Here is a 112,304-nt window from a genome sequence, read left to right as displayed (position 1 = left end):
CCGCACGAAGTGCCAGCACCAATCTTCAGCGCCTTGATCTGCGGTTCGAGCTTGGCAATCAGTGCATCCGCCACCTGATCACCCACGCACACCGCTACCGAAATGGCCATGCAACGCTCGCCGCAGGAACCATAGGCCGCGCCCATCAGTGCGCTGACCGCATTGTCCAGGTCGGCATCGGGCATCAGCACTGCGTGGTTCTTGGCACCACCCAGGGCTTGCACGCGTTTGCCACGCTTGGTGCCTTCGGCATAGATGTACTCGGCGATCGGGGTCGAACCGACGAAGCTCAGGGCCTTCACCTCCGGCGCTTCGATCAGCGCATCCACCGCTTCCTTGTCACCATGCACCACGTTGAGGATGCCGTTCGGCAGGCCGGCTTCGTGCAGCAGCTGGGCGATGTACAGGGTCGAGCTCGGGTCACGCTCGGATGGCTTGAGGATGAACGCGTTACCGCAGGCGATGGCCAGCGGGTACATCCACAGCGGCACCATGGCCGGGAAGTTGAACGGAGTGATACCGGCAACCACGCCCAGCGGCTGGAAGTCGGACCAGGCGTCGATGTTGGGGCCGACGTTGCGGCTGTATTCGCCTTTCAGCACTTCTGGCGCTGCACAGGCGAACTCGACGTTCTCGATGCCACGCTTCAGTTCGCCGGCAGCGTCTTCCAAGGTCTTGCCGTGTTCTTCGCTGATCATCTGCGCAATGCGTGCTTCGTTCTGCTCCAGCAGCTGCTTGAAGCGGAACATCACCTGGGCACGCTTGGCCGGTGGGGTGTTGCGCCACGCCGGGAAGGCGGCCTTGGCCGAGTCGATCGCCTGTTGCACAGTCGCGCGGCTGGCCAGCTCGACCTTGCGTACAGCCTGGCCAGTGGATGGGTTGAAGACATCGGCGCTGCGCTCACCCTTGGTAACCAGCTCGCCGTTGATCAGGTGCTGAACAATGCTCATGCAAAACTCCAGATAAATAAGGTTGGGCCAGGCGCGCGATCTCCTCGCGCACCTGACCTCAAATCGGACAGATCAGTCGATCAGGTTCAGGGTCTCGCCCACGGCGTCGAACAGGCGGTCCAGTTGCTGCGGCGTGGTGTTGAAGGTTGGGCCGAACTGCAGGGTGTCGCCACCAAAGCGCACATAGAAACCAGCCTTCCACAGCTTCATCGCCGCTTCGTACGGACGCACAATGGCATCACCGTCACGGGCCGCGATCTGGATCGCGCCGGCCAGGCCGTAGTTGCGGATGTCGACGATGTTTTTCGTGCCCTTCACGCCGTGCAGCAGCTTCTCGAAGTGCGGCGCCAGCTCGGCAGCCGATTGCACCAGGTTTTCCTTCTGCAGCAGGTCCAGTGCCGCGATACCGGCAGCGCAAGCGACCGGATGGGCCGAGTAGGTGTAGCCATGTGGGAATTCCACGGCGTATTCCGGGGTCGGCTGGTTCATGAAGGTCTGGTAGATCTCGCTGCTGGCAATGACCGCGCCCATCGGGATGGCGCCGTTGGTCACCTGCTTGGCGATGCACATCAGGTCCGGGGTCACGCCGAAGGCTTCGGCACCCGTCATTGCACCCATGCGGCCGAAACCGGTGATCACTTCGTCGAAGATCAGCAGGATGTTGTGCTGGCTGCAGATTTCACGCAGACGTTTCAGATAACCCTTTGGCGGCGGCAGTACGCCCGCCGAACCCGCCAGCGGTTCGACGATCACCGCCGCGATATTGGACGCATCGTGCAGCTCGATAAGCTTGAGCATCTCGTCGGCCAGGGCGATGCCGCCCTCTTCCGGCAGGCCCTTGGAGAAGGCGTTCACCGGCAGCACAGTGTGAGGCAGGTGATCGACATCCAGCAACTGGCCGAACAGCTTGCGGTTGCCGTTGACACCCCCCAGGCTGGTGCCGGCGATATTCACACCGTGGTAACCGCGGGCACGGCCGATGATCTTGGTCTTGGTCGCCTGGCCCTTCAGGCGCCAGTAGGCGCGCACCATCTTCAGGGCGGTGTCGGCACACTCGGAACCGGAGTTGGTATAGAACACATGGTTCAGGTCGCCCGGGGTCAGCTCGGTAATCTTCTCGGCCAGCTGGAACGACAGCGGGTGGCCGAACTGGAAGGCCGGAGAGTAATCCAGGGTACCGACCTGGCGGGCTACCGCCTCGGTGATCTCCTTGCGGGTGTGCCCGGCGCCACAGGTCCACAGGCCGGACAGCGCGTCGAAGATCTTGCGCCCCTTGTCATCGACCAGGTAGTTGCCTTCTGCCGCCACGATCAGGCGCGGGTCGCGCTGGAAGTTGCGGTTGGCGGTGTAGGGCATCCAGTGGGCATCCAGCTTGAGCTGGCTGGCGATACCGGCGCTGGCGGTTTCGGGCATGTTCATTGCGGTTCCTCGGAAGACGATTAGGCAACGATGGATGTTGTTGCAGCTAAGGTGGCACGGCGATAAAGTCTGAAAAAGCCAACATTTCTAATCTTCAGACAGGCCCTGACTAAACTGATGAGCCGACGCCCCGATCCACTCGCCCAAGTCAGCGATTTCGACATCCGCCTGCTGAAGATCTACCGCAGCGTCGTCGAGTGCGGGGGCTTTTCGGCTGCCGAGAACGTGCTGGGCATAGGTCGCTCGGCCATCAGCCAGCAAATGAACGACCTGGAACAACGCCTGGGCCTGCGCCTGTGCCAGCGCGGTCGCGCCGGGTTCTCGCTGACCGAGGAAGGCCGCGAGGTCTACCATTCGGCCCTGCAATTGCTCAGCGCCCTGGAAAGCTTCCGCACCGAAGTCAACGGCCTGCACCAGCATTTGCGTGGCGAGCTGAACATCGGCCTGACCGACAACCTGGTCACCTTGCCGCACATGCGCATCACTCATGCCCTGGCCGAACTCAAGGACCGCGGCCCCGATGTACGCATCCAGATCCGCATGATCGCCCCCAGCCAGGTCGAACACGGCGTGCTCGACGGCAGCCTGCACGTCGGCGTGGTGCCGCAGACCAGCCCGCTGTCGGGTCTGGAGTACCAGCCGTTGTACAGCGAGCGCTCGCTGCTGTACTGCGCCGTCGGCCACCCGCTGTTCTACGCCGATGACCAACAGATAGATGACGACCGCCTCAACAGCCAGGAAGCCATCGCCCCTACCTTCCGCCTGCCGGCCGAGATCCAGGCCCATTACCAGGCCCTGAACTGCACGGCCAGTGCTTCGGACCGCGAGGGCATGGCGTTTCTGATCCTTACCGGGCGCTACATCGGCTACCTGCCGGACCACTACGCCACGTTCTGGGTCCAGCAAGGCCGCCTGCGCGCGCTCAAACCCCGGCAACGCTTCTATGACCTGAGCCTCAGCTGGGTAACACGCAAGGGCCGGCGGCCAAACCTGGTGCTGGAAAGCTTCCTCGAGAGCCTGGCTGCGACACGCTGATGCCAGTCTTTGCCGCTAACGCTTGTCACTTCGGCGCAGGCAGGTAATCTTGTCCGACAGCCGCAGCCACTGACCCGTACGGAATCGTCCATGACCCTAGAAGTCCCTGCGCATCGCCTCGCCACCTCGGGCAAGCCCGCGGGCCGCATTCGCCAGAAGAACGAACAGGCCATCATCCAGGCCGCCGAAGACGAGTTCGCCCGCCATGGTTTCAAGGGCACCAGCATGAACACCATCGCCCTCAAGGCAGGCTTGCCCAAGGCCAACCTGCACTACTACTTCACCAACAAGCTGGGCCTGTACATTGCCGTACTCAGCAACATCATCGAGTTGTGGGACAGCACCTTCAACGCCTTGAGCGTCGACGACGACCCCGCCGAAGCCCTGAGCCAGTACATCCGCACCAAGATGGAATTCTCCCGGCGCAACCCGCAAGCCTCGCGGATTTTCGCCATGGAAGTGATCAGCGGTGGCACCTGCCTGACCGAGTACTTCAGTGCCGACTACCGCGAATGGTTCCGCGGCCGGGCCGCGGTGTTCCAGGCCTGGATCGAGGCCGGCAAGATGGACCCGGTCGACCCGGTGCACCTGATCTTCCTGCTCTGGGGCAGCACCCAGCATTACGCCGACTTCGCCACCCAGATCTGCCAGGTTACCGGTCGTAGCCGCCTGACCAAGCAGGACATGGAAGACGCAAGCAACAACCTTATCCACATCATCCTGAAAGGCTGCGGCATCAAGCCGGCTGCCTGACCGTCATTTATGCCTTCTACCCTGCTCGACCTGTGCGAATACCGCGAGGAAATCCGCAAAAGCCGCTTCATCACCCTCGCCGGGCCCATCAGCAGTGCCGCTGAAGCGATGAGTTTCATCGAACGCCACAGCGACCTGGCCGCTACCCACAACTGCTGGGCCTGGAAGCTTGGCGCCCAGTACCGCAGCAGTGATGACGGCGAACCCGGGGGCACCGCCGGGCGACCGATCCTGGCAGCCATCGAAGCGCAGGACTGCGACCAGGTGGTGGTGCTGGTGATCCGCTGGTACGGCGGCATCCAGCTGGGCACCGGTGGCCTGGCCAGGGCCTATGGCGGCGGTGCCAACAAGTGCCTGCAACAGGCCCCCAAGCGGCTGCTGGTGCAACGCAGCGAATTCACCTGTAGCTGCGGCTTCAGCGAACTGGCGCTGGTGAAGTTGCGCCTGGCGGAGGTTGACGGGTTGGTGCTCGACGAGCAGTTCACTGCCAATGGTGTTGATCTGCTGATAGCCCTCGGCGATGCCCACCTGGCGTCATTGCAGCAGCAACTGGCCGACCTGAGCCGCGGACGCATTCTGCTCGAAGCGCGCTGAACATTGCCCACAACAACTGTGGGCCGGCCTGTGGATAAGCTTGGGGCACTCGCTTGCAGGCCAATGTTTTCAAGGCCCGCAAAGCATTGTTCATTTTTTAACCAGCGCGTTGGGACAGCTTCGAACAGCTGAAACCTCACGAGTTATCCCCAATGCGATGGCAAAAATCCCAGCCCTCGCTCTGAACTTGCACACAATAACTGTGGAACAGCTTGTGGATAACCCGTGCGCCAACAGGCCAGGCGCCCGGCCACGCAGGACCGTAGGTCACTGATCAATTTTTATCCACTCAGAGAACAGGCACCAGTACCCACGGTGACGTATGCTCATTACCTTTTCATACACCGATAAAGGAATGATCCTATGGCTTCTTCAAGATCGGCCCTCATCATCGGCGCCTCGCGCGGATTGGGCCTTGGCCTGGTGCAACGCCTGCATGAGGACGGCTGGAACATTACCGCCACCGTGCGCAACCCGCAGCAGCCCGGGGCGCTGGCCGATGTGCCCGACGTGCGTATCGAGCAGCTGGAAATGAACGACACGGCCCAGCTGGATGCGCTCAAGCAGCGCCTGCAAGGCCTGGTGTTCGACCTGGTCTTCGTCAACGCCGGCGTCATGGGGCCCCTGCCCCAGGACCTGGAAGCCGTGCAGAACAAGGACATCGGGGAGCTGTTCATGACCAACGCCGTGGCACCGATCCGCGTGGCCCGCCGCCTGGTCGGCCAGGTACGTGAAGGTAGCGGGGTGCTGGCGTTCATGAGTTCGATCCTGGGCAGCGTGACCATCCCCGACGGTGGCGAGGTTTGCCTGTACAAGGCCAGCAAGGCAGCGCTCAACTCGATGATCAACAGCTTCGTCGTGGAACAGCAACGCCCCGACCTGTGCGTGCTGGCCATGCACCCAGGCTGGGTAAAGACCGACATGGGCGGCGAGAACGCCGATATCGACGTGCTGACCAGTACCCGCGGCATGCTCGAACAGATCAAGGCGCAAAGCGGCCACGGCGGCCTGCGTTTCATCAACTACAAAGGCGAGCCCCTGGTCTGGTGATTCAGCGGGTTGCAGCCTGGCCGGGCGCATTGCCCGGCCAGGCCCTGTAGAATGGCGACAACCGTACCTGATCGAGATGACCCACTATGTATGATTGGTTGAACGCCCTGCCCAAGGCCGAACTGCACCTGCACCTGGAAGGCTCGCTGGAGCCCGAGTTGCTGTTCGCCCTGGCCGAGCGCAACAAGATCGCCTTGCCGTGGGCCGACGTGGAAACCTTGCGTGCTGCCTATGCCTTCAACAACCTGCAGGAGTTTCTCGACCTGTATTACCAAGGTGCCGACGTGCTGCGCACCGAGCAGGACTTCTACGACCTGACCTGGGCCTACCTGCAACGCTGCAAGGCACAGAACGTTATCCACACCGAACCGTTCTTCGACCCGCAAACCCACACCGACCGCGGTATCCCCTTCGAAGTGGTGCTCAATGGCATCGACCAGGCGCTCAAGGATGGCCGCAAGCAACTGGGCATCAGCAGCGGTTTGATCCTCAGCTTCCTGCGCCACCTCAGCGAAGAAGAAGCGCAGAAAACCCTCGACCAGGCGCTGCCGTTCCGCGACGCGTTCATTGCCGTTGGCCTGGACAGCTCGGAAATGGGCCACCCGCCCAGCAAGTTCCAGCGTGTGTTCGATCGCGCTCGCAGCGAAGGCTTCGTCGCCGTCGCCCATGCCGGTGAAGAAGGCCCACCCGAGTACATCTGGGAGGCCCTGGACCTGCTGAAGGTCAAGCGCATCGACCACGGCGTGCGCGCTATCGAGGACGAGCGCCTGATGCAGCGCATCATCGACGAGCAGATCCCGCTCACGGTGTGCCCGCTGTCGAACACCAAGCTCTGTGTGTTCGACCACATGAGCCAGCACAACATCCTCGACATGCTCGAGCGTGGCGTGAAGGTGACAGTCAACTCGGATGACCCGGCCTACTTCGGTGGCTACGTCACCGAAAACTTCCACGCCCTGCACACCCACCTGGGCATGAGCGAAGCCCAGGCCCGTCGCCTGGCCCAGAACAGCCTGGATGCGCGCTTGGTCTGAATGAATGACGGCGTTGCGGTCAGCCAACCTGCAACGTCGGCACGCGGGCAATGCGATTGATCTGCTGGATGCCCAACGCCGAGATATGCAAAGCCCTGGTATCTTCGGCCTCGCGCATCCAGCCAGACTGAAGGAACAGCCTGAACAAGGCCTGCCCCAGCACGCCGCCCAGATGCGGCCCCTGGTCGTTGCGCTCGGTGCAGTGGCAGATCACACAGCCACGTTGCTGGCGAGGCGCCAGCGCATCGATATAGACCCCGACCAGCGCCAACTGCGCCCGCCCTTCATCACTGACCATCAGCTGCCGACCACTGCCCTCCAGCCAGCCGGCGACCACCAGGCGGTGATACAGCTCACTGGCCAACTCCCCGCCCAGGTGATCACCACAGCGGCGCGCCCGGCGTACCGACATGGGCAAGGGTGCCACCGGTGCCTTGGCCTGCGCCCCCTTGGCACTTTCCAGCTGGACACTGGCCAGCGCCTCCACTGCGGCCCCGACCTGCGGAGTCGCCAGGCAGAAATAACGCTTGCGGCCCCGCGCTTCATGCCGAAGCAAGCCGGCGGACGACAACAAGGAAAGGTGAGCGCAGGCCGATGACGAGGTCAGGCCGGTCATCACCGCAAGCTCCTTGGCCAAGCGGGGTGTGCCATCGATCAACGCCCACAGCATGGCACTGCGCTTGGGGTCGGCCATCAGGCTGGCGATCTGGCTGATACTGCTGGCTGCGTTCATGTCCCTGTAACTCCCTGCAAGTTCACTGTGTGGATGCGATGGCCAACCCTGGCAGGGAAGCGCCTCTCGCTGGCACTGGCCTGGTTCGCCAGTATAAGCCGCAAAAAACGCCACTCAGGCAGCCCTGGCGCGGCGGCACCTGCCCACGGAAACAACTGGGTAGGGGTACCCATGGTGAGCTGGGAACAAACCTGCAAACCCACCCCAAGCCGCGCGCTGAAGCAGCCGGGTCGCACAGCCTGCCGGGCAGCGACGTCGCACGGTAGAAACACCAGGCGCAACTTCGGATGTGCCCGACAGTTGCCTTCCACAAATAACGCAAACCAAAGCGAAGGTTCCACGCGCTCATGGGCGTTGCGCCCCGCGGTGAAAAAGCACTGGCGGACCAGCCTGCCCGACCGTCAGTCAGAACCCAGTTGCAGGCCATGGCAGGCAGGAGGGGTGGCGCTACACTACAGCGGCTGTTTCCTTGTGGAGGTATGCCGCGATGAAAATTGTTGTCAGCACGTCTAGCCGAAACCCTGCCTGCCCGTGGCAGGTGCAACTCGATCAACACGTGGTCAGTTTCCGCAGCGAGGCCGAAGCACGTGCCTTCGTCGCCACGCTGGAAAACCGCCTGCAGGCCCCTCACCCGCTTATGCGGGAGCCTTGGCCAGCAAGCGTCGGGTCAGCAGCGCGACACTGACCACCAGCGCACCGCACAAACTGATTACCAGCGCCATCGGTATCGCACTACCGTCATGCAGCAGCCCGACCAGCGCCGCCGCACCGGCAGCGACACTGAACTGCAGGCAGCCCATCAGCGCCGAGGCACTGCCAGCCCGGGCACCCTGCCCGCTCATGGCACAAGCCGAAGCATTGGGGATGATGCAGCCGAGGCTGGCGATGCAGACGAACAATGGCACCAACAGTGGCCACAACTGCGCCGGCCGCAACGCCGCCACGCCCAGCAGCACCAGCCCTGCAGTCAGGTATAGCCAGACCGCCCGGGCCAGCAGGAACGCCGGGCCACGCTTGGCCAACAAACGGGCATTCACCTGCGCCACGAGGATGAAACCGGCAGCATTGGTGCCGAACAACCAGCCGTAATGCTCGGCCGGCACACCGTAAAGCTTGATGAAGACGAACGGTGAGCCGGCAATGTAGGCGAACATCCCGGCAATCGCGATGCCGCCGGTCAAGGCATGGCCGAGGAACACCCGGTCAGCGAACAGCCGCAGGTATTGACGCAAGGCGCCAGACAGTGGCTGGCGCGGCATGTGCGCGGGCAGGCTTTCCGGCAGGCCGAGGCTGATGGCCAGCAGGCAGCCGGCACTGAACAGGCTCAGGGCGAGGAAGATCGATTGCCAGCCGGCCAGGTTCACCAGCACCCCACCGAGCATCGGCGCCAGGATCGGCGCCAGACCCATGACCAGCATCAATTGCGAAAACACCTTGGCCGATGCCACCGGGTCGCACTTGTCGCTGACGATGGCGCGCGACAGCACCATACCGGCGCAACCGCCCAGTGCCTGGACAAACCGCGCCAGCACCAGGGTGTCGAGGTTGGGAGCATAGGCACAGGCCAGCGACGCCAGGGTGAACAGGGTCACGCCGAACATCAGCGGTTTGCGCCGGCCAAAGCGGTCAGCCACCGGGCCATAGGCCAGTTGGCCGATGGACAAACCGAGGAAATAGGCCGCCAAGGTGGTCTGGACGTGTTTTTCATCGGTGGCGAACGCCTGCGCCATGGCCGGGAAGGCTGGCAGGTAGAAGTCGATCGCCAAGGGCCCGAACGCACTGAGTGCGCCCAGGATGAGCACCATTCGCAGGTTCATCAGGAATCCATAGCAGGCTAAGCAAGTATTTGATTCTACCTGCTATGCACCCCGTCAGTACGAAAACATTTGCAACAATCTGGCCTGTTCACCGCGGCCCGTGCAGGAGCGGCCTTGTGTCGCGATGGGCCGCAACGCGGCCCCGACAACGTGTGCATAGATCCAGTAACGGGGGCCGCGTTGCGGCCCATCGCGACACAACGCCGCTACGACGTCAGCATTGGCCGGTCATGCCACTTCGGCTTGATAGCCTTCTTCCCGAATGGCGCTGAGGATCTGCTCTTGGGCCAGCTCGCTCTGCACCCGTACCTGCCTGGCCGCCAGGTCGACTTCCACCTTGGCCGCCGCATCCTGCGCCTGCACCGCCTGGGTCACGGCCTTCACACAGTGGCCACAGGTCATGCCTTGTACATTGAACACTTGCATGGGGTTAACTCCTTCAGTTTTGGCCAGTCTCAAGCTTGCCACCGGGTCAAGGTCAAGTCTTGCCAACAACTGCCGGGGTGGAAATCCGCGCGCGCGTCGGCCAAGCTGCGCCTTTGACGAACAGGCAAGCAGGAGATTCTTCATGTTCAGGGCAGTATTGGGCGCCGTCGGGCTATTGAGCACGCTGGCTGCGGTGCCACCGGCCAGCGCCGAGGGCAACTCGGACTACAGCGTACTGATCATTTCCCGCGAACGCCTGGAAGTGGCCACCAGTTGTGAAATCGGCATCTACCTCAACGACCAGCTCTCCGGGCGCGTGTTCCAGGAGCAGTCCACCTCGTTAAACCTGCCGGCAGGCCCCGTGGATGTGCGCCTGCGCGTGTTGCCCGGGCAGATGCCGGGCTGCGCGCCGGGCATCGAGGACCAACGCAGCACACGATTGAACCTGCAGGCGGGCCAGATCAACAAATACCGCATCGCCATGGGGCAACATGGGCTGGAGTTGCAACGAGCCGGCCTGGGCTATTGACCTTACCCGCGTGGCAAGGTTGATGCTGACGGCATGCCCAAGGAGGAGAGCCCATGCCCGCATCTACCACTTATGACCTGCCGATCGCCGGCATGACCTGCGCCAGCTGTGCCGGCCGGGTCGAACGCGCCCTGCGCAAGGTCACCGGCGCCGAGCAGGTCAGTGTCAACCTCGCCACCGAACAGGCCCGCATCCAGGCCCCGGCCAACAGCCTGCCCGCGCTGGTCGATGCCGTACGCGAAGCCGGCTACAGCGTGCCCACCCGCACCGTCGAGCTGCAGATCGGCGGCATGACCTGCGCCAGCTGCGTCGGGCGCGTGGAGCGTGCCCTTGCCAAGCTGCCCGGTGTGGAGCAGGTAAGTGTCAACCTGGCCAGCGAACGGGCCCACCTCACAGTGCTGCCGAGCGTCGACGACAACCTACTGATCGACGCGGTGCAAAAAGCCGGCTACAGCGCCAGCCTGCCGCAAACGCCCAGGGGCGACCAAGCTGCCGCCCAGCGGCGCCTGCGCCACGAACGCCTGGCCGTCGGCGCGGCCCTGGTGCTGGCCTTGCCACTGGTGCTGCCCATGCTGCTGCAACCGTTCGGGGTGCACTGGATGTTGCCCGCCTGGGTGCAGTTCGCGCTGGCCACGCCGGTGCAGTTCGTGCTCGGGGCCCGCTTCTACGTAGCGGCCTGGAAGGCCGTGCGTGCCGGCGCCGGCAACATGGACCTGCTGGTGGCCCTGGGTACCAGCGCCGGTTACGGCCTGAGCCTGTACCAATGGGCGCAGGCTTCGGCGGGCATGGCGCCGCACCTGTATTTCGAAGCCTCGGCCGTGGTGATTGCCCTGGTGCTGCTGGGCAAGTACCTGGAAAGCCGCGCCAAACGCCAGACTGCCAGCGCCATCCGCGCCCTCGAAGCCCTGCGCCCGGAACGCGCCGTGCGCGTAGTCGATGGCCGCGAAGAAGACGTTGCCATCGCCCAGCTGCGCCTCGGCGACCTGGTGCTGGTCAAGCCTGGCGAGCGCTTCCCGGTCGATGGCAAGGTCGAGGACGGCAGCAGCCATGCCGATGAAGCGCTCATCAGTGGCGAAAGCCTGCCGGTGCCCAAGCGACCTGGCGACAACGTCACCGGCGGCGCCATCAATGGCGAAGGCCGGCTGCTGGTACGCACCCAGGCGCTGGGCACCGAAACCGTGCTGGCACGCATCATCCGCCTGGTCGAGGACGCGCAGGCCGCCAAGGCCCCGATCCAGAAACTGGTCGACCGGGTCAGCCAGGTGTTCGTCCCGGCCGTGCTGGTGCTGGCGCTGATTACCCTGGTCGGCTGGTGGCTGGCCGGCGCGCCACTGGAGAGCGCATTGATCAATGCCGTTGCCGTGCTGGTCATCGCCTGCCCCTGCGCTCTCGGCCTGGCCACCCCTGCCGCGATCATGGCCGGCACCGGGGTCGCCGCCCGCCACGGCATCCTGATCAAGGATGCCGAAGCCCTGGAACGTGCACATGCAGTCAACCGCGTGGTATTCGACAAGACCGGCACCCTCACCTCCGGCAGCCCGCGGGTAGTGCACAGCCAGGCGCAAGTAGGCAGCAGCGCCGACCTGCACCGCCTGGCCGGCGCCCTGCAGCGCGGCAGCGAACACCCGCTGGCCAAGGCGGTGCTGGCTGCCTGTGCCGAACAAGGGCTGGATGTCCCCGCCGTCACCGGCAGCCAGGCGCTGACCGGGCGCGGCATCGCCGGCTGGGTGGAAGGCCGCGAGCTGGCCCTGGGCAACCGTCGCCTGCTCGACGAAAGCGCCCTGCCAGCCGGAGACCTGGCCGCCCTGGCCCAAGCCTGGGAAGCCGAAGGGCGCACCCTGTCGTGGTTGATCGAACGCGGCACGCAGCCCCGGGTGCTGGGCCTGTTCGCCTTTGGCGACAGCCTCAAGCCGGGCGCCCTGCCGGCGATCGAGGCCCTGCATGCACAAGCCATCAGCAGCCACCTGCTGACCGGCGACAACCGGGGCAGCGCCAAGGTGGTAGCCGATGCCCTGGGCATCGATGACGTGCATGCCGAAGTGCTGCCGGCCGACAAGGCGGCAACCGTGGCCGCACTGAAGCGCGATGGCGTGGTCGCCATGGTTGGCGACGGTATCAACGATGCGCCGGCGCTGGCCGCCGCCGATATCGGCATTGCCATGGGCGGCGGCACCGACGTGGCCATGCAGGCCGCCGGCATCACCCTGATGCGCGGCGACCCGCGCCTGGTGCCGGCTGCGTTGGAGATCAGCCGCAAGACCTACGCAAAGATCCGCCAGAACCTGTTCTGGGCGTTCATCTATAACCTCATCGGCATCCCGCTGGCCGCGCTGGGTTACCTCAACCCGGTACTGGCGGGCGCCGCCATGGCCCTGTCCAGCGTCAGCGTGGTGAGCAACGCGTTGTGGCTCAAGGCCTGGAAACCCACCAGCGATACCCAGGAGGCTCCATGAACATCGGCCAGGCCGCCCGCCGCAGCGGGCTCAGCACCAAGATGATCCGGTACTACGAGTCCATCGGCCTGCTCAAGCCCGCCACACGCAGCGACAGCGGCTACCGCCTGTACCAGGCCGAAGACCTGCACAGCCTGGCATTCATCAAGCGCTCCCGCGACCTGGGCTTCTCCCTCGAGGAAGTTGGCAAGCTGCTGACCTTGTGGCAAGACCGCCAGCGTGCCAGCGCCGATGTCAAGGCACTGGCCCTGCAGCACATCGATGAACTGAACCGCCGCATCGAGGAACTGGTGAGCCTGCGCGACACCCTCGGGGAGCTGGTTTCCCACTGCCAGGGGGACGACCGCCCGGATTGCCCGATCCTCAAAGACCTGGCAAATGGCGCTGCGGGCGGCTGCTGTCACTGAGGCGCCCCGTGCTTGCAGCAGGCCCCATCGGTTCAAACACGACCGCTAGTCACTCGCCCGCGACTTGATCCAATAAATACGGGGACTTTTCCTACATTAAACCCAGATGCTGCCGATGTAATTGTTACCTGCTTCGAGTAGCGACAATAACAATCCGGGGGCATCGATGAGCATCAAACAGAAACTGACCTGGGCATTCGCGGTCATTGCCGGCTTGCCCATCGTCCTGGTGGCCACCTTGGTGGTCCTCAATCTGCGTGGCGAAGCACGCGACGGCTTCCTGGACGGCAGCAGCCGGGAAATCCGCCAGGTCAGCAACGCGATGAACATCTTCTTCCAGGGCATCAACCAGAACGTCGAGTACATGGCAGCGCAGCCCCTGGTCGCCGCCACCGGCAGCGAACTGAACAAGTACATGAGCGCGACGCCGTCCTACGAACTGGGCGAGCAGGCCAGCAAAGTGCTGGAGTTCATGACCCGCCTGGCCACCTCGCACCCCGCCTATGCCTACCTGTCCTACGGGGTGAGTGACGGTGGTTACGTCGGCTGGCCGGCCGGGCAGAAGTTCGTCAACTACGACCCGCGCACCCGCCCCTGGTACCAGTTGGCCATGGCCAACCCTGGCAAGACCCTGCGCACCGAAGCCTACTACTGGGCGCCCGACGACGCCGTGCTGGTCAGCACCGTGCGCACCGTCGCCAACCAGCTGGGCAACCCCGGCGGCGTGGTCAACGTCGACGTCTCGCTCAAAGGCCTGACCGAGATCGTGCAGCAGATCAAGCTGGGCGAGAGCGGCTACGTGCTGCTGGTGGAAAACAACGGCAACGTGCTGGTCGACCCGCGTGACGCCAAGCACAACTTCAAGCCACTGGCGAGTTTTGGCGACGGCTACGCCGAACTGGCCAAGCATGGCAAAGGGTTGGCTGAAGTCGAGCTTGGCGGCGTGCGCTACATGGCCAACATCTACCCGGATGAACAGCTGGGCTGGACCTTGATCGGCCTGATCGAACAAAGCGAAGTGATGCAGACCACCACCCGCCTGACCTGGCTGATCGGTATCGTGGCCGTGGTGCTGGCGGCACTGTTCGCCGTGGTCGGTGCAACCTTCGCCAAGCTGATCGTGCGGCCGATCAACAGCGTCACCAGCGGCCTGGAAGACATCGCCCAGGGCGAAGGCGACCTGACCCGCAACCTGGAAATTCGCGGCCGCGACGAAACCGCACAACTGGCCAACTGGTTCAACCAGTTCCTCGGTGCCATTCGCAGCCTCATCCAGCACATCGGGGCAGCAGCCGGCAAGATTCTCAGCACCTCGACCAGCTCCACCCGCGTCTCCAGCGACATGGCCGAAGCGGCGGGCCGCCAGCGCGAAGCCGTGGACATGGTTTCTACCGCTTTCCACGAAATGGTCGCCACTGCCAACGAAGTAGCGCGTTCCTGCAGCCAGGCGGCGCAATCGGCTGACAGCGGCCAGCAGCAGGCCCGGGAAGGCCAGCAGCAGATCGACGCAGCGGTGCACAGTGTCGACCGCCTGAGCCAGGAGATCGAGCAATCGGCGCAGTCGATCCAGCAGCTGGAGCGCGACAGCAACGCTATCCAGTCGATCCTGGGCACCATCCGCTCGATTGCCGAACAGACCAACCTGCTGGCGCTCAATGCCGCCATCGAGGCGGCCCGCGCCGGTGAGCAGGGCCGCGGCTTTGCCGTGGTCGCCGACGAAGTGCGGGCGCTGGCCAAGCGCACCGCCGACTCCACCGCCGAGATCGACGGCCTGCTCGGCAACCTGGCCAGCCGCACCGCCGAAGTGGCCGCGCAGATGCATGCCAGCCTGGAAGTTTCCCAGCAATCGGTAAGCCGCATCGGCATGGCCCGTGACAGCTTCGGGCAGATTCGCGAGTCGGTGGACGTGATCCGTGACATGAACACCCAGATCGCCACGGCGGCCGAGGAGCAACATCAGGTGGCCGAGGATATCAACCGGCACATCAGCCAGATTCACGGGGATGCGCAGCTGGTTGCCGAACTGGCCCAGGCCGCGCGGGTGGATTCGGAGAGCCTGGCCGGCTTGTCCAACGAACTGGATGCGCTGGTGCGCAGGTTCCGTACCTGATGCCTTGCCGGTACTGGCTGCTCTGCGGGATCACCCGTGAAGCAGCCAGTACCGGCGACCTACCATCAGAGTTTCAACTCCCCCGGCGTCGCTCCGAACAGCTGCTTGAACGCCGCAATGTAGGCTGACGTGGACTCATAGCCACAGCCCAATGCCGCCTCGGTCACATTCTCCCCCGCCTCCAGCAACGCCAGCGACGACAGCAACCGCATGCGCTGGCGCCAGTTACGAAAACTCAAGCCGGTTTCCCGCTGGAACAGCCGCATCAGGGTCTTTTCCGAACAGCCCAGCTGGCGCGCCCATTGCTGCAAGGTCTGCGGCTGTTCCGGGGCAGCGATCAGGCGGTTGCACAATGCCAGCAATCCCGGATGGCGCGGTAACGGCAGCGAGAAGCCGACCTCGGGTAGCGTGCGCAACTGGTCGAGCAGCACCGCCACCAGCCGCGCTTCGGCGCTGTCGCCTTGCGGGTAATCTGCCGGGAACAGGCAGAACTGCTTGATCAGTTCGCGCGCCAACGGTGTCACCTCCAGCACCCGGCATCGCTCCGGCGCCCACGCGCAGGCGTCACGGCGCACGTACAGGCTGCGCATTTCGGCCTGCATCGAGGTGACCACTGCATGTTCGGCATCGGCAGGTATCCACACCCCCCACTGCGGCGGGGCGAAGTAGCTGCCTTCTTGGGTATAGACGCCTAGTACACCGCTGATGGCGTAGGAAAATTGCACCCAGTCGTGCTGGTGACGAGTGGTCCAGGAGCCGGCGTCAAGGCTTTCGGCGCGGGCATACAAAGGCCTGGGCAGGCGGGCCAGCGCCGGGAGGGCGCGGGGTTGTCCGATGGTCGGCATGGCGGCTTCTTGTAGTTCTGAGCAGACAAGCCTAACAGCTGAGACAGCTGATCGGTCAACGTGTAGGAGCGGCCTTGTGTCGCGATAGGGCTGCAAGGCAGCCCCAGCAATTTTTGCGTCTGTGCTGAAACCCTGGGGCTGCTTTGCAGCCCTATCGCGACACAAGGCCGCTCCTACAAGGCTTGGCTTCAGCGCTCGACGATGACAGTCACCCCCTGCCCACCCGCCGCGCAGATCGAAATCAACCCACGCCCCCGCCCGGCCTGAGCCAACAGCTTCGCCAGGTTGGCCAGGATCCGCCCCCCGGTCGCCGCGAACGGGTGCCCGGCCGCCAGCGAACTGCCCTTGACGTTGAGCTTGCTGCGGTCGATTGCCCCAAGCGGCGCCTCCAGCCCCAGCCGCTGGCGACAGTAGTCGGCATCCTCCCAGGCCTTGAGCGTACACAGCACCTGGGCGGCAAAGGCTTCGTGAATCTCGTAGTAGTCAAAATCCTGCAAGCTCAACCCATTACGCGCCAGCAGCCGCGGTACCGCATACACCGGCGCCATCAACAGCCCTTCGCGGCCAGTGACGAAATCCACCGCCGCCGTTTCACCATCGACCAGATACGCCAGCACCGACAGCCCTTGCTGCGCCGCCCACTCCTCAGTGCCCAACAGCACCAGCGAAGCACCGTCGGTGAGCGGCGTGGAGTTACCGGCTGTCAGCGTGCCCTGGCCGCTGCGGTCGAAGGCCGGCTTGAGCCGGGCCAGTTGCTCCAGGGTCAGGTCAGGGCGCAGGTTGTTGTCGCGGGTCAGCGCCAGGAACGGCGTCAGCAGGTCATCCTGCCAGCCCTCGGCGTATGCAGCGGCCAGGCGCTGGTGGCTGAGCAGTGCCAGCTGGTCCTGCTCGGCACGCTCGATGTGCCAGGCCTGGGCCATGCGTTCGCAGTGCTCGCCCATCGACAAGCCAGTACGCGGCTCGCCATTGCGCGGTAACTCGGGTTTCAGGTGGTGGGGGCGCAGCTTCAGCAGCGGCTTGAGCCGTTCGCCCAGGCTTTTGCCACGGTTGGCCTGCAGCAGGATGTGGCGCAAACCTTCATTTACCGCAATCGGTGCATCGGAGGTGGTGTCCACGCCACCGGCGATGCCGCAGTCGATCTGCCCCAGGGCAATCTTGTTGGCCACCAGCAGCGCCGCCTCCAGCCCGGTGCCACAGGCTTGCTGGATGTCATAGGCCGGGGTTTGCGGCGACAGGCGCGAACCCAGCACGCATTCACGGGTCAGGTTCATGTCACGCGAGTGCTTGAGCACCGTACCGGCGACCACTTCGCCCATGCGCAAACCATGCAGGCGATAACGTTCGATCAGTCCCTCCAGTGTGGCAGTGAGCATTGCCTGGTTGCTGGCGGTGGCATAGGCACCATTGGAGCGGGCGAAGGGAATTCGGTTGCCGCCCAGGATCGCGACCCGGCGAGGTGAACGCATGCGTTGGTTCCTCCTGAAACAATTTGATCCGTACAGCCTAGGTGTTTTTAGCGCATTCGAACGACCTTGCTACAAACTTGGTCCACACTTTCAAGCTTGCCTTCCGGGAGACCACTCATGAGCGATCGCTACCTCGGCTTTGCCAACTCCACCCTCGGCCGCCGGCTTGTGGATGCCCTCGGCCTGCCACACCCGGCTCCGCTGGAGCGCTGGCAGGCCGGCCGCCTGCGCCCGGTGGAGGGGGCCTTGGTGCTGGGTGGCGGGCCGCTGGCAAGCCAGGTCGAAGCCCTGGCCCCGCGCCTGACCGACACGCTTTACCGCTTCAATACCGACAACCTCCAGGCCGAGCCGTGGGTGGCCGGCCTGGGGCCGAAAATCAAGGCCGTGGTGTTCGATGCCACGCATTTGTCCGACAGCGACGCGTTGAAGCAGTTGCGCGAATTTTTCCAGCCGTTGCTGCGCAGCCTGGCGCCGTGCGCCCACGTGGTGCTGCTGGGGCGCGCCCCGGAAAGCCTCGCTGACCCGTTGGCGAGCATTGCGCAACGGGCCCTGGAGGGCTTCAGCCGCTCGCTGGCCAAGGAACTGCGCAATGGCTCGACCGCGCAGCTGCTGTATGTCGCCCCCGGCGCAGACAGCCAGCTGGAAGGCGCACTGCGTTTCTTCCTGTCGCCGAAAAGCGCCTTCGTTTCCGGCCAGGTGCTGCGCCTGGAAGCCTGCGCCAGCCAGGTCGAGGATTGGACCCGGCCACTGGCGGGCCGCCGCGCCCTGGTGACCGGCGCCGCACGCGGCATCGGCGCTGCCATTGCCGAAACCCTGGCGCGGGATGGCGCCGACGTGCTGCTGCTGGACGTGCCGCAGGCCAGCCAGGACCTCGACGCCCTCGCCGCGCGCCTGGGTGGCAAGGCGCTGGCGCTGGACATCTGCGCGGGCGACGCGGCCAGCCGCTTGCTCGCAGCGCTGCCGGAGGGCATCGACATCGTGGTGCACAATGCCGGCATCACCCGCGACAAGACCTTGGCCAACATGACCCCGGAATACTGGGATGCGGTGCTGGCGGTGAACCTCAAGGCGCCGCAGGTGCTGACCCAGGCGCTGCATGACCACGGCGCCCTAAGTGACAACGCGCGGATCACCCTGCTGGCCTCGGTCAGCGGCATCGCCGGCAACCGCGGGCAGGCCAACTATGCCGCCAGCAAGGCTGGTTTGATCGGCCTGGCCCAGGCCTGGGCGCCGCGCCTTGCCGAGCGTGGCGGCAGCATTAATGCGGTGGCCCCCGGGTTCATCGAAACCCACATGACCGCGGTGATGCCCATGGGCCTGCGCGAGGCCGGGCGACGCTTGAGCTCGCTGGGCCAGGGCGGGCGCCCGCAGGACGTCGCCGAAGCCATCGCCTGGCTCAGCCAGCCCGGCTCCGGGGCGATCAACGGCCAGGTGCTGCGCGTTTGCGGCCAGGCCTTGATGGGAGCGTGAACATGAGCCGCCACTGGCACGACCTGCACAGCCCGGCTTCGCGCGCCAGCCTGTACCTGCGCGCAGCCAGCAAGCGCAAGATCAGCGGTGACCGCTTGCCGGGCGATGGCCTGCGCTGCTTCATCGGCGTCCAGCCGGACAACCTGGCAGCCTATCGGCGGCTGTGCCATTTCCCCGACGATGGCCGCCTGCCGGCAACTTACCCGCACGTGATGGCGTTCACCTTGCAGTTGCAATTGATGACCGCCGCCGATTTCCCCTTCCCCCTGCTGGGCCTGGTGCACCTGCACAACCGCATCGAAGTGCTACGCCCGCTCGGCGCTGTCGAAGGGCTGCGCTTTGCGGTGTATACGGACAACCTGCAAGCGCACGCCAAGGGCGGCACCTTCGACCTGGTCAGCGAAGCCGAAGACGGCATCGGCCTGCTCTGGCGCGAGACCAGCCGCATGCTGGTGCGCGGGCTCAAGCTCGATGGCGCGGCGGACGAGCCTGCCGAAGACCAACCGGCGGCGTTGCCGGAGGCGACCCGCTGGTACGCCGACAGCGATATCGGCCGGCGTTATGCCAAGGTCTGCGGGGATTACAACCCGATCCACCTCAGCGCCGCCAGTGCCCGGCTGTTCGGCTTTCCCACCGCCATCGCCCATGGCATGTGGAGCCAGGCCATGGCCCTGGCAGCGTTGCGTGGCCACCTGCCGCCCAGCGGTTATGCCTTCGAGGTGGGTTTCCGCAAGCCGGTGCGGTTGCCATCGGAGGTGCTGCTCAGTGCCAGTGAGGCAGGGCCGCAGGGAACGCTGCGGCTGGACGGGCATGGCGGCGTGCTGCATATGGTCGGGCACTGGGAGCCCTTGTAGGAGCGGCCTTGTGTCGCGATGGGGCGCGAAGCGGCCCCAGACCTGGCCCCATGCAAGAATTGCCAGGGCCGCTTCGCGCCCCATCGCGACACAAGGCCGCTCCTACACGAACCTGAGCTGCGCCGCTAAAGTTGGCCGCTCAACCCCGTCTGCCTTGGCGGAACACGCTTGCTTTGCATCGGGCCTGCGCTGAAGCTATGCAGCATTAGGAGACCCCGATGAACCTGCAAGAACTCACCCAACGCCTGCACCAAATCCGCGACAACAACGACTGGCGCGGCTTTCATAGCCCGAAGAACCTGGCCATGGCCGCCAGCGTCGAAATGGCCGAGCTGGTGGAAATCTTCCAGTGGCTGAGCGAAGACCAATCGCGCCAGCTGCCCGCCGACAAGCTGGCCCATGCCGGCCAGGAAATCGGTGACGTGGTGCTCTACCTGCTGCTGTTGTGCAGCGAGCTTGGCCTGGACATGGACCAGGTGGTGCGGGCCAAGCTGGCCGACAGCGAGAGGCGCTTCGCCCGATGAACGACCGTCATTTCGATGAGCTGGCCACCCGCTTTGCCGAGAAGATCTATGGCGGCGCCAAGGGCGCGATCCGCCTGGCCGTGCTCCAGGCCGACCTGGCCGAAGCCTTGCCCGACCGCCCCCTGCGCATCCTCGACATTGGCGCCGGGTTGGGCCACATGGCCTTGTGGCTGGCACAACGCGGCCACCAGCTGACCCTGGCCGAGCCCGCCGCGCCGATGCTCGATGGCGCCCGGGCACGCTTTGCCGAAGCGGGCCAGCCGGCCACCTTCATCCAGGCCCCCTGGCAAGACCTGCTTGGCCAGCTCACCGAACCCTACGACCTGGTGCTGTGCCATGCCGTGCTCGAATGGCTGGCCGAACCGGAAAGCATCCTGCCCGTGCTGCACCAGCTCACCGCCCCCTCCGGGTGGTTGTCGCTGGCTTTCTACAACCGTGACGCACTGGTCTATCGCAACCTGCTCAAAGGCCATTTCCGCAAGTTGCGCAGCAACCGGCTGGAAGGCGAAAAGCAGAGCCTCACGCCACAAAAACCACTTGATCCGCGCCAACTCAGGGCGCAACTTGAGCCTATGTGGCAGGTTGAAAGCGAAAGTGGCGTGCGCGTGTTCCACGACTACATGCCCAAGGAATTCCAAGGCAAGGCCGAGCTGCTCGACCTGCTGGAGATGGAACTGGCCTACCGTCGCCACCCCAGTTTTGCCGGGCTCGGCCGCTACCTGCACTGGGTCTGCCGCCCGCGCTGACTCACCCGTCGGAGGACTACATGCCGTACCGTCTGTTGTGCCTGGCGCTGCTGCCGCTTGCCCTGGCTGGCTGCCAGGGCAGCAACCCGTACGTGGCCAGCAGCCGCCCGTTGCCCCCCGCCCCTGCCCAGGCGGCCACTACCTTCGATGCCAGTGCCTACCCGGCGCCCACGCGAGACTACGGGCACTACCGCAGCTGGAGCTGGCGCAACGGCCAGTTGCCCAGCGGCTCGGCGAATACCGACCCGGCGCAACTGGCCGATGCCGTCAGCGGTGCCCTCGACCAGCATGGTCTGCGCCCGGCCCACAGTGGCCCCGGCGACCTGCTGGTGAGCGCCGACATACGCCTGGAAAAGCGCTTGCGCCAAGTGCGTGACTACGACACCTACGACCCCTATTACGGCCCCTACCCCTACGGCGGTATCGGCTATGGCGGCTACCGCAATGGTTATGGGGGCTATGCCAATGTGCCTGTCGTACGTACCTACGAAGTGCAGGTGATGGTGGTCCGCATCGACCTGTACGACGCCCGCAGCGGCCAGCCGGTGTGGAGCGCCAGCGCCGAAAGCGGCAGCGACAGGGACTCGCCGCGAGAACGCGAAAGTGCCGTGCGCGACTCGGTATACAAGGCGCTCAGCGGCTATCCTCCCAGTTAGTGCCTAACGGAGAACCATCATGTTGCGCCGCCTCGTTCTACTGTCATTCGCGTTGTTGCTGGCCGCCTGCGCCAGCAACAACGTCCAGCAGGATTTCGACGCCAGCCGCGATTTTGCCGCCTACCGCAGCTGGGCCTGGCAGGAACCGGGCCTGCAATACCGCCCGGACGACCCACGGATCAAGAGCGACCTGACCGAACAGCGCATTCGCCAGGCGGTCGCCGACCAGCTCGACCAGCGTGGCCTGCGCCCCGCCCAGGGCGGCGCACGGCCGGACCTGACCGTGCGCACCTACCTGATCGTCGAGCAGCGCCAGCAACAGATCACCACCAACTACGGCGGTGGCTGGGGCGGCTACTGGGGTGGCTACTGGGGCGGCCCGATGTACAACGAAACCCGCAGTGTCGACTACAAGGTCGCGACCATTCAGATCGACCTGTTCGACGGGCGTGATGGCAAGCTGGTATGGCGCGGCAGTGCCGAGCAGATCATGAACAACTACCCGCCAAGCCCGGAAGAACGCAACAGCGCAATCCAGAACACCGTGGCCAAGGTGCTGGGCAATTATCCGCCTGGCAGCCGGAAGTGATCTCCTGCGGGAGCGGGCAAGCCTGTTCCTGCAGGTCTATCTTCACTTAAGGAAACCTGACTGACCGGGTAGATGTGTTCAACCTTTGGAAGGCGCCCCGCCCATGCAAAGCATTGTTCTCCTGCTGTGGCTTGCCTTGTGCTCCGAACAGGACGTGCGTCAACGCCAGATCTCCAACCTGCTGACCCTGGGCGTGGCAACCTGCGCCCTGGTCTGGCTGTTCGCCACCGGGCGCAGCTGGATCGGCGCCGATGCCAGCGATGCCGGCTGGGCACTGGCCATCGTCATGTTGCTCACCCTGCCCGGCTACATGCTCGGCCGTTTCGGCGCCGATGACGTCAAGCTGATGGGCGCCCTGGCCCTGGCCACCAGCCCGCACTACGTGCTCGGCACCTTCATCGGCGCCGGCGTCAGCGTGCTGGTCTGGCTGCTTACCCGCCGCCGCCTGTGGACCTTGCTCAACCCCAAGGTGAAAAAGCGTTTGCAGGCCCTTACCGAGGAAATGGGCGACAAGCAGGCATTCGTCCCCTATGTGCTCAGCGGTTTTCTTTTGACCGCTGTATGGATCCAATGAACGATCCCTTGGTCCGATACCTGTACATAACTTGTACAAAACCGCTCCCCGCGACTATTTTTACTTGCCACAGCGTCTGGCTCGGGAGCAGGACCGCATAAGAACAGGGAGTCGATCGTGTCCAAAGCATTCAGCCAAGTGAAAATCCTGGTGGTGGATGACCAAGCCGTAATCGTCGAGCAACTCTGTGAGTTCCTCGGGGCCCAGGGTTATCAATGCCTGCCAGCCCATTGCACTGACGAAGCCATCGACCGTTACCAGGCCGACGAGGCCATCGGCCTGGTCATCTGTGACCTGAGCATGCCCGGGCGAGATGGTATCGAGCTGGTCCGCGCGCTGAAGGCACTGGGTGACCAGCGTATTTTCGAGGCCATCCTGCTGACGGGGCGTGCCGAGAAGCAGGACGTTATTCGCGCACTGCGTGAAGGCTTTGCCGATTACTACCAGAAGCCCATGGACCTCGATGAACTGCTGGAAGGGGTACGTCGGCAGGAACAGGTGGTACTGGAGCGCCAACGCAATATCCGCGACCTGGGCGGGCTGAACCAACGTTTGCAGGAGTTGGCCGAGTCCGTGGACGAGCTGTATCGTGACCTGGAAAAAGCCCGCGGCCAAGGTGTGCATCGGCGTGCCAACGATGCCGAAGACGCTGAAAGCGAGCTGCCTGCGGCGTTCGAGAAGCTATCACCGCGCCAGCTGGAAGTGGCGCGGCTGGTGAGCACCGGCAAGACCAATTACCAGATCGCCTGCGAACTGGGCATTACCGAAAACACCGTGAAACTGTATGTGTCACAGGTATTGCGCCTGACCCACATGCACAACCGCACCCAACTGGCCTTGGCGCTGACGCCCAGTTCATCACCGATACAGCAGCGCTTCACCCGCCATTGAAGCAACCGTTATTCGCTGATCTGGAACGCCACCCGCGCCGTCTCGCCGCTTTCATCCAGCGCGCTGATTTCGGCCTGACCGACCTGCTGGAAGCGGACCAGCAGGCTGTCCTGCCCCTGGGTCTCGCCCAACGGCTGGCCGTTGAGGAACCACCAACGCCGGCCGCCGCCACCCAGCGCTGACACATGCAGCTGCAACGGCTCGCTGCTGGTCGCCGGACGACGCAGGTTGTCGCCCGGGCGCACGCCCACGATCGATAGCGGCGGCGCACTGGCCGGCACTTGCGGCGGGCAGGCCGGGTCGATGGCTGGCAGGCGCGCCGCCCGCCGCTCGACGCGAGGCAGCCAAGGCTCCAGCGGGGCAGGCCACAACGCGATGTCGCGGGCTTTGGCGCCCGGGCAGCTACCATCGACGCGTAGCCCTTGGTCGTTGACCCACACGCTTTCACGCAGGCCCAGGCCGAGCGGCTGGTCGGCCGCCTGCAGGGTCGGCGGTGTAGTGCCGTCCAACGTCCAGGCGAAACGCTGACGCCGGCAATTCGGGTCCTGCTTGTGCAACGGCTGGCCCAGCGGCCAACAGATCGCGGCCACGCCGACATTCGCCGGTACCCGTTCGACCGGCACACTGATGCCACGTTGGCTGTCACGGTTGCTCAACAGGTCGTGCACCTGCAGCATCAGCGGCGCCGCCGAAGCCAGGCCGAACTGCCCGGGCACCGGCGTACCGTCGGGGCGGCCGATCCACACACCGATCAGATAGCGTGGCCCCACGCCAATCGACCAGGCGTCACGAAAGCCGTAACTGGTGCCAGTCTTCCAGGCCAGTTGCGGGCGTTGCACCAACTCGGCATGCGGGTCGCGGTCGGGGCGCGCCTGCCCGCTGAGGATACGCCGGATGATCCAGGCTGCCCCGGGCGACAGCAGGCGGCGTTCCAGCAACGGGTCCTGCGGTTGCAGGCGCACCCGTGCACTGTTGCCACCCCGTGCCAGCGCCGCATAGCCACCCACCAGGTCTTCCAGGCGGCTGCCCGCGCCGCCCAGGATCAACGACAGGTTGGGCTCGGCCAGGGGCGGCAAGGTCAGCGGCATGCCAGCCATGCGCAACTGCGCGGCAAAGCGTTTCGGGCCGTAGGCTTCCAGCAACTGCACTGCCGGCAGGTTGAGCGAAAGCGCCAAAGCCGAACTGGCCGACACCGGCCCGCTGAAGCCCATGGAGAAGTTGCCGGGGCGGTAGTCGCCATAGCGCCGCGGTACGTCCTGCAGCAGCGACTCGGAATGGATCAGGCCGTCGTCCAAGGCCATGCCGTAGAGAAACGGCTTGAGCGTGGAACCTGGCGAGCGCAGCGAGCGCACCATGTCGACATGCCCGAAGCGGCGCTCGTCGGCGAGGTCGATCGAGCCCAGGTAGGCGCGCACCGCCATGGTCTGCGCCTCGACCACCAGGATGGCGGCGGAGGTCCGCTCCGGCAGCCGTGCGCGCCAACCCAGCAGCAGGTCTTCGAGGCGCCGCTGCAAGGCGGCGTCGAGCGTGGTGCGGATCAGCGGCGGGCTGTCGGCGCTGTTCAGGCGCCGCGCCAGCAGCGGCGCCAGGGCCGGCTCCTGGCGTGGCGCCAGCACCAGCGGCTCTTCAGTTGCCTCGCGGATTTGCCGCTCCGGCCATACCTGGTATTCGGCCAGGCGTTGCAGCACCTTGTCACGGGCGCGCTGGGCGCGTTCGGGGTGGCGGTCGGGGCGCAGCCGGCTGGGTGCCTGCGGCAGCACCGCCAGCAGCGCCGCTTCGGCCGGGGTCAGGTGCATGGGCGACTTGCCCAGGTAGGCCCAGCTGGCAGCGGCAACGCCCTGCAGGGTGCCACCGAAGGGCGCCCGGTCCAGGTAGATCTGCAGGATCTCGCGTTTCGACAGATGCCACTCCAGCTGCGCGGTACGCCACAACTGGCGCAGCTTGCCGGCCAGGGTGCGGTCATGTGGGTCGAGCAGGCGTGCCACCTGCATCGACAGCGTACTGCCGCCCGACACCACCCGCCCGCCGCGCAGGTTGAGCCAGGCGGCGCGGGCCAGGGCCAGCGGGTTGACCCCCGGGTGGCTATAGAACCAGCGGTCCTCGTAGGTCAGCAGTGCCTGCAGGTACAACGGTGAAACCTCGTCGGGGCTGACCGGGTACCGCCACACGCCATCGGCATCGGCAAAGCGCCACAACGGCGTGCCGTCCTCGGCCAGCACCACCCGCGCCAGGTCATCGCCAGGCATGAGCAGCGGCCACAGGCGGTCGGCCAGCCACAACAGGCCGAGCACCATCAGCATGCCTGGCACGGCAATGCGCAACAGCCGGCGCGCACGGCTACGCAGCCGCGTTAAGCTTGGCATCGGGAACCGACCTGGCCAGGTGATGGCCAAAGGCTGGGGAACGGTAACCTCGCCGATTCGTTCATCAGGAAGCAACTATGCATGTAGAAGGTTTTTTCGAGTGGCTGGGCCAGGCACTGGGCTCGTTGATCCGCTTCATCGTCGACATATTCAGCGGGTTGTTCAATCTGCTGGCCAACGCCGGTGGCAATTTCATCGATGGCCTGGCACGCACCTTGGGCATGGACACCTCATTGCTCAGCATCCTGGCCCTGATCATCGGGCTGATGCTGCTGTACTCGGCCATCCGTGCGTTCATGCGCGCCTCGATCATCCTCGGGATCATCTGGCTGATGCTGGGGTTGTGGGTGATGAGCTGGGTAATTCACTGACTGATGCAGCGCTCGTGTAGGAGCGGCCTTGCGTCGCGATCGGGCGCGCAGCGGCCGCACAACCTGGCGACGCGGTCTACCCGCCGTTCCGCGTACACAGGCAATGGGGCCGCGTTGCGGCCCTTTCGCGACACAAGGCCGCTCCTGCACCAGAGCGCATCGCCCTAGCGGGCTCTGACGGTCATTTCCCCTTGCCCATCGCCCACGGCCTGCAGGTTGGGCCGGTACATCGACTCGACCTGCGGCGCTGGCACACGGTAGGTGCCCGGGGTTACCGCCCGCGCCAGGTACAGCAGGTGGGTGGTGCCGTAGCCGTCGAGCTTGAGCGCGGCGACGTAACGGTCGTCACGGTACTCCTGGTGCACCAGGCTGGCGTTCTGCATGGAATCGCGCCATTCCTTGACCGCGCTGCTGGCGTTGTCCAGGCTGGCGGCACTTTGTGCCAGGTTCTGGTTTTCCAGCTCCAGGCCCGCCGGCAGCAGATCCACTACCAACGCGTCCGGCACCGGGTTTTCCGCCTTGAGCGCCAGGTGCACCAGCACCAGGTCGCCACTGCGCAGGCTGTGCAGGTCCAGCGGCTGGCCATTCATGCCCAGGTACTCACGGCGGATCTGCATGCCGTTGCCACCCGCTGGCTGTGCCTGGCGTGGGTAACCCGACAAGGTCAGCTGCTGGTACAGCGTCTCGCTGCCCTGGTTCTGCACACTCAGCGGCGAGGCCAGCAGTGGGCCCTCCAGCTTCATGCCGGACTCGGCATTGTTGAACTCACGCACCTCACCGGCGCTGTCCAGGCGTGCCTGCCACTGGCCTTCCGGCTTGCCCAGCAGGCCACGGCCAGCCAGGAACAGCGCATTGCGTTCCTGGGTCGACAACCAGCGGTTGGCTGCCAGCTCGTCCGACAAGGCGAACAGGCGCTGGTCGACCTTGCTGCTGGCCATGTCGTTCTCCTGCAGCAGTGCCAGGATCAGCGCCTGGTCTCGCAGCGAACTGCCGTAATCAGCCATCCAGCCCTTGCTGCGGCTGATGGCCAGGCCAGCCTGCAGGGCTTGGTTGGCGCGTGGCTTGTCACCCATCTTGTCCAGTGCCACCGCCAGCTGCACCAGTGGCAGGCCGGAACGGGCGTCGGCGCGGCGTTCGAACAGGCCACGCAGGGCACCCAACGGTGCCTGCTGGCTGCGCGCCAACACCAATGCGGCGTAGGCCTGCACGGCAAAGCGGGTGTGCTCGGCGTTGTCGCTGTAGTCGACTTCGATCAGGTTGCGCTCCTGCACATAACGCAGCAGGCGCTCGCTGGCCTTCTTCAGTGCTTCGGCCGGCACGCCGTAGCCCTGGTCACGGGCCCGCAGCAGGAAGTCGGTGACATAGGCGGTCAGCCAGTACTCTTCTTCGCTGTCCGAGCTCCACAGGCCGAAGCTGCCGTTGTAGCGCTGCATGCCCAGCAGGTGCTCGATGCCCATTTCGATCTTGCGCTTGCGCACATCCGCCGGTTCGCCCTTGATGCCCAGGCGCTTGAGGCTGTCGGCATCCGCGTACAGCGACGGGTACAGGCCACTGGTGGTCTGCTCCAGGCACCCGTAGGGGTAGGCTTCCAGGGCGCGGATCTGCTCGCCCAGGTTCAGCGGCGGCCGGCTCGACAAGGCCAGGGTGGCTTCCAGGCCGGCAGGTTCGAAGGCGGCCAGGTCTGCTTCAGGCAGGGTCCACGGCTGATCCTTCAAGGCCACACGGTAATGCTTGAGCATTGCCGGGTAGGCCGGGCGCACGCCCAGCGTCCACTCACGTTCGAACGCTCTGCTCGGCTCGTTCGGTAGCTGCAGGCCGGTGACCCGCACATGCACCTTGCCCTGGCCCAGGCCACCCTGGGCCTGTACCGGGATCATCAGCGTCGAACGCTGGCCCTCGGCCAGGTTGACGTTCTGCTGGGCGCTGGCCGCCAGGCTCAGCTGGCCTTCGGTGCTGATTTCAATGTTCAGCTGCTGGGCGCGGCCGGACAGGTTGGCCAGGTCCAGCGCCAGGCTGGTGCGGTCGCCACCGGCGAGGAAGCGCGGCGCCGACAGCTCGGCAATCAGTGGCGCGGCGACTACCGTCTTGCCTTCGGCCATGCCGAAGTGCTCATCGGTCCAGGCCTGGGCCATCAACCGCAGTTCGCCGTTGAAATCGGGGATATCGACCGTGGCCTGGCCCTCGCCCTTGGCGTCCAGGGTCACCGGCAGGCTCTGCTGGGCAACGATGGTCACGGTGGTGTTGGGGCGCTTGCCACCCTTGGCCATCGCCGCGTCACCGCCGAATGCCAGGCTGGCCAGGCGGCCCTGGCCGGCTTCGATCAACTGGCCGTAGATATCCAGCTGGTCGGCACCATAGGCCTTGCGCCCGAACAGGCTGGCGAACGGGTCGGGGGTCTTGAAGTCGGTGATGTTGAGGATACCGACGTCCACCGCCGACAACAGCACATGCACCTGCTTGGGGATACTGCCATCGGCATTGGCGGCCTTGACCTTGACCGTCAGCGGCTGTTTCGGGCGCATCTTTTCCGGTGCCTGCAGGCTCACCGCCAGCTTGCGCTCGGCACGGTCCAGCGGCAGGTGCAGCACGCCCACCGCGCGTTTCGGCGTGGCATTGGCCTTGCGCTCACCGGGGCGGATCACCAGTGCGCTGATGTACAGGTCATGGCGGGCCCACTTCTCGTCCAGCTCCACGTCGAAGGTCTTGCCTTCGGCGGGCACGTCGATCTCCTGCCACCACAGCGGGCCGTCGCTGGATTCGATCATCAGGTAGCCGCTGCCGGCCGCCGGTGGGGTAACGGTAACCTTGGCGGTAGCGCCGTCGGCATAGGATGGTTTGTCCAGCGCCAGCTTGACCTGGTCCGGGCGCACCGCGCCGCCTTCGGCGTTGTACTGGGCACGGTAGCCGGCCCAGAAGCGCTCGCTGGACACCAGGCCGGTCTGCGGGTCTTCCACCTCGACGCGGTACGGGCCCCATTCAACCGGGAAGCTCAGCTTGGCGGTGGAGCCGGCCTTGACGCTGATAGTCTCCTCGCTCTGGGTGAGGAACTTCTCGTTGTAGGCGTAGCTCCAGCCATCGCTCTGCGAGTAGTTCCAGTAATAGTCGCGGCGCTCGCGGATCAAGCGCACCTTGAGGTCCTCGGCGGCCAGCTTGTTGCCATCGCGGTCGGCCACCAGGAACTCGAATTCCACCGGCGCGTCGCTGTCGGTTTCCTCACCGTCGAACAGGCCGCGCAGGCCCGGCAGGCGCTCGGCCGGCCAGATGGGTTGTTCCAGGCGCCGGGTGATTGGTCGGCCGCCGGATTCCTGCAGGCTGGCCTGCACGGTCAGTTGCAGCGGCGAACGGGCTTCAGCCCAACGGCTTTCGATTTCGACCACGGCCTTGCCGGCCTGGTCGAGGGTCACTTCGTCCAGCTCCAGGTCCTGGTTCAGCTCGGTTTCGGTGACCGAGCCGAACTGGTAGCCGGGCAACGCAGGTACTGCCTCGCGCAGCGGGCGGACATAGGCCTGGCCGCTCAGGCGATTGCCGGCTGCCGGGGCGCCGTAGAGGTAACGGCCATTGACCCTGATGCGCGCATTCTCGTCAGGCGACAGCGGTGTGCTGCTGCCCTTGAGTTCCAGCGCCAGGCGCTCGGGCAGGAAGTCTTCGACCAGGAATTCATACACCTGCTTGCGCCCGCCGCCGAGGTCCAGCAGCAGTTGCCAGCGGCCGGTCGGGGCCTCGGTAGCCAGTTGCAGCTGGTACTGGTAAAGGCCATTGCTGTCGGCCTCCCAGACGAACTTGCGGCTGACCTGTTCATCGGGTCGGCGCACTTCCACGCTGACTGGCTGGGCTTTGACCGGCTTGCCGTCCTGGTCGCGCAGCAGGCCGTTGAGCAGCACGGTTTCGCCTGGGCGGTACAGGTCGCGCGGGCCGAAGATGAAGAACTGCAACGGGTTGGCCTGGGGCCCGGTAATATCGAACTCGGCCAGGTCCAGCGCTGCGCTGCTCAGGCGCAACAGGGTGGTGTGCACGCCCTGGGTGGCGATCAGGGTATCGGCCTTGGGCGTGATCGGCAGTTGGGCATGGCCATCGCCATCGGTGCTGGCCTGGGCCAGCAGCTTGCCCTTGTCGTCGTGGATTTCCAGGTTGACCCCGCTCATCGCCTTGCCGCCTTCCAGGGCCTGGGCGAATACATCGAGGCGGTCGCGGTAACGGTGCGCGGATACGCCGATGTCGCTGAGGGTGAACAACGTCGCCGGTTGCGAGTAGTCGTAGGTCCCCGAGGCACGCATCACCGCCAGGTACACGCCTGGCTCCTGCAGCGGCTTGATGCCGGCGATCGGCAGCAGCACGGTCTCGCGGGTGTTACGCGCGGGGTTGAGGTCGAAGCGGCCGCTGTAGACCAGTTCGGCCATGTCCAGGGTTTCCTTGGACTGGTAGTAGTACAGGCTGCTGTTGCGTCCCCAGTTGGCGAGGAAGGTCGAGAGCATTTCCGGTTTTACCCGGAAGAACTCGACATCGACCTTGTCGACATTCAGGGCGATCACCGGCAGGCCCTCGGCCAGGCGGGTCGGCAGCAGCGAACCGCGGCTGGCGAAGCCGATGGTCGGCTGCATGTCGCGGGTTTCCAGGCGGGTGATCGACTCTTCTTCCAGTTGCTTGCCGTTGACGGCCAGCAGGCCCTTGTCGACGGTCAGCACCAGCTTGCGCTGCGGCTCGAGGTGACGCAGGCGCAGCTCCATCTGGTTGTCGGAGAGTTCCCAGGCGCCGTCGAGCTTGCCTTTGACGGTATCGACCAGGTGCACCTTGGTGGCCAAGTCCTGCTTGGCGTCCAGCGGCGCGGAGAAACTGATCGACAAGGTGGCAGCGCCATCGAGCTGCACTTCGGAAACATCCAGCACCGTGAGCTCGCGGCCCTCGTAGCGCTTGGCGAGCATGGCTGGGTCTTCGCGCTGGGCTGCCGGGGCCGCGGCGGGTGCGCTGGCTGCCGGTTTTTCGGCCGGTGCAGGTTTGTCCGGTGTCGAAGAGTCACAGGCACTGAGCAAGGCCAGCGCACAGGCCAGCAACAATCCTTTGTTGAACATGGAGTAGAAACTCTTTGGCAGGGTGTACGTGAGGGCAGCAACTATAGCGCAAACGCAAGCGCAGTACCCTATGTTGCGCGCGAGGTGTGACGGGGCGCGCGAATGGGTGGTACGGCCGTTACACTGTGGCCATCGTTGAAGCGGACCCTGATTGAGCAAGGATTCCAATGTCGCAACTGGCCACCGACTGGCAGCATCGTCCTACACACAACAAGGTCTGGGCGCTGGCTGCGCCGATGATCCTGTCCAATGTCTCTGTCCCGCTGGTAGCGCTGGTCGACAGCACGGTCATCGGCCACCTGCCCCATGCTCACCAGCTCGGCGCCGTGGCCGTAGGCGCCACGCTGTTCACCTTCATGGTCGGCCTGATGGGATTCCTGCGCATGGGTTCCACCGGCTTCGCCGCCCAGGCCGCCGGGCGTGCCGACGGCGCGGCGCTGCGCCAGGTGCTGGTGCAGGGCCTGCTACTGGCGGTGGCCTTTGCCCTGCTGATCGGCCTGCTCGCCCTGCCCTTCAGCCAGCTGGCGCTGCACGCCATGCAGCCAAGCGAGGCGTTGCAGCAATCCACCGAAGACTTCTTCCACACCCGCTTGCTCGGCCTGCCGGCAGCGCTGGCCAGTTATGCGCTGGTCGGCTGGTTCCTCGGCACACAGAACGCGCGGGCGCCGCTGGCGATTCTGCTGACCACCAACCTGCTGAACATCGCTCTCAACCTGTGGTTCGTGCTGGGCCTGAACTGGGGCGTGCTGGGCTCGGCACGGGCCTCGGTGATCGCCGAATGGAGCGCCGCGTTGCTCGGCCTTGCCCTGACCCGCCCGGCCCTGCGCGCCTACCCGGGGCAGATCGTGTGGTCAACGCTCAAACGCTGGCAGGCCTGGCGCCCGCTGCTGGCGGTGAACCGCGACATCTTTCTGCGCAGCCTGGCGCTGCAGCTGGTGTTCCTGCTGATCACCGTGCAGGGTGCGCGCCTGGGTGAAGCCACGGTGGCGGCCAATGCCCTGCTGCTCAACGGGCTGCTGCTCACCGCTTACGCCCTCGATGGCCTGGCGCACGCCGTGGAGGCGCTGTGCGGGCATGCCATCGGTGCGCGGGACCGGGATACCTTGCGCCGCTCGCTGGTCGTGGCCTGTGGTTGGTCGTTGATCATCAGCCTGGGGTTTGCCGGTGTGTTCCTGCTCGGCGGGCACCTGTTCATCGACTTGCAGACCGATATCGAAAGCGTGCGGGCGGCGGCTTATCCGTACCTGCCATACCTGGCATTGCTGCCGTTGATTGCGGTGTGGAGTTATCTGCTGGACGGGTTGTTCATTGGTGCAACCCGGGCGCGAGAGATGCGTAATGCGATGTTGCTGTCGGTGCTGATTGCGCTACCCCTGGGTGTCCTCATGGGAGGGTTTGGCAATCATGGATTGTGGTTGGCGTTCCTCGGGTTCATGGGGTTGCGGGCGGTGACGCTGGGGTGGTTTGGGTGGAAATTGAACCTGCAAGGCAAGTGGGTGGGGGAGCAGCAGAACACAATATGAAAGAATTGCTCAGTTGACTGCATTAGATGGCTCAAGGCAAAAAAAGAGCGCTGCCCACGGAGGGGTCGTCATCTTAGCCATGCCATGAGCAAGGAGCCATTATGTACCCACCACCTGCACCTGCTGGCGTCTGTGTAATGAGCAACATGCATGCTGCCAGCCGAGAGCGCGATTACTTCAAAAATGGCGGCACCGGATTCTTAATATCGTGGTTCTATTCCATGGTTCGAAATGGAGGTAAGTGGGATTACAAGCAACAAGGAAGGAAGTATGAAGCCTTGGGTAATTTCAATTACGGCGCAACCGGAACTGCTGCAGGTCTCTCGGAAGAATTCTTGTTGAGGGGCACCGGGTGGGCGCAAAGCCGTGCTGGCACCAGTAACTCTACATTTGGCTCGTGGTGGGGGGACCCGCCTTATGGTGACGATCCCGAAGATCAGGAATGGATCAAGGCAGGTATCAGATATGCGAAGACGTTCGGCTACTAAATGGCTGATAGCCGCCCTGCTTCTGCTCGCCCTCGGACAAGCCCTATGGATTCTCACCTCAGGCTCCAAACCTGTATTGACCAAGGTTGTTTCTGTCACTCCTATAGGCAAACACAGCGCAGTCTATGAGGTGCTAAGCAATGACGGTGGGGCGACGATGCCGCTGGTTTATTTGTACTTTGTGGCTGAACAAGCCCAGCGAGATGAGCAGGTACTACAGAATCTAAAGAGACTTACACCTTTTCTGGTGACACGGCAATCCGGCGCGATAGAGCATGTGGAGGGTTTGAAAATAGCGGCCCGAACTCAGGAAACGGTGTACAGCTATTCGAGCACATCGATTCTCAAAGAGAATGGCGCTGTTGTGCCAATCACTATCGAGCTCACGGCAACAGTTCACCCGAAGTAGAAAAAGAAGGGGCCGTATAGTGGCCCCACTTTCAGTCAAGAAGATGGCCTGGCCCGCGCCGTGGGGGCCCTGTGCGGGCATGCCATTCGGGATCGAGATACCTTGCGCCGCTCGCTGGTGGTGGCCTGTGGTTGGTTGTTGATCACCAGCCTGGGGTGGCGGTTGAAGCAGCGAGGTTTGTGGGTTGGTTGAGGGTGCATGCCTTGGGTTTTGCGGGGGCGCGTAAATCGAGCGCCACGCGGGCGGCGCTCGGTCTCATAGGCGCTGAAGCTTCCCCGGCGGGCACCCTGCGATCAAGAGGAAAGGTACGAAGACCGGGTCAACCCCAGACGCAACGCATCCAGGTACTGGGTCCGCTCACGCGCGCTGATCCTGGCACTGGCCACTTTGTCGCGGTAGTGAGTCATCAGCTCCTCCGGCGACAGGTGCACGTAGCGCAGCATGTCCTCGATGGTGTCATGGGTCTCGATACCGGCGTGGTACACGCTGCCGTCGGCGTTCTGGTAGATGTTCACCGAGTCGGTGTCACCGAACAGGTTGTGCATGTCACCGAGGATTTCCTGGTAGGCGCCGACCAGGAACACGCCCAGCAGGTAGTCCTCACCTTCCTTCACCGCATGCACTGGCATGCTGGTCTCGATGCTCTGCTCGTCGACGTACTGGTTGATCTTGCCGTCGGAGTCGCAGGTAAGGTCTTGCAGCACGGCGCGGCGCATCGGCTCTTCGTCCAGGCGATGCAGCGGGATGATCGGCAGTACCTGGCCGATGGCCCAGGTGTCCGGTAGGCTCTGGAACACCGAGAAGTTGCAGATGTACTTGTCGGCCAGCTTGTCGTTGAGCTCGTCCAGCACCTGGCGGTGCGAGCGCTGGCGGGCTTTCAGCGAGTTGTGCAGGCGCCGGCACACGGCAAAATAGCACTGCTCGGCCAGGGCCTTTTCGGCCAGGCTGATCTTGCCGTCGGCGTACTGCGCGGCCACGTCACCCATGTAATGGGTGGCGCGCCAGTAAGTCTCGGTGACCATCTCGATGTCGGTCGGGCCGAGCAGGTCGACCAGCCACTGCACGGTCTCGGGCAGCGATTCCTTGTTTTCGATGGCCGGCACGTCGTCGTTGTGTTTCTCGACATCCGTTACCTGGATGACCAGCATGGCGTGATGCGCGGTCAGCGAGCGGCCACTCTCCGAGAAGATGTGCGGGTGCGGCAGGCCCTGCGCATCGCAGAATTCCTTGAGCATGCCGACGACCACGCCGGCATAGTCGTCCATGTCGTAGTTGATCGAGCTGGCATTGCGCGAGTGGGTACCGTCGTAGTCCACGCCCAGGCCACCACCGACGTCGATATGGTCCACCGGCAGGCCCAGCGCGCGCAGCTCGCCGTAGTACCGGATGGCTTCCTTGAAACCATGCTGGTAGTCGGCCAGGTTGGCGATCTGCGAACCCATGTGGAAATGCAGCAGGCGAATGCCCTGGTCCAGGCCGGCATCGCGGAAGCGCTGCACCACCGAAATCAGCTGGGCAGCCGACAAACCGAACTTGGACTTCTCGCCACCGGTGTCGGCCCACTTGCTCGAGGCCAGCGACGACAGGCGCACGCGCAGGCCTACCTGCGGCTTGACCTTGAGCTCGGCGGCTTCATCGATTACCAGGGCCACTTCCGACTCTTTCTCGATGACGATGAACACATTGTGGCCGAGCTTCTGGCCCATCAGTGCCAGGCGGATGAACTCGCGGTCCTTGTAGCCGTTGCAGACGATGGTGCCGCCCTTCGGCGCCAGCGCCAGCACCGCCAGCAGCTCGGGCTTGGAGCCGGCTTCCAGGCCGATGGAAACGTTTTGCGTGGCGATGATGTTTTCCACCACCGCTTCCTGCTGGTTGACCTTGATCGGGTACAGCGCGGTGTACTGGCTCTGGTATTCCAGGCGCGCGATGTTGGCATCGAAGGCGCCGGTCAGCTGGCGCACGCGGTCCTGCAGAATGTCGGGGAAGCGCACCAGCAATGGCAGCGACAGGCCGCTCTGGCGCAGTTCGTCGACCTGTTCGAACAGGTCGATCGGTGCGCTTTGCGGGCCGTTGGGGCGCACTTCGACGCGCCCGGCTTCATTGATGGCGAAATAACCAGCGCCCCAATGGCGGATGCCATAAACACTGCGGCTGTCGGCCACGGTCCATTGGCTACCATCGTCTTTGCGTGTGCGTCGTACGGACATTCAAGTCCCCTATAGATAAGTCGAAGACACTGCCCCGCAAGGAGGCGGGCGCAGTGTAAAAGCCAAAAATGACGATTCGTCCGTGCCCAAGGTAGACCCTGGTCACGGCAACGAGTTTAGAAAGCACTGGGCAAAAAATCGCGTGGCCGCATCAGCCGCCGGACTTTTTCGCCTTGAAACCCTGCTTGATCAGCTCGCCGATCAACAGCTCGACATGGTCGCCCTGGATTTCAATGACCCCATCCTTCAGGGCGCCACCGGTACCGCAGCGGCGCTTGAGGGTGGAGGCCAGCTCCTTGAGCTGTTCGAGCGGCAGCGGCACACCGCTGACGGTGGTCACGGTCTTGCCGCCGCGGCCCTTGCTTTCGCGGCGCACACGGGCAATGCCATCACCTTCGGGAATGGTTTGCTGCTTGCAGGTACAGGCATCCACCGGCTGGCTGCAGTCGGGACAGTGCCGACCAGCGTCGGTGGAGTAAACAAGACCGCCAAGGGCGGCGAAGGACGAAGCTTTCTTGGCCACTTTTGTTCCTCTGGGCTGAGGACAAAAACTGGTCGGCCCCAGGGGGTTGAGCCCGACCGCGAAGCCCCACTCTGGCAGGGGCGGCGCTACTGCCGCAAGACCTGCGGCAGCCCGAAAAGGGCGCGCAGTTTAACGATAAATGCGGCCGTTGCTAAGTACCGGATTGCGCCATTTTGCGAAAGTTTTGCGACCCCTTCGCGGGTAAACCCGCTCCCACAGGTACCGCGCAGGTTTCCCGACCTGTGAAATCCCTGTGGCAGCGGGTTTACCCGCGAAGGGGCCGGCATCGGCCACGCATCTATTTGAGGCTGGCTTTATAGCGCTGCAACGCCGCCAACGAATCCGGGCAATACGGTTTGATCAGGCTTTCTCGCTCAGCCTGCTCCAGGCCAATGAAGCGCGCCTCGCTCACTTCCTCCGGCTGCAGCCGCAACGGCGCATCCGACACCGCCGAATACACCGCACACCACAAGCGGTTATCCGGCTGATCGAAGTAGAAGCGCTCGTGGAAGCGCAACTCGACACCGTCGATGCCCAGCTCCTCGGCCAGCTCGCGCGCCGCCGAATCGGCATAGGCCTCCCCAGCCGTGACCATGCCGCCTGCCGCCACATCCCAGTAACCCGGGTACAGCGCCTTGCTCAGGGTGCGCCGGTGCACGCACAGCTCACCGGCGCTGTTGAACAGCAGAATGAACGTGCACCGCCCGATCAGGCCGCGCTGGCGCAGCTCGGCGCGTGGCAAGGCCCCCAGGACCTGGTCGGCTTCGTCCACCCAGGTGACCAGCTCGCGGTCGGAAGCCGCCCGGTGGGCGGCCTCGTCAGGGCTGATGGCCATCTTCAACCCTGCGACAGCAGCTGACGCAGGTCGATCACTGCGGCGTTGGCCCGGGAAATGTAGTTGGCCATGACCAGCGAGTGGTTGGCCCACATGCCAAAGCCGCTGCCATTGAGCACCATCGGGCTCCACAAGGCTTCCTGCGAGGCTTCCAGCTCACGGATGATCTGCCGCACGCTGACCGTGGCGTTCTTCTTCGCCAGCACGTCGGCGAAGTCCACCTCGATCGCGCGCAGCAGGTGCGACAGCGCCCAGGCCTGGCCACGGGCTTCGTAGAACACGTTGTCGATCTGCAACCACGGGGTTTCCACCAGCTCTTCATCCACCTGCGGCGCCTGGCCGGCGACCACCGACTCGGTCTTCAGCGTAGTGTTGAGCTTGACCCGGCCAACGCTGGCCGACAGGCGCTGCGACAGCGAGCCCAGGCGGGTGGCCACGTCACCCAGCCAGTTGTTCAGGTTGTCGGCGCGGGTATAGAAGATCGCGCCCTTGTCGCCAGCCGCCAGGCGGGTCTGGTAGCGGCTCAGCGACTTGATGCCCTCTTCGAACTCCGATTCGCTCGACGGCAGGATCCAGCTCTTGTTGTCGAAGTTGAAGCGCGGCTCGGCCTTGGCCAGGTCGGCGTCTTCGGTAGACTGCGATTGCGAGCGGGCGAAGTCCTTGCGCAGGGCACGGGACAGATCGCGCACCTGGACCAGCACGCCGTACTCCCAGCTGGGCATGTTGTCCATCCACAACCCTGGCGGGAAGCGGTCGTTGGAAATGTAGCCACCCGGCTTGTTCAACAAGGTGCCAGCCACGGTCTTGAGGGTTTCGACGGTGGTGTAGCCGACCACCATCTGCTGGCCAGCGCGCTCGGCTGCAGCCTGGGCGTTCTGCTGCACCGGGAACAGGGCCGGCTCCTGGCTCCAGTACCAGCCCAGGCCGATACACACCAGCAGGTACAACCCGATGAGGGTGCCCAGTGCACGGCTCCAGAGGCCGCCAAGGTAGCTACGGGCGGCGGCGCCACGGCCATCGACGCGCTCGCGGGGCTCGGCTTGGGCCTCGCGGTTTTTCCAGTCCAGCATGGCTTTGTCCTTAATCAGTCACGACGGTTCAGGGGCTTGGACCACAGGCCTGTGCCAGGGTGCCACGGCAAGCCCGCATGGCTGCACTATAAAGCAGACACCGCCTTACGCATAAGCGACCAATCGGTCGGCAACTGAATATTCGTTCTGCCCGCTTTGTTGATACAGAGCACTCACGCACCGGCAAAGAACTGCTAGCATAGAGCCATCATCGCCTCTGCACCTCCCACCCCTACAAAGTAGCCAGGACATGAGCCAAGCAGTCGAGCCGAGCCCGCAGTGCCCCGCCCAACAGCTGACGCGTAGCGGCCTGCGCAAGGACGACCCGCTCGGCCAGATGCTGCCATCGCCCATCCGCAAGCCGGTGTACATCCTGCTGCAGGACCACGAACGTGCCCAGCGCCTGGCCCAGCAACTGGAATTCTTTGGCCTGGTGGTGCAGGCATTGGCCAGCGCGCCGGCATTCCACGCTTCGATCGCCGAATACCCTCCCTCGGCCATCATCATGGATGTCGACTTCAACGGCGCCGGCCAAGGCCTGCTGCTGGCGGCCCAGGTCCAGCAGGGGCTGGCCCGCCACATTCCGCTGCTGTTCTTCAGCCACCACGAAACTGATACCCCGACCCGCCTGGCCGCCGTGCGCGCCGGGGCGCAGGACTTTCTCACCGGTACCCTGGAAGCCTCCAGCCTGCTGGAAAAGGTCGAACGGCTGACCAACGCCACCCCGCACGACCCGTTGCGCGTGCTGATCATCGACGATTCGCGCACCCAGGCATTGCACACCGAGAAGGTGCTGAACAGTGCTGGCATGCTCACCCGCAGCCTGACCGACCCCATCCGCACCATGGCCGAACTGGCCGACTTCCAGCCCGACCTGATCATCCTCGACCTGTACATGCCCGCCTGCACCGGCCCCGAGCTGGCCAAGGTCATCCGCCACAGCGACCGCTACGTGAGCGTGCCGATCATCTACCTGTCTGCCGAGGATGACCTGGACAAGCAGCTGGATGCCATGAGTGAAGGCGGTGATGATTTCCTGACCAAGCCGTTTCGCTCACGCCAGCTGATCACCACGGTGCGCAACCGGGCCGCGCGGGCCAGGCACCTGAAGGCGCGCATGGTGCGCGACAGCCTGACCGGGCTGTACAACCACACGCATATCCTGCAACTGCTTGAAGACTGCAGCTTCCGCGCCCGGCGTGAGCAGCAACCGTTGAGCTTCGCCATGCTCGACATCGACCACTTCAAGAAGATCAACGATCGCCACGGCCACCCGATGGGCGACCGCGTGATCAAGAGCCTGGCGCTGTTTCTCAAGCAGCGCTTGCGCAAGACCGACTTCATTGGCCGCTATGGTGGCGAAGAGTTCGCCATCGTCATGCCCAATACCGCGCTGCACGCGGCGCACAAGGTGCTGGACGAAATCCGCCGGCGCTTTGCCGAAATCCTCTACCCGGCCCAGCCGCAGGATCTACGGTGCACCTTCAGTGCCGGGGTGGTGCAACTGGATGAAGGGCTGGATGCACTGACCATGGCCAGTGCGGCAGACGAGGCGCTGTACCGGGCCAAGCATGCCGGGCGTAATTGCATGGTGCGGGTAGAGCCCTGAATTGTGCATCGCCTGTACTGGCCTCTTCGCGGGCTCGCCCGCTCCCACAGGGATTACGCTGCATTCAGGACTGGTAGATATCCTGTGGGAGCGGGCGAGCCCGCGAAGAGGCCAGTACAGGCAATACAGATACAGGCACAGTGCCACTTTTTATCCGACACCAACCCCTTTCGTCATCACTCCGTCACACAACCGCCATAACTTCAGCCACCGACTCTCCCCTCCGCAGGAAGCTCGCGGCTATGCGCCTGAAATGGCTGACCAATTTCAACACCCTGTTGCTGGTAACCGTGTGTATCGCCCTGGGCGCCACCCTGTGGTGGTCGCAGCGCGCCCTGGAGCGCCCCTATCAATTGATGGAGCACTACCTTGGCCTGTCCCAGCAGTTCCAGCATCAGGCTGCAGGCAACATCCAGGCCTACCTGGCCAGCGGCGATGCCCTGCGCCACGCAGCGGCCATGGAGGCCAACCAGCAACTGCAAGCGGCGTTGGCCGAATGGCCTGCTGAACTGGCCGATCAGCTGCGCCCCAGCCTGGACAGCCTGCAGGCCTTCACCGCCGAGGAACTGCTGGCTGCCGGCAAGCTGGCCGGCGACCCGCAGGCGCTGCTGCTGCAGGCCGAGCGGGAGTTGGGGGCCAACCTAGAACAACTGGCCGGCTACGCGCGTGACAGTGCCAGCGCCGACGCCAACCGCTACCTGCAGCCGCTGCTGGAGGCCACCGTGCACCTCGGTCGCCTTTCGCTGGCACGGGACAAGCTGGTCAGCAGCAGTCGCCCGGAACTGGCCGACGAAGTCGAGCGCGAGCTGCAGCGGATTCGCGCCCAGGCCCAGATCATCGACAGCCTGCCACTGCTTGGGGTAACCCGTGCTGCCGAATCCGGCGCCGACGACTTTGCGGCCATGATGGGCCTGGAGACCCAGGCCAGCGCCCAGCAGGAAGACATCGCAATTGGCCTGAAACGTGAGCTGCAAAGCCTGCTCAGCCGCTACCCGGCCGAGCTGCAGCGCACCCGCGACCAGATCGAGCGCCGAGCAGCCCTGGCCGCCAGCACCGGCCAGCGTCTGCAAGCGGTGCAGCAGGCCATCGCCGCGCTGGAGCCAGAGGTACGCAGCCAGCACGCGAAGATCGCCGCCGAAGTGCGCATCATCCAAGGCCTGATGATCGCCCTGATCCTGCTCATCGCCCTGCTGGTCGACACCTTGCAACGGCGCCTGGCACGCACCCTGACCGGCCTGGCCCCGGCCCTGTCGCGCTGGGCCGAAGGCGACTTCGCCAAGCCCATCAGCCTGGGCAAGACCAACCGCGAACTGCACGACATCCAGGATTCGCTCAACCGCCTGCGCCAGTACCTGGTGGAGCTGGTCGGCACCATCCGCAACAACGCCGAACAGGTGGCCGGCAGCAGCCATGCCCTTGCCGGCATGAGTGCCGCGTTGCATGACGGTGCCGAACGCCAGGCAGGTGACACCGGGCAGATTCGTGATGCCCTGGGTGAACTGGAAGCGACCATCCAGCAGGTGGCCGGTGACGCCAGCGCCGCCGCCGACGCCAGCCGCGATGCCGGTCGCGCGGTGGAACAGGGGCAGGCGGTGATCGGCCAGAGCCTTTCGGGCTTGCGCGAACTGGTCGATGAAGTACAGGGCAACGCCCGCATGATCGAGCAACTGGCAGAAGAGTCGGCCACGATCGGTGGCGTACTGACGGTGATTCGCTCGATTGCCGAGCAGACCAACCTGCTGGCGCTGAACGCCGCAATCGAGGCGGCGCGTGCCGGCGAGATGGGCCGCGGTTTTGCCGTGGTGGCCGATGAGGTGCGTTCGCTGGCGCAGCGCACCACCGGGGCAACCGGCGAAATCCAGGCCCTGATCGACCGCCTGCAGCAGGCCGCCAGAAGCTCGGTGGCCGGCATGCGTGCGCAGCTCGAACATGCCGAGGCCACCGCCAGCCAGGCCCAGGCCGCGGACGGCGCGCTGGACGAGATCGTCTGCGCCATTCGCACCATTTCGGACACAGCGGTGCGGATTGCCGATGTCACGGCGCAGCAGAGTGGTGCCGTGAGCGAGATTCGCGACCACAGCGAGCGGATTCATGAGCTGGGTGAGGACAACCTGCAGCGCATTGGCGAGGGGCGCGAGCAAGGCGAGCAGCTGCTGAGTCTTGGTGGTGAACTGAACCGGGCGGTGCGGGCCTTCAGAGTCTAGGTTGGCCTGTACTGGCCTCTTCGCGGGTAAACCCGCTCCCACAGGGATAGCGTATGGCTTGAGGTCCATGCGCTCGAGGTGGGAGCGGGTTTACCCGCGAAGAGGCCGGCACAGGCAGCAAATCAGCCAGCGGCCATGTGTCGCCCCCGCCGTCAGCATGGCCCCAACCTGCACCAACTCCGCTATCATGCCCGGCACGTTCGACCTCGCGAGTCCGCCATGCGCCGCCTGTTTTTCCTGCTGTTCCTGCTGCTGGCCAGCCCCGCCTTCGCCACGGGCCTGCTCGACAACCGCCCCAGCGCCACCCTCGGCGCCGCTTCGTTGTCCAACAACGCCGACTTCCTGCCGGTACACGAAGCGTTCAAGCTCAACCTGATCCAGGCCGATGCGCAAACCATCAAGCTGCGCTTCGTCGCCACCGATGGCTATTACCTCTACCGCCACCGCTTCCAGTTCCGTACGGAACCGGCCGACGTCGCCCTCGGCACGCCGAATATCCCCAAGGGCGAGGCCAAGCACGATGAATTCTTCGGCGATGTCGAGGTATACCATGGCGTGCTCGACATCGAACTACCGCGCAACGACCCGCGCGCCTTCACCTTGCTGGTGGGCTACCAGGGTTGTGCCGACAAAGGCCTGTGCTACCCACCGGAAACCGCACGCCTGAGCATCGATGGCGAAGCCGGCGCGAACACTCCGGCCAGCACCGAGCACGGCTGGAGCTGGAAGTCGCTGCTGCTGTTCTTCCTTGCCGGGGTCGGCCTCACCTTCACCCCCTGCGTGCTGCCAATGCTGCCGATCCTCTCCGGCGTGGTGCTGCGCGGCCAGGCCGGTGGCCTGCGCGGCCTGGCCCTGTCACTGGCCTACGTGCTGCCGATGGCGGCCAGCTTTGCCGTCCTCGGCGCCCTGATGGGCCTGTTCGGCGCCGGCCTGAACCTGCAGGCACGCCTGCAATCGGCCTGGGTGCTGGTGCCCTTCGCACTGTTCTTCGTGGTGTTCGCCCTGGCCATGTTTGGCCTGTTCGAACTGAAGCTGCCGCAGGCCCTCAATCAGCGCCTGAATAATGTCGCCAGCCACACCCGAGGTGGCTCGCTGCTGGGCGCGGCGATACTGGGCGTGCTTTCCAGCCTGCTGGTTTCGCCGTGTGTTTCAGCCCCGCTGGCCGGTGCGTTGCTGTACATCAGCGCCAGCGGTGATGCCCTGGGCGGTGCGCTCAAGCTGTTCGCTCTGGGCCTGGGCATGGGCGCACCGCTGCTGCTGGTGGCCACCGGCGGCGCGGCCTGGCTGCCGAAAAGCGGCCCCTGGCTGAACACGGTGAAAAACGCCATCGGCGTGCTGCTGCTGGGCCTGGCCATCGGCCTGCTCAGCCGAGTGCTGCCGGGCCCGCTGACCTTGCTGCTGGTCGGTTTCCTGGCCGCCGGGGTGGCGCTGTTCCTGGGCGCCCTGGAGTTCGTGGTCAAGCCCCCCCGCCAGCGCCTGGCGCAACTGCTCGGCCTGGCGTTGCTGGTGTATGCCGTGGCCTGCTGGTATGGCGCGCTCAGTGGCCAGGGCGACCCGCTGCGCCCGCTGCCACCGCCGGCCACTGCCAGTGCTGGCGGCCAACCGGCGGCAGCTGCGGATAACTGGCACACCGTGACCACCCCGGCTGCACTGGACGCCGCCCTGGCCCAGGCCAAGACCGTCGGCCAACCGGTACTGCTGGACTGGTATGCCGACTGGTGCATCAGTTGCAAGGTAATCGAGCGCGAAGTGCTGACCGCGCCGCAGGTACAAGCCCAACTGGCCGGCTTCAAGTTGCTGCGTTTCGACATAACCGCCAGCAATGCCGAACAACGCGCGCTGCTCGACCGCTACCAACTGTTCGGCCCCCCTGCCCTGTTGTTCTTCGCCGCGAACGGCAGCGAAATCAACGCTGATCGGGTCATTGGCGAGCTAAACGCCAGTGAATTTGCGCAAATTCTTACACGCGTACGCGGCAAAGTCGGTCTATAACTTCCCGCGCGCGGTGAAAAAACCGAAAATCAGTGACTGGATTTAGTTATCTGGTCACATATCTCGCGCGAATCTCGGACATCGTGCTGCCTATTGCCGGGAACTGGACACTCGCTGTCGCTTTACGGCACACTCGCCGCGCTGTGTCGAATTGCCCTACAAATCCAAGGAATCGCAGATGGCAACGCTACTGGTGCTCCACGGCCCCAACCTCAACCTGCTCGGTACCCGCGAGCCTGGCCATTACGGCGCCGTGACCCTGGCCCAGATCAACCAGGACCTGGAGCAACGTGCCCGCGCCGCAGGCCACCATCTGCAATACCTGCAGAGCAACGCCGAGTACGAACTGATCGACCGTATTCACGCCGCACGCAACGAGGGTGTGGACTTCATCCTGATCAATCCGGCTGCTTTCACGCACACAAGCGTCGCATTACGTGACGCGTTGCTTGCGGTGAGCATCCCATTCATCGAAGTGCACCTGTCCAACGTGCACAAACGCGAACCGTTCCGCCATCACTCCTACTTTTCCGATGTTGCCGTAGGGGTGATCTGCGGCCTGGGCGCCAGCGGTTATCGCCTGGCCCTGGAGTCCGCGCTGGAACAACTGGCTGCCAACGCACAGCCCAAATGATGAAAACCCTGGCCTCGGTGGGCCAGGGTTCGAGAGAAACGTTCAGATACGTTTTTTGTAATTTCGCCCCCTGACCGAACCTTTGGGAGTTGATGATTAATGGATATCCGTAAAGTCAAGAAACTGATCGAGCTGCTGGAAGAGTCTGGCATCGACGAGCTGGAGATCAAGGAAGGCGAAGAGTCGGTCCGTATCAGCCGCCACAGCAAGACCCCTGCTGCCCAACAGTACTTCGCACCGGCCCCGGTAGCCGCTGCGCCGGCCGCCGCCCCGGTTGCCGCTGCTGCTGCCCCGGCCGCCGAAGCCGCTGCCGCCGCGCCAGCCCTGAAAGGCACCGTGATCCGCTCGCCGATGGTCGGTACTTTCTACCGCAAGCCTTCGCCAACCTCGCCGAACTTCGCTGAAGTGGGCCAGAGCGTGAAGAAAGGCGACACCCTGTGCATCGTCGAAGCCATGAAGATGATGAACCACATCGAAGCCGATGTTGGCGGTGTCATCGACGCCATCCTGGTAGAAGACGGCCAGCCGGTTGAGTTCGACCAGCCGCTGTTCACCATCGTTTGAATCGCGGAGAGCCAACGATGTCTGGGAAGCTCGAAAAAGTCCTGATCGCCAACCGCGGGGAAATTGCCCTGCGGATCCTGCGTGCCTGCAAAGAGCTGGGTATCAAGACCGTCGCCGTGCACTCCACTGCCGACCGTGAACTGATGCACCTGGGCCTGGCAGACGAGTCGGTCTGCATCGGCCCTGCATCGTCCAAGGATTCCTACCTGCATATCCCGGCGATCATCGCTGCCGCCGAAGTCACCGGCGCCACCGCGATCCACCCGGGCTACGGCTTCCTGGCGGAAAACGCCGACTTCGCCGAGCAGGTGGAAAAATCCGGTTTCGCCTTCATCGGCCCGAAAGCCGACACCATTCGCCTGATGGGCGACAAGGTTTCGGCCAAGGACGCGATGATCAAGTCGGGCGTACCGACCGTACCGGGCTCCGATGGCCCGCTGCCGGAAGACGAAGAAGTCGCCCTGGCGATTGCCCGTGACGTCGGCTACCCGGTGATCATCAAGGCCGCCGGTGGCGGTGGTGGTCGCGGCATGCGTGTGGTGCACAAGGAAGAGGACCTGATCGCCTCGGCCAAGCTCACCCGTACCGAAGCTGGTGCTGCCTTCGGCAACCCGATGGTCTACCTGGAGAAGTTCCTGACCAACCCACGCCACGTGGAAGTGCAGGTACTGTCCGACGGCCAGGGTAATGCCGTGCACCTGGGCGACCGTGACTGCTCGCTGCAGCGCCGTCACCAGAAGGTACTGGAAGAAGCGCCAGCCCCGGGCATCGATGAGAAAGCCCGTCAGGAAGTGTTCAAGCGCTGCGTCGATGCGTGCATCGAGATCGGCTACCGTGGTGCCGGTACCTTCGAGTTCCTGTACGAGAACGGCCGCTTCTACTTCATCGAGATGAACACCCGTGTGCAGGTTGAGCACCCGGTGTCGGAGATGGTGACCGGTATCGACATCGTCAAGGAGATGCTGAGCATCGCCGCTGGCAACAAGCTGTCGTTCCGCCAGGAAGACGTGGTTATTCGTGGCCACGCGCTGGAATGCCGTATCAACGCCGAAGACCCGAAGAAGTTCATCCCGAGCCCTGGCAAGGTGAAGCACTTCCACGCCCCGGGTGGCAACGGCGTGCGCGTCGATTCGCACCTGTACAGCGGTTATTCGGTTCCGCCGAACTACGACTCGCTGATCGGCAAGCTGATCACCTACGGCAAGGACCGCGACGAAGCCATGGCGCGCATGCGCAATGCCCTGGACGAGATCGTCGTCGACGGCATCAAGACCAACATCCCGCTGCACCGCGACCTGGTGCGTGATGAAGGTTTCTGCAAAGGCGGCGTCAACATTCACTACCTCGAGCACAAACTGGCCAACCAGGAGTGATCGTGTAGTGTGATGTACCGAAACCCCGGACTTGTTCCGGGGTTTTTTATTGCCTGCAAGGCTTGGTCGCGGTCCTTGTAGGAGCGGCCTTGTGTCGCGATGGGGCGCGAAGCGGCCCCGGCAATATCTGCGGCGAAGCTGAAGTCCTGGGGCCGCTGCGCGGCCCATCGCGACACAAGGCCGCTCCTACAGGGGCCGCGACGAGGCTTAGCCTTTCATTCGCGGCATCTCGATGTGATGTTCATGCACACGCCGGTACAAGGTCGCCCGCGAAATCCCCAAAGCCCGCGCCGCATCGGCCGGCTTCCAGCGATGACGGATCAGCGCATCCAGCAACAGCTGCCGAGCCGGGCAGGACACCACGCTGTCAGCGCAAGCGACCGCATCGCCGCGCACCTCTTGCGGCAAGTCCTGCAGTTGCACCTGCCCGCCTTCGCTCACTGCACAGGCATAACGCAGCACCTGCCGCAGCTGGCGCAGGTTACCCGGCCAGCGGTACAGCAACAGCGCCTGCAGCGCATCATCCGCCAGTACCCCCTCGACCCCGCAAGCCTCGGCCTCCTCGGCCAGCAGCTGGTGGATCAACCCCAGCCGGTCCTCGCGCTCGCGCAACGGTGGCAATTCGAAGCGGGCGTTGGCCAGGCGGAAGTAGAGGTCCTCACGGAAACGCCCCTCTTTTACCATCGCCGCCAGGTCGCGATGGGTCGCGCAGATCACCTGGATATCCACCCGCTCGCGCCGCGCAGCGCCCAGCGGTGCCACTTCGCCTTCGGCCAGCACGCGCAACAGGCGGGTCTGCAGGTTCACTGGCATGTCGCCAATCTCGTCGAGGAACAACGTGCCGCCGTCGGCCTGCTGCAACAGGCCCTGCATGCCTTTGCTGGAGGCCCCGGTGAACGCCCCGGCGACATAACCGAACAGTTCGCTCTCGATCAGGCTTTCCGGAATGGCCGCGCAGTTGAGGGTGACGAACGGGCCGTCACGGCGCAGGCTCTGCTGGTGCAACTGGCGGGCGAACACCTCTTTGCCGGCCCCGGTCTCGCCCTGCACCAACACCGCCAGGTTGCAGTCCTTGACCCGCGTGGCCAGCCGCAGGTGCTGCTCGATGCGGGCGTCCTGGGCCTGGCGCAACGGCTGCGCGCGCTGGCGCTGCTGTGGCGCGCTGACCCGCCCATACAGCCCGCCCAGCCCCGGCAGGCGCTGGGCCGATGCGCCATTGACCCGGCGCAACTGGTCGATGTCGAACAACTCGCCAATGTGCTCGGGCAACCGCCCCAGGCGCTCCACCAGGCGCTGCCGAGCCAGGCTGTTGATGGCCTGCAGGCGGCCATCGGCATCCCAGGCCAGCAGGTAGTCGGGCTGGCTTTCCACATAGCCCGGCGTGCCATGGGCACGCATCACCCAATGGCCCTGGGCACTGTGCATGAAGAAGGCGTTTTCGATCTCGCGCGCGGTCTGCTCGACCAACTGGCGGATCAGGTGCTGGCTGCGGCGGTCGTCCGGTGATTGCAAGGCCGACACATCGACCACGCCCAGCAGCTCGCCCAGCGGGTCGAACACCGGCGCCGCGGTGCAGGTGAGGCCGATGAACGCAGCGCGGAAATGGTCACGCTTGTGCACCGTGACCGGCGCCTTGCTGGTGAGCACCGCGGCCACCCCGCAAGTGCCCTCCTCACCCTCGGACCAGCAAGTGCCCAGGTACAGCCCGGCCTTGCGGCAGTCGTTGCGGATGGCCGACTCGACCCGGTAGTCGATGGTGCGCCCCTGGGCGTCGGTGAGCAGTACGCAATAATCGGCCCCGCGCACCCGCTCATGCAGGCGCGCAACGGCATCGCTGGCGATGCGCAGGAACAGCTCGGCCCGTTCGCGGCATTCGTTGAGCAGGCTCTGGGAAAGAATACGCGGCCCCTGCTGGGAAGCGGGGTCGAGACGGTACAGCTCCATGGAACGGCGCCATGAATCGAGAATCAGCGGTGGCACCGGCGCCTGCGGCAGGCGATCGGCATTCTTCAGCACCCGGCTGACGCAATCGACATGGGCTCGGGAGTTCGCGGCAAGCATTCAGGCCCTCCGGTTCTCGTTGCTGTTTTTATCGTTGTCCGGCCATTAAGCGCCTCCAGGCATGCCCCGACAAGCACTGAGTGATTACCGGCCGGCCTGAGACGCAGCGTCTCAGCGTCTCGGCCAGGCCATTGCGCGGCTGGCACCCGGCGTCTCGCCGGCCTGACCATGCACGCCCGCCTTGGCGCAACGAAACCGCTCTGGCCCGGCCATTCCAGCAAACTTGAACAAAACTGGCACCGCGCTTGCTCCGGCACTGGCAAACAAGAAACGAGGTGCGCCATGCCGCTACCCGCCCCGACTGTCGGGATCATTGCCAACCCTGCCTCTGGCCGCGACCTGCGCCGCCTGACGGCCAATGCCGGGCTCTATTCGAGCACCGACAAGGCCTCGGCGATCCAGCGCCTGCTCGCCGCCTTCGGTGCCACCGGTATCGGCCAGGTGCTGCTGCCCAGCGACATGACCGGCATCGCCGCTGCCGTGCTCAAGGCCAGCCAGGGCCCGGTCGCCCGCGACCAGCACTGGCCGGCCATCGAGATCCTCGACCTGCCACTGACCCAGACCGTTGCCGATACCCGCCTGGCCACCCGACGCATGGTCGAACGCGGCGTGGCGATGATCGCCGTGCTCGGCGGCGATGGCACGCACAAGGCGGTCGCCGCCGAAGCCGGCGACGTGCCGCTGCTGACCTTGTCCACCGGCACCAACAATGCCTTCCCCGAGCTGCGCGAAGCCACCAGTGCCGGCCTGGCCGGTGGCCTGCTCGCCAGCGGCCGGGTGCCCGCCAGCATCGGCCTGCGCCGCAACAAGCGGCTGCTGGTGAAAGTGCCCGAACAACGGCTTGCCGAATGGGCCCTGGTGGAGGTGGCGGTGTCGCCCCAGCGTTTCATCGGTGCCCGTGCGCTCAGCCGCAGCGAAGACCTGAGCGAAGTGTTCGCCTGTTTCGCCGAGCCACATGCCATCGGCCTCTCGGCCCTGTGTGGCCTGTGGTGCCCGGTTTCCCGCCAGGACCCGCACGGTGCCTGGGTCCGCCTCAACCCCGCTGCCGACCAGGCCCTGCTGGCACCGTTGGCGCCCGGCCTGCTGCAAGGCTGTGGCATCACCGCCAGTGGCCCCCTGAACCCCGGTGTCGCCCATCGCCTGAGCCTGGCCAGCGGCACCCTGGCCCTGGACGGCGAGCGCGAGATCGAATTCGCCGAGCACGACAGCCCCACCATCACCCTCGACCACCAAGGCCCATTGAGCGTGGACGTCGAGGCCGTACTGGCGCACGCCGCCCGCCATCACCTGCTGGCCGTGCCCCGTGGCCACCGGCTGCACCCTGCAAACCCGTGTTGAGACAACCCCGGAGAACAACAAGATGTCCAATCAACTCAGTACCGAACAACTGCTGCATGCCTATGAAGTGATGCGCACCATCCGTGCCTTCGAAGAACGCCTGCACGTCGAGTTCGCCACCGGCGAGATTCCTGGCTTCGTGCACCTGTATGCCGGCGAAGAAGCTTCCGCCGCCGGGGTCATGGCCCACCTGCGCGACAGCGATTGCATCGCCTCGACCCACCGCGGCCACGGCCACTGCATCGCCAAGGGCGTGGACGTGTACGGCATGATGGCCGAGATCTACGGCAAGAAGACCGGCGTCTGCGGCGGCAAGGGCGGCTCGATGCACATCGCCGACCTGGAAAAAGGCATGCTCGGTGCCAACGGCATCGTCGGTGCCGGCGCACCGTTGGTGGCCGGGGCGGCGCTGGCAGCCAAGATCAAGGGCCGCGACGATGTGTCGGTGGCCTTCTTCGGCGACGGCGCTTCCAACGAAGGCGCAGTGTTCGAGGCCATGAACCTGGCGTCGATCATGAACCTGCCGTGCATTTTCGTCGCCGAGAACAACGGCTACGCCGAAGCCACCGCCTCGACCTGGTCGGTGGCGTGCGACCACATCGCCGACCGCGCTGCCGGCTTCGGCATGCCCGGCGTCACCATCGACGGTTTCGATTTCTTTGCCGTGTACGAGGCTGCCGGTGCCGCCATCGAACGTGCCCGTGCCGGGCAAGGCCCATCACTGATCGAGGTCAAGCTCAGCCGCTACTACGGCCACTTCGAGGGCGATGCGCAAACCTACCGTGCCCCCGATGAGGTGAAGAACCTGCGCGAGTCCCGCGACTGCCTGCTGCAGTTCCGCAACAAGACCACCCGCGCCGGCCTGCTCACAGCCGCCCAGCTGGATGCCATCGACGCCCGCGTCGAGGACCTGATCGAAGACGCCGTGCGCCGCGCCAAGTCCGATCCCAAGCCACAGCCCGCCGATCTGCTCAGCGACGTCTACGTCGCCTACCCCTGAGCTGCGGATTACAAGAACAACAGGAGAACCACCATGGCAAGAAAGATCAGTTACCAGCAGGCCATCAACGAAGCCCTGGCCCAGGAAATGCGCCGCGACGACAGCGTGTTCATCATTGGCGAAGACGTCGCCGGCGGTGCCGGTGCACCGGGCGAGGACGACGCCTGGGGTGGCGTGCTGGGCGTGACCAAGGGCCTGTATCACCAGTTCCCGGGGCGCGTGCTCGACGCCCCGCTGTCCGAAATCGGCTACGTCGGTGCCGCCGTCGGCGCGGCCACCCAAGGCCTGCGCCCGGTGTGCGAACTGATGTTCGTCGACTTCGCCGGCTGCTGCCTGGACCAGATCCTCAACCAGGCAGCCAAGTTTCGCTACATGTTCGGTGGCAAGGCGGTCACCCCATTGGTGATGCGCACCATGTACGGTGCCGGCCTGCGCGCGGCGGCCCAGCACTCGCAGATGCTCACCTCGCTGTGGACCCACATCCCTGGCCTGAAAGTGGTGTGCCCGTCCTCGCCATACGATGCCAAGGGCCTGCTGATCCAGGCGATCCGCGACAACGACCCGGTGATCTTCTGTGAGCACAAGCTGCTCTACAGCATGCAGGGCGAGGTGCCGGAAGAGGTGTACACCGTGCCGTTCGGCGAGGCCAACTTCCTGCGCGATGGCGACGACGTGACCCTGGTCACCTATGGCCGCATGGTGCACGTGGCGCTGGAAGCCGCCAACAACCTGGCCCGCCAGGGTATCGACTGCGAAGTGCTGGACCTGCGCACTACCAGCCCGCTGGACGAAGACAGCATTCTGGAAAGCGTGGAGAAGACCGGCCGCCTGGTAGTGATCGACGAAGCCAACCCGCGCTGCTCCATGGCCACCGACATCAGCGCCCTGGTCGCGCAGAAGGCCTTCGGCGCGCTCAAGGGGCCGATCGAAATGGTCACCGCACCGCACACCCCAGTGCCGTTCTCCGACGCCCTGGAAGACCTGTACATCCCAGACGCGGCGAAGATCGAGGCCGCCGTGCGCAAGGTTATCGAAGCTGCAAGGAGTGCCGCATGAGCCAGATCCATACCCTGACCATGCCCAAGTGGGGCCTGTCGATGACCGAAGGCCGGGTCGACACCTGGCTCAAGCAGGAAGGCGACGCGATCAACAAGGGTGACGAGGTGCTGGACGTCGAGACCGACAAGATCAGCAGCAGCGTCGAAGCCCCGTTCAGCGGCGTGCTGCGTCGCCAGGTGGCCAAGCCCGATGAAACCCTGCCGGTCGGCGCCCTGCTGGCAGTGGTGGTGGAAGGCGAAGCCGAGGAAGCCGAGATCGATGCGGTGGTGCAACGCTTCCAGGCCGAGTTCGTCGCCGACGGTGGCGCCGAGCAGGCTCAGGGCCCGGCACCGCAGAAGGCTGAAGTGGCTGGCCGGCAGCTGCGCTGGTTCGAGCTGGGTGAAGGCGGCACACCGCTGGTGCTGGTGCACGGCTTCGGCGGCGATCTCAACAACTGGCTGTTCAACCACCCGGCGCTGGCGGCCGAGCGCCGGGTGATCGCCCTCGACCTGCCAGGGCATGGCGAGTCGGCCAAGGCGCTGCAGCGCGGCGACCTGGATGAGCTGAGCGAAACCGTGCTGGCCCTGCTCGACCACCTGAACATCGCCAAGGCCCACCTGGCCGGCCATTCCATGGGCGGCGCGGTCAGCCTGAACGTCGCGCGCCTGGCGCCGCAGCGGGTCGCCAGCCTGAGCCTGGTGGCGAGTGCCGGCCTGGGCGAAGCGATCAACGGCCAGTACCTGCAAGGCTTCGTCGCGGCGGCCAACCGCAACGCGCTCAAGCCACAGATGGTGCAACTGTTTGCCGACCCGGCGCTGGTCACCCGTCAGATGCTCGAAGACATGCTCAAGTTCAAGCGCCTGGAAGGGGTCGAGCAGGCCCTGCAGCAGCTGGCGGCGGCACTCGCTGACGGTGACCGGCAGCGCCACGACCTGCGCGGGGTGCTGGGGCAACACCCGGCCCTGGTGGTGTGGGGTGGCAAGGACGCGATCATCCCGGCCAGCCATGCCGAAGGGCTGGAAGCCGAAGTGCTGGTGCTGCCGGAGGCCGGCCACATGGTGCAGATGGAAGCGGCCGAACAGGTCAACCAGCAGCTGCTCGCCTTCCTGCGCAAGCACTGAGCCCTTTCCGTGAGCCTGGAGAAAAACACAATGAACGACCTGAGCCACACCCACATGCGCGCGGCCGTCTGGCATGGCCGCAACGACATCCGCGTCGAACAGGTACCCCTGCCAGCCGACCCCGCACCCGGTTGGGTGCAGATCAAGGTGGACTGGTGCGGCATCTGCGGCTCCGACCTGCATGAGTACGTCGCCGGCCCGGTGTTCATCCCGGTCGAGGCACCGCACCCGCTGACCGGCATCCAGGGCCAGTGCATCCTCGGCCACGAGTTCTGCGGCCAGATCGCCAAGCTGGGCGAAGGCGTGCAAGGCTTTGCCGTCGGTGACCCGGTAGCGGCGGACGCCTGCCAGCATTGCGGTACCTGCTACTACTGCACCCACGGCCTGTACAACATCTGCGAACGCCTGGCCTTCACCGGCCTGATGAACAACGGCGCGTTTGCCGAGCTGGTCAACGTGCCGGCCAACTTGCTGTACCGGCTACCGCCGGGTTTCCCGGCCGAAGCCGGGGCGCTGATCGAGCCGCTGGCGGTGGGCATGCATGCGGTGAAAAAGGCCGGCAGCCTGCTGGGCCAGACTGTAGTGGTGGTCGGCGCCGGTACCATCGGCCTGTGCACCATCATGTGCGCCAGGGCTGCCGGTGCGGCGCAGGTGATCGCCCTGGAAATGTCTTCGGCGCGCAAGGCCAAGGCCAAGGAAGTCGGCGCCAGCGTGGTGCTCGACCCCAGCCAGTGCGACGCGCTGGCGGAGATCCGCGCGCTTACCGCCGGGCTGGGTGCGGATGTGAGTTTCGAGTGCATTGGCAACAAGCACACCGCCAAGCTGGCCATCGACACCATCCGCAAGGCCGGCAAATGCGTGATGGTGGGCATCTTCGAGGAGCCTAGCGAGTTCAACTTCTTCGAGCTGGTGTCCACCGAGAAGCAGGTGCTGGGGGCGCTGGCCTACAACGGCGAATTCGCTGATGTGATTGCCTTCATCGCCGACGGCAGGCTGGACATCCGCCCGCTGGTAACCGGGCGAATCGGGCTGGAGCAGATCGTCGAGCTGGGCTTCGAGGAGTTGGTGAACAACAAGGAGGAGAACGTGAAGATCATCGTTTCGCCGGGCCTGCGCTGAGCCGCACTGGCAGCTCACAACCCTGTGGGAGCGGGCGCGCCCGCGAAGCAGGCGACTCGGTGCATGGCACCGGCTTCGCCGGTGTTCGCGGCTAAAGCCGCTCCCACAGGTATCGCGCAAAGCTGAAGTCCCTGCGGAACCTGTGGGAGCGGGCGTGCCCGCGAATCAAGCGACTCGGTGGATGACACCGGCTTCGCCGGTGTTCGCGGGCATGCCCGCTCCCACAGGGATCGCGCTCGCTGTTTCAGGATCCCATTCTGCGGCATACTCGGCAGACCTATTGCCCGGTCCTCGCCATGCGTCTACTGCTCCCCTTCTCCCTGGTCCTGCTACTCGCCGCCTGTGGCGATGGTGAATCGCTGCTGCCGCCCGACGCGCGCTTGCCTGACGGCGGACGCTACCGGGGGCAGGTAGTCGATGGGCTGCTGCAAGGCGAGGGCCGTATCGACTACCCCAACGGCAGCTGGTACGCCGGCGGCTTCAAGGACGGCCAATGGCACGGCCAGGGCGAATGGCACGGCCAGAATGGCGAGGTGTATCGCGGTCAGTTCGCCGCCGGGCTGTTTCAGGGGCTGGGTGAACTGACCACCCCGGGCAGCCACTATGCCGGCACCTTCCGCCATGGCCGGCGCGACGGTGAAGGCACCCTCAAGCAGGCCGACCAGACCTACCGTGGCCAGTTCAAGGACGACCTGTACGAAGGCGCCGGCGAACTGGAACTGGCCGATGGCAGCCGCTACCAGGGCCTGTTCGCCAAAGGCAAGCCCAATGGCGCCGGGGTGCGCAGCGATGCCAGCGGCAACCAGTTCAGCGGCCGCTTCGTCAATGGCCAACTGCAAGGCAGCGGCACCTATGACAGCGTCGACGGCGAGCAGTACATCGGCGAGTTCAAGGACAACCGCCTGGAAGGCCGTGGCCGCTATGAAAACGCCGACGGCGATGTGTGGATCGGCCAGTTCAAGGATGGCGCCCTGGTCGGTGACGGCGAACTGCTGGGCAGCGACGGCAGCCACTACAAGGGCACCTTCGTCGACTGGCGCATGTCGGGCCAGGGGAGCCTGCAACTGGCCGATGGCAGCAAGTACATCGGCGGCTTCCTCGACGATGCCTACCACGGTCAGGGCCGGCTGATTCTGCCCAGCGGCAAGGTGGAAAGCGGTACCTGGGCCAACGGCGTGCGCGTGCGCGACCAGAACGGCAAGCTGCTGCCCGACCCGCTGGACCTGGCCTTGCTCAACCAGGGCCGGCTGCTGGACCAGGCGCTGGCGCAGGTGCCCCGCTCGGCGCCACCCATCCAGCTGTACAGCCTGGTGGTCGCTGGCGATGGCCAACAGAGCGTGTTCCTGCGCGAAGCCGACTACGTCAGCAACATGCTCAAGGTGCGCTTTGGTGCCTGGGGCCAGGTAACCCTGGTCAACCACCGCGACCACATGGCCAGCCGCCCCATGGCCACCCGCGAGAACCTCACCCGCGCCGCCCGCACCCTGGCCGAGCGCAGCGGCCCCGAAGACCTGGTGTTCATCTACCTCACCAGCCACGGCAGCCAGGACCACCAGCTGGTGCTCGACCAGCCACGCCTGCAGCTGGCCGACCTGTCCGCTGACGAACTGGCCAGCGCCCTGGCACCGCTGAAAGACCGCGACAAGGTAATCGTCATATCCGCCTGCTATTCAGGGGGCTACATCGCCCCGCTCAAGGATCAACGCACGGTCATCATGACCGCCGCGCGAGCCGATCGGGTTTCCTTCGGCTGCTCGGAAGAAGCTGATTTCACCTATTTCGGCGATGCCCTGTTCGCCGAGGCGCTGAACCAGACCGATGACTTGAAACAAGCGTTCGAACTGGCGCGCGCCAGTGTTGCCGAAAGAGAACAAAGGGAAGGTTTCGAGGCCTCCGAACCGCAGCTGTGGGCGCCGCCGTCGGTGCTCGAGCATTGGCAGCACCTGCGGCGACAGCAGGCCGAAGAAGCATTACGTAATGCCGCACGGGCCAACGTGGAGGCGCAGGCGAAAACGCCCGGCAGCCACTAAGCTTGTGAGTAACGAGGGAGAGACATCATGTATTTGACGCCTCAGCATGTCCTGCTTGCCGGTGCCACGGGTCTGACAGGTGAACACCTGCTCGACCGCCTGCTCAACGAGCCCACCATCACTCGCGTACTCGCGCCTACCCGGCGGCCGTTGGCCGAGCACCCGCACCTGGAAAACCCGGTGGGTGACCCGGCGATGTTTCTTCCGCAACTGGCCGGGCGCGTTGATATCGCTTTTTGCTGCCTGGGCACCACGTTGAAGCAGGCCGGCTCCGAATCGGCCTTCCGTGCGGTGGACCTGGACATGGTGGTGGCGTTCAGCAAGCGTGCCCGGGAAATGGGCGCGCGGCATCTGCTGGTAGTCAGTGCGCTGGGCGCCGACCCGAAATCGTCGATTTTCTACAACCGGGTCAAAGGCGAGATGGAAGAGGCGCTCAAGGTCCAGGACTGGCCGCAGTTGACCATCGTGCGGCCGTCATTGCTGCTGGGCGAACGGATCGAGCCGCGGCTGGGCGAGCAGCTGATTTCGCCGTTCTCCAAGCTGATACCCGGGAAGTACCGGGGCATCGAGGCTTGCACGTTGGCCCGGGCGTTGTGGCGCCTGGCGCTGGAGGAAGAGGACGGGGTGCGGATTGTGGAGTCGGATGAATTGCGCAGGTTGGGCAAGAAGTAATAGCCCTGCAGCTGCTGTAGGAGCGGCCTTGTGTCGCGATGGGGCGCGAAGCGGCCCCGGCAATTTGTGCAACTGCGCTGAAACCCCGGGGCTGTTTTGCAGCCCATCGCGACACAAGGCCGCTCCTACAGGGGCCGGTGTACTGCCTAGAGGCCGCCGGTGGCCTGGAAGCCCACACCTGCTGCGGTCAGCAACGACAACGGCAGCAACAGGGTGTCGAGCAGCATGCTCCCAGGCAAATCCAGCCCCGGATACGCCGGCGCATCAGCCCCGTAATGATCCCGTGGGCAACAGCCGCCATTCATGACATACAAGTCCAACCGGGTGCCGGCATACACCACCGGCGCCCCGGGCTTGTTGGCGTCCAGCGTACGCACCGTGGCGCAACCACTCAGTAGCCCCAGCGCCAGCAAGCCGCACAATGCGCGCCTCAATCATCCACCCCGTAGTGGTGCTCGCCCCAACGCGGCAACATGTCCTGGGGAATGTTCAGCAGATTGAGAATGCGCGCCACGACAAAGTCGACCAGGTCGTCGATGGTCTGCGGCTGGTGATAGAAGCCTGGCGATGCCGGCAGGATGATTGCGCCCATCTGTGACAGCTTGAGCATGTTCTCCAGGTGAATGGTGGAGAACGGCGCCTCGCGCGGCACCAGGATCAGCTGGCGACGCTCCTTGAGGGTAACGTCGGCAGCACGCTCGATCAGGTTGTTGCAGGCACCGGTGGCAATCGCCGAGAGGGTGCCGGTGGAACAGGGCACCACCACCATCGCCGCCGGCGCGCCAGAGCCCGAGGCTACCGGCGACATCCAGTCTTCCTTGCCATACACCCGGATCTGCCCGTCGGCAGCACCCGTGTATTCGGTAAGGAAGGCCTGCAGAGCCTGGGGTTTGGCCGGCAGCACCACGTCGGTCTCGGTGGCCACCACCAGTTGCGCGGCCTTGGAGATCAGGAAGTGTACCTCGCGGTCCTCGCGCACCAGGCAATCGAGCAGGCGCAGGCCATACTGCACGCCCGACGCCCCGGTCATCGCCAGTGTGATGCGTTCCGGCCCGTTCACTGCAATGCCTCGGCCAGCTTGCCGTGCAGGCCACCAAAGCCGCCGTTGCTCATGATCACCACGTGGGTGCCCGGGCGCGCCTGGCCCTTGACCCGCTCGATGATCGCCTCGAGGCTGTCGGCCACCACGCTCGGCACCTTGCACTGCGCGGCAGTCGCGGCCAGGTCCCAGCCGAGGTTGGCCGGGGCGTACCAGATCACCTGGTCGGCATCGTTGACGCTTTCCGGCAGGCCGTCACGGTGGGCACCGAGCTTCATCGAATTGGAGCGCGGCTCGATCACGGCAATGACCGGGGCCTCGCCAACGCGCTTGCGCAGGCCGTCGAGGGTGGTGGCGATGGCGGTCGGGTGGTGGGCGAAATCATCGTAGATGGTCACGCCTTGCACCTCGGCGACCTTCTCCATGCGCCGCTTGACGCTCTTGAACGCACTCAGGCCTTCGATGCCCATGGCCGGCACCACGCCAACGTGGCGGGCGGCTGCCAGGGTTGCCAGGGCATTGGCGACGTTGTGCTGGCCGGTCAGCGCCCAGTCCACCACGCCCTGCACTTCGCCTTCGAACAACACTTCGAAGCGCGAACCGTCCGGGCTCAGCAGGCGGGCCTGCCACTGGCCACCTTCACCGGTGGTTTGCACCGGGGTCCAGCAGCCCATGCCGATCACGCGTTCCAGCGCCTGCTCGGTGGTCGGGTGAATCACCAGGCCTTCGCTGGGGATGGTGCGTACCAGGTGGTGGAACTGCCGCTCGATCGACGCCAGGTCGGGGAAGATGTCCGCGTGGTCGAATTCGAGGTTGTTGAGGATCGCGGTGCGCGGGTGGTAGTGGACGAATTTCGAGCGCTTGTCGAAGAAGGCGCTGTCGTACTCATCGGCCTCGACCACGAAGAACGGGGTATTGCCCAGGCGCGCCGATACCGAGAAGTTCTGCGGTACACCACCGATCAGGAAGCCCGGGCTCATGCCGGCGTGCTCCAGCACCCAGGCCAGCATGCTGCTGGTGGTGGTCTTGCCATGGGTACCGGCAACGGCCAGTACCCAGCGGCCTTGCAGCACGTGGTCGGCCAGCCACTGCGGGCCGGAAACATACGGCAGGCCCTTGTTCAGCACGTACTCCACCGCCGGGTTGCCACGCGACATGGCATTGCCGATCACCACCAGGTCCGGTGCCGGCTCCAGCTGGGCCGGGTCATAGCCTTGGGTCAGCTCGATGCCCTGGGCTTCGAGCTGGGTGCTCATCGGGGGATAGACGTTGGCGTCAGAGCCGGTGACACGGTGGCCAAGTTCCTTGGCCAGCACCGCCAGCGAGCCCATGAAAGTGCCGCAAATACCGAGAATGTGAATATGCATGGTCGACCTCGCAAAACATCGAGGCAGGGTAGCGTAGGGCGAGAAAAATCGCACACGATGTTTCGCTCAATCGGCCCTGGTGATCCCGTGCTTGCGCAGTTTTCGATACAAGGTATTGCGGCTGATGCCCAAGTGCTCGGCAACCCGGGTGAGGTGCCAGTGTTTTGCCTCCAGGGTTTCCATGAGTGCTTGCCGTTCCGCATCTTGCAGGAGCGGCCTTGGGTCGCGATCGGGCTGCGCAGCAGCACTGGCGGCTTGCGCTGCGGGGTTGACATCCTGGGGCCGCGCTGCGGCCCTTTCGCGACACGAGGCCGCTCCTGCAAGGGCCGGTGTGTTGCGGACCATGGCGGGGAGATCCGGCAAGGTAATCCGGCTATCTTCGCAAAGCGCCACCAGCGTGCGCAGCACGTTGCGCATCTGCCGCACGTTGCCCGGCCAGGCAAAGTCGAGCAGCGCCTGGCGCGCCCTGGGTTCGATGTCGATCAATTGCCCCTGCGCTTCCTGGCGCAGCAGAAAGTCCAGCAACTGCGCCTTGTCACTGCGCTCGCGCACCGCTGGCAACGCCACTTCCAGGCCATTGAGGCGGTAATACAGGTCTTCACGGAAACTGCCCTGCTCCACCCGCTCCAGCAGGTCGCGGTGGGTAGCACTGACGATGCGCACGTCGACCGCCTGCGGCTCGCCACCGATCGGCACCACCTGGCGCTCTTCAAGTACCCGCAGCAAGCGGGTTTGCAGGGCCAGCGGCATGTCGCCGATCTCGTCCAGCAGCAAGGTGCCACCGTCGGCCTGCAGCAGCTTGCCACGCATGCCTTCCTTGCGCGCGCCGGTGAAACTGCCGCCGCGATAGCCGAACAGCTCGCTCTCGATCAGGCTCTCCGGGATCGACGCACAGTTGATGGCGACGAACGGTTTGCCGCGCCGCTCGCTGGCCTGGTGCACGGCCTGGGCGAACGCCTCCTTGCCGCACCCGGTCTCGCCGCGCAACAACAACGGCACGTCGCGATCGAATACGCGCACGCTGCGCCGGAAGTCGTTCTGCAAGGCCGGGTCGAGCAGGCAGACAAGCGGCTCGACCTCCCGCGCCGGCCGCGGCTGCGCGGCAGGCACCGACCATACCGGCGCACGGGCCTGGCCACGCAGGCTGGCGAACACCTGGCGCCCGTCCAGGGTATGCAGCGGCCAGGCTGTGCTGCCGGAGGGCGTGGCCCGGCTGAACAGTTCGTCGTGGCTGCAGGCAAAGAAGCGCTCCAGCGGTTTGCCCAGCACACCGCCACGCACCGTGCCCAGCAGGTTGAGTGCGCTCTGGTTGGCCGCGCAGATGCGCCCGTCACCGTCGAAGGCCAGCAGGCCTTCGCTGAACAGGCCGACCGATTCCGCCTGCAGGTGAAAACGCAGCAGCCATTGCTGCTCGAAATGACGCAGGAAATAACAGCTTTCGATCATCTTCGCCGACAGGTTGACCAGGGCCATGGTGTGGAACTGGCTCTGCCGGGAAACATCAGGCCGTGCCGAAGACACGTCCAGCACCGCCAGCAACTCGCCATGCGGGTCGAACACCGGGCTGGCCGAGCAGGTCAGGCCGGTGTGGCGGCCGCGGAAGTGCTCGTTCTGGTGAATGGTCAGGGCCTGGCGCTCGACCAGGCACGTGCCGATGCCGTTGGTGCCTTCGCGCGCTTCACTCCAGTCGGCGCCCAGCCACAGGCCGGCGCGCTCGAAGCTGCGCCGCTCGCTCGGGGCGCTGACACAGTTGAGGATGACCCCGCGCGCATCGGTCAGCAGCACCGCATGGCCGGCCCCGGATAGCTGCTGGTGCAGGCTGTTCATCTCATGATCGGCAATCTGCAGCACCTGGCGCAGGCGCTCGCGGCTTTCCAGCAGGCGCCCGTGCTCAAGCACTACTGGCGCCTCGATCACCGCTGGGTCGAGGTGGTAGTCCTCCAGGCAGCGTAGCCAGGAGCGGGCGATGGACGGGTCGCTAGCGCCCGCCCCGGCCCCGCCATGGGCGACGGTGTGGACTTGCTGGGCATGACGACTGAAATGATTGCTCTGCATTGTTGTAGTTCTCCGCAGATGGAGCGTCCCGCCAGCATCCTCCACCCGGGTGACCTTTGCAATGCATCCCCGGGTGACGTGTCGCAAATGGCACAAAGTGTCACCCCGGCGCGTACCGGCGCTGGCACAACGGCGCCTGGCCAGGCCCTGGAAAGCAGGCCAAGCCATTGATTTGCCTGGCACTGGCAACGCTGGCCCAACCTTTGCTCTACGCTTTTCAACTCCCTAACAAGCACAATAGCCAGGAGACACACCATGCGTTACGCACATCCCGGTACCGAAGGCGCGAAGGTTTCCTTCAAGAGCCGCTACGGCAACTACATCGGTGGTGAGTTCGTTCCTCCGGTAAAGGGTGAGTACTTCACCAACACCTCGCCGGTGAACGGCCAGCCGATCGCCGAATTCCCCCGCTCCACTGCCGAAGACATCGAAAAAGCCCTGGATGCCGCCCATGCGGCTGCCGACGCCTGGGGCCGTACCTCGGTGCAGGACCGCTCCAACGTCCTGCTGAAGATCGCCGACCGTATCGAACAGAACCTCGAACTGCTGGCCATCACTGAAACCTGGGACAACGGCAAGCCGGTGCGTGAAACCCTGAATGCCGACATCCCGCTGGCGGTCGACCACTTCCGCTACTTCGCTGGTTGCATCCGTGCCCAGGAAGGCGGCGCCGCCGAAATCAACGAAGGCACCGTGGCCTACCACATCCATGAGCCACTGGGCGTGGTCGGGCAGATCATCCCGTGGAACTTCCCGATCCTGATGGCCGCCTGGAAGCTCGCCCCGGCCCTGGCCGCCGGCAACTGCGTGGTGCTCAAGCCGGCCGAGCAGACCCCACTGGGCATCACCGTGCTGCTGGAGCTGATCGGCGACCTGTTGCCAAAAGGCGTGCTCAACGTGGTGCAAGGCTATGGCCGCGAAGCCGGTGAAGCCCTGGCCACCAGCAAGCGCATCGCCAAGATCGCCTTCACCGGCTCGACCCCGGTGGGTTCGCACATCATGAAGTGCGCCGCCGAGAACATCATCCCGTCCACCGTGGAACTGGGCGGCAAGTCGCCGAACATCTACTTCGAAGACATCATGCAGGCCGAGCCGAGCTTCATCGAGAAGGCCGCCGAAGGCATGGTGCTGGCGTTCTTCAACCAGGGCGAGGTGTGCACCTGCCCGTCGCGCGCCCTGGTCCAGGAGTCGATCTACCCGCAGTTCATGGAAGCGGTGATGAAGAAGGTGCAGCAGATCAAGCGCGGCGACCCGCTGGACACCGACACCATGGTCGGCGCCCAGGCCTCGCAACAGCAGTTCGAGAAGATCCTGTCGTACCTCGACATTGCCCAGGAGGAAGGCGCCGAGCTGCTGACCGGCGGCAAGGTGGAAAAACTCGAAGGCTCGCTGGCCACCGGTTACTACATCCAGCCGACCCTGCTCAAGGGCAACAACCGCATGCGCGTGTTCCAGGAGGAAATCTTCGGGCCGGTGGTCAGCGTCACCACGTTCAAGGACGAAGCCGAAGCGCTGGCGATCGCCAACGACACCGAGTTCGGCCTGGGCGCCGGCGTGTGGACCCGTGACATCAACCGTGCCTACCGCGTGGGCCGTGGGATCAAGGCAGGCCGGGTGTGGACCAACTGCTACCACCTGTACCCGGCGCATGCGGCGTTTGGCGGGTACAAGAAGTCGGGCGTCGGGCGTGAGACGCACAAGATGATGCTGGACCACTATCAGCAGACCAAGAACCTGCTGGTGAGCTACGACATCAATCCGTTGGGCTTCTTCTAAACCGCGTCGCGGCCTTCGCGGGCACGCCCGCTCCCACAGGTATTGCACTGGTCTTGAAACTGCTGCAGTCCCTGTGGGAGCGGGCAAGCCCGCGAAGAGGCAGGCCTGCATATACCAAACCCAGAGCGGCAACCGTGCACCAACCGCTCTGGCTCGCTTCCTGCAATGCCTATCACCATCGGCCCGGAACCCTTCCGGCCACCAAGAAAAACAACAGGTGAATCTATGCCAAGCGATCATTCCGCCGGCTCTCCGGCAGGCTCTTCCGTCGACTTCGAAAAGGTCGGCTCGGACTATTTCCAGCAACGTGAACTGAAAAAAGGCGCCGCCGGCTGGGTACTGCTGGTCGGCCTGGGCGTGGCCTATGTCATCTCCGGCGACTACGCCGGCTGGAACTTCGGCCTGGCCCAGGGTGGCTGGGGCGGGATGTTCCTCGCCACCCTGCTGATGGCCACCATGTACCTGTGCATGTGCTTCTCGCTGGCCGAACTGTCGTCGATGATCCCCACCGCAGGCGGCGGCTACGGTTTTGCCCGCAGCGCCTTCGGCCCGTGGGGCGGCTTCCTCACCGGCACGGCAATCCTCATCGAATACGCCATCGCCCCCGCCGCCATCGCGGTGTTCATCGGCGCCTATTGCCAGTCGCTGTTCGGTATCGGCGGCTGGATGATCTACCTGGCGTTCTACATCGTGTTCATCGGCATCCACATCTTCGGCGTGGGTGAGGCACTGAAGCTGATGTTCATCATCACCGCCATCGCCGCCATTGCCCTGGCTGTGTTTTTGGTGGGCATGGTGCCCCATTTTGATGCAGCCAACCTGTTCGACATCGCCAAGACAGATGCCGTGGGCGCCAGCAGCTTCCTGCCGTTCGGCTACGTCGGCGTGTGGGCAGCCATCCCCTACGCCATCTGGTTCTTCCTGGCTGTCGAAGGCGTGCCGCTGGCCGCGGAAGAAACCAAGAACCCCAAGCGCGACCTGCCACGCGGGCTGATCGGGGCCATGCTGGTCCTGCTCGCCTTCGCCCTGCTGATCCTGGTGGTCGGCCCCGGCGGCGCAGGCTCCGAGGCGCTGAAGGCCTCCGGCAACCCGCTGGTAGAAGCCTTGTCCAAGGCCTACGGCGGCTCTACCTGGATGGGCGGCTTCGTCAACCTGGTCGGGCTGGCCGGGCTGATCGCCAGCTTCTTCTCGATCATCTACGCCTATTCACGGCAGATCTTCGCCCTGTCGCGCGCCGGCTACCTGCCACGCAAGCTGTCGGAAACCAACAAGAGCAAGGCCCCGGTCATGGCCCTGGTGATCCCTGGCATCATCGGCTTCGCCCTGTCGCTGACCGGCCAGGGCGACCTGCTGATCCTGGTGGCGGTGTTCGGTGCCACACTGTCCTATGTGCTGATGATGGCCGCGCACATCACCCTGCGTATTCGCCGGCCGAAGATGGAGCGCCCGTACCGTACCCCCGGTGGCATCGTCACCTCGGGCGTGGCCCTGGTACTGGCCTGCATCGCCGTGGTCGCCGGTTTCCTGGTCGACCCACGGGTGGTGATTGGCGCCGCAGTGATCTATGCGGTATTAATTGCCTACTTTGCTTTGTACAGCCGCCACCACCTGGTAGCGGGCACACCGGAAGAGGAATTCGCCGCGATCCAGAAAGCCGAAGAGGCCCTGCACTGATCGCCGCCACCCGCCGCGGGGCGACCCGCGGCTCTGGAGAGTCTGTATGGCAAGTTTCGTACACACGGTGGGCCACCTGGTCTACCGCTTCGACAGCCTCAAGGAAGTGATGGCCAAGGCCAGCCCCGCCCGCTCGGGGGACTACCTGGCGGGCGTCGCCGCCAGCAACGACGGCGAACGGGTCGCCGCGCAGATGGCCCTGGCCAATATCCCGCTGACGCATTTCCTCAATGAAGCACTGATCCCTTACGAAGAAGACGAAGTCACCCGGCTGATCATCGACAGCCACGATGCCCAGGCATTTGCCAGCGTCAGCCACCTGACCGTGGGTGGCCTGCGCGACTGGCTGCTCAGTGATGCAGCCAACGAGGACAGCCTACGCGCCCTGGCGCCCGGGCTGACCCCGGAAATGGCCGCAGCGGTGTCGAAGATCATGCGCGTGCAGGACCTGGTGCTGGTGGCGCAGAAGATCCGCGTGGTCACGCGCTTCCGTGGCACCATGGGCCTGCGCGGGCGGCTGTCGACCCGGCTGCAGCCCAACCACCCGACCGACGAACCGGCCGGCATCGCCGCCAGCATCCTCGACGGCCTGCTGTACGGCAACGGCGACGCCATGATCGGCATCAACCCGGCCACCGACAGCATCGCTTCGATCTGCGCGCTGCTGGAAATGCTCGACGCCATCATCCAGCGCTACGACATCCCCACCCAGGCTTGCGTACTGACCCACGTGACCACGTCGATCGAGGCGATCAACCGTGGCGTGCCGCTGGACCTGGTGTTCCAGTCCATTGCCGGCACCGAAGCGGCCAACGCCGGCTTCGGCATCAACCTCAATGTGCTGCAGGAAGGCTACGAAGCGGGCCTTTCGCTGAAGCGCGGCACCCTCGGGCAGAACCTGATGTACTTCGAAACCGGCCAGGGCAGCGCGCTGTCGGCCAACGCCCACCACGGCGTCGACCAGCAAACCTGCGAAACCCGCGCCTATGCCGTGGCCCGCCATTTCAAGCCGTTCCTGGTCAACACCGTGGTCGGCTTCATCGGCCCGGAGTACCTGTACAACGGCAAGCAGATCATCCGCGCCGGCCTCGAGGACCACTTCTGTGGCAAGCTGCTGGGTGTGCCGATGGGTTGCGACATCTGCTACACCAACCACGCCGAAGCCGACCAGGACGACATGGACACCCTGCTGACCTTGCTGGGCGTGGCCGGGATCAACTTCATCATGGGCATCCCCGGTTCCGACGACATCATGCTCAACTACCAGACCACCTCGTTCCACGATGCGCTGTACGCGCGCCAGACCCTGGGCCTGAAACCCGGGCCGGAATTCGAGGCCTGGCTGGCCCGCACCGGCATCTTCACCCAGGCCGATGGCCGGGTACGCTTTGGTGACAACCTGCCGCCGGCTTTCCGCCAGGCCTTGGCACAGCTTGCATAGGGATGACCATGGACCATCGCACGCCTACCCCCGACAACCCCTGGCTGGCCTTGCGCAACCTCACCCCGGCGCGCATCGCCCTGGGCCGTGCCGGCACCAGCCTGCCAACCGGCGCGCAGCTGGACTTCCAGTTCGCCCATGCCCAGGCGCGCGACGCCGTGCACCTGGCGTTCGATCACGCCAGCCTGGCTGCGCAGCTGGCTGAACGTGGCCGCGACAGCCTGGTGCTGCACAGCGCTGCCAGCGACCGCAACCAATACCTGCAACGCCCGGACCTTGGGCGCCGCCTGAACGAAGATTCGGTAGCGGCGCTGCGCCAGCACGCCCAGGCCAACCCCGGCGGGGTCGACCTGGCCATCGTCGTGGCGGACGGCCTGTCGGCCCTGGCCGTGCACCGTCACACCCTGCCGTTCCTGGCTCGCTTCGAGGAGCAGGCCGCCGCCGACGGCTGGACCAGCGCGCCGGTGGTGCTGGTGCAGCAGGGCCGCGTGGCCGTGGCCGACGAGGTCGGTGAACTGCTGGGTGCGCGCATGACGGTGATGCTGATTGGCGAACGCCCGGGGCTCAGCTCGCCCGACAGCCTCGGCCTGTACTTTACCTATGCGCCGAAGGTCGGCCTGACCGATGCCTACCGCAACTGCATTTCCAACATCCGCCTGGAGGGGCTGAGCTACGGCATGGCCGCGCACCGCTTGCTGTACCTGATGCGCGAAGCCTGCCGGCGTCAGCTTTCCGGAGTGAATCTGAAGGACGAAGCCGAAGTCCATAGCCTTGAGAGTGAACATGGCGCCGGCCAGAAGGGCAACTTCCTGCTCGGCAAAGGGTAAAAAACCTGTAACGGAAGGCGGATTGCACTTGCGCCGCGCATTGGGCAGCATGCCCAGGAAAGCTGCTGGCAATCCGCTGTTTCCCCTAATGGACTCTGAGGGCCGCACATGCGCATCATCAAGGCAACCCTGGAACACCTCGACCTGCTCACGCCGATGTTCGTCAAATACCGTGAGTTCTACGGGCAGCTTCCCTACCCCGACAGCTCGCGCAGCTTCCTGGAAAAACGCCTGAAGCGGGATGAGTCGGTGATCTACCTGGCCTTGCCGGATGACGACGACAGCAAGCTGCTGGGTTTCTGCCAGCTCTACCCGAGCTATTCGTCGCTGTCGCTGAAGCGGGTGTGGATTCTCAACGACATCTATGTGGCCGAGGATTCGCGGCGCATGCTGGTGGCCGACCACCTGATGCGCGAGGCGAAGAAGATGGCCAAGGAAACCAACGCCGTGCGCATGCGGGTATCAACCAGCGCGGACAATGAAGTAGCGCACAAGACTTACGAGTCCATCGGGTTTCGTGAGGATAACGAGTTCAAGAGCTATATCCTGCCGATCAACCAGGATTGACTGTGCTGGCCCTTTCGCGGGCGCGCCCGCTCCCACAGGGATATCACCGCTTTCCAAGGCTGTGCCGTACCTGTGGGAGCGGGCGTGCCCGCGAAGAAGCCGGAATGGGACTACCCCTGCCGTAACCCCCCGCTACAAACTCCCCGGGCATGATCCTGACTTAGCCGTATAATGGCCCACCTGTCATGTGTGAAATTTTACCCATCGCCAGGTAACCGAGCCTACGCCCCAAGAACACAGGTGCTGTACATGGATTTCAACCCGCTGGACCTTATCCTGCATCTCGATGCCTACCTCGATCTGCTGGTCACCAATTACGGTCCCTGGATCTACGCCATCCTCTTCACCGTGATCTTCTGCGAAACCGGGCTGGTGGTGATGCCCTTCCTGCCAGGCGATTCGCTGCTGTTCATCGCCGGCGCCGTGGCCGCCGGTGGCGGCATGGACCCGTTGCTGCTGGCCGGCCTGCTGATGGCTGCGGCGATCCTCGGCGACAGCACCAACTACGTGATCGGCCGCACGGTTGGCGAACGCCTGTTCAACAAGCCCAACTCGAAGATCTTCCGCCGCGACTACCTGCAGCGCACCCACGATTTCTATGAGCGCCACGGCGGCAAGACCGTGACCATGGCGCGCTTCCTGCCGATCCTGCGCACCTTCGCGCCATTCGTCGCCGGCATCGCCCACATGCATTACCCGCGCTTCCTCGGCTTCAGCGTCGCCGGTTCGCTGCTGTGGGTCGGAGGCCTGGTAACCTTGGGTTACTTCTTCGGCAACGTGCCATTCATCAAGCAGCACCTGTCGCTGATGGTGGTGGGTATCATCCTCCTGTCGCTGGTGCCGATGATCCTGGGCCTGCTGCGTGGCCGCCTGGGCCGTACGGCCAAGGCTCACTGAAGCTGGCCGATGTGGTCGTTCAGCGCCTGGCGGCGCAAGCGCACCCTGGCGCGCTACCCCATCGCCCCCCAGCAATGGCAGGCCGTGCGCGCGCGCCTGCCGATGCTGGACGGCATCACTGAAGCAGAAGACCGCTGGCTGCGAGAAGCCTGCATCCTGTTCCTGCTGGACAAACACCTCACCTGCCTGCCCGGCGTCGAACTGGACGACGAGCAGCGCCTGTTGCTGGCGGCCCAGGCCCAGTTGCCCCTGTTGCACCTGGGCGAGCTGAACTGGTACCAGGGGTTCCACGAGATCATCCTCTACCCCGACGACTTCAAGAGCCCCCAGCGCCACCGTGATGCCAGTGGCGTGGAACACGTCTGGGATGGCGAACACAGCGGCGAGGCCTGGCAGCAGGGCCCGGTCATCCTGGCCTGGAATGGCGTGCTGGCCAGTGGCGGCTGGGAGGCCTACAACCTGGTCATCCATGAACTGGCGCACAAGCTCGACATGCTCAACGGCGATGCCAACGGCCTGCCGCCACTGCACAACGGCATGCCGGTAGAGGAATGGGCCAGCGCCATGCAACAGGCCTACGACGACCTCAACCGCCAGCTGGACAACGACCCCGACGCCGAAACCGCCATCGACCCTTATGCCGCGGAAAACCCAGCCGAGTTCTTCGCCGTCACCAGCGAATACTTCTTTAGTGCCCCCGACCTGCTGCAGCAGGCTTATCCAAAGGTCTACCACCAGTTGTCGCAGTTCTACCGCCAGGACCCGCTGGCGCGCCTGTGCCGGCTGCAGGCCGAACACCCGGACTACCGCGCAAGCCACGCCTGACGGGGCCGCACATCAGGCCAGGCGTGGCATGCCCCGGCAGAATGTGCCTATAATCGCCGCCACTTTTTTGGTCAAACACGGGGGCACTGCCCAATGAGCTACAGCAAGATTCCGGCGGGCAAAGACCTGCCGAACGACATCTACGTCGCCATCGAGATCCCGGCCAACCACGCGCCGATCAAATACGAGATCGACAAGGACAGCGACACCCTGTTCGTCGACCGTTTCATGGCTACCCCGATGTTCTACCCAGCCAACTACGGTTTCATCCCGAACACCCTGGCTGACGACGGTGACCCGCTGGACGTGCTGGTTGTTACTCCGTACCCGGTGGCCCCAGGTTCGGTCATCCGCGCCCGTCCGGTTGGCGTTCTGAACATGACCGACGACGGCGGCGGCGACGCCAAGGTCATCGCTGTTCCTCACGACAAGCTGTCGCAGCTGTACGTCGACGTGAAGGAATACACCGACCTGCCAGCCCTGCTGATCCAGCAGATCGAGCACTTCTTTGCCAACTACAAAGATCTCGAGAAGGGCAAGTGGGTCAAGATCGAAGGCTGGGAAGGCGCCGACGCCGCCCGTGCTGCGATCACCAAGTCGGTGGCTGCCTACAAGGGCTGATACCGGTTGCACGAAGAACCCCGCCTCGGCGGGGTTTTTTTATGCTTGGAGGCTGGCCCAGGGGGCTGTGGAGGCGGCCTGTGGCAGCTGCGACGCTTAGTAAAAAATCCTACACCGTCCTACTCCAACGCCCTACAAATCGCTGTTTTCACACAGACCTCATCAACATCCGGTTGATATCCTTGCCGGCACCGCGCCGCTACACTCGCCGCCATGAACACATCCGGTGACCGCCTCAAAGCTCTCCTCCACGAATGTGGCCTTACCCCGTCCGATTTCGCCGCCCAGCGCAGCGTGACACCCCAGCACGTCAACAACTGGTTCAAGCGCGGTGTGCCGTTGGCCCGGCTGGACGAACTGGCCGACCTGTTCTGTGTACATCGTCGCTGGTTGCGCACCGGTGAAGGGCCCAAGCACCTCAACCCGATCCCGCGCAACCATTCCCCGGCGCCAGCGCCCGGCAACCTGCCCACGCCGCTGTCGGCGCGAGGGGGCCGGGTGTTGAAGCTGCCCTTTTACGAATTGCACAGCGGCCTGCTGTCGCCCGTGCCCGGCAGGCACCTGTGCCTGCCCGCAAAAGCGCTGAGAAGCCTCGGCGTGCAAGCCGAAAACGCCATCTGCCTGGCCATGCCCGCCGGCAACATGGCCCCACTGATGCCGCAGCAGGCCACCCTTGCCATCGACCTGGGCATGACCCAGGTGGTTGAGGGCGAAACCTATGCCCTGCTGCACAATGGCACGCTCCGGGTGAACAACCTCAGCCTCGGCCAGCACGGCACGCTGTACCTGCACAGCCTTGACCGGCGCAGCTACGCGGTCGAACGCTACACCACCGTGCAGCGCCAGGCGCAGGGGCTGGAAATCCTCGGCTGGGTCTTCCACTGGTCGCATTTTCGCCAGCAACGGCCTGGCTGAAACAACCTGTGCCATTTTTTGCTGGGCATCCCGCGCGCGCCCTTGTATGCTACGCCGCACATTCAGCCCCGACCGGCGCATGCCGCGGTCCAGAGGGCTCGGCGATATCCCACACGGGCATCTGCCAATTCTTTCAGGCCTTGATGGCCACACAGTTAAGGCGATTGCGGCTTACCAAAAATTAGTCGGAAGCGTCCCCGAGAAGCCGGCCACAAGCCGGCTTTTTAATGCCCTCCTGAAATTCCTTCCCCGCCTTCCGGGCTGCGCGTACACGCCTCGCCTGCCCAAGCTGACTAAAAAGTAATGTAGCGCTCAGCCAGTTGACAGCGCGCGCCGGCTAGCCTGCAGTCTGTTGATGCTTATCGAAAAATTATCGACTGACTGGACGCAACGGCATGCAAAGCAAAACCACGAGACGCTCCTTCGTCAAAGGCCTGGCCGCTACCGGACTGCTTGGCGGGTTGGGCATGTGGCGCGCGCCGGTCTGGGCGGTGACCAGCCCTGGCCAACCGCATGTACTGACGGGCACCGATTTTGACCTGTACATCGGCGAACTGCCGGTGAATTTTACCGGCGCCAAGCGCACGGCGATGGCCATCAACGGCTCCGTGCCTGGGCCCATCCTGCGCTGGCGCGAAGGCGACACCGTCACCCTGCGTGTGCGTAACCGTTTGCAGCAGGACACCTCCATTCACTGGCACGGCATCATCCTGCCGGCCAACATGGACGGCGTGCCGGGCCTGAGCTTCCACGGCATCGCCCCCGACGGCATGTACGAGTACCGGTTCAAGGTCCAGCAGAATGGTACCTACTGGTACCACAGCCACTCCGGGTTCCAGGAACAAGTTGGGGTGTACGGCGCCCTGGTCATCGATGCGAAAGAGCCCGAGCCGTTCAGCTACGACCGGGACTACGTGGTGATGCTCAGCGACTGGACAGACGAAGACCCTGCCCGGGTGCTGTCCAAGCTCAAGAAGCAGTCGGACTATTACAACTACCACAAGCGCACGGTGGGTGACTTCGTCAACGATGTCAGCGAAATGGGCTGGGCGGCTGCGCTAGCCGACCGGAAGATGTGGGCCGAGATGAAGATGAGCCCCACCGACCTCGCCGACGTGAGTGGCTACACCTACACCTACCTGATGAATGGCCAGGCGCCGGACGGTAACTGGACGGGCGTGTTCAAGCCGGGCGAGAAAATCCGCCTGCGCTTCATCAACGGCTCTGCCATGACCTATTTCGACGTGCGCATTCCCGGCCTGAAGATGACCGTTGTCGCGGCAGACGGGCAGCACGTCAAGCCCGTTTCGGTCGACGAGTTGCGCATCGCCGTTGCCGAAACCTACGACGTCATCGTCGAACCTGAAAGCGAGCAGGCATACACCATTTTCGCCCAGTCCATGGACCGTACCGGGTATTCCAGGGGCACCCTGGCTGTTCGCGAGGGCTTGCAGGCGCCTGTGCCAACCGTGGATCCACGCCCCATCATCTCGATGAACGATATGGGCATGGACCATGGCGACATGGGCGGTATGGACCATGACAGCATGGCCGGCATGGACCACAACAGCATGGCCGGCATGGACCACGGCGCCATGACCGGCACAAGCTCGGCCATGCAACGTCACCCGGCCTCCGAGACCAACAACCCGCTGGTCGACATGCAGACCATGTCGCCGGCGCCAAAGCTGAGCGATCCCGGGATTGGGCTACGCAACAATGGCCGCCGCGTGCTCACCTATGCCGACCTGCGCAGCACCTTCCCTGACCCGGACGGCCGCGCGCCGGGGCGCACAATCGAACTGCACCTCACCGGGCACATGGAAAAATTCGCCTGGTCCTTCGACGGCATCAAGTTTTCCGATGCCGAGCCACTGCGCCTGAAGTATGGCGAGCGCCTGCGTATCACCCTGGTCAACGACACCATGATGACTCACCCCATCCACCTGCATGGCATGTGGAGCGACCTGGAGGATGAGCACGGCAACTTCATGGTGCGCAAGCACACCATCGACATGCCGCCGGGCTCGAAACGCAGCTATCGCGTCACTGCAGATGCCCTGGGGCGTTGGGCCTATCACTGTCACCTGCTGTTCCATATGGAAATGGGCATGTTCCGAGAAGTCCGTGTGGACGAATGAACTGGAGATCCGAGATGAGCAAAGCCATGAAACGAAGCGCGTTTTTCCTCTCTGCCGCGATGGCGGGCCTGCTTGCTATCCATGCACCCTCCTCGTGGTCCGATGACACCAGCAAACAACCGGCCAATGCTGCAAACGCCAAAGGCGCACAGGGCATGGACCACGGCGCCATGAAAGGCATGGACCACGGCAACATGCAGGGCATGAACCATGACGCCATGAAAGGCATGGACCACAGCACCATGAAGGGAATGGACCATGGCGCGATGCAAGGCATGGACCATGGCAAGATGATGGAATCGCATGGCAGCGATAAAGCTAAGGCAGGGAACGATGCTCAATAGCCTGGCACGACCATCGCTGCTGGCATGGGGCGTTGCCCTGGGCATGCTGGGCACTGCGCCCAGCTTCGCCGCCGGGGCAATGGACCATTCGGCCATGGGGCACGATGCCATGCCGATGGATAGCGGCTCGTCGCACGATTCGATGCCGGGCATGGACCACAGCAAGATGGACCACGGCAGCATGCAGGGCATGGACCACGGCAAGATGGACCACGGCAGCATGCAGGGCATGGACCATGGCAAGATGAACCACGGCAGCATGCAGGGCATGGACCATGGCAAGATGAACCACGGCAGCATGCAGGACATGGACCACTCGACGATGAATCACGGCTCGGCAGAGGCACCGACGACGACCAGCCGTACCCCGATCCCGGTGTTGACGGATGCGGACCGCGAGGCAGCCTTCCCCCCGTTGGGTGGGCACCAGATGCACGACAGCGCAATCAACAGCTTCCTGCTGCTGGATCAGCTGGAGTACCAGGATGCGGACGAAGGCAGCACGCTGGCCTGGGATGCATCAGGCTGGATAGGTGGCGATATCAACCGGTTGTGGATCCGCTCCGAAGGCGAACGCACCAACGGCGTCAGCGAAGATGCCGAATTGCAGTTGCTATACGGCCGCTCGGTCAGCCCTTGGTGGGATGTGGTTGCCGGGGTGCGCCAGGACTTCAAGCCCGAATCGCCCCAGACCTGGGCGGCATTCGGTATCCAGGGCATGGCGCTGTACGACTTCGAGACCGAAGCCACCGCATTCATTGGCGAGAACGGCCAGGCTGCTGCTCGCCTGGAAGGCGACTACGACATCCTGCTGACCAACCGCCTGATCCTGCAGCCAACCGCTGAAGCCAACTTCTACGGCAAGAACGACCCTGAGCGCGGCGTAGGTTCCGGCCTGGCCAATACCGAGGTCGGGCTGCGCCTGCGCTACGAGATTGTCCGCCAGTTCGCTCCCTACATCGGCATCACCTGGAAACGTTCCTATGGCAAAACTGCCGATTTCGTCCGGGATGAGGGTGGCGATGTGGATGAAGCGCGTTTCGTCGCCGGTATCCGCATGTGGTTTTGAGACCCTGACATGAAGAAAACAATAACAACGCTTGTCATGGCCGGCGCGCTGACCAGCGCGGCAGTGCTGGGTGCCGCCTACTCCGGCCTGGTCAACGTCGGCGCCGACGACCCGCACTTCCCCGCCGTGCATGCCTTTCTGGCCATGGCCCGGGACCGTTCCATTGCGGTACGTGCCAACGACATCGAAGTGCCCGACCTGCAAGACGAAGCCCTGATCCGTACTGGCGCGGGTAACTACAATGCCATGTGCATCGGTTGCCACCTGGCCCCAGGCGTGGAGCAAACCGAGCTCAGCCAGGCGCTGTACCCCTCGCCGCCCAACCTGGCCACCCGTGGCATCGGCGGCGACCCTGCCGCAGCGTTCTGGATCATCAAGCACGGCATCAAGGCCACTGGCATGCCGGCCTGGGGCAAAAGCATGGGTGACGAATACATCTGGGGCATCGTGGCCTTCCTCGACCAATTGCCCAAGCTCGACACCCAGCAGTACAACGCGCTGGTAGCAAGCAGCAGCGGCCACCAGCATGGCGGTGGCGAAAGCCAAATGCACAACCATGAAGGCCAGCACGGCGGCCACGCGTCTGAGCGCGCGGGCCACCACGCAATGAGCAATTCAGAAGCGCATCATCCGGCACCCGACAGCCCAGTTCCGAAGACACATATGCACCGTGATGGCAAAGCGCACGCCCATGGGAACTGAAGGCCGCTCGGTCCGAAGCAGGCCTCCCGTCTCAGTGCTTCATGCCTAGCTCAGCATCATCCATCAGCGCCTTGGCCATCGCACTCAGGTAGTGCGCCGCCCAGATCATCATCGGTTTTTCATCCATCAGGCCGGTGATGGTCAACTCGCGGACATAGCCCATCAGTTCCGAGGCCTGCTCGCGGGCATCCTCGCACGGGATGCCGGGCTCGATGCGGAACAGTGGGTGGGTGCCGTTCTCGCCTTGGTAGAAGGTGGTTTTACCGACAGTGAATTGGGTGTCTTCTGTGGTCATTTTTGAATCCCCTGAAAGTTCTCGACTGCCTGGACGGGCCCTTTCGCGGGTGAACCCGCTCCCACAGGTACTGCATCTACCTCAAGGCCTGTGGAGATCCTGTGGGAGCGGGTTTACCCGCGAAGAGGCCAGCCCAGACAAAGCAACACTCAAACCTCAGTGCAAAGTCCGAGGCTCAGCGGGCATCTGCACCTGAACCAGTGCCGACTCAAGCAAAGCCCGCAGCGTCTCCAGCTCATGCATCGAGGTCATCATCAGGATCGATGCCGGTGACTTGGGCTGCAGCAGCATTGCCTGGCGCACGACGGTCGCAGCGCACAGCGCATAATCCGTGGCCTGGATCAGGGTGTCTTCAAGGGCATGAATATCGTGGGGTGGATCGGGGACAATCTTGAGCATGGTGTAATCTCGTCTGTTCCGAAGGGACAGCCACGACATCACTTGCAGTTGATGGGTGGCGGCTACGTACGGGTCTGCAAGACCGGACAGACGATAAACCGGCAGATCCGAAGATCTCCCGCACGCAGCCACCATTGACCGAAATCGCCGGCACGCGGCAACTTGGAAAGCGGTACTGAATCGTCTGCAGGCTTGCAGGCCCGGTCGCTGATTTGGCAACGACGGGGCCAGACTAGGCCGCTGAGAACACCACCGCAATGGCGCAAAGGCGGTAGGAAGCTATTTCAGAAATGGCCTACGCGCAACGGGAAAAATCTGATTATCAGAAGTCATACCGCGCCCCAACCATCATGCTTCGCGACGGCCCGTAGAAATTGAACGTCGAGGTCGACCCCACCCGCGACAGGTAGTCCCGGTCGAACAGGTTGTTGATGTTGAAGGTGGCCGTCAGCTTCGAGGTAACCGGATAAGACAGCATTGCATCCACGGTCGCATAGCCTGGCGCGTCGATGCGCACACCGCCGTTCTCGGAATGGAAGTTGCTCATCGCCGAAATGCCGCCACCAATGGCCAGGCCGTTCAGTGGCCCTTGGCCGATGGTGTACTTGCTCCACAGCGATGCCTGGTTGCGCGGCATGATGAAAAAGGTGGTTTCGGCATCGCCCTTGAGGGTTTCGGTTTCCATCCAGGTGTAGCCGGCCAGCACTTCCCAGTTCGGCGTCAGCTTGCCGCTCACTTCCACTTCGGCGCCCTTCACACGGGTCTTGCCGGATGCAACAGAGTCAGTGGTAGCCACACCGTCGGCGTCATACACGGTGGTCGCGCGGTTCTTGTCGGTCAGGCGGAACACCGAGAGGCGCGTATTCAGGTCGCCGCCGAAGTAGCTGCTCTTGAGACCGAACTCGTACTGCTCGCCCTCACGCGGCTTGAGCACCCGGCCATTGCTGTCGGTGTCGGACTGCGGCTTGAACACCTGCGAATAGCTGGCGTACAGCGCATGGTTGTCGGTCAGGTCATAGACCAGTCCGCCATACGGGGTGAAGTGGCCATCCACGCGCTTGCTGTCGTTGGTGGTGGCGCCACTACTGAGGGTGGTGGTGTAGAAATCCCCGCGATACCAGCTGAAGCGCCCCCCGGCGATCAGCGCCAGGCGCTCGACCGGGCGGAAGGTGACCTTGGAATACAGGCCGTATTCCTCTTCCTGCGTACCGGTCTCGGTGCTGTAGTTCGGCGCTGGCTTGGCGAACTGCTTCGGCGAGTAGGTGTTGACGTTGATGGCGCCCAGGTTGGTTGTGCCGTTGAGGTACTCGGTGTCGTAGTTCTTGTAGTCGCTGCCGACCACGAACTCGCTGACCTGGCCGAAGGTTTCGAACGGCTGGCTGTAGCTGGCGTCCAGCGAGTAGGTGTCCTGGGTGAAATCGCGGGCGCTGGCGCGCTCGGAGTTGGCGCCAGTGGTGGCGTTGGTCGCGGTGAAGGCATACAGGTAATTCGTGTCGCGGTGCGAGCCACGGGCAGCGACACGGCCATAGCCGCCATTGTCGAAGCGGTGGGTCAGCTCGGCGACCAGATCAGTGGTCTTGCCGTCGAAGTAGTTCCAGTCGGCCCCCAGGAACTTCGAGTGGCTGAAGTCGGGCACTTCGCCGGACAGCGTTGCCGGATAGCCGTTGTGCGGGGTTAGGTTCTTCACTTCATGAATCAGGCCGAACGACAGGGTGGTGGCGTCGTCCAGGTCGACGTCCAGTGCACCGTAGTAGCTGTTGCTGGTGTTGGCGTTGTAGTCGACCTCGCCATTGGTGTCGTCACGCGAGGCGATGAAGCGCCCGCGCACGCGGCCGGCATCATCCAGCGGCCCGCTCAGGTCGATTTCCTCGTGGTTGGTGTCCCAGGTGCCATAGCTGCCTTCGACGTGGCCCTGGAACTCGGCAGTCGGGCGCTTGCGCACCATGTTGACGATGCCGCCCAGTTCGCTGGTGCTGCTGAACAGCCCGGCCGGGCCACGCATGATCTCGACACGGTCGAACGCCGCCAGCGACGGTACCGTACCGAAGATGCTGGCCATGGGCGCCGGCAGGCCGTCGATATTGAACTCGCTGTACTCGTAGCCACGGGCGTAGATCGATGAGCGGCCACTGTCGTTGGTCAGGGTACGCAGGCCGGCGGTGTACTTGGCCAGGTCATCGAGGTGCACGAACCGACGGTCCTTGACGTAGTCCTGGGTGTAGACCGTGATCGATTGCGGAATGTCCTTGAGCGCTGCGGGGGTCTTGGTGCCCACAGTGGCGGCATCCACGCTGTAGCCACCGGTTTCTTCCGACGGCAGCATGTCGTACAGGCGGTTGCCTTCGATGGTCAATGCCGGCAGGTCAAGCGCGCTGTCCTCGGCAGCCGCCTGGGTCGCCACCGTCTCGGCCAGTGCCGACAATGAAAACGGCGCCAGTAGCCCCAGCACCAGCCAGCCCCGAACCCGTCGCGGGTCCCCCAACTTTTTGAAACTGCTCATGACACACCCTTCCCCCAAATGGTAGTAATTCGCAAACGAAACAAGTTGCTTTTTGCGAACGATACCGAAGGGAACCCAGGGGTGCAGCAGGATTAACCTTCTTAACACATCCAGGCGTTGCTCTCGCCCTGCCGGCAATGGGATGATTCGCAACTGATACGAATTCTCATTCAAGGCTCGCCGTGCCCACCTCACTCCTCCTCGCCGAAGACGACCAACGCCTGCGTCAGGACCTGGAAAGGCATTTCCTCAACCGCGGTTTTTCGGTGCACGCCTGTGCCACTGGCGCCCAGGCCCTGGATGCCATTCAACAGTCACGGTTCGAGCTGGTGCTGCTGGACATCATGCTGCCGGGCATCGACGGCCTCAGTCTGCTCGACGCGTTGCGCCGGCAGCAGGCGGTGCCGGTCATGCTGATGTCGGCGCTGGGGGCCGAGCAGGATCGCATCACTGGCTTTACCCGTGGCGCGGACGATTACCTGCCCAAGCCCTTCAGCCTGGCCGAGCTGGACGCCCGGGTCGATGCATTGCTGCGGCGTGTGGCGTTCGATCGCGGTACGGCGCTGCGTGCCGACGTCGGCAGGGTGATGCTCGACCAGGACCGCCAGGACGTTGTCCACAACGGCAAGGCTGCCGGTCTGACCGCATCCGAATTCCGCTTGCTGGCCACCCTGCGGGCCCACCCCGGCGAAGCCTTGAGCAAACCATTTCTCTACCAGACCGTGCTGCACCGGGCCTACACCCGACTAGACCGCGGCCTGGATGTACATGTGTGCAACCTGCGCCGCAAGCTGGCCGACATCGCTGCTCAGCACCTGCAGATCCAGGCCGTACGCGGCCAGGGGTACATGCTGGTCAATACGGAACACGCCTGATGCGCCGTCATCCCTTGCTATGGAAACTGGCCGTACTGCAGGTCGGCTTCTGCCTGTTGCTGACTTGGCTGATCTGGACCTGGGGCCTGTCGGTGGAGCGCAGTACCTACTTCCTGTCCCAAGCCGACCAGGACTACCTGGCGCGCTTTGCACAGCAAGCCGAACAGGCCTGGGAGCAAGGCGGCGCGGAGGCTGCCGAGGCCTGGCGCAGGCAACTGGAACAGGCCGAGGGCACTTGGGTGGCGCTGGTCGGGCCGCACCTGCAGAGCCTTGGCAGCACCCCACTGAGCGCTGAGGAAGCCAGCCACCTGACCTTCATGCGCAAGCTCGACTGGCCGATGAGCCGGCGCCTGCAGGATGAACTGCCCTACGTCAGCATCGAGTTTCCGCAACACCCTGAGCACGGCCGCCTGGTAATGCAACTGCCTGAGCGCCTGTTGCCCACCGGGCTTACCCCATGGACCCATGTGGTCACCCATGGCGTTGCCCCCACGCTGCTCGCCCTGCTGCTGGTGGTGGCGCTGTACCGCCACCTTGTGGTGCCACTGAACCGCCTGCGCGACCGCGCCGACGCTCTGCGTGCCGACGACCTCGACAGCCCGGCCCTGCCCCTGCAGGCGCGGCGCGATGAGCTTGGGGAGCTGGCGCAGGCCTTCGAGCACATGGCCGGGCGCCTGCGCCAGAGCCTGGAGCAGCAGCGCCTGTTGCTGCGCACGCTGTCTCACGAACTGCGCACGCCGCTGGCGCGGCTGCGCATCGCCCATGACAGCAGCTTGCCGCCGGCCCAGTTGCGCGAGCGCCTGGACCGCGAGGTGACCGACATGCAGAAGCTGCTGGAGGACACGCTGGACCTGGCCTGGATGGACACCGAACAGCCCAGCTTGCCGACCGAACCGGTGTTGATGGTTTCGGTGTGGGAAGCCTTGTGCCAGGACATCTGCTTCGAAAGCGGCTGGGACCGCGCCCGCCTGCCCTGCTCGCTCGGCACCGACTGCGTGGTGCAAGCCCACCTGGACAGCCTGGCCCAAGCCCTGGAAAACCTGATGCGCAATGCCATCCGCCACTCGCCGGCCGACGGACGGGTCAGCCTGGATGGCTGGCTCGAGGGCGACTGCTGGCACCTGCGCCTGAGTGACCAGGGGCCCGGGGTGCCGCATGCCGAGCTCGAACGCATCTTCAAGCCCTACCAGCGGCTAACCGACAGCGGCGCGGGCTTCGGCCTGGGCCTGGCCATCGCCCGCCGTGCCATCGAACTGCAAGGCGGTCGCTTGTGGGCCAGCAATGGTCACCCGGGCCTGTGCCTGCACATGACCTTGCCGATCGGCCAGGACTGTTTAGAAAGTTAATGCGCTTTACGCTCAATCAGGACTGATTATCATCTGGGCGTTCCAGCATTGCGCTCCTTGCAAAGCCCTGACGAGACACCTGATGAGCAAGATGACCTTGATGCTGGCTTTGGCGCTGGCCCTTGCGGCCCCGGCTGCCCTGGCGCAGCCCGAGCCTCAACAGAGGATGGATACCTCGCTGCTGCAGCGACAGGACCTGGCCTACCGCTTCAGCCAGCTCGACCTGGACTCGGCCGATGGCCAGCGCCATTACCGCTTGTGGGTCGGCAAACCAGACGGCCCAACGCCAGCGGCGGGTTACCCGGTGCTGTGGATGCTCGATGGCAACGCCGCGCTGGGGGCGCTGGACAGCCGGCTGCTGGGCAAGCTTGCCGCCGGCCAGGCGCCATTGCTGGTAGCCGTGGGGTACCAGACCGATCAGCGGATCGAGCGGGTCGGGCGCACCTATGACTACACCCCGGCGTTGCCTGGGCAGGCTGAGCAGTTGGACCCGCTGACCGGGCAACCGAGCGGTGGCGTGGATGCGTTCCTCGATCTGCTGAGCGAGCGCATGCGGCCGCTGGTGGCGGGTGTGGCACCGATCGACCCGCAGCGGCAGACGCTGTGGGGGCATTCCTACGGTGGCTTGGCTGTGCTGCATGCACTGTTCACCCGGCCTGGGGCTTTCAGTGACTATGTGGCGGCCAGCCCATCGCTATGGTGGCATGACGGTGCGATCGTGCATGAAGCGCAGGGGCTTGGTCAGCGCTTGGGCAGCAGCCGACCTCGGTTGTTGCTGATGCGCGGAAGTGAGGAGCCGGCCAACCCGCGCATGCCGGTGCAAGGTGATGGCGAACGGGCGGCGCGGAAGCTGCTGGCAGACCTGGCCAAGGTGCCGGGGTTGCAGGTACGGTTCGAGCGGTTTGACGGGTTGGGGCATGGGCCGATGTTACCGGCCTCGCTGAAGCAGGTGATTGAAGGGATGTCCCGATAACCCTGCACTGGCCTCTTCGCCGGTTTAGCCGCGAAGAGGCCAGGGCAGGCAATACCCCCATCAGTCAGCCCTTCACACACACCACCTGGCGCAGGGTGTGCACCACCTCCACCAATTCCTGCTGCGCGCGCATCACCGCATCGATGTCCTTGTAGGCCATCGGGATCTCGTCGATCACCTCCTTGTCCTTGCGGCATTCCACATGCGCCGTGGCCCGTCGCTGGTCCTCCACGGTGAAGCGGCTCTTGGCCTTGGTCCGGCTCATCACCCGGCCGGCGCCATGGCTGCAGGAACAGAACGATTCCTCGTTACCCAGCCCCCGCACGATGAAGCTCCTGGCCCCCATCGACCCAGGAATGATGCCTAGCTGCCCTTTCTGCGCCGACACCGCGCCCTTGCGCGTTACCAGCACTTCGCGGCCAAAATGCTGCTCGCGCTGCACATAGTTGTGGTGGCAGTTCACCGCTTCCAGGCTGGCCTCGAACGGCTTGCCCAGCACCTTGCGGGCTGCCCCGACCACCGCCAGCATCATCAGCTCGCGGTTCTGCCGGGCATAGTCCTGCGCCCATTCCACCGCTTCGACGTAGTCGGCGAAATGGCGGCTGCCTTCCTCGAAGTACGCCAGGTCCTTGTCTGGCAGGTTGGCCAGGTGCTGGCGCATGTCGGCCTGGGCCAGTTCGATGAACAGGTTGCCAATCGCATTGCCCACCCCCCGCGAGCCGCTGTGCAACATGAACCAGACACGGTCGGCCTCGTCCAGGCACACCTCGATGAAGTGGTTGCCACCACCCAGCGTGCCCAGGTGCTGGCGGTTGTTGGTCTTCGCCAGGCGCGGGTACTTGTCGGTAATGGCCTTGAAGCGCCCGGCCAACCGCCCCCAGGCCTGGTCGGCCTGGGCCGGCACATCGGCCCAGGCGCCCTGGTCATGTTTGCCGAACGTCTTGCCATGCGGCACCGCCTGCTCGATGGCGCTGCGCAGGCCATGCAGATGGTCCGGCAGGTCGCGGGCATGCAACGAGGTGCGCGCGGCGATCATGCCGCAGCCGATGTCTACCCCTACCGCCGCGGGGATGATCGCGCCAACGGTCGGGATCACGCTGCCGATGGTCGAGCCTTTGCCCAGATGCACGTCCGGCATCACCGCCAGGTGCTTGAAGATGAACGGCATCCTGGCGGTATTGAGCAATTGCCGGCGGGCGTCGTCTTCGACCGGCACGCCATCGGTCCATAACTTGACCGGCTTGCCGCCGGCAACCTGGAGAATGTCCATGGGGCTATTCCTGAAAGGCCATGCCGGCATGATACCGCCAAAGGTCGTAGCGCCGTGGGTTGCCAGCGGGGTGGCGAGGTGCGGTATGCTTGGCCGGTCTTCAGGGCGGGGTGAAAGTCCCCACCGGCGGTAAATCGAAAGATGAGCCCGCGAGCGCCCCGGCCATGCCGGGGGTCAGCAGATCTGGTGCAATTCCAGGGCCGACGGTCATAGTCCGGATGAAAGAAGGCGTCAGGCAGGGGCCATCCGGGCGCCCCTGCGCGCGCATTTTGTTCGCCCCGAGACGTTCATCGATCATTCACGAGGAGCGTTTCATGTCCATCCAGCACCACCTGCAATTCCCCAATGTTGCCGCCGCCATCGCCGCCTTCCAGGCCGGGCGCCCGGTACTGCTGCTCGACGATGACGACCGCGAGGACGAAGCGGACATCATTGCCGCCGCCGAGAACATTTCGCTGCAGACCATGGCCATGATGATTCGCGATTGCAGCGGCATCGTCTGCCTGTGCCTGGACGAAGCCACTGTCGACGAGCTGCAGCTGGCACCGATGGTGCAGAACAACCAGGCTCGCCATGGCACCGGCTTCACCGTCACCATCGAGGCGGCCGAAGGGATCAGCACCGGGGTTTCCGCCCAGGACCGCATCACCACCATCGGCGCGGCGCTGCGCTCTACTGCCGAGCAGCGCCATATCGTCAGCCCGGGCCATGTATTCCCGCTGCGCGCGCGCAATGGCGGGGTACTGACCCGCCGTGGCCACACCGAAGGTTCGGTGGACCTGGCGCGCCTGGCCGGCCTGCGCCCGGCGGCGGTGCTGTGCGAGCTGATGAACCCCGATGGCAGCATGGCCCGCGGCGAGCAGGTGGCGGTGTATGCACGGCAGTACAATTTGCCGGTGCTGACCATCGAGGAACTGGCGCGCTACCGTGAGGCCATGCTGGAGCTGGAAGCAGAGCCAGCCTGACACCGCACCGGGGTCCAGAACTGGCACAGTGCCTGTAGGAGCGGCCTTGTGTCGCGAAAGGGCTGCACAGCAGCCCCAGCAATTTGTGCATCTGCGCTGACATCCTGGGGCCGCTGTGCGGCCCTTTCGCGACACAAGGCCGCTCCTACACAATTGGCTGCGTTAGCCGATCGGGTGGCCGGAAGTTTGCTCCCCCCGCCCCGCTCTGCTAGTGTCGCGCCGTTCTGAATGCCACCGAGACAGTCGCCATGGCCCGCAAAAAAGCCTCCCTCGATTTCGAGCAATCCCTCGCAGACCTGCAAGCCCTGGTCGAGCGCCTGGAGAACGGCGAATTGTCGCTGGAAGAGTCGCTGGCCGCCTTCGAGCAAGGCATCGCCCTGACCCGTGATTGCCAGGGTGCCCTGGCCCAGGCCGAGCAGAAGGTGCAGATCCTGCTGGAACGCGACGGCGAGCTCGCCGCGCAGCCGTTCGACGCGGAGCCGGAAGCATGATCGGCACCTACCAGGCCAACTGCCAGGCGCGGGTCGACGCCGCACTCGAGCCGCTGTTCGTCGCCCCCACCCGTGAACTCGAGCGGCTCTACGCCGCCATGCGCTACAGCGTGATGAACGGCGGCAAGCGCGTGCGCCCGTTGCTGGCCTATGCGGCCTGCGAAGCCCTGGGCGCCCCGGCCGAACAGGCCAACGGCGCGGCCTGCGCGGTGGAACTCATCCACGCCTACTCGCTGGTGCATGACGACCTGCCGGCCATGGACGACGACGACCTGCGTCGGGGCCAGCCAACCACTCACAAGGCCTTCGACGAAGCCTGCGCCATCCTCGCTGGCGATGGTTTGCAGAGCCTGGCCTTCAGCGCCCTGCTCGACCCACGCCTGAGCCCGCAGGCCGACAGCATCCGCCTGGCCATGGTCCAGGCGCTGGCCAAGGCCGCCGGCCCGGCCGGCATGGTCGGCGGCCAGGCCATCGACCTCGGCTCGGTGGGCCTGAAGCTGGACCAGCAGGCGCTGGAGTTCATGCACCGGCACAAGACCGGCGCGCTGATCGAAGCCAGCGTGCGCCTGGGCGCCCTGGCCAGCGCCCGCGCCGAACAGGCGCAACTGGATGCCTTGCAGGCCTATGCCCAGGCCATCGGCCTGGCGTTCCAGGTGCAGGACGACATCCTCGATGTGGAAAGCGACACCGCCACCCTTGGCAAGCGTCAGGGCGCCGACATCGCCCGCGACAAGCCGACCTACCCGGCGCTGCTGGGCCTGGAGGCGGCCAAGGCCTATGCCATCGAACTGCGCGACCAGGCACTGCTCGCACTGGATGGTTTTGGCGAAAAAGCCGAGCCGCTGCGAGCCTTGGCGCGCTATATCGTCGAGCGCCGCAACTGATTTGATTGGGGCCGCGGTGCGGCCCATCGCCGGCAAGCCAGCGGCCACAGACGCCTCAGTGGCTAGAAAACTGAATACCCTGTGCGTGCTGGCTTGCCGGCGATGGGCTGCAAAGCAGGCCCATGCGACACCCGTCTGAATGGGCAGTATTTCCTACAATGGGGTAAACTGCCGCGTCTTACACACCTATAACGACTCGCCTGATGCCCACGACGTTTCAAGAGATCCCCCGCGAACGCCCGGTCACGCCGTTGCTCGACCGCGCTGACACGCCTGCCGGCCTGCGCCGGCTGGCCGAAGCCGACCTGGAGACCCTGGCCGACGAACTGCGCCAGGAACTGCTCTACACCGTGGGCCAGACCGGTGGGCATTTTGGTGCCGGCCTGGGCGTCATCGAGCTGACCATCGCCCTGCACTACGTCTTCGACACCCCGGACGACCGGCTGGTGTGGGACGTCGGCCACCAGGCCTACCCGCACAAGATCCTCACCGGGCGCCGTAAGCGCATGCTCAGCCTGCGCCAGAAAGACGGCATCGCCGCCTTCCCGCGCCGCAGCGAGAGCGAGTACGACACCTTTGGCGTCGGCCACTCCAGCACCTCGATCAGCGCCGCGCTGGGCATGGCCATTGCCGCCCGTCTGCAAAACAGCGCGCGCAAGTCGATCGCGGTGATTGGTGACGGCGCGCTGACCGCCGGCATGGCCTTCGAGGCGTTGAACCACGCCCAGGAAGTCAACGCCGACATGCTGGTGATCCTCAACGACAACGACATGTCGATTTCGCGCAACGTCGGCGGCCTGTCCAACTACCTGGCCAAGATCCTCTCCAGCCGCACCTACGCGAGCATGCGCGAAGGCAGCAAGAAAGTGCTGTCACGCCTGCCAGGCGCCTGGGAAATCGCCCGCCGCACCGAGGAATACGCCAAAGGCATGCTGGTGCCGGGTACGCTGTTCGAAGAGCTGGGCTGGAACTACATCGGCCCGATCGACGGTCATGACCTGCCAACCATGATCGCCACCCTGCGCAACATGCGAGACCTCAAGGGCCCGCAGTTCCTGCACGTGGTCACCAAGAAGGGCAAGGGCTTCGCCCCCGCCGAGCTCGACCCGATCGGCTATCACGCCATTACCAAGCTGGAACCGGCAGACAAGCCCGCCGCGCCGAAAAAAGCCAGCGGGCCCAAGTATTCCGCCGTGTTCGGCCAGTGGCTATGCGACATGGCCGCTGCCGACAAGCGCCTGGTGGGTATTACCCCGGCGATGAAGGAAGGTTCCGACCTGGTCGCTTTCAGCGAACGCTACCCGGAGCGCTACTTCGACGTGGCGATTGCCGAGCAGCATGCCGTGACCCTGGCCGCGGGCATGGCCTGCGAGGGCAGCAAGCCGGTGGTGGCGATTTATTCCACCTTCCTGCAGCGTGCCTATGACCAGCTGATCCACGACGTGGCGGTGCAGAACCTCGACGTGCTGTTCGCCATCGACCGCGCCGGCCTGGTCGGCGAAGACGGCCCGACCCACGCGGGCAGCTACGACCTGTCGTACCTGCGCTGCATCCCGGGCATGCTGGTGATGACCCCGAGCGACGAGAACGAGCTGCGCAAGATGCTCAGCACCGGCCACCTGTACAACGGCCCGGCAGCCGTACGCTACCCGCGCGGCACCGGCCCCAACGCGCCGATCAGCGGCGACCTGGAACCGCTGGAGATCGGCAAGGGCATCGTGCGGCGCCAGGGCGAGAAAGTCGCCGTGCTGGTGTTCGGCGTGCAACTGGCCGAGGCCATGCAGGTGGCTGAGCAGATCAACGCCACGGTGGTCGACATGCGCTTCGTCAAACCGCTGGACGAGGCGCTGGTGCTGGAGCTGGCTGCTAGCCATGAACTGCTGGTGACCATCGAAGAAAACGCCATCATGGGCGGTGCGGGGGCTGCCGTCGGCGAGTTCCTGGCCAGCCAGGCAATCGTGAAACCGCTGCTGCACCTGGGGCTGCCGGACATCTACGTCGAGCATGCCAAGCCGGCGCAGATGCTGGCTGAGTGTGGGCTGGATGCGGCCGGGATCGAGGCTTCGGTGAAGGCTCGGATGGCCAGGCTCGGGCTGTAATCCCCTGGGGCCGCCTTGCGGCCCATCGCGACGCAAGGCCGCTCCAGGAATGCGCCTTGCGTCGCGACCAAGGGCCGCACCTTCCTGTAGGAGCGGCCTTGTGTCGCGATCGAGGGCGCAGCCCTCGCCGAATCTCACCTGGGCGCCGACGCGCTAGCACACCGGCGCACCATCGCTTCGAGCATCTGCCCAGCGGGCCAGGCAGCAGGCGTCAGCCGAGCTGGCGCGGAATGCGGTAGAGGTAAAGCACCACCACGGTGGACAACGCCAGCAGGATCTGCGGCACCGCCTCAAGGCCGACCAACACCGACAGCGCAGCGACCCAGGCCGGGAAGCAGGCATACAGCATGGCCAGGCGCCGTACCCGCGCCAGCTCGATCCAGGCGGCGGGCTCTTCGCCAGTGCCCAGCACCTGCGAGGTGGCAATCAACGCGCGCTTGTAGGCCGCGAAGCGCGGCAGGCTGAGGAACATGGTCGCCGCGCCGCCAATGAACAGCGGCATGGCCAGCACCGGCACCAGCGCATCACCACCGCCAAAGGCCCAGGCCATGACCGGCAGCGGCACCAGGCCCACCGCCAGGTATTGCCACCACGCCAGCGCCAGACGCCGCTTGACCTCGGCGCGGGTCACGCCTGGGGCACCTCGCCCTGGTGCTCGTTACCCAGCATGTGACCGAGCTTGCCGGCCTTGGTTGCCAGGTAATAGCGGTTGTGCGGGTTGTGCCCGGTGTGCAGCGGCACGCGCTCGGCGACGACGATGTTCATGTCGGTCAGGGCTTTGACCTTGCGCGGGTTGTTGGTCATCAGGCGCAGCGACTTCACGCCCAGGTGCTCCAGCATCGGCAGGCACATGGCGTAGTCACGCTGGTCGGCGGCGAAGCCCAGGCGCTCGTTGGCCTCGACGGTATCGGCGCCGCCATCCTGCAGTTCATAGGCGCGGATCTTGTTCAGCAGGCCAATGCCACGGCCTTCCTGGCGCAGGTACAGCAGCACGCCGCGGCCCTCGCGGGCGATGGCCTGCAGCGCCGCTTCCAGTTGCGAGCCACAGTCACAGCGCTGGCTGAACAGGGCATCGCCGGTCAGGCACTCGGAGTGCAGGCGCCCCAGCACCGGCTGGCCGTCCGCGATATCACCCAGGCTGAGCACCACATGCTCACGGCCCGTGGCTTCGTCGAGGAAACCATGCATGGTGAAGGTCGCGAAGGGAGTCGGGAGTTTAGAGGCGGCAACAAAGACGACGGGCACGTTGTGCTCCTGGAATAAGTAGGAAATTTCTCGTGGGCCGATTGTATCAGCAGGTTGAGGGCTGTGCGCTGGCTGAATACCGTGGGGTAAGATCGAAAAGTTCGATGCTTAGCAGGGAGCAGCCGTGATGCTGAGCCGCTCTGCCTCGGCGCTATTGCGGCCTGCTGCCCGGACCGAACGGATACGGCTGCTGCCAGCGTTCGAAAATCGGTTTCAGTTCGCCGCTGCGCACCAGCTCGGCCATGCGCTTGTCGAACAGGTCACGCAGGGCCTTGGCCTGGTCGTTGCGGGCAAAAGCCAGGTACAGCGGCAGTTCGGCGATGTGGGTGCGGCGGAAACGCTCGGGCTGGGAAGCCTGGCCGAGCACGTTATCGATTTCGGCCGCCGCATCGATGTAGAAGTCCACCCGGTCATGTTCGAGCATCGGCAGAACGCTCTCGCGGCGCTGCACTTCGCGGGAATCCTGGATATTGGGCAGGTAGCTGCCGAAGTCGTAGCCACGCACCCAGGCCAGACGGTACTGGCCTATGGTCTCCAGGGTAGGTACGGGCTTGCTGGCCAGGCCCAGGGCGTAGATGTGGTCCATGTCGAAGTGCCAACGCGGATACAGGTCGTCGGCGTTCTCTTCCTTGTAAGACCCCACCCAGGCATCCGCCTCGCCGCGTTTGACCAGCCCGACCGCCCGGCTATAGGGCACGCTCTGGGCTAGCACCTTGACCCCGGCCGGCTCGAACACCTTGCGCAGCACATCCCAGGCCACCCCGGTACCGTCGGCGTTGGTGTAGTCGAGCCACTGCTCGCTGACCAGGTGGATTTGAGCGGGTACGCGCTCGGCAGCCGCTACCCACGGCGCAAAGCTGAGCAGCATGGCCAGCAGCAGCGTCGGCAACCGCCGGCGAATCAGGCAACCGCCCACACCAGCACCTGCATGCCCAGCCAGGCGAACACACCGGCCAGGATATCGTCGAGCATGATCCCGACACCCCCATGTACGTGGCGGTCGACCCAGCGGATCGGCCACGGCTTGAGGATGTCGAAGAAGCGGAACATCAGGAACCCTGCCAGCAGCCATTGCCAGCCTTCCGGCACCAGCCAGAGGGTTATCCACATGCCGACGATTTCGTCCCAGACGATGCCTTCATGGTCATGCACACGCAGGTCAGTGGCGACCTTGCCGCACAGCCAGAAACCGAACAGCATGCTCACGCCGAGCAGCAGCCAGTAGCCCCAGTCGGGCAGCATCTGCCACAGCGGGATGAACGGGATGGCGACCAGCGAGCCCCAGGTACCCGGGGCCTTGGGCAAGGTGCCGGAGCCGAAACCAAAGGCAATGAAGTGCCATGGGTTGCGCCAGACCGAGGGCGGAACGAACTCCGCAGGCACCTGGTTGGGGTGATCGGTCACGGTGTCTCCCTGAAATGTTGGTAGCCGCGTTGTGCGGGGGTGATGTCCCGGCCCTGCGCATCGCGCAAGGTCACGCCCTGCCCTTCGACTACGCAGCCGATGACATGCACTTCGATGAAACCCAGGCCTGTCAGGGGTGCAAGTGCTTCACGCGGCAGGGTAAAGGCCAGCACGTAGTCATCACCTCCGCTGAGCGCGGCCTGCACTGCGGCCTCGCGCCCCAGAAGCGCCTCCACCTCAGCAGACACTGGTACCTGGGCCAGGTTCACCTCGAGGGCGACCCCGGATGCCTTGGCGATATGGCCACAATCGGCGAGCAAGCCGTCGGAGATATCCAGCGCAGCCGTAGCGCGGCCTCGTAGCCAGGTGCCGAGGATCAACTGCGGCATCGGCGCCCAATAATGGCGCAGCAGCGGCTTGGCCTGCTCGGCAGGCGCCTGTCGCTCACCCAGCACCAGCGGCAACGCGCCGGCAGCCTTGCCCAGCGAACCGCCCACGCACAGCAGGTCGCCAGGCCTTGCGCCGCTGCGGCGCAAGGCCTGGCCGACGGGCACACGGCCGAATACGGTCACGGTGATGCTCAACGGGCCACGGGTGGTGTCACCGCCGATCAGGCTCATGCGGCAGCGATGGGCCATGCGGCTGAGGCCGTTGGCGTATGCCTCGAGCCAGTCGGGGCCGACCTCGGGCAAGGTCAGCGCAAGGGTAAAGCCTATGGCCGTCGCGCCCATGGCCGCCAGGTCACTGGCCGCCACGGCCAACGAGCGCTGGCCCAGCAGCAGCGGATCGCACACCGCAGGGAAATGCACGCCGGCGACCAGGGTGTCGGTCGACACCGCCAGTTGCTCGCCAGGGGGAAGGTCCAGCAGGGCACAGTCGTCGCCGATACCCAGCGCCACGCCCTCGCCACCTTGCGCACAAGGCGCGGCGGCGAAGTAATGGTTGATCAGTTCGAACTCACCCATGGGCTAGCGGCGCCAGGATCAGCGCTTGTTCGCCTTGACTTCTGCTTCGCGCAGGTTCGGCGCCAGCTTGTCCAGCACACCGTTGACGAACTTGTGGCCGTCGGTGGCACCGAACACCTTGGCCAGCTCGACACCCTCGTTGATCACCACGCGGTACGGTACGTCGACGCGCTTGATGAACTCCCAGGTGGACAGGCGCAGCACGGCCAGCTCGACCGGGTCGAGCTCCTCCAGCGGCAGGTCGAGGCATGGCTTCAGGGCGTTGTCGATTTCGCTCTTGATCGCCGGGACCCCATGCAGGATCTCGCGGAAATAGGCGCCATCGACATCGGAAAAATCGTTATCGACCCGGAATTGCGCTTCGATCTCGTTCAGCGAATGCTGCGCCATGTGCCACTGGTACAGCGCCTGGGTCGCGAGCTTGCGGGCTTCGCGGCGCTTGGCGCTCTTCGACGGCTTGCCGGCATCCGCAGGTTTTGGATCGCGCGGGTTGAAACGATCGCTTTCGTCGCTAATCACTTGGCCTCCAACTGCGCCAGCAGGCTGACCATTTCCAGAGCGGACAGGGCAGCTTCAGCACCTTTGTTACCGGCCTTGGTGCCGGAACGCTCGATGGCTTGCTCGATGGAGTCGACGGTCAGCACGCCGAAGGCCACCGGAACACCGAACTCCATGGACACCTGGGCCAGGCCCTTGGTGCATTCGCCCGCTACGTATTCGAAGTGCGGGGTACCGCCACGGATCACTGCACCCAGGGCGATGATCGCGTCATAGGCACCTTGCTGGGCGACTTTCTGTGCCACCAGCGGGATTTCGAACGCGCCCGGGGCACGGATGATGGTGATGTCGCTTTCGCTGACACCGTGGCGTACCAGGGCATCAACGGCACCGCTTACCAGGCTTTCGACAACGAAGCTGTTGAAGCGGCCAACCACCAAAGCATAGCGACCTTTGGGGGCGATGAAGGTACCTTCGATGGTCTTCAGGGTCATTCCGATATTCTCATCTTCAAGAGCGAGGCCGCTTGCTGGCGGCCTCGACAGGGGTATGGACTCGAGCTGGAGGGCGCAAATGCCGCCTCAAGTCACTCGGAGGGCACGTATTCTACAACTTCCAGATCGAATCCGGATATCGCGTTGAACTTCATCGGCGAACTCATCAGGCGCATCTTGCGCACACCCAGGTCACGCAGGATCTGCGAACCGGCACCCACGGTGCTGTAGGTGGTCGGCGCCTTGACCGGCGCTTCGCCGGCACTTTCGCGGATGTGCGCCAGCAGTACGTCGCCGTCCAGCGGGTGGCCCAGCAGCAGTACCACGCCGCTGCCGGCCTCGGCCACCGCGGCCATGGCGGCGCGCAGGCTCCAGCGGCCCGGCTGCTTGACCAGCAGCAGGTCGCGCAGCGGGTCCATGTTGTGCACGCGCACCAGGGTCGGCTCTTCGGCGCAGATCTTGCCCAGGGTCAGCGCCATGTGCACGTCGCCTTCGACCGCGTCACGGTAGGTGACCAGGTTGAATTCGCCCAGCTCGCTCTCGATCAGTTGCTCGGAAACGCGCTGCACGGTGCGCTCGTGGATCATGCGGTAGTGGATCAGGTCGGCGATGGTGCCGATCTTCAGGCCATGTTCGGCGGCGAATACTTCCAGCTCGGCGCGGCGCGACATGGTGCCGTCGTCGTTCATCACTTCGCAGATCACCCCGCTCGGCTCGAAACCGGCCATGCGCGCCAGGTCGCAGGCCGCTTCGGTATGGCCGGCGCGGGCCAGGGTGCCGCCGGGCTGGGCCATCAGCGGGAAGATGTGGCCAGGGCTGACGATGTCTTCGGCCTTGGCATCCTTGGCCGCGGCGGCCTGCACGGTACGTGCCCGGTCGGCGGCGGAAATGCCGGTGGTGACGCCTTCGGCGGCTTCGATCGACACGGTGAACTTGGTGCCGAAGCCGGAGCCGTTGCGCGGCGCCATCAGCGGCAGCTTCAGCGTTTCGCAACGCTCGCGGGTCATCGGCATGCAGATCAGGCCGCGGGCGTGCTTGGCCATGAAGTTGATGTGCTCGGGCTGGCAGCACTCGGCGGCCATGATGATGTCGCCTTCGTTTTCACGATCTTCGTCATCCATGAGGATGACCATTTTGCCCTGGCGGATGTCTTCGACCAGTTCTTCGATGCTGTTGAGCGCCACGCGGCACCCCCTTCTCAATCAGGATTTCAAGAAGCCGTTGGCGGCCAGGAAGCTTTCGGTAATGCCACTGCCCTTGCTCGGTTCGGCGGCCTTGTCACCCAGCAGCAAACGCTCCAGGTAACGGGCCAGCAAGTCGACCTCAAGGTTTACCCGACGCCCTGCACGGTAGTCGGCCATGATGGTTTCGGACAGGGTGTGCGGGACAATGGTCAGCTCGAACTCGGCGCCATTGACCTCATTGACCGTCAGGCTGGTGCCGTCGACGGTGATCGAACCCTTGTGGGCGATGTACTTGGCCAGTTCCTTCGGTGCACGCACACGGAACTGGATGGCGCGGGCGTTATCGCTGCGCGAGATGATTTCGCCAACCCCGTCGACGTGGCCGCTGACCAGGTGCCCGCCCAGGCGGGTGGTGGGAGTCAGGGCCTTTTCCAGGTTGACCTTGCTGCCGCTCTTGAGGTCGATGAAAGCGGTGCGCTTGAGGGTTTCGACGCTGACGTCGGCCCAGAAGCCGTCGCCCGGCAATTCGACGGCCGTCAGGCACACGCCATTGACGGCGATGCTGTCGCCGAGCTTGACGTCAGCCAGGTCGAGCTTGCCGGTTTCGACGTAGACACGCACGTCCCCCCCCTTGGGGGTCAGGCTGCGGATGGTGCCGATGGATTCGATGATGCCGGTGAACATTGGGTCTTCCTCAAAAACGGTTTGCGCAGGGCAAGCCGGGCATTATACGCCGGGCGCCGGCAGGGGTACGGCCGTGACCCGCCAGTCATCGCCCACTGCGCGCATTCCGGTAATTTTCAGCCGCGGCGCTTCGCTCATCTTGTCCAGTGGCCAGTCCAGCAGCGGGCGGGCATGGCAGCCGAGGAAGGTGCCGGCGACGAACAACTGGTACTCGTCGATCAGGCCCTGCCGGGCAAAGGCACCGACCAGGCCGGCCCCGGCTTCCAGCAGGATTTCGTTGACGCCACGGGCGGCCAGGGCCTGCAGCAGCGCTGGCAGGTCGACCTGGCCATTATTGCCCGGCAGGCTGAGCAGTTCGTGGCCGGCAGCGGCATAGCGCGGGTCATCCGCGACAGCGCACACCACCAGGGCCGGGCCGGCCTGGAAGAACGGTGCGTCCAGCGGCAGGCGCAGGCGGCCATCGACCAGCACGCGCAGCGGTGCACGGCTGAGCGCCAGGGCGGTGGTTTCGGCATCCAGGCCCAGCTCGGCGCCGCGTACGGTCATGCGCGCATGGTCGGCCAGTACGCTGGCGGCGCTGGTCAGTACCACGCTGGAGCGCGCGCGCAGGCGCTGCACGGCAGAACGGGCGGCTGGGCCGGTGATCCACTGGCTTTCACCGCTGGCCATGGCCGTGCGCCCGTCCAGGCTCATGGCCAGTTTGGCGCGAACGAACGGCAGGCCGTGCTCCATGCGCTTGAGAAAGCCCGGGTTGAGCGCGCGGGCTTCGCCCTCGAGCACCCCGCTGGCCACTTCGATGCCGGCCTCGGCCAGGCGTCGCAGGCCTTGCCCTGCCACTTGCGGGTTAGGGTCCTGCATGGCGGCGACCACCCGCGCCACGCCGGCCTTGACCAACGCTTCGGCGCACGGCGGCGTGCGCCCATGGTGGCTGCACGGCTCCAGGGTGACGTAGGCACAGGCACCCCGGGCCCGTTCACCGGCCTGGCGCAGGGCATGCACTTCGGCGTGCGGCTCGCCGGCACGCACGTGCCAGCCCTCGCCGACCACTTCGCCATCGCGCACGATCACGCAGCCGACACGCGGGTTTGGATGAGTGCTGTACAGGCCCTTGCGCGCCAGCTGCAGCGCGCGGGCCATGTAGTGGGCATCAAGGATGGCAGTCTGGCTGGGCATGGTCACTCTTTGGCCGGCTCACGCGCCAGACGGTCGATTTCTTCACGGAACTCGTCAAGGTCCTGGAAGCGCCGGTAAACCGAGGCAAAACGGATATAGGCCACTTCGTCGAGCTTGCGCAGCTCGGCCATGACCATTTCACCCACCACCAGCGACTTGACTTCACGCTCGCCGGTGGCGCGCAGGCGGCTCTTGATGTGGGCCAGCGCGGCTTCCAGGCGCTCGACGCTGACCGGGCGCTTTTCCAGTGCCCGTTGCATGCCGGCGCGCAGTTTTTCTTCGTCGAAAGGCTGGCGTGTGCCGTCCTGCTTGATCAGCCGGGGCAGCACCAGTTCGGCCGTTTCGAAGGTGGTGAAGCGCTCGCCACAGGCCACGCATTCGCGGCGGCGGCGCACCTGCTCGCCCTCGGCAACGAGGCGAGAGTCGATGACCTTGGTGTCGTTGGCACCGCAAAAGGGACAGTGCATGGTGGCAGGCAACAAAAAAAGGGAGGGCCATGGTAGCGCATCCCACTGGCAAGACAAGCCAAAGGGGTTAACATCCATGGGAAATCTGCCCGTGAAGGACAACCCCATGCACTACCGAGCGCTCGTCGTGCTGTGCGCCGCCGCCTTGCTCGCCGCCTGTGGCAGCGACAGGCCGAAGCCCGATACCCCTGCGGCGCCCACGCCGGCCCGGGTGGCCAAACCGGCCAACGTACCGGGCCCGCTGCCAGCCTACCAGCGCGAGCTGAGCGGCACCTTGCTGGAAATCCCGGCCGGGGCCGAGGTCGAACTGGCCTTGCTGGTCATCGACGAACGCGACCGCCCACAACGCCTGCTGGCCAGCAGCAACCTGACCGGCACCGGCCAGGCCCTGCCCTACCAGCTGCGCTTCAACCCCGAGGCCTTCCCCGCCGGTGCCCGGGTCGAACTGCGCGGCCGCGCCAGCCGCTCCGGGCAACTGATCCTGCACCTGCCGCCCGTGCGTATTACCCAGGCCCAGACCCAGGCCACCGGCCCGCTGCGTTTCGAGAAGGCGCCATAGGTGGCGCCGCTTGCCCTGCAACAGGCGCTCAGCAGCCTGATCGGCGAGGCGCGCCTGGTCGTCAGCGAGCTGCCCGGCTGCGAGCTGAAGCTGTGGCTGGTCGATGATCAGAACATGGACCGCGCCTTCAGCAGCGAAGAGACCCGGCGTATTCTCGAAGACCCGCCCTACTGGAGCTTCTGCTGGGCCAGCGGCCTGGCCATGGCCCGTTACCTGGCCGAGCGCCCGCAGTGGGTAGCTGGCAAGCGCGTGCTGGACTTTGGCGCCGGCTCCGGTATCGCCGGCATTGCCGCCGCCCGCGCCGGTGCGCTGGAGGTGGTGGCCTGCGACCTCGACCCGCTGGCCCTCGATGCCTGCCGGGCGAATGCCGCGCTGAACGGGGTGGAGCTGGGTTACAGCAGCGATTTCTTCGCCGAACACGACCGCTTCGACCTGATTCTGGTCGCCGATGTGCTGTATGACCGCGCCAACCTGCCGCTGCTGGACGCCTTCCTCGACCGCGGCCGTCAGGCGCTGGTGGCCGACTCGCGGGTGCGCGACTTCAGCCACCCGCTCTACCAGCAGCTGGGGGTGCTCGAAGCCCTGACCCTGCCGGACCTGGCCGAGCCGCACGAATTCCGCCGGGTCAGCCTGTACCACGCCAGCCGCGACACCTTATAGTGATGCCATTGATGAGTTTGCGAGAGTCGCGATGAGCCAAGACACGCCGTACATTTTCGACGCCACCGATGCCACCTTCCAGCAACTGGTGATCGAGAACTCCTTCCACAAGCCGGTACTGGTCGACTTCTGGGCCGAGTGGTGCGCGCCCTGCAAGGCGCTGATGCCGCTGCTGGCGAAGATCGCCGAGGGCTACCAGGGCGAGCTGCTGCTGGCCAAGATCAACTGCGACGTGGAGCAACAGGTGGTTGCCCAGTTCGGCATCCGCAGCCTGCCGACCGTGGTGCTGTTCAAGGATGGCCAGCCGGTGGACGGTTTTGCCGGTGCCCAGCCGGAGTCGGCGATCCGCGCCATGCTCGAACCGCATGTGCAGCTGCCTGCCGCACCTACCGCCTCGCCGCTGGAGCAGGCCAAGGCGCTGTTCGCCGAAAGCCGCTTTGCCGAGGCCGAGGCATTGCTGCAGGCGTTGCTTGGAGAGGACAACAGCAATGCCGAGGCGTTGATCCTGTACGCCCGCTGCCTGGCCGAACGCGGTGAGCTGGGTGAGGCCCAGGTGGTGTTGGACGCGGTCAAGACTGACGAGCACAAGGCTGCATTGGCCGGTGCCAAGGCCCAGCTGACTTTCCTGCGCCAGGCCGCCAGCCTGCCGGAAGTGGCTGACCTGAAGAGCCGCCTGGCGCAGAACCCGCAAGATGACGAGGCGGCCTACCAGCTGAGCGTGCAGCAGCTGGCGCGCCAGCAGTATGAGGCGGCGCTGGAGGGGTTGCTGAAGCTGTTCCAGCGCAACCGTGGTTATGAAAACGGCTTGCCACAGAAGGCGATGCTGCAGGTATTCGAGTTGCTCGGTGGCGATCACCCGTTGGTCAGCGTGTACCGTCGCAAGCTTTCGGCGGCAATGTTCTGAGCATGTTGGGGCCGCTTTGCGGCCCATCGCGACACAAGGCCGCTCCTACAGGGGCGTGACCTGCGCCCTTGCAGGGGGTGGTCGCGATGGGCTGCAAAGAGCTCCGAATGCCCGAAAAACCTCACCCCACCCAGTGATAAACCGGCGCATCCACGCCGCTTTCCACCCTCACCTCGCTGCTGTGCCGCAAGCGCACCAGCAGCCGTTTACCTGCTGCCGTACTCCCGGCCAACCCTTCCAGGCGGTCGAGCAACTCCGGCCCGCTCATCTGCCCTGCCAGGCGCAACACGTCGCGCGCCGCCGTCCATTGCCCGTCATCCTGACGCGGCGCTGCCACCGTTGCCGCCGCAGCCGTCTGCGCCAGCGCCGGCGCCTCTTGCCGCCGCAGTTGCGCCCACTCTTCTGGCGTCAGCTCGATGGTCAGGTCCACCGGCCAGTCACCGATCTGTCCACGAATTCTCATGATGCATTCCTTGAACCCAGGTCAATGCAACCATGCTACCCGAACATGAAACCTGCGCCACGCAGGCTGGCAGCGCGCAGAAAAGTTGTTATAACATAACCACATCTTCCAGCCGTCCCGGAGTCGTCCATGCGCCGCCTGCTGCTCGCCCTGCCCTTCGCCTTGTTGCCACTGGCCGTGGCCCAAGCCCACGACGATGACCACGATCATGACCACGCCCACGGTACCCTTGGGGCCCACGAGCATGGCGTGGCCAGGCTCAATGCCGTGCTCGATGGAAACACCCTTGAACTGGAGCTGGACAGCCCGGCCATGAACCTGGTCGGCTTCGAACACGCCGCCAGCAGCGATGCCGACAAAGCCAAGGTCGCGGCAGTGCGTCAGCAACTCGAGCAACCGCTGAAACTGTTCGGCCTGGCGGCTGCCGCCGGTTGCAAGGAAGACCAGCAAGAGCTGGAAAGCCCGCTGTTCGGTGACGCCTCGAAAGCCGACGACGAAGGCGATGAACATGACCACGAGCACTCGCACAGCGACATCGGCGCCCATTACCAGCTGACCTGCGCCAGCCCGGACAAACTGGCGCAACTGGACCTCGCGCCGCTGTTCAAGGCCTTCCCGGCCACGCAGAAAATCAACGTGCAGCTGATCGGCCGCAACGGCCAGAAGGGCGTGGAAGCCACGCCGGCCAAGGCAGCGGTCGCGTTCTGAATGCGCCAGCCGTTGATCGAACTGCATGACCTGGTGTTCGCCTGGCCAGGCCAGCCGGCGCTGCTGGACATACCGGCGTTCCAACTGGAAGCTGGCGAGGCCCTGTTCCTCAAGGGCCCCAGCGGCAGCGGCAAAACCACCTTGCTCGGTTTGCTGGGTGGGGTGAATGTGCCAGCCGGGGGCCGCATCCAGTTGCTCGGCCAGGACCTCGGCAGCCTGGGCCAAGGCGCCCGTGACCGCTTCCGGGTTGACCACACCGGCTATATCTTCCAGCAATTCAACCTGCTGCCATTCCTCTCGGTACGTGAGAACGTCGAGCTGCCCTGCCGCTTCTCGCGCAGCCGCAAGGCCCGTGCCGAGCAGCGCCATGGCAGTGTCGACCAGGCGGCCAGCACGTTGCTGGCCCATCTTGGCCTGGGCGACCCGATGCTGCTCGCCCGCCGCGCCGACAGCCTGTCGATCGGCCAGCAGCAACGGGTGGCCGCCGCCCGCGCGCTGATCGGCCAGCCCGAGCTGGTGATCGCCGACGAACCGACCTCGGCGCTGGACGCCGACACCCGCGAAGCCTTCATCCGCCTGCTGTTCGATGAATGCCGCGCCGCCGGTGCCAGCCTGCTGTTCGTCAGCCATGACCAGAGCCTGGCGCCACTGTTCGACCGCCACCTGTCGCTGGCCGAACTCAACCGTGCCGCCAAGCCCCGGGAGGCCTGATGTACCTGCTTCGCCTTGCCTTGGCCAGCCTGGCCAACCGCCGCTTCACCGCGTTGCTCACCGCCTTTGCCATCGCCCTCTCGGTATGCCTGTTGCTGGCCGTGGAGCGGGTGCGTACCGAGGCCCGCGCCAGCTTCGCCAGCACCATCAGCGGCACCGACCTGATCGTCGGTGCCCGCTCCGGCTCGGTGAACCTGCTGCTGTACTCGGTGTTTCGCATCGGCAACGCCACCAACAACATCCGCTGGGACAGCTACCAGCACTACGCCAAGGACCCACGGGTGAAATGGGCCATCCCCATCTCGCTGGGCGACTCGCACCGGGGCTATCGGGTAATGGGCACCACCGCTGACTACTTCAGCCATTACCAGTACGGCCGGCGCCAGCACCTGGAGCTCAGCCAGGGCCGCGCGTTTGCCGATGACCCGTTCGAAGTGGTACTGGGTGCCGAAGTGGCTGATGCGTTGCACTACAAGCTGGGCGACAAGCTGGTACTGGCCCATGGCGTGGCCGCGGTCAGCCTGGTCAAGCACGACGACAAACCGTTCACCGTGGTCGGCGTGCTCAAGCGCACCGGCACGCCGGTTGACCGTACCCTGCATATCAGCCTGGGCGGCATGGAAGCCATCCACATCGACTGGCACAACGGCGTACCAGCCCGTGGTGCCGGGCGCATCAGCGCCGAGCAAGCGCGCACGATGGACCTGCAACCTGCCGCCATCACTGCATTCATGCTTGGCCTGAACAACAAGATCGCCACCTTCAGCCTGCAGCGGGAGATCAACGAATACCGCAACGAGCCATTGCTGGCGATCCTGCCCGGCGTGGCCCTGCAGGAATTGTGGAGCCTGATGGGGACTGCCGAGCAGGCGTTGTTCGTGGTGTCGCTGTTCGTCGTGCTGACCGGTTTGATCGGCATGCTCACGGCGATCCTCACCAGCCTGAACGAGCGTCGGCGGGAAATGGCGATCTTGCGCTCGGTTGGTGCCAGGCCGTGGCACATCGCCGGGCTGCTGGTGCTGGAGGCGCTGTCGCTGGCCGCGGTCGGGATCGTCGCCGGGCTTGGCTTGCTGTATGCCGGTATCGCCCTGGCGCAGGGCTATGTGCAGGCCAACTATGGTTTATACCTGCCGCTGGCCCTGCCCAGTGCCCATGAGTGGACATTGCTGGCTATCATCCTGGGGGCTGCGCTGCTGATGGGCAGCGTGCCGGCGTGGCGGGCCTATCGGCAGTCGCTGGCCGATGGCCTGTCGATACATTTGTGAGAGCCGTAATGATCCGAAACCTCACGGCCTTGTTCGCGGGCACGCCCGCGAAGAAGCCGGCACTGCACACACTGCTGATGCTGCTGCTGACAGTCGCAATGCCGCTGTGGGCCGCCGAACCGCGCGAACTGGACTGGCCATCGCTGATCCCCGAGGGCGCCCCGGTCATCCCGCCGCAACTCGCGCCGCTGCACGACATGTCGCAGCTCGGCAACGCCCTGTCCGCCGAATCGGCACCAGCGGCGCGCCAGCAGGCCCCCGATGCGCCGGTGGTAAAAAGCCTCGACGGCCAGCAGATCAAGCTGCCCGGCTACATCGTGCCGCTGGAGGTGAGCGAAGAAGGCCGCACCACCGAGTTCCTGCTGGTCCCCTACTACGGCGCGTGCATTCATGTGCCGCCGCCGCCGTCGAACCAGATCGTGCACATCTTCAGCGAAATGGGCGTGCGCATCGAGGACCTCTACCAGCCTTACTGGATCGAGGGAAAGCTTCAGGTTAGAGCCTCCAGCAGCGAACTGGCGGATGCCGGCTACCAGATGGAAGCCGAGAAAATATACGCTTATGAGCTGAAGTGAGAACTGTTTCGAATTCGTGACGACGCTTCTTTGAGCTGGGTCAAACTTTCTGTTCAAACGCATCCGTACCATTGGGCCACTCGATTACTCACGTCCTCTGGGAGCTTCCATGAACAAGACCTTGCTCGGCGCCTCACTCGTGGCCCTTGCGCTCGCCGCACCCGCCGCCCACGCCTATCAGGCGGGCGATATGATCCTGCGCGCCGGCGCCATCACCACCGCTCCCAACGAAAGCAGTGGCGACCTCAAGTTCGATGGCAACAAGGTTTCGGGTACCAAGGCTACCCTGGACAGCGACACCCAGCTGGGCCTGACCTTCGCCTACATGCTCACCGACCACGTCGGCCTGGAACTGCTGGCTGCCACCCCGTTCAAGCACACCGTCGGCGTCAAGGGCCTGGGCGGCGGCCTGGATGGCAAGCTGGCAGACATCAAGCAACTGCCACCGACCCTGTCGCTGCAGTACTACCCGATGGAGCCCAGCTCCAAATTCCAGCCGTATGCTGGCGTGGGCATCAACTACACCCTGTTCTTCGATGAAGACCTCAGCAGCGCTCGCAAGCAGCAGGGCTTCAGCAACCTGAAACTGCAGGACTCGGTCGGTATCGCCGGCCAGCTGGGCATGGACTACATGCTCACCGACAACCTGCTGGTCAACGCCGCGGTCTGGTACGTCGACATCGACACCAAAGCCACCGTCGACGGCCCATCCGCCCTGGGCTTCAGCAAGACCAAGGTCGACGTCGAAGTCGACCCATGGGTGTACATGGTCGGCCTTGGCTACAAGTTCTGACTTGCACACTGCAGGGCGGCTTCGGCCGCCCTCGCCCGTCGTAGCCACAGCCAATACCCCAGCGCGAGCGTGCTGATGGCCATGCCCAGGCCACACACCGCAGCCCACCCCCAATGGGCAAACACCCAGCTCGCCAGCACCGCCCCCAGCCCACTGCCCAGCGAATAGCAACCCATGTAGGCGCCGATCAAGCGGCTGGCCATAGCGCCGCGCCCGGCCAGCAACAGGCTCTGGTTGGTGACATGCACTGCCTGTACGGCAACATCCAGCATCAGCACACCCAACACGAACAGCGTCAGCGACTGCCCGACCAAGGCCGTTGGCAGCCACGACAGTGTCAGCAGGGCCAGCGCCACCCCGGTGGTGCGCTCCCCCAGCCCCTGGTCGGCCAGTCGGCCGGCGCGCGCTGCCGCCAGCGTGCCGGCCACACCGGCAATGCCGAACAGGCCGATCTCGGTGTGGCTCAATGCCAATGGCGCGGCACTCAGGGGCATCACCATGGCGCTCCACAGCACACTGAACGCGGCGAAGATCAACACACCGAACATTCCACGCTGGCGTAGCAGCCGGTCATGCCGGTACAAGCTGAACTGGGCCATGATCAGCGCGCGGTAGCCAGACCGCAGCGCCACCGGCGGCGCCGCAGGCAAGCTCCGCCACAGCACCAGGGCCAGCACCAGCAGCAGCCCTGCGGCTATCAGGTACACACTGCGCCACCCGGCCAGGTCGGCAAGCCCGCCCGAGGCCAACCGCGCCAGCAATATCCCCAGCACCACCCCGCTGGTGACCATGCCCACGGCTTGCCCTTGCTGGCCGGCTGCGGCAAGGCTCGCGGCATGCGCCACCATGACCTGCACCATGACCGCCATCAGCCCGGTAATGGCCAGCGCCAGCAACAGCAGCGGCCAGTTGGGAGCCAGGCTTACACCGACCAATGCCAGGGCCGAAAACAGTAGCTGCCCAAGCAACAAGCGCTTGCGCTCGATCAGGTCGGCCAATGGCACGATCATCAGCAGCCCCAGCGCGTAGCCCGCCTGCGTTGCGCCAACGACCCAACCGATTCGCTGCTGCGCCACGCCCAGGTCGTTGGCCATCGATTCGAGCAACGGCTGGGCGAAATACACGGTCGCCACGGCCATGGCGCTGGTAATGGCGAGCAGCAGTGTTGGCCAGCGTGTCAGCACAGGGGGCATAGGATGGGCCTCGCCAATCTGGTTTCGATTTGAAACCACCTGCTGGCTTTCTAGCAAATGTGGTTTTAATCTGCAACCACATGATCAAAACAGGTTGGCCGCAATGCTCGATGAAAACAACGCACGCTGCCCGGTGGCACGGGCCCTGGAGGTGCTGGGTGATCGCTGGGCGCTGATGATTCTGCGCGATGCCTTCGATGGCCTGCGGCGCTTCAGTGAATTCCAGAAAAACCTGGGGTTGGCGAAGAACATCCTTGCGTCACGCCTGAAGCTGCTGGTGGAGAGCGGGCTGCTGACACTGCAACCGGCATCGGATGGCAGTGCCTACAAGGAGTACGTGCTGACCGAGAAAGGCCGATCAGTGTTTCCGGTGGTGGTCGGCTTGAGGCAATGGGGCGAGCGGTTTCTGTTCGAACCCGGTGAGGCGCGTTCGGCGTTGGTGGAGGGTGCTACCGGGCAGGCGCTGGAGATATTGCAGGTTCGAAGCCGCGATGGGCGAGTGCTGGCGGCCGAGGATTGTCAGCGCAAAGTGGTGCAGCATCCGTGATTATCGGGGCCTGCTGCGCAGCCCATCGCGACGCAAGGCCGCTCCTACAGGGGCGTGCGGGGCCGAGAGGCGCGCAAGCCGAGGTTTCGCGGTCGCGATAGGGGCGCATAGCGCCCCTGGGAATGTTCAGCCTTTACCCAGAAGCCGCGCCAAGCCCTCGACGATCGGCGTCGCCTGCGGGAAATCGAACCGCGCCAGCAAGCGTTGGTTATCCGCCCGCGAATGGCGAATGTCACCCGAACGCGCCGCCGCGTAGCTGATCGGCGGCAAGCTTCCGACCACCGTCTTCAGCGCCGCCAGCAACTGGTTCAGCGAGGTGGCCTGGTTGAGGCCGATGTTCACCGCGCCCTCCTCGACCTGGGCCTGCTCCAGCGCCTGCACCATCACCTGTACCAGGTCACCCACGTAGAGGAAGTCCCGCGTCTGCTCGCCGTCGCCGAACACCGTGATCGGCAAGCCCTGCACCGCGCGCTCGGAAAAGATGCTGATCACTCCGGAGTAAGGCGAGGACGGGTCCTGACGCGGCCCGAAGATATTGAAGAAGCGGAACACCACCGGCTCCAGGCCATGCTGGCGACGGTAGAAGTCCAGGTACTGCTCACTGGCCAGCTTGTCCACGGCATAGGGCGTCAGCGGCGCCTTGGGGGTGTCTTCGGCAATCGATTCGCCTTCGCCATTGTTACCATATACCGCTGCGCTGGAGGCGAACAACACCCGGCGCAGGCCGTGCACGCGCATGGCTTCGCAGACGTTGAGGGTGCCGATGAAATTGCTCTGGTGGGTCCGCACCGGGTCCTCGACCGAGGCCTGCACCGAGGCCACCGCTGCCAGGTGCACCACGGCACCGCAGCCAGCCGCCGCCTGGGTCACCAGCGCGGCATCGGCAACATCGCCTTCGATCAGCTGCAGCCGTGGGTGATCGACCTGCAGGTTGTCGCGCCGGCCGGTGGAGAAGTCGTCGAGAATGCGTACGCCGTAACCTTTGTCCAACAACGCATCGCACAGGTGGGAGCCAATGAAGCCGGCACCGCCGGTGATCAGGATGGGGGCGTCAGCCATGGCGGTAGAACCGGTCCAGTAGGGGCGGCAAGCCAGCGCGCCAGGCACGCGGCTTGATGCCGAAGGTGTGAAGGATTTTCTTGCAGGCCAGCACCGCGTGCTGCGGCTCTTCGCTGGCATCCGGCCGCGCGGCATGTGCCTGCGGCGTCGGCGCCTGTACCGCCAGCTGGCGATAATGGCCGGCCTCGGCGAGGATCGCCTGGCCCAGCGCCAGCGGCGTGGTCGCCTCGTTGCCGGCGTAATGGTAGGTGCCCCACAGCGGCGCATTGCAGTCCAGCTGCTTGAGCACCGACAGGATGACCCGGGCGGCATCGTCGACCGGTGTCGGGTTGCCGCGCCGGTCATCGGCCAGCAGCAATTCCTGCGGTTGCTCGGCGCGGGTCAGGAAGCGGCCCAGGGCGCCGTCGATGCTTTCATCGAGCAACCAGCCAAAGCGCAGCAGCACATGTTGCGGGCAAGCCGCACGCACGCTCTGTTCGATGCGCCACAGTGCCTGGCCGCGCAGGCCCAGCGGCACCGGTTCGTCCTTTTCGCTGTAGGCCGTGGCCCGCGAACCATCGAATACCCGGTAGCTGGAAGGCTGCACCAGGGTGATCTGGTGGTGCTGGCACAGTTCTGCCAGGCGCTCCACCGCCCGCTCCTGCAGGGCCAGGCGTTGCTCGCTGACCGTCTCGGCCTGGAACCAGTCGAAGTAGTAGGCCAGGTTGACCAGCGCGTCGGGGCGATGGTCATCAAGCAACTGGGTAAGGCTGGCCGGGGTCCAGCCGTTTTCCGGCGGGCGCGGCGCCAGGAAAGCGATGTCCTCCTCGGCCCCAAGACGAATCAGCGCTTGCCCGAGGGCATTGCCACCACCCAACAGCATTAGGCGCATACGCATAGAATCAGCAGATCCGGAGAGGTTGATCAAGGGAAAGGGGTCATTTTGCGGTTTCCCGGCGGGGAAGTCCAACACCGGCCCCGTTCGCTGCCACAGCGTGGGTAATTCCAGTCAAAAACCGCCACACGCTGAAATCCCCCTATAACGTTGCAGGAAGAGCTGACTTCCATGCCACAGCACAACTGCATTGAATAATAGGCTCGCCACTTGCCAGCCAGGGCGTTTCACACTTTGCCTTCAATCCAAAAGCAAAGGACAATCGCGCAAGGTAACGCTATCGACTAGCCTGTTTTGCGTGACCGTGGCACCGATCATTGGCTCTTTCAGAAAATTACCATGCACTTCCAAAAGAGTTCTTCTCAACGGCTGCAATGGCAGTTCGACGAGCCCGCACCGGGTACAGAATTATTCATCGATGAAGTTTTTGGAAACTACCAGCAACAGGCGCGGTTGCTGGTACCTGATGTCGAGCGCGCAGCCCCAGCATTCGTCCTGGGGGGCGCGCGCTCCGACTTTACCCGGCTCAACCCCCTGCTCTACCGCCTGCAAGCCGCAGGCATTGGTTCACTTACCGGTAATCTGTCAGGCCATAGCCTCGCCGCCGAGCCAGGCGCAGTATCGCCATCATTGGCGACCAACCTTGATGAAGCACTGCGCTTCCACGCGCATATTGCACCGCGATGTCGAACGCTCATAGGCCATAGTCTTGGCGCGGCAATCACGCTCAAGCTTGCAGCAAAGTTGCCTCAAGTGGACAAAATCGTACTGATCTGCCCGGCAGTCTATCCAGACCAAGCCCACCATGCGCCGTTCGGCCCGGCATTTACAGCAGCCATCAGCCAGCCTTTTGGTTTTCTGCTGAGCGACAGCTATGCCTTCCTCAACCAGTTTCAAGGAAAGGTGATGTTGGTGATCGGCGAGTATGACGGCCTCAATTCGCAGAAATTCGGCAAAGCACCCGGGACCAGCGCTGGCAACCTGTGGCTTGCCGGCACTGAACGCTACAGCCCGATCCCGGAAGAAGTTACCCTCGCCTTGATCAGGGCCGTTTCACCGTCGCGTTTGCAATGCCTGTTTCTCACAGACTGCGACCATGGCATCGCGGCACATCTGCGCAGTACACCGGCCATCGCAGACCAGGTGGCCGATGCGGTAGGCACGTTCATCCTCGACACTGCTTGAGGCGTTGAGCGTTACTCGATCTCGAACAGGCTGTTCCGCAACGGCCGCTCACTCAGCCGCTCACGTATATCGTCATCTATACGCGGATCATCCGGCTGGTACAGTTTCACCTGGCGGAAGACGCTGGCGCGATTGATCTGCTCGCCCAGGTACTCCCACACCACCCGGGTGCACGCCGGGTTGCGCCGGTCACCGCTGGATACGCCCGCCTTCAAGCCGTTAAGGCGAGTGATGCGGCTTTTGAAACTGGGAATGAGGATGGTGTGGCTCATCTCATTGAAGGTCAGCGACTCGTAGTCGACCAGGAACATCCGGTCCTGCAGCTGGAACGCCGCGCCCAGGTAACGGCAACGCACCTCGGCATGGTGGTCGATGGTGCTGGAGCGCTCCTGACGCTCCTCACGCTCGAACAGAAAGCGCCCACGCTCTTCCCACAGGTGTACCAGCGACACCAGGACAGTGCCCGGCACCGACAGGCAGTTGGAATACTCCAGGTAATAACCGCAATAGCGCGACAGGTTGCCGCCGTGATCGTGCAACGGGCGGAACAGCTCGCTGATTGGGTCGCCAGGTTGTTCCACCAACGCAGGTGCGCGGGCTCCGATCAGCCGGCTGAACTGCTCGGGCGGCAAATTCAGCTCGTATTCTTCAACGCCGAAGAAATCGCTGATGCGCTTGAGGTTGAAAGCCGTCGGACGGCTCTGCCCGCTCAGGTACTTGTTGAACTGGGCGCGATTGATCGTGAGCTGGCGGCAAACTTCGGAGATAGAGCGGTAATGACTGCAGGCAAATTTGAGGTTGGTAGCGAAATTATCGCTCATGACACGGAACCCAGGTGACGCGAATGACGCCAGTGTAGCAGCAATTCGCACCAAATTGGAGCAACCCGCGAAATTGTAACCGCTCTTGTCATAGCCAACCATGCGCGCCAACGAATAGCGGTGTGCCTGCCATCCGCTGGTCATTCCACACGAACAATAAGAATCGAGGTCATTTTCCAATGCTCGAAGTACTCAACGATTTCCTCTCGGGGAAACTGCTCATCGTGCTGATCGTGGGGCTGGGTAGCTACTTCACCATCCGTTCCCGGTTCGTCCAGTTCCGTCACTTCGCTCACATGTTCAGTGTGTTCAAAGAATCGCTGCGTGGCCAGGCAGGCCAGCTGAGCTCGTTCCAGGCCCTGATGCTGAGCCTGGCCGGCCGTGTTGGCGCCGGTAACATCGCCGGTGTCGGTATTGCCGTGACCCTGGGTGGCCCAGGCGCGGTGTTCTGGATGTGGGTTACCGCACTGGTAGGCATGTCCAGCAGCTTCTTCGAATGCACCCTGGCCCAGGTCTACAAGCGCGCCGACGGCGACGGCCTGTACCGTGGCGGCCCGGCCTACTACATCGAGCACGGCCTGAAGCTGAAAAGCATGGCCATCGTGTTCTCGCTGCTGCTGCTGGTCACCTACGGCTTCGCCTTCATCGGCCTGCAGTCGTACACCGTGACCCACTCGCTGCAGAACGCCTTCGCCTTCGACCCCAAGCACACCGGCATCGTCCTCGCCGTGCTGCTGGCCATCACCTTCATCGGCGGCATCAAGCGCATTGCTGCAGTCTCGGACCTGCTGGTCCCGATCAAGACCTTGGCCTACATCGGCGTGACCCTGTACGTGATCGGCACCCAGATCGAGCACGTGCCAGCCATGCTGGAAACCATCTTCAAGAGCGCCTTCGGCCTCGACCCTGCGTTTGGCGGCCTGCTCGGCAGCGCCATCGTCATGGGCGTGAAACGTGGTGTGTTCGCCAACGAAGCGGGCCTGGGCAGTGCGCCGAACGTCGCCGCCGTGGCTGCCGTGAAGCACCCGGGTGCCCAGGGCGTGGTCCAGGCCTTCAGCGTGTTCCTCGACACCTTCGTGATCTGCACCTGCACCGCCCTGCTGATCCTGCTGTCGGGCTTCTACACCCCAGGCTTCGAAGGTGACGGCATCGTCCTGACCCAGAACTCGCTGGCCGCCGTGGTCGGTGACTGGGGCCGCGTGTTCGTCAGCGTTGCGCTGTCGCTGTTCGTCTTCACCTGCATCCTCTACAACTACTACCTGGGCGAGAACAGCCTGCAGTTCCTCAGCCGCAACCGCGTGGTGCTGATGGTGTTCCGCGGCCTGGTGCTGGCGCTGGTGGTATGGGGTTCGCTGCAAGACCTGTCGACCGTGTTCGCTTTCGCCGACATCACCATGACCTGCCTGGCATTCGTCAACCTGGTGGCCCTGGCCCTGCTGTTCAAGGTCGGCCTGCGAGTGATGCGCGACTACGACGACCAGCGCAAGGCGGGTATCGACCAGCCGGTGTTCGATTCGGCCAAATTCGCCGACCTCGACCTGGACCGCAACGCCTGGCCTGCCAATCCGCAGGTGGAAAGCGCCACTGACAAAGCAGTTGGCCAAGCGCAAACCCAGCGCTGATATCCTGGCCTGCCAAGCCGCCCCATCCGCGGGCGGCTTTTCTTTTTCCGCTCACCGCTACGGATGCTTTCCATGCGTGCAGTAAAGAATCTCCTCGTACTTTATACCGGGGGCACCATCGGCATGCTCGAAACCCCTGAAGGCCTGGCGCCGGCAGGTGGTTTCGAAGCGCGGATGCGCGAGCATTTCGCCTTGATGGCCGATGCACCGAAGGTAAATTGGGCCCTGCAGGAAATGAACCCGCTGCTCGACAGCGCCAACATGCAACAGCACAACTGGCTGGCGATGCGCGATGCCATCGTCGCAGCAGTGGACGCTGGCCACGACGCTGTGCTGGTACTGCACGGCACCGACAGCCTGGCCTACAGTGCTGCTGCCTTGTCGTTCCTGTTGCTGGGCCTGCCGGTGCCGGTGCTGCTGACCGGCTCGATGCTGCCGGCTGGTGCGGCTGGCAGCGATGCCTGGGATAACCTGTGTGGCGCGCTGCGCCAGTTCGAACACGGCCTGCGGGACGGCGTGCAGTTGTACTTCCACGGCCAGTTGTTGCATGGCTGCCGCGCATCGAAGCTGCGCAGCGAGGCCTTCGATGCCTTTGCCGCGCTGCCGCGTCATCGCGACGGCGAGCGGGCGGCGGCGATTCCCGCCGAGCTGGGTTACCGCCACCCGCGCCAGGCGGTCAACCTGGCCGTAATGCCGGTGTTCCCAGGCCTGCAGGCCTGCCATCTGCAAGCTGTGCTGGACAGTGGCGTGCAAGGCTTGCTGCTGGAGTGCTATGGCAGTGGTACCGGGCCGTCGGACGACCAGGCACTGCTGGATGTGCTGAGCGCGGCGCGCCAGCGCGGCGTGTTGCTGGCGGCGATCAGCCAGTGCCCAGAGGGCTCGGTGGTGTTCGATACCTATGCGGCCGGTAACCGCTTGCGCGGGGCCGGGCTGGTCAGCGGTGGCGGCATGACACGCGAGGCAGCCCTGGGCAAGATGCTGGCGCTGCTGGGCGCGGGGTTGGACGTGGATGCAGCCGAACAGTGGTTCGCGCTGGATCTGTGTGGGGAGCGGGCTTAGGGTTCTTCCTTCGCTGCCGCTTCGCGGATAAATCCGCTCCTACAGGGGCTGGACAAGCCTCAGCGGGCCGCGACCCTTTTGTGGGTATGGGTAACAGGACGGTACCGCCTCAGGGCTATGTAGCCTTTGTGGATGCGGGCTTAGCCGTTAAAGGGCCCTGACAGGCAACGGAAAATGGCGGAAGGCAGCGGGAGTCGAACCTGCCCGGGAACGGCTGCCGTCCCCAACCGGGTTTGAAGCCCGGCCGCGCCACCGGGCGCGATTGCCTTCCTTGAACTCAGTGCCTGGCCTGCTGTTGGGCCAGGGCGCTGTCGGCGCGAATGTGACGCTGATCGGCCACCCTCCGGGTCAGGCCAATGCGGTCGAAATACTCCAGAATCTGCACACTGCGTTTACGACCGATGCCCAACATATCGCGAAACGCGGCAACCTGCACTATCGGCGTTTCCCTGGCCTGCCCCAGCAGCAGCTCTGCCATGCGCCGTAGCGTCGCCTCGGGGTAGAACAGGTCGCGCACCACCTGGTGCACCAGCCCCAGCCGGGCCAGCTTGCGCAGCAACAGGCGTACATCGGCTTCGGCACAATTTTCCTCGCTCGCCAGTGTCCTGACCCACGGCGGATCGTATTGCCCCGCCAGCAACCTGGGCTGCAAGCGGGCCCACAATGCACTGTCGGCTTCGCTCAGCTGCACCTTGTGCGCCGGCAGGTGCAGCCAGGGGCCGCTGCTGGCGATGGCGCCCTCATCGAGCAGCTCTTCCACCAGGCTGACGAAAGCGGGCCGTTCCAGCGGCAACGCGGCAAAACGGCGCAGGCGATCACGGTCCGGGCCCAGCTGGTCGGGCTCCTGCTCGTGGAACAGCGCCAACTGCCCCAGCACCAGGCGCTTGAGCGCCTGCCACTGGTCGCTGGCAAACAGCAATTGACCCTGCCGGGTGGCTACCACCCGCGTATTATCCGGCAACTGCCAGGTATCGCGCAGGCGGTTGAACTGCCGCTCCAGGCGCTGCGGGTCGATGCCTCCCGGGGCGCTGGCGAGCAGAGCCGGCAGGGCCTGCTCCAGGTCCTCGGCATCGCGCAGCACCTGTAACTGGCGCAGGCGCTGTTCGCTGCGGCGCTGACGGCTTGGCGCAAACGGGTCGAGTACCCTGCCACCGCCCAAGGTACGCTGGGCGCGCTGGTCACGCAGTACCAGGCGGTCGCCGTGCACCGCTTGCAGCGGCGCGTTGAGCAGCAACTGGGCGAACATGCGCTGGCCCGCCAGCAGGGTTTCCCCTTCGAGCAATGCCACCCGGGCGGTAAC

General features: G+C 64.7%; 106 protein-coding genes, 1 tRNA gene, 1 pseudogene and 1 riboswitch (2 of these 109 only partly in view). Of the genes and pseudogenes, 68 read left to right on the top strand and 40 right to left on the bottom strand.

The features are described from left to right. Positions 1-950, bottom strand: the 5' portion of a protein-coding gene (locus ACJA3S_RS03105) for a CoA-acylating methylmalonate-semialdehyde dehydrogenase (RefSeq protein WP_406820803.1). It extends 544 nt beyond the left edge of the window; 950 of the gene's 1,494 nt are visible here — the first part of the coding sequence; the start codon lies at positions 948-950; its stop codon lies off the left edge, out of view. Positions 951-1,022: 72 nt separating this feature from the next. Continuing rightward, on the bottom strand, positions 1,023-2,369 hold the full coding sequence (locus tag ACJA3S_RS03100; protein ID WP_406820802.1) for an aspartate aminotransferase family protein: 1,347 nt from the start codon (positions 2,367-2,369) through the stop codon (positions 1,023-1,025). Positions 2,370-2,483: 114 nt separating this feature from the next. On the opposite strand from ACJA3S_RS03100, the gene ACJA3S_RS03095 reads away from it, so the two are divergent. From ACJA3S_RS03095 to ACJA3S_RS03075, 5 genes are all read left to right on the top strand, one after another. After that, positions 2,484-3,404, top strand: a complete 921-nt coding sequence (locus tag ACJA3S_RS03095) for a LysR family transcriptional regulator (protein WP_186678996.1) — start codon at positions 2,484-2,486, stop codon at positions 3,402-3,404. 90 nt (positions 3,405-3,494) lie between these two features. Further along, complete coding sequence (locus ACJA3S_RS03090; RefSeq protein WP_170028128.1) at positions 3,495-4,157, top strand: TetR/AcrR family transcriptional regulator; 663 nt, start codon at positions 3,495-3,497, stop codon at positions 4,155-4,157. A 9-nt stretch (positions 4,158-4,166) separates the two neighbouring features. Further along, positions 4,167-4,751: an IMPACT family protein gene (locus tag ACJA3S_RS03085; protein ID WP_406820801.1), complete on the top strand. Its 585-nt coding sequence runs from the start codon at positions 4,167-4,169 to the stop codon at positions 4,749-4,751. Between the two features lie 363 nt (positions 4,752-5,114). Beyond that, complete coding sequence (locus ACJA3S_RS03080; protein ID WP_406820800.1) at positions 5,115-5,801, top strand: SDR family oxidoreductase; 687 nt, start codon at positions 5,115-5,117, stop codon at positions 5,799-5,801. An 86-nt stretch (positions 5,802-5,887) separates the two neighbouring features. Further along, positions 5,888-6,835: an adenosine deaminase gene (locus ACJA3S_RS03075; protein ID WP_406820799.1), complete on the top strand. Its 948-nt coding sequence runs from the start codon at positions 5,888-5,890 to the stop codon at positions 6,833-6,835. A gap of 19 nt (positions 6,836-6,854) precedes the next feature. On the opposite strand, the gene ACJA3S_RS03070 is transcribed toward ACJA3S_RS03075, so the two are convergent. Then, a complete protein-coding gene (locus ACJA3S_RS03070) occupies positions 6,855-7,568 on the bottom strand; it encodes a transcriptional regulator (protein ID WP_406820798.1) in 714 nt (237 codons plus the stop codon). A 487-nt stretch (positions 7,569-8,055) separates the two neighbouring features. Between ACJA3S_RS03070 and ACJA3S_RS03065 the strand changes: the two genes are divergently transcribed. Then, positions 8,056-8,253 (top strand): hypothetical protein, encoded by a 198-nt coding sequence (locus ACJA3S_RS03065; RefSeq protein WP_406820797.1) that lies wholly within the window; start codon positions 8,056-8,058, stop codon positions 8,251-8,253. Here ACJA3S_RS03065 and ACJA3S_RS03060 read toward each other — a convergent pair. Then, a complete protein-coding gene (locus ACJA3S_RS03060; RefSeq protein WP_406820796.1) occupies positions 8,204-9,385 on the bottom strand; it encodes a multidrug effflux MFS transporter in 1,182 nt (393 codons plus the stop codon). The genes ACJA3S_RS03065 and ACJA3S_RS03060 overlap by 50 nt on opposite strands. A gap of 228 nt (positions 9,386-9,613) precedes the next feature. Next, positions 9,614-9,811 carry a heavy-metal-associated domain-containing protein gene (locus tag ACJA3S_RS03055; protein WP_406820795.1) on the bottom strand — a complete coding sequence of 66 codons (198 nt, stop codon included), beginning with the start codon at positions 9,809-9,811 and terminating at the stop codon, positions 9,614-9,616. Between the two features lie 142 nt (positions 9,812-9,953). Between ACJA3S_RS03055 and ACJA3S_RS03050 the strand changes: the two genes are divergently transcribed. The 5 genes and pseudogenes from ACJA3S_RS03050 to ACJA3S_RS03030 all read left to right on the top strand — a co-directional run bounded on the left by ACJA3S_RS03050 (position 9,954) and on the right by ACJA3S_RS03030 (position 15,310). Further along, positions 9,954-10,340 carry a hypothetical protein gene (locus tag ACJA3S_RS03050; RefSeq protein WP_406820794.1) on the top strand — a complete coding sequence of 129 codons (387 nt, stop codon included), beginning with the start codon at positions 9,954-9,956 and terminating at the stop codon, positions 10,338-10,340. Between the two features lie 53 nt (positions 10,341-10,393). Next, a complete protein-coding gene (locus ACJA3S_RS03045) occupies positions 10,394-12,793 on the top strand; it encodes a heavy metal translocating P-type ATPase (RefSeq protein ID WP_406820793.1) in 2,400 nt (799 codons plus the stop codon). Continuing rightward, positions 12,790-13,200 (top strand): Cu(I)-responsive transcriptional regulator, encoded by a 411-nt coding sequence (gene cueR / locus ACJA3S_RS03040; RefSeq protein ID WP_170028119.1) that lies wholly within the window; start codon positions 12,790-12,792, stop codon positions 13,198-13,200. Before ACJA3S_RS03045 ends, cueR begins: the two co-directional genes overlap by 4 nt. Before the next feature lie 166 nt (positions 13,201-13,366). Then, a pseudogene (locus tag ACJA3S_RS03035) lies at positions 13,367-14,404 on the top strand (cache domain-containing protein); the annotation flags it as partial. A gap of 138 nt (positions 14,405-14,542) precedes the next feature. After that, positions 14,543-15,310 (top strand): methyl-accepting chemotaxis protein, encoded by a 768-nt coding sequence (locus ACJA3S_RS03030; RefSeq protein WP_372241560.1) that lies wholly within the window; start codon positions 14,543-14,545, stop codon positions 15,308-15,310. 65 nt (positions 15,311-15,375) lie between these two features. On the opposite strand, the gene ACJA3S_RS03025 is transcribed toward ACJA3S_RS03030, so the two are convergent. Both ACJA3S_RS03025 and ACJA3S_RS03020 read right to left on the bottom strand, forming a co-directional pair. Then, entirely contained in the window at positions 15,376-16,155 is a 780-nt protein-coding gene (locus tag ACJA3S_RS03025; protein WP_406820792.1) for an AraC family transcriptional regulator, read from the bottom strand. Between the two features lie 188 nt (positions 16,156-16,343). Then, positions 16,344-17,621: an acetyl-CoA C-acetyltransferase gene (locus ACJA3S_RS03020; RefSeq protein ID WP_170028116.1), complete on the bottom strand. Its 1,278-nt coding sequence runs from the start codon at positions 17,619-17,621 to the stop codon at positions 16,344-16,346. Positions 17,622-17,738: 117 nt separating this feature from the next. Here ACJA3S_RS03020 and ACJA3S_RS03015 point away from each other — a divergent pair, with 117 nt between their 5' ends. From ACJA3S_RS03015 to ACJA3S_RS02980, 8 genes are all read left to right on the top strand, one after another. Continuing rightward, complete coding sequence (locus ACJA3S_RS03015; RefSeq protein WP_406820791.1) at positions 17,739-19,091, top strand: 3-oxoacyl-ACP reductase; 1,353 nt, start codon at positions 17,739-17,741, stop codon at positions 19,089-19,091. Between the two features lie 2 nt (positions 19,092-19,093). Then, positions 19,094-19,945: a MaoC family dehydratase gene (locus ACJA3S_RS03010; RefSeq protein WP_406820790.1), complete on the top strand. Its 852-nt coding sequence runs from the start codon at positions 19,094-19,096 to the stop codon at positions 19,943-19,945. 218 nt (positions 19,946-20,163) lie between these two features. Beyond that, the gene (locus tag ACJA3S_RS03005; RefSeq protein ID WP_013970728.1) at positions 20,164-20,469 is read left to right on the top strand and encodes a MazG-like family protein; all 306 of its coding nucleotides are present in this window, start codon (positions 20,164-20,166) and stop codon (positions 20,467-20,469) included. Continuing rightward, on the top strand, positions 20,466-21,215 hold the full coding sequence (locus ACJA3S_RS03000) for a methyltransferase domain-containing protein (RefSeq protein ID WP_406820789.1): 750 nt from the start codon (positions 20,466-20,468) through the stop codon (positions 21,213-21,215). The genes ACJA3S_RS03005 and ACJA3S_RS03000 overlap by 4 nt, the downstream gene beginning before the upstream one ends. Positions 21,216-21,235: 20 nt before the next feature. Continuing rightward, a complete protein-coding gene (locus tag ACJA3S_RS02995) occupies positions 21,236-21,871 on the top strand; it encodes a DUF4136 domain-containing protein (protein WP_186689653.1) in 636 nt (211 codons plus the stop codon). Positions 21,872-21,890: 19 nt separating this feature from the next. Next, on the top strand, positions 21,891-22,460 hold the full coding sequence (locus tag ACJA3S_RS02990) for a DUF4136 domain-containing protein (RefSeq protein WP_200626205.1): 570 nt from the start codon (positions 21,891-21,893) through the stop codon (positions 22,458-22,460). A 103-nt stretch (positions 22,461-22,563) separates the two neighbouring features. Continuing rightward, positions 22,564-23,034 carry a prepilin peptidase gene (locus tag ACJA3S_RS02985; protein WP_186689654.1) on the top strand — a complete coding sequence of 157 codons (471 nt, stop codon included), beginning with the start codon at positions 22,564-22,566 and terminating at the stop codon, positions 23,032-23,034. A 117-nt stretch (positions 23,035-23,151) separates the two neighbouring features. Beyond that, a complete protein-coding gene (locus tag ACJA3S_RS02980) occupies positions 23,152-23,925 on the top strand; it encodes a response regulator transcription factor (protein ID WP_186689656.1) in 774 nt (257 codons plus the stop codon). An 8-nt stretch (positions 23,926-23,933) separates the two neighbouring features. Here ACJA3S_RS02980 and pbpC read toward each other — a convergent pair whose 3' ends face one another. Next, on the bottom strand, positions 23,934-26,288 hold the full coding sequence (gene pbpC / locus ACJA3S_RS02975) for a peptidoglycan glycosyltransferase PbpC (protein ID WP_406820788.1): 2,355 nt from the start codon (positions 26,286-26,288) through the stop codon (positions 23,934-23,936). Between the two features lie 77 nt (positions 26,289-26,365). Between pbpC and ACJA3S_RS02970 the strand changes: the two genes are divergently transcribed. Then, on the top strand, positions 26,366-26,659 hold the full coding sequence (locus ACJA3S_RS02970) for a hypothetical protein (protein ID WP_170028107.1): 294 nt from the start codon (positions 26,366-26,368) through the stop codon (positions 26,657-26,659). A gap of 164 nt (positions 26,660-26,823) precedes the next feature. On the opposite strand, the gene ACJA3S_RS02965 is transcribed toward ACJA3S_RS02970, so the two are convergent. Beyond that, positions 26,824-31,725, bottom strand: coding sequence for an alpha-2-macroglobulin family protein (locus tag ACJA3S_RS02965; RefSeq protein WP_406820787.1), 4,902 nt, complete (start codon positions 31,723-31,725; stop codon positions 26,824-26,826). Positions 31,726-31,892: 167 nt separating this feature from the next. Between ACJA3S_RS02965 and ACJA3S_RS02960 the strand changes: the two genes are divergently transcribed. The 3 genes from ACJA3S_RS02960 (at position 31,893) to ACJA3S_RS02950 (ending at position 34,145) form a co-directional block, all read left to right on the top strand. Beyond that, a complete protein-coding gene (locus ACJA3S_RS02960; RefSeq protein WP_406820786.1) occupies positions 31,893-33,248 on the top strand; it encodes an MATE family efflux transporter in 1,356 nt (451 codons plus the stop codon). 137 nt (positions 33,249-33,385) lie between these two features. Beyond that, positions 33,386-33,736, top strand: a complete 351-nt coding sequence (locus tag ACJA3S_RS02955) for a polymorphic toxin type 44 domain-containing protein (RefSeq protein ID WP_406820785.1) — start codon at positions 33,386-33,388, stop codon at positions 33,734-33,736. Beyond that, a complete protein-coding gene (locus ACJA3S_RS02950; protein ID WP_406820784.1) occupies positions 33,714-34,145 on the top strand; it encodes a hypothetical protein in 432 nt (143 codons plus the stop codon). The genes ACJA3S_RS02955 and ACJA3S_RS02950 overlap by 23 nt, the downstream gene beginning before the upstream one ends. A 293-nt stretch (positions 34,146-34,438) precedes the next feature. Here ACJA3S_RS02950 and speA read toward each other — a convergent pair whose 3' ends face one another. The 4 genes from speA to ACJA3S_RS02930 form a co-directional block, all read right to left on the bottom strand. Then, positions 34,439-36,352, bottom strand: coding sequence for an arginine decarboxylase (gene speA, locus ACJA3S_RS02945; protein WP_406820783.1), 1,914 nt, complete (start codon positions 36,350-36,352; stop codon positions 34,439-34,441). A gap of 151 nt (positions 36,353-36,503) precedes the next feature. After that, positions 36,504-36,875, bottom strand: coding sequence for a translation initiation factor Sui1 (locus tag ACJA3S_RS02940; RefSeq protein WP_170028102.1), 372 nt, complete (start codon positions 36,873-36,875; stop codon positions 36,504-36,506). A gap of 298 nt (positions 36,876-37,173) precedes the next feature. Beyond that, on the bottom strand, positions 37,174-37,710 hold the full coding sequence (locus ACJA3S_RS02935; protein WP_406820782.1) for an NUDIX hydrolase: 537 nt from the start codon (positions 37,708-37,710) through the stop codon (positions 37,174-37,176). Positions 37,711-37,712: 2 nt separating this feature from the next. Next, positions 37,713-38,780 carry a DUF2333 family protein gene (locus ACJA3S_RS02930; RefSeq protein WP_170028100.1) on the bottom strand — a complete coding sequence of 356 codons (1,068 nt, stop codon included), beginning with the start codon at positions 38,778-38,780 and terminating at the stop codon, positions 37,713-37,715. Between the two features lie 250 nt (positions 38,781-39,030). Between ACJA3S_RS02930 and ACJA3S_RS02925 the strand changes: the two genes are divergently transcribed. The 6 genes from ACJA3S_RS02925 (at position 39,031) to accC (ending at position 47,156) form a co-directional block, all read left to right on the top strand. After that, positions 39,031-40,389: a diguanylate cyclase gene (locus ACJA3S_RS02925; RefSeq protein WP_406820781.1), complete on the top strand. Its 1,359-nt coding sequence runs from the start codon at positions 39,031-39,033 to the stop codon at positions 40,387-40,389. Between the two features lie 242 nt (positions 40,390-40,631). Beyond that, positions 40,632-42,593: a methyl-accepting chemotaxis protein gene (locus tag ACJA3S_RS02920; RefSeq protein WP_406820780.1), complete on the top strand. Its 1,962-nt coding sequence runs from the start codon at positions 40,632-40,634 to the stop codon at positions 42,591-42,593. Between the two features lie 219 nt (positions 42,594-42,812). Beyond that, the gene (locus tag ACJA3S_RS02915) at positions 42,813-44,585 is read left to right on the top strand and encodes a protein-disulfide reductase DsbD (protein WP_406820779.1); all 1,773 of its coding nucleotides are present in this window, start codon (positions 42,813-42,815) and stop codon (positions 44,583-44,585) included. Between the two features lie 178 nt (positions 44,586-44,763). Then, positions 44,764-45,219 carry a type II 3-dehydroquinate dehydratase gene (aroQ, locus tag ACJA3S_RS02910; RefSeq protein ID WP_003255330.1) on the top strand — a complete coding sequence of 152 codons (456 nt, stop codon included), beginning with the start codon at positions 44,764-44,766 and terminating at the stop codon, positions 45,217-45,219. A gap of 99 nt (positions 45,220-45,318) precedes the next feature. Further along, positions 45,319-45,783, top strand: a complete 465-nt coding sequence (gene accB / locus ACJA3S_RS02905) for an acetyl-CoA carboxylase biotin carboxyl carrier protein (RefSeq protein WP_170028096.1) — start codon at positions 45,319-45,321, stop codon at positions 45,781-45,783. Between the two features lie 17 nt (positions 45,784-45,800). Beyond that, positions 45,801-47,156 (top strand): acetyl-CoA carboxylase biotin carboxylase subunit, encoded by a 1,356-nt coding sequence (accC, locus tag ACJA3S_RS02900; RefSeq protein WP_170028095.1) that lies wholly within the window; start codon positions 45,801-45,803, stop codon positions 47,154-47,156. A gap of 207 nt (positions 47,157-47,363) precedes the next feature. Here accC and ACJA3S_RS02895 read toward each other — a convergent pair whose 3' ends face one another. Next, complete coding sequence (locus tag ACJA3S_RS02895; RefSeq protein WP_406820778.1) at positions 47,364-49,217, bottom strand: sigma-54-dependent Fis family transcriptional regulator; 1,854 nt, start codon at positions 49,215-49,217, stop codon at positions 47,364-47,366. Between the two features lie 282 nt (positions 49,218-49,499). Between ACJA3S_RS02895 and ACJA3S_RS02890 the strand changes: the two genes are divergently transcribed. The 7 genes from ACJA3S_RS02890 (at position 49,500) to ACJA3S_RS02860 (ending at position 57,535) form a co-directional block, all read left to right on the top strand. After that, positions 49,500-50,555, top strand: a complete 1,056-nt coding sequence (locus ACJA3S_RS02890; protein ID WP_406820777.1) for an ATP-NAD kinase family protein — start codon at positions 49,500-49,502, stop codon at positions 50,553-50,555. Between the two features lie 22 nt (positions 50,556-50,577). After that, entirely contained in the window at positions 50,578-51,555 is a 978-nt protein-coding gene (locus ACJA3S_RS02885) for a thiamine pyrophosphate-dependent dehydrogenase E1 component subunit alpha (protein ID WP_406820776.1), read from the top strand. Between the two features lie 33 nt (positions 51,556-51,588). Next, positions 51,589-52,611, top strand: a complete 1,023-nt coding sequence (locus ACJA3S_RS02880) for an alpha-ketoacid dehydrogenase subunit beta (RefSeq protein ID WP_400619510.1) — start codon at positions 51,589-51,591, stop codon at positions 52,609-52,611. Continuing rightward, positions 52,608-53,714 (top strand): acetoin dehydrogenase dihydrolipoyllysine-residue acetyltransferase subunit, encoded by a 1,107-nt coding sequence (locus ACJA3S_RS02875; protein ID WP_406820775.1) that lies wholly within the window; start codon positions 52,608-52,610, stop codon positions 53,712-53,714. Before ACJA3S_RS02880 ends, ACJA3S_RS02875 begins: the two co-directional genes overlap by 4 nt. 54 nt (positions 53,715-53,768) lie before the next feature. After that, a complete protein-coding gene (locus ACJA3S_RS02870) occupies positions 53,769-54,833 on the top strand; it encodes a 2,3-butanediol dehydrogenase (protein WP_406822191.1) in 1,065 nt (354 codons plus the stop codon). A gap of 296 nt (positions 54,834-55,129) precedes the next feature. Next, positions 55,130-56,863, top strand: a complete 1,734-nt coding sequence (locus tag ACJA3S_RS02865) for a C13 family peptidase (protein WP_406820774.1) — start codon at positions 55,130-55,132, stop codon at positions 56,861-56,863. 27 nt (positions 56,864-56,890) lie between these two features. Next, the gene (locus ACJA3S_RS02860) at positions 56,891-57,535 is read left to right on the top strand and encodes an oxidoreductase (RefSeq protein WP_406820773.1); all 645 of its coding nucleotides are present in this window, start codon (positions 56,891-56,893) and stop codon (positions 57,533-57,535) included. Between the two features lie 146 nt (positions 57,536-57,681). Here the strand turns inward: ACJA3S_RS02860 and ACJA3S_RS02855 are convergent, their stop codons facing one another. From ACJA3S_RS02855 to ACJA3S_RS02840, 4 genes are all read right to left on the bottom strand, one after another. Continuing rightward, positions 57,682-57,969, bottom strand: coding sequence for a YceK/YidQ family lipoprotein (locus ACJA3S_RS02855; RefSeq protein ID WP_170028086.1), 288 nt, complete (start codon positions 57,967-57,969; stop codon positions 57,682-57,684). Further along, positions 57,966-58,595, bottom strand: a complete 630-nt coding sequence (gene ubiX / locus ACJA3S_RS02850) for a flavin prenyltransferase UbiX (protein WP_406820772.1) — start codon at positions 58,593-58,595, stop codon at positions 57,966-57,968. Before ubiX ends, ACJA3S_RS02855 begins: the two co-directional genes overlap by 4 nt. Next, complete coding sequence (gene mpl, locus ACJA3S_RS02845) at positions 58,592-59,941, bottom strand: UDP-N-acetylmuramate:L-alanyl-gamma-D-glutamyl-meso-diaminopimelate ligase (protein WP_170028084.1); 1,350 nt, start codon at positions 59,939-59,941, stop codon at positions 58,592-58,594. Before mpl ends, ubiX begins: the two co-directional genes overlap by 4 nt. A 66-nt stretch (positions 59,942-60,007) precedes the next feature. Next, positions 60,008-61,996, bottom strand: a complete 1,989-nt coding sequence (locus tag ACJA3S_RS02840) for a sigma-54-dependent Fis family transcriptional regulator (protein WP_406820771.1) — start codon at positions 61,994-61,996, stop codon at positions 60,008-60,010. A gap of 255 nt (positions 61,997-62,251) precedes the next feature. On the opposite strand from ACJA3S_RS02840, the gene ACJA3S_RS02835 reads away from it, so the two are divergent. From ACJA3S_RS02835 to ACJA3S_RS02775, 13 genes are all read left to right on the top strand, one after another. After that, entirely contained in the window at positions 62,252-63,772 is a 1,521-nt protein-coding gene (locus ACJA3S_RS02835; protein ID WP_200626194.1) for an aldehyde dehydrogenase family protein, read from the top strand. A 225-nt stretch (positions 63,773-63,997) separates the two neighbouring features. Next, positions 63,998-65,446 (top strand): ethanolamine permease, encoded by a 1,449-nt coding sequence (gene eat, locus ACJA3S_RS02830; protein ID WP_170028081.1) that lies wholly within the window; start codon positions 63,998-64,000, stop codon positions 65,444-65,446. A gap of 46 nt (positions 65,447-65,492) precedes the next feature. Next, positions 65,493-66,887, top strand: coding sequence for an ethanolamine ammonia-lyase subunit EutB (locus ACJA3S_RS02825; protein WP_406820770.1), 1,395 nt, complete (start codon positions 65,493-65,495; stop codon positions 66,885-66,887). Positions 66,888-66,895: 8 nt separating this feature from the next. Then, complete coding sequence (gene eutC, locus ACJA3S_RS02820; RefSeq protein ID WP_406820769.1) at positions 66,896-67,714, top strand: ethanolamine ammonia-lyase subunit EutC; 819 nt, start codon at positions 66,896-66,898, stop codon at positions 67,712-67,714. 108 nt (positions 67,715-67,822) lie between these two features. Further along, positions 67,823-68,281 carry a GNAT family N-acetyltransferase gene (locus ACJA3S_RS02815; RefSeq protein ID WP_170028078.1) on the top strand — a complete coding sequence of 153 codons (459 nt, stop codon included), beginning with the start codon at positions 67,823-67,825 and terminating at the stop codon, positions 68,279-68,281. 249 nt (positions 68,282-68,530) lie between these two features. Then, positions 68,531-69,178 (top strand): DedA family protein, encoded by a 648-nt coding sequence (locus ACJA3S_RS02810; RefSeq protein WP_170028077.1) that lies wholly within the window; start codon positions 68,531-68,533, stop codon positions 69,176-69,178. 9 nt (positions 69,179-69,187) lie between these two features. After that, positions 69,188-70,003: a zinc-dependent peptidase gene (locus tag ACJA3S_RS02805; protein WP_170028076.1), complete on the top strand. Its 816-nt coding sequence runs from the start codon at positions 69,188-69,190 to the stop codon at positions 70,001-70,003. Positions 70,004-70,096: 93 nt separating this feature from the next. Further along, entirely contained in the window at positions 70,097-70,624 is a 528-nt protein-coding gene (ppa, locus tag ACJA3S_RS02800) for an inorganic diphosphatase (RefSeq protein ID WP_003255365.1), read from the top strand. 213 nt (positions 70,625-70,837) lie between these two features. Beyond that, positions 70,838-71,539 (top strand): helix-turn-helix transcriptional regulator, encoded by a 702-nt coding sequence (locus ACJA3S_RS02795; RefSeq protein ID WP_170028075.1) that lies wholly within the window; start codon positions 70,838-70,840, stop codon positions 71,537-71,539. Between the two features lie 395 nt (positions 71,540-71,934). Next, positions 71,935-73,680 carry a copper resistance system multicopper oxidase gene (locus ACJA3S_RS02790; RefSeq protein WP_406820768.1) on the top strand — a complete coding sequence of 582 codons (1,746 nt, stop codon included), beginning with the start codon at positions 71,935-71,937 and terminating at the stop codon, positions 73,678-73,680. Further along, positions 73,677-74,024: a hypothetical protein gene (locus tag ACJA3S_RS02785; protein WP_406820767.1), complete on the top strand. Its 348-nt coding sequence runs from the start codon at positions 73,677-73,679 to the stop codon at positions 74,022-74,024. The genes ACJA3S_RS02790 and ACJA3S_RS02785 overlap by 4 nt, the downstream gene beginning before the upstream one ends. Beyond that, complete coding sequence (locus ACJA3S_RS02780) at positions 74,014-75,093, top strand: copper resistance protein B (protein ID WP_406820766.1); 1,080 nt, start codon at positions 74,014-74,016, stop codon at positions 75,091-75,093. The genes ACJA3S_RS02785 and ACJA3S_RS02780 overlap by 11 nt, the downstream gene beginning before the upstream one ends. Positions 75,094-75,102: 9 nt before the next feature. Beyond that, a complete protein-coding gene (locus ACJA3S_RS02775; protein ID WP_406820765.1) occupies positions 75,103-75,795 on the top strand; it encodes a c-type cytochrome in 693 nt (230 codons plus the stop codon). Positions 75,796-75,826: 31 nt separating this feature from the next. Here ACJA3S_RS02775 and ACJA3S_RS02770 read toward each other — a convergent pair whose 3' ends face one another. The 3 genes from ACJA3S_RS02770 to ACJA3S_RS02760 all read right to left on the bottom strand — a co-directional run bounded on the left by ACJA3S_RS02770 (position 75,827) and on the right by ACJA3S_RS02760 (position 78,989). Then, positions 75,827-76,090, bottom strand: a complete 264-nt coding sequence (locus tag ACJA3S_RS02770; protein WP_406820764.1) for a DUF3077 domain-containing protein — start codon at positions 76,088-76,090, stop codon at positions 75,827-75,829. A 156-nt stretch (positions 76,091-76,246) separates the two neighbouring features. Next, positions 76,247-76,489 (bottom strand): hypothetical protein, encoded by a 243-nt coding sequence (locus ACJA3S_RS02765; protein ID WP_406820763.1) that lies wholly within the window; start codon positions 76,487-76,489, stop codon positions 76,247-76,249. A 322-nt stretch (positions 76,490-76,811) separates the two neighbouring features. Continuing rightward, positions 76,812-78,989 (bottom strand): TonB-dependent siderophore receptor, encoded by a 2,178-nt coding sequence (locus ACJA3S_RS02760; protein WP_406820762.1) that lies wholly within the window; start codon positions 78,987-78,989, stop codon positions 76,812-76,814. Between the two features lie 182 nt (positions 78,990-79,171). Here ACJA3S_RS02760 and ACJA3S_RS02755 point away from each other — a divergent pair, with 182 nt between their 5' ends. The 3 genes from ACJA3S_RS02755 to ACJA3S_RS02745 all read left to right on the top strand — a co-directional run bounded on the left by ACJA3S_RS02755 (position 79,172) and on the right by ACJA3S_RS02745 (position 82,183). After that, the gene (locus tag ACJA3S_RS02755; protein WP_406820761.1) at positions 79,172-79,864 is read left to right on the top strand and encodes a response regulator transcription factor; all 693 of its coding nucleotides are present in this window, start codon (positions 79,172-79,174) and stop codon (positions 79,862-79,864) included. Continuing rightward, on the top strand, positions 79,864-81,210 hold the full coding sequence (locus ACJA3S_RS02750) for a histidine kinase sensor domain-containing protein (protein WP_406820760.1): 1,347 nt from the start codon (positions 79,864-79,866) through the stop codon (positions 81,208-81,210). The genes ACJA3S_RS02755 and ACJA3S_RS02750 overlap by 1 nt, the downstream gene beginning before the upstream one ends. An 82-nt stretch (positions 81,211-81,292) precedes the next feature. Then, positions 81,293-82,183 carry an alpha/beta hydrolase gene (locus tag ACJA3S_RS02745; protein ID WP_406820759.1) on the top strand — a complete coding sequence of 297 codons (891 nt, stop codon included), beginning with the start codon at positions 81,293-81,295 and terminating at the stop codon, positions 82,181-82,183. Between the two features lie 64 nt (positions 82,184-82,247). On the opposite strand, the gene ACJA3S_RS02740 is transcribed toward ACJA3S_RS02745, so the two are convergent. After that, a complete protein-coding gene (locus ACJA3S_RS02740; protein WP_200626189.1) occupies positions 82,248-83,453 on the bottom strand; it encodes an RtcB family protein in 1,206 nt (401 codons plus the stop codon). Between the two features lie 92 nt (positions 83,454-83,545). Next, positions 83,546-83,687, top strand: a riboswitch (FMN riboswitch). 80 nt (positions 83,688-83,767) lie between these two features. On the opposite strand from ACJA3S_RS02740, the gene ribB reads away from it, so the two are divergent. The 4 genes from ribB to dxs all read left to right on the top strand — a co-directional run bounded on the left by ribB (position 83,768) and on the right by dxs (position 87,892). Further along, positions 83,768-84,418 (top strand): 3,4-dihydroxy-2-butanone-4-phosphate synthase, encoded by a 651-nt coding sequence (gene ribB, locus ACJA3S_RS02735; protein WP_406820758.1) that lies wholly within the window; start codon positions 83,768-83,770, stop codon positions 84,416-84,418. Between the two features lie 248 nt (positions 84,419-84,666). Then, positions 84,667-84,909 (top strand): exodeoxyribonuclease VII small subunit, encoded by a 243-nt coding sequence (locus ACJA3S_RS02730; protein WP_003255380.1) that lies wholly within the window; start codon positions 84,667-84,669, stop codon positions 84,907-84,909. Further along, the gene (gene ispA / locus ACJA3S_RS02725; protein WP_406820757.1) at positions 84,906-85,793 is read left to right on the top strand and encodes a (2E,6E)-farnesyl diphosphate synthase; all 888 of its coding nucleotides are present in this window, start codon (positions 84,906-84,908) and stop codon (positions 85,791-85,793) included. Before ACJA3S_RS02730 ends, ispA begins: the two co-directional genes overlap by 4 nt. Positions 85,794-85,996: 203 nt before the next feature. Further along, entirely contained in the window at positions 85,997-87,892 is a 1,896-nt protein-coding gene (dxs, locus tag ACJA3S_RS02720) for a 1-deoxy-D-xylulose-5-phosphate synthase (RefSeq protein WP_406820756.1), read from the top strand. Between the two features lie 211 nt (positions 87,893-88,103). On the opposite strand, the gene ACJA3S_RS02715 is transcribed toward dxs, so the two are convergent. From ACJA3S_RS02715 to nrdR, 11 genes are all read right to left on the bottom strand, one after another. Further along, positions 88,104-88,523 (bottom strand): MFS transporter, encoded by a 420-nt coding sequence (locus tag ACJA3S_RS02715; RefSeq protein WP_186689714.1) that lies wholly within the window; start codon positions 88,521-88,523, stop codon positions 88,104-88,106. Beyond that, the gene (ribA, locus tag ACJA3S_RS02710; protein WP_003260612.1) at positions 88,520-89,137 is read right to left on the bottom strand and encodes a GTP cyclohydrolase II; all 618 of its coding nucleotides are present in this window, start codon (positions 89,135-89,137) and stop codon (positions 88,520-88,522) included. Before ribA ends, ACJA3S_RS02715 begins: the two co-directional genes overlap by 4 nt. A 151-nt stretch (positions 89,138-89,288) precedes the next feature. After that, positions 89,289-90,005: a substrate-binding periplasmic protein gene (locus ACJA3S_RS02705; RefSeq protein ID WP_406822190.1), complete on the bottom strand. Its 717-nt coding sequence runs from the start codon at positions 90,003-90,005 to the stop codon at positions 89,289-89,291. A gap of 32 nt (positions 90,006-90,037) precedes the next feature. After that, complete coding sequence (locus tag ACJA3S_RS02700; protein WP_170028059.1) at positions 90,038-90,541, bottom strand: phosphatidylglycerophosphatase A; 504 nt, start codon at positions 90,539-90,541, stop codon at positions 90,038-90,040. Continuing rightward, positions 90,538-91,506: a thiamine-phosphate kinase gene (gene thiL, locus ACJA3S_RS02695; RefSeq protein WP_406820755.1), complete on the bottom strand. Its 969-nt coding sequence runs from the start codon at positions 91,504-91,506 to the stop codon at positions 90,538-90,540. The genes ACJA3S_RS02700 and thiL overlap by 4 nt, the downstream gene beginning before the upstream one ends. Before the next feature lie 18 nt (positions 91,507-91,524). Continuing rightward, positions 91,525-92,025 (bottom strand): transcription antitermination factor NusB, encoded by a 501-nt coding sequence (nusB, locus tag ACJA3S_RS02690; RefSeq protein ID WP_406820754.1) that lies wholly within the window; start codon positions 92,023-92,025, stop codon positions 91,525-91,527. Next, positions 92,022-92,498: a 6,7-dimethyl-8-ribityllumazine synthase gene (gene ribE / locus ACJA3S_RS02685; RefSeq protein WP_003255395.1), complete on the bottom strand. Its 477-nt coding sequence runs from the start codon at positions 92,496-92,498 to the stop codon at positions 92,022-92,024. The genes nusB and ribE overlap by 4 nt, the downstream gene beginning before the upstream one ends. A gap of 92 nt (positions 92,499-92,590) precedes the next feature. Continuing rightward, entirely contained in the window at positions 92,591-93,682 is a 1,092-nt protein-coding gene (gene ribBA / locus ACJA3S_RS02680) for a bifunctional 3,4-dihydroxy-2-butanone-4-phosphate synthase/GTP cyclohydrolase II (protein ID WP_170028056.1), read from the bottom strand. A gap of 18 nt (positions 93,683-93,700) precedes the next feature. After that, positions 93,701-94,366, bottom strand: a complete 666-nt coding sequence (locus ACJA3S_RS02675; RefSeq protein WP_170028055.1) for a riboflavin synthase — start codon at positions 94,364-94,366, stop codon at positions 93,701-93,703. 42 nt (positions 94,367-94,408) lie between these two features. Then, a complete protein-coding gene (gene ribD, locus ACJA3S_RS02670; RefSeq protein ID WP_406820753.1) occupies positions 94,409-95,539 on the bottom strand; it encodes a bifunctional diaminohydroxyphosphoribosylaminopyrimidine deaminase/5-amino-6-(5-phosphoribosylamino)uracil reductase RibD in 1,131 nt (376 codons plus the stop codon). A gap of 2 nt (positions 95,540-95,541) precedes the next feature. After that, a complete protein-coding gene (nrdR, locus tag ACJA3S_RS02665; RefSeq protein ID WP_003255402.1) occupies positions 95,542-96,006 on the bottom strand; it encodes a transcriptional regulator NrdR in 465 nt (154 codons plus the stop codon). Between the two features lie 106 nt (positions 96,007-96,112). Between nrdR and ACJA3S_RS02660 the strand changes: the two genes are divergently transcribed. The 3 genes from ACJA3S_RS02660 to trxA are packed head-to-tail and all read left to right on the top strand — an operon-like array spanning position 96,113 to position 98,129. Continuing rightward, a complete protein-coding gene (locus tag ACJA3S_RS02660) occupies positions 96,113-96,565 on the top strand; it encodes a YbaY family lipoprotein (protein ID WP_170028053.1) in 453 nt (150 codons plus the stop codon). Beyond that, positions 96,566-97,225, top strand: coding sequence for a class I SAM-dependent methyltransferase (locus ACJA3S_RS02655; protein WP_406820752.1), 660 nt, complete (start codon positions 96,566-96,568; stop codon positions 97,223-97,225). 31 nt (positions 97,226-97,256) lie between these two features. Then, positions 97,257-98,129, top strand: a complete 873-nt coding sequence (trxA, locus tag ACJA3S_RS02650) for a thioredoxin (RefSeq protein ID WP_170028051.1) — start codon at positions 97,257-97,259, stop codon at positions 98,127-98,129. A gap of 121 nt (positions 98,130-98,250) precedes the next feature. Here trxA and ACJA3S_RS02645 read toward each other — a convergent pair whose 3' ends face one another. Next, the gene (locus ACJA3S_RS02645; RefSeq protein ID WP_406820751.1) at positions 98,251-98,592 is read right to left on the bottom strand and encodes a hypothetical protein; all 342 of its coding nucleotides are present in this window, start codon (positions 98,590-98,592) and stop codon (positions 98,251-98,253) included. 129 nt (positions 98,593-98,721) lie between these two features. Between ACJA3S_RS02645 and ACJA3S_RS02640 the strand changes: the two genes are divergently transcribed. The 5 genes from ACJA3S_RS02640 (at position 98,722) to ACJA3S_RS02620 (ending at position 102,644) form a co-directional block, all read left to right on the top strand. Next, a complete protein-coding gene (locus ACJA3S_RS02640) occupies positions 98,722-99,300 on the top strand; it encodes a DUF2796 domain-containing protein (RefSeq protein WP_406820750.1) in 579 nt (192 codons plus the stop codon). Continuing rightward, positions 99,301-100,011, top strand: a complete 711-nt coding sequence (locus ACJA3S_RS02635) for an ABC transporter ATP-binding protein (protein WP_406820749.1) — start codon at positions 99,301-99,303, stop codon at positions 100,009-100,011. It abuts the gene before it with no gap. Continuing rightward, positions 100,011-101,276: an ABC transporter permease gene (locus tag ACJA3S_RS02630; RefSeq protein ID WP_170028047.1), complete on the top strand. Its 1,266-nt coding sequence runs from the start codon at positions 100,011-100,013 to the stop codon at positions 101,274-101,276. Before ACJA3S_RS02635 ends, ACJA3S_RS02630 begins: the two co-directional genes overlap by 1 nt. An 8-nt stretch (positions 101,277-101,284) precedes the next feature. After that, positions 101,285-101,851 carry a DUF3299 domain-containing protein gene (locus ACJA3S_RS02625; RefSeq protein ID WP_406820748.1) on the top strand — a complete coding sequence of 189 codons (567 nt, stop codon included), beginning with the start codon at positions 101,285-101,287 and terminating at the stop codon, positions 101,849-101,851. Positions 101,852-101,960: 109 nt separating this feature from the next. After that, positions 101,961-102,644: an OmpW/AlkL family protein gene (locus ACJA3S_RS02620; RefSeq protein WP_406820747.1), complete on the top strand. Its 684-nt coding sequence runs from the start codon at positions 101,961-101,963 to the stop codon at positions 102,642-102,644. Here the strand turns inward: ACJA3S_RS02620 and ACJA3S_RS02615 are convergent. Beyond that, positions 102,632-103,837, bottom strand: coding sequence for an MFS transporter (locus ACJA3S_RS02615; protein ID WP_406820746.1), 1,206 nt, complete (start codon positions 103,835-103,837; stop codon positions 102,632-102,634). The two genes, ACJA3S_RS02620 and ACJA3S_RS02615, sit on opposite strands and share 13 nt — an antisense overlap. A gap of 103 nt (positions 103,838-103,940) precedes the next feature. On the opposite strand from ACJA3S_RS02615, the gene ACJA3S_RS02610 reads away from it, so the two are divergent. After that, on the top strand, positions 103,941-104,384 hold the full coding sequence (locus ACJA3S_RS02610) for a winged helix-turn-helix transcriptional regulator (RefSeq protein ID WP_406820745.1): 444 nt from the start codon (positions 103,941-103,943) through the stop codon (positions 104,382-104,384). A gap of 126 nt (positions 104,385-104,510) precedes the next feature. Here the strand turns inward: ACJA3S_RS02610 and ACJA3S_RS02605 are convergent, their stop codons facing one another. After that, complete coding sequence (locus ACJA3S_RS02605; protein WP_406820744.1) at positions 104,511-105,443, bottom strand: NAD-dependent epimerase/dehydratase family protein; 933 nt, start codon at positions 105,441-105,443, stop codon at positions 104,511-104,513. Then, positions 105,436-106,320, bottom strand: a complete 885-nt coding sequence (locus ACJA3S_RS02600; RefSeq protein ID WP_170028042.1) for a sugar nucleotide-binding protein — start codon at positions 106,318-106,320, stop codon at positions 105,436-105,438. The genes ACJA3S_RS02605 and ACJA3S_RS02600 overlap by 8 nt, the downstream gene beginning before the upstream one ends. Before the next feature lie 336 nt (positions 106,321-106,656). Between ACJA3S_RS02600 and ACJA3S_RS02595 the strand changes: the two genes are divergently transcribed. Then, on the top strand, positions 106,657-107,502 hold the full coding sequence (locus ACJA3S_RS02595; protein WP_406820743.1) for an alpha/beta hydrolase: 846 nt from the start codon (positions 106,657-106,659) through the stop codon (positions 107,500-107,502). A gap of 11 nt (positions 107,503-107,513) precedes the next feature. Here the strand turns inward: ACJA3S_RS02595 and ACJA3S_RS02590 are convergent, their stop codons facing one another. After that, positions 107,514-108,323, bottom strand: coding sequence for a helix-turn-helix domain-containing protein (locus ACJA3S_RS02590; RefSeq protein ID WP_406820742.1), 810 nt, complete (start codon positions 108,321-108,323; stop codon positions 107,514-107,516). 179 nt (positions 108,324-108,502) lie between these two features. Here ACJA3S_RS02590 and ACJA3S_RS02585 point away from each other — a divergent pair, with 179 nt between their 5' ends. Beyond that, entirely contained in the window at positions 108,503-109,945 is a 1,443-nt protein-coding gene (locus ACJA3S_RS02585) for an alanine/glycine:cation symporter family protein (protein WP_406820741.1), read from the top strand. Positions 109,946-110,017: 72 nt separating this feature from the next. Continuing rightward, positions 110,018-111,004 (top strand): asparaginase, encoded by a 987-nt coding sequence (locus ACJA3S_RS02580; RefSeq protein WP_406820740.1) that lies wholly within the window; start codon positions 110,018-110,020, stop codon positions 111,002-111,004. A gap of 175 nt (positions 111,005-111,179) precedes the next feature. Here ACJA3S_RS02580 and ACJA3S_RS02575 read toward each other — a convergent pair. Both ACJA3S_RS02575 and selB read right to left on the bottom strand, forming a co-directional pair. Continuing rightward, a tRNA-Sec gene (locus tag ACJA3S_RS02575) sits at positions 111,180-111,275 on the bottom strand. Between the two features lie 6 nt (positions 111,276-111,281). Next, positions 111,282-112,304, bottom strand: the 3' portion of a protein-coding gene (gene selB, locus ACJA3S_RS02570) for a selenocysteine-specific translation elongation factor (RefSeq protein WP_406820739.1). 900 nt of this gene lie beyond the right edge of the window; 1,023 of the gene's 1,923 nt are visible here — the last part of the coding sequence; the start codon falls outside the window, past its right edge — the gene reads right to left on this strand; the stop codon is at positions 111,282-111,284.

The sequence above is a fragment of the Pseudomonas sp. KnCO4 genome (genome assembly GCF_045344305.1).
GTDB classification, from domain to species: domain Bacteria; phylum Pseudomonadota; class Gammaproteobacteria; order Pseudomonadales; family Pseudomonadaceae; genus Aquipseudomonas; species Aquipseudomonas anuradhapurensis.
Note: the sequence above shows the minus strand (reverse complement) of the source record. Positions and strands in the feature narration are given on the sequence as shown.

Bases quoted from the DNA above. Each gene is read 5' to 3' on its own strand.
- ACJA3S_RS02835 (WP_200626194.1), top strand. From the start codon at position 62,252: ATGCGTTACGCACATCCCGGTACCGAAGGCGCGAAGGTTTCCTTCAAG.
- ACJA3S_RS03015 (WP_406820791.1), top strand. From the start codon at position 17,739: ATGAGCGATCGCTACCTCGGCTTTGCCAACTCCACCCTCGGCCGCCGG.
- ACJA3S_RS02605 (WP_406820744.1), bottom strand. From the start codon at position 105,443: ATGGCTGACGCCCCCATCCTGATCACCGGCGGTGCCGGCTTCATTGGC.
- ACJA3S_RS02760 (WP_406820762.1), bottom strand. From the start codon at position 78,989: ATGAGCAGTTTCAAAAAGTTGGGGGACCCGCGACGGGTTCGGGGCTGG.
- ppa (WP_003255365.1), top strand. From the start codon at position 70,097: ATGAGCTACAGCAAGATTCCGGCGGGCAAAGACCTGCCGAACGACATC.
- ACJA3S_RS02645 (WP_406820751.1), bottom strand. From the start codon at position 98,592: ATGAGAATTCGTGGACAGATCGGTGACTGGCCGGTGGACCTGACCATC.
- ACJA3S_RS02785 (WP_406820767.1), top strand. From the start codon at position 73,677: ATGAACTGGAGATCCGAGATGAGCAAAGCCATGAAACGAAGCGCGTTT.
- ACJA3S_RS02640 (WP_406820750.1), top strand. From the start codon at position 98,722: ATGCGCCGCCTGCTGCTCGCCCTGCCCTTCGCCTTGTTGCCACTGGCC.
- ACJA3S_RS03020 (WP_170028116.1), bottom strand. From the start codon at position 17,621: ATGCGTTCACCTCGCCGGGTCGCGATCCTGGGCGGCAACCGAATTCCC.
- ACJA3S_RS03065 (WP_406820797.1), top strand. From the start codon at position 8,056: ATGAAAATTGTTGTCAGCACGTCTAGCCGAAACCCTGCCTGCCCGTGG.
- dxs (WP_406820756.1), top strand. From the start codon at position 85,997: ATGCCCACGACGTTTCAAGAGATCCCCCGCGAACGCCCGGTCACGCCG.
- ACJA3S_RS02620 (WP_406820747.1), top strand. From the start codon at position 101,961: ATGAACAAGACCTTGCTCGGCGCCTCACTCGTGGCCCTTGCGCTCGCC.
- ACJA3S_RS03060 (WP_406820796.1), bottom strand. From the start codon at position 9,385: ATGAACCTGCGAATGGTGCTCATCCTGGGCGCACTCAGTGCGTTCGGG.
- speA (WP_406820783.1), bottom strand. From the start codon at position 36,352: ATGTCCGTACGACGCACACGCAAAGACGATGGTAGCCAATGGACCGTG.
- ACJA3S_RS02865 (WP_406820774.1), top strand. From the start codon at position 55,130: ATGCGTCTACTGCTCCCCTTCTCCCTGGTCCTGCTACTCGCCGCCTGT.
- eutC (WP_406820769.1), top strand. From the start codon at position 66,896: ATGGACCATCGCACGCCTACCCCCGACAACCCCTGGCTGGCCTTGCGC.
- ACJA3S_RS03090 (WP_170028128.1), top strand. From the start codon at position 3,495: ATGACCCTAGAAGTCCCTGCGCATCGCCTCGCCACCTCGGGCAAGCCC.
- ACJA3S_RS02770 (WP_406820764.1), bottom strand. From the start codon at position 76,090: ATGACCACAGAAGACACCCAATTCACTGTCGGTAAAACCACCTTCTAC.
- ACJA3S_RS02930 (WP_170028100.1), bottom strand. From the start codon at position 38,780: ATGCTGGACTGGAAAAACCGCGAGGCCCAAGCCGAGCCCCGCGAGCGC.
- ACJA3S_RS02965 (WP_406820787.1), bottom strand. From the start codon at position 31,725: ATGTTCAACAAAGGATTGTTGCTGGCCTGTGCGCTGGCCTTGCTCAGT.
- ACJA3S_RS03010 (WP_406820790.1), top strand. From the start codon at position 19,094: ATGAGCCGCCACTGGCACGACCTGCACAGCCCGGCTTCGCGCGCCAGC.
- trxA (WP_170028051.1), top strand. From the start codon at position 97,257: ATGAGCCAAGACACGCCGTACATTTTCGACGCCACCGATGCCACCTTC.
- ACJA3S_RS02585 (WP_406820741.1), top strand. From the start codon at position 108,503: ATGCTCGAAGTACTCAACGATTTCCTCTCGGGGAAACTGCTCATCGTG.
- ACJA3S_RS02795 (WP_170028075.1), top strand. From the start codon at position 70,838: ATGAACACATCCGGTGACCGCCTCAAAGCTCTCCTCCACGAATGTGGC.
- ACJA3S_RS02730 (WP_003255380.1), top strand. From the start codon at position 84,667: ATGGCCCGCAAAAAAGCCTCCCTCGATTTCGAGCAATCCCTCGCAGAC.
- ACJA3S_RS02780 (WP_406820766.1), top strand. From the start codon at position 74,014: ATGCTCAATAGCCTGGCACGACCATCGCTGCTGGCATGGGGCGTTGCC.
- ACJA3S_RS02660 (WP_170028053.1), top strand. From the start codon at position 96,113: ATGCACTACCGAGCGCTCGTCGTGCTGTGCGCCGCCGCCTTGCTCGCC.
- ACJA3S_RS02875 (WP_406820775.1), top strand. From the start codon at position 52,608: ATGAGCCAGATCCATACCCTGACCATGCCCAAGTGGGGCCTGTCGATG.
- ACJA3S_RS02675 (WP_170028055.1), bottom strand. From the start codon at position 94,366: ATGTTCACCGGCATCATCGAATCCATCGGCACCATCCGCAGCCTGACC.
- ACJA3S_RS02815 (WP_170028078.1), top strand. From the start codon at position 67,823: ATGCGCATCATCAAGGCAACCCTGGAACACCTCGACCTGCTCACGCCG.
- ACJA3S_RS02840 (WP_406820771.1), bottom strand. From the start codon at position 61,996: ATGCAGAGCAATCATTTCAGTCGTCATGCCCAGCAAGTCCACACCGTC.
- ACJA3S_RS02705 (WP_406822190.1), bottom strand. From the start codon at position 90,005: ATGCTGCTCAGCTTTGCGCCGTGGGTAGCGGCTGCCGAGCGCGTACCC.
- nrdR (WP_003255402.1), bottom strand. From the start codon at position 96,006: ATGCACTGTCCCTTTTGCGGTGCCAACGACACCAAGGTCATCGACTCT.
- pbpC (WP_406820788.1), bottom strand. From the start codon at position 26,288: ATGCCAAGCTTAACGCGGCTGCGTAGCCGTGCGCGCCGGCTGTTGCGC.
- ACJA3S_RS03080 (WP_406820800.1), top strand. From the start codon at position 5,115: ATGGCTTCTTCAAGATCGGCCCTCATCATCGGCGCCTCGCGCGGATTG.
- ACJA3S_RS02935 (WP_406820782.1), bottom strand. From the start codon at position 37,710: ATGGCCATCAGCCCTGACGAGGCCGCCCACCGGGCGGCTTCCGACCGC.
- ACJA3S_RS02805 (WP_170028076.1), top strand. From the start codon at position 69,188: ATGTGGTCGTTCAGCGCCTGGCGGCGCAAGCGCACCCTGGCGCGCTAC.
- ACJA3S_RS02775 (WP_406820765.1), top strand. From the start codon at position 75,103: ATGAAGAAAACAATAACAACGCTTGTCATGGCCGGCGCGCTGACCAGC.
- ribE (WP_003255395.1), bottom strand. From the start codon at position 92,498: ATGACCCTGAAGACCATCGAAGGTACCTTCATCGCCCCCAAAGGTCGC.
- ACJA3S_RS02925 (WP_406820781.1), top strand. From the start codon at position 39,031: ATGAGCCAAGCAGTCGAGCCGAGCCCGCAGTGCCCCGCCCAACAGCTG.
- ACJA3S_RS03050 (WP_406820794.1), top strand. From the start codon at position 9,954: ATGTTCAGGGCAGTATTGGGCGCCGTCGGGCTATTGAGCACGCTGGCT.
- ACJA3S_RS02955 (WP_406820785.1), top strand. From the start codon at position 33,386: ATGAGCAACATGCATGCTGCCAGCCGAGAGCGCGATTACTTCAAAAAT.
- ACJA3S_RS02970 (WP_170028107.1), top strand. From the start codon at position 26,366: ATGCATGTAGAAGGTTTTTTCGAGTGGCTGGGCCAGGCACTGGGCTCG.
- accC (WP_170028095.1), top strand. From the start codon at position 45,801: ATGTCTGGGAAGCTCGAAAAAGTCCTGATCGCCAACCGCGGGGAAATT.
- ACJA3S_RS02885 (WP_406820776.1), top strand. From the start codon at position 50,578: ATGTCCAATCAACTCAGTACCGAACAACTGCTGCATGCCTATGAAGTG.
- eat (WP_170028081.1), top strand. From the start codon at position 63,998: ATGCCAAGCGATCATTCCGCCGGCTCTCCGGCAGGCTCTTCCGTCGAC.
- ACJA3S_RS02580 (WP_406820740.1), top strand. From the start codon at position 110,018: ATGCGTGCAGTAAAGAATCTCCTCGTACTTTATACCGGGGGCACCATC.
- ACJA3S_RS03100 (WP_406820802.1), bottom strand. From the start codon at position 2,369: ATGAACATGCCCGAAACCGCCAGCGCCGGTATCGCCAGCCAGCTCAAG.
- ACJA3S_RS02960 (WP_406820786.1), top strand. From the start codon at position 31,893: ATGTCGCAACTGGCCACCGACTGGCAGCATCGTCCTACACACAACAAG.
- ACJA3S_RS02600 (WP_170028042.1), bottom strand. From the start codon at position 106,320: ATGCGTATGCGCCTAATGCTGTTGGGTGGTGGCAATGCCCTCGGGCAA.
- ACJA3S_RS02995 (WP_186689653.1), top strand. From the start codon at position 21,236: ATGCCGTACCGTCTGTTGTGCCTGGCGCTGCTGCCGCTTGCCCTGGCT.
- ACJA3S_RS02615 (WP_406820746.1), bottom strand. From the start codon at position 103,837: ATGCCCCCTGTGCTGACACGCTGGCCAACACTGCTGCTCGCCATTACC.
- ACJA3S_RS02950 (WP_406820784.1), top strand. From the start codon at position 33,714: ATGCGAAGACGTTCGGCTACTAAATGGCTGATAGCCGCCCTGCTTCTG.
- thiL (WP_406820755.1), bottom strand. From the start codon at position 91,506: ATGGGTGAGTTCGAACTGATCAACCATTACTTCGCCGCCGCGCCTTGT.
- ACJA3S_RS02985 (WP_186689654.1), top strand. From the start codon at position 22,564: ATGCAAAGCATTGTTCTCCTGCTGTGGCTTGCCTTGTGCTCCGAACAG.
- ACJA3S_RS02890 (WP_406820777.1), top strand. From the start codon at position 49,500: ATGCCGCTACCCGCCCCGACTGTCGGGATCATTGCCAACCCTGCCTCT.
- ACJA3S_RS03075 (WP_406820799.1), top strand. From the start codon at position 5,888: ATGTATGATTGGTTGAACGCCCTGCCCAAGGCCGAACTGCACCTGCAC.
- ACJA3S_RS03045 (WP_406820793.1), top strand. From the start codon at position 10,394: ATGCCCGCATCTACCACTTATGACCTGCCGATCGCCGGCATGACCTGC.
- ACJA3S_RS02920 (WP_406820780.1), top strand. From the start codon at position 40,632: ATGCGCCTGAAATGGCTGACCAATTTCAACACCCTGTTGCTGGTAACC.
- aroQ (WP_003255330.1), top strand. From the start codon at position 44,764: ATGGCAACGCTACTGGTGCTCCACGGCCCCAACCTCAACCTGCTCGGT.
- ribD (WP_406820753.1), bottom strand. From the start codon at position 95,539: ATGCCCAGCCAGACTGCCATCCTTGATGCCCACTACATGGCCCGCGCG.
- ACJA3S_RS02625 (WP_406820748.1), top strand. From the start codon at position 101,285: ATGATCCGAAACCTCACGGCCTTGTTCGCGGGCACGCCCGCGAAGAAG.
- ACJA3S_RS03085 (WP_406820801.1), top strand. From the start codon at position 4,167: ATGCCTTCTACCCTGCTCGACCTGTGCGAATACCGCGAGGAAATCCGC.
- ACJA3S_RS02990 (WP_200626205.1), top strand. From the start codon at position 21,891: ATGTTGCGCCGCCTCGTTCTACTGTCATTCGCGTTGTTGCTGGCCGCC.
- ACJA3S_RS03030 (WP_372241560.1), top strand. From the start codon at position 14,543: ATGGCCGAAGCGGCGGGCCGCCAGCGCGAAGCCGTGGACATGGTTTCT.
- ACJA3S_RS03055 (WP_406820795.1), bottom strand. From the start codon at position 9,811: ATGCAAGTGTTCAATGTACAAGGCATGACCTGTGGCCACTGTGTGAAG.
- ACJA3S_RS02745 (WP_406820759.1), top strand. From the start codon at position 81,293: ATGAGCAAGATGACCTTGATGCTGGCTTTGGCGCTGGCCCTTGCGGCC.
- accB (WP_170028096.1), top strand. From the start codon at position 45,319: ATGGATATCCGTAAAGTCAAGAAACTGATCGAGCTGCTGGAAGAGTCT.
- ACJA3S_RS02880 (WP_400619510.1), top strand. From the start codon at position 51,589: ATGGCAAGAAAGATCAGTTACCAGCAGGCCATCAACGAAGCCCTGGCC.
- ACJA3S_RS02750 (WP_406820760.1), top strand. From the start codon at position 79,864: ATGCGCCGTCATCCCTTGCTATGGAAACTGGCCGTACTGCAGGTCGGC.
- ACJA3S_RS02765 (WP_406820763.1), bottom strand. From the start codon at position 76,489: ATGCTCAAGATTGTCCCCGATCCACCCCACGATATTCATGCCCTTGAA.
- ACJA3S_RS02635 (WP_406820749.1), top strand. From the start codon at position 99,301: ATGCGCCAGCCGTTGATCGAACTGCATGACCTGGTGTTCGCCTGGCCA.
- ACJA3S_RS03025 (WP_406820792.1), bottom strand. From the start codon at position 16,155: ATGCCGACCATCGGACAACCCCGCGCCCTCCCGGCGCTGGCCCGCCTG.
- ACJA3S_RS03070 (WP_406820798.1), bottom strand. From the start codon at position 7,568: ATGAACGCAGCCAGCAGTATCAGCCAGATCGCCAGCCTGATGGCCGAC.
- ACJA3S_RS02860 (WP_406820773.1), top strand. From the start codon at position 56,891: ATGTATTTGACGCCTCAGCATGTCCTGCTTGCCGGTGCCACGGGTCTG.
- ACJA3S_RS02810 (WP_170028077.1), top strand. From the start codon at position 68,531: ATGGATTTCAACCCGCTGGACCTTATCCTGCATCTCGATGCCTACCTC.
- ACJA3S_RS02870 (WP_406822191.1), top strand. From the start codon at position 53,769: ATGCGCGCGGCCGTCTGGCATGGCCGCAACGACATCCGCGTCGAACAG.
- ACJA3S_RS02595 (WP_406820743.1), top strand. From the start codon at position 106,657: ATGCACTTCCAAAAGAGTTCTTCTCAACGGCTGCAATGGCAGTTCGAC.
- ACJA3S_RS02790 (WP_406820768.1), top strand. From the start codon at position 71,935: ATGCAAAGCAAAACCACGAGACGCTCCTTCGTCAAAGGCCTGGCCGCT.
- ACJA3S_RS03005 (WP_013970728.1), top strand. From the start codon at position 20,164: ATGAACCTGCAAGAACTCACCCAACGCCTGCACCAAATCCGCGACAAC.
- ACJA3S_RS02825 (WP_406820770.1), top strand. From the start codon at position 65,493: ATGGCAAGTTTCGTACACACGGTGGGCCACCTGGTCTACCGCTTCGAC.
- mpl (WP_170028084.1), bottom strand. From the start codon at position 59,941: ATGCATATTCACATTCTCGGTATTTGCGGCACTTTCATGGGCTCGCTG.
- cueR (WP_170028119.1), top strand. From the start codon at position 12,790: ATGAACATCGGCCAGGCCGCCCGCCGCAGCGGGCTCAGCACCAAGATG.
- ACJA3S_RS02915 (WP_406820779.1), top strand. From the start codon at position 42,813: ATGCGCCGCCTGTTTTTCCTGCTGTTCCTGCTGCTGGCCAGCCCCGCC.
- ispA (WP_406820757.1), top strand. From the start codon at position 84,906: ATGATCGGCACCTACCAGGCCAACTGCCAGGCGCGGGTCGACGCCGCA.
- ACJA3S_RS02895 (WP_406820778.1), bottom strand. From the start codon at position 49,217: ATGCTTGCCGCGAACTCCCGAGCCCATGTCGATTGCGTCAGCCGGGTG.
- ACJA3S_RS02740 (WP_200626189.1), bottom strand. From the start codon at position 83,453: ATGGACATTCTCCAGGTTGCCGGCGGCAAGCCGGTCAAGTTATGGACC.
- ACJA3S_RS03000 (WP_406820789.1), top strand. From the start codon at position 20,466: ATGAACGACCGTCATTTCGATGAGCTGGCCACCCGCTTTGCCGAGAAG.
- ACJA3S_RS02590 (WP_406820742.1), bottom strand. From the start codon at position 108,323: ATGAGCGATAATTTCGCTACCAACCTCAAATTTGCCTGCAGTCATTAC.
- ACJA3S_RS02630 (WP_170028047.1), top strand. From the start codon at position 100,011: ATGTACCTGCTTCGCCTTGCCTTGGCCAGCCTGGCCAACCGCCGCTTC.
- ribB (WP_406820758.1), top strand. From the start codon at position 83,768: ATGTCCATCCAGCACCACCTGCAATTCCCCAATGTTGCCGCCGCCATC.
- ACJA3S_RS02610 (WP_406820745.1), top strand. From the start codon at position 103,941: ATGCTCGATGAAAACAACGCACGCTGCCCGGTGGCACGGGCCCTGGAG.